This is a genomic window from Luteimonas terricola (assembly GCF_004352845.1).
In the GTDB taxonomy this organism is placed as follows: domain Bacteria; phylum Pseudomonadota; class Gammaproteobacteria; order Xanthomonadales; family Xanthomonadaceae; genus Luteimonas; species Luteimonas terricola.
On the sequence record NZ_SJRX01000001.1, the window covers coordinates 112,748 to 223,108 of the forward strand.

At 69.2% G+C, this 110,361-nt stretch carries 121 protein-coding genes and 1 other RNA gene (2 of these 122 only partly in view); 66 read left to right on the top strand and 56 right to left on the bottom strand.

Annotation, left to right across the window (positions count from 1 at the left end):
• The 23 genes from E2169_RS00520 to E2169_RS00625 form a co-directional block, all read right to left on the bottom strand.
• A protein-coding gene (locus E2169_RS00520; RefSeq protein ID WP_132984673.1) for a recombination-associated protein RdgC crosses the window boundary here: on the bottom strand, window positions 1-345 show its 5' end (the start). 561 nt of this gene lie to the left of the window's left edge; the window shows 345 of its 906 coding nt (coding positions 1-345); it begins with the start codon at window positions 343-345; its stop codon lies beyond the left edge, outside the window.
• A gap of 3 nt (window positions 346-348) precedes the next feature.
• Window positions 349-1,059: a DUF2786 domain-containing protein gene (locus E2169_RS00525; protein ID WP_165942281.1), complete on the bottom strand. Its 711-nt coding sequence runs from the start codon at window positions 1,057-1,059 to the stop codon at window positions 349-351.
• Window positions 1,056-1,331 (bottom strand): hypothetical protein, encoded by a 276-nt coding sequence (locus tag E2169_RS14150; RefSeq protein ID WP_165942282.1) that lies wholly within the window; start codon window positions 1,329-1,331, stop codon window positions 1,056-1,058. The genes E2169_RS00525 and E2169_RS14150 overlap by 4 nt, the downstream gene beginning before the upstream one ends.
• Window positions 1,332-1,533: 202 nt before the next feature.
• Window positions 1,534-1,794: a hypothetical protein gene (locus E2169_RS00530; RefSeq protein ID WP_132984675.1), complete on the bottom strand. Its 261-nt coding sequence runs from the start codon at window positions 1,792-1,794 to the stop codon at window positions 1,534-1,536.
• Window positions 1,791-2,693: an HNH endonuclease signature motif containing protein gene (locus tag E2169_RS00535; RefSeq protein WP_229659143.1), complete on the bottom strand. Its 903-nt coding sequence runs from the start codon at window positions 2,691-2,693 to the stop codon at window positions 1,791-1,793. The genes E2169_RS00530 and E2169_RS00535 overlap by 4 nt, the downstream gene beginning before the upstream one ends.
• Window positions 2,639-2,821: a hypothetical protein gene (locus tag E2169_RS00540; RefSeq protein ID WP_132984676.1), complete on the bottom strand. Its 183-nt coding sequence runs from the start codon at window positions 2,819-2,821 to the stop codon at window positions 2,639-2,641. Before E2169_RS00540 ends, E2169_RS00535 begins: the two co-directional genes overlap by 55 nt.
• Window positions 2,818-3,441: a DUF3164 family protein gene (locus tag E2169_RS00545; protein ID WP_132984677.1), complete on the bottom strand. Its 624-nt coding sequence runs from the start codon at window positions 3,439-3,441 to the stop codon at window positions 2,818-2,820. The genes E2169_RS00540 and E2169_RS00545 overlap by 4 nt, the downstream gene beginning before the upstream one ends.
• On the bottom strand, window positions 3,438-3,665 hold the full coding sequence (locus tag E2169_RS00550) for a hypothetical protein (RefSeq protein ID WP_132984678.1): 228 nt from the start codon (window positions 3,663-3,665) through the stop codon (window positions 3,438-3,440). The genes E2169_RS00545 and E2169_RS00550 overlap by 4 nt, the downstream gene beginning before the upstream one ends.
• Window position 3,666: 1 nt before the next feature.
• Window positions 3,667-4,026, bottom strand: coding sequence for a hypothetical protein (locus tag E2169_RS00555; RefSeq protein WP_207918338.1), 360 nt, complete (start codon window positions 4,024-4,026; stop codon window positions 3,667-3,669).
• A 49-nt stretch (window positions 4,027-4,075) separates the two neighbouring features.
• Window positions 4,076-4,282: a hypothetical protein gene (locus E2169_RS00560; protein WP_132984680.1), complete on the bottom strand. Its 207-nt coding sequence runs from the start codon at window positions 4,280-4,282 to the stop codon at window positions 4,076-4,078.
• Entirely contained in the window at window positions 4,275-4,568 is a 294-nt protein-coding gene (locus E2169_RS00565) for a hypothetical protein (protein WP_132984681.1), read from the bottom strand. The genes E2169_RS00560 and E2169_RS00565 overlap by 8 nt, the downstream gene beginning before the upstream one ends.
• On the bottom strand, window positions 4,561-4,947 hold the full coding sequence (locus E2169_RS00570; protein WP_132984682.1) for a hypothetical protein: 387 nt from the start codon (window positions 4,945-4,947) through the stop codon (window positions 4,561-4,563). The genes E2169_RS00565 and E2169_RS00570 overlap by 8 nt, the downstream gene beginning before the upstream one ends.
• Window positions 4,947-5,168 (bottom strand): hypothetical protein, encoded by a 222-nt coding sequence (locus E2169_RS00575; protein WP_132984683.1) that lies wholly within the window; start codon window positions 5,166-5,168, stop codon window positions 4,947-4,949. The genes E2169_RS00570 and E2169_RS00575 overlap by 1 nt, the downstream gene beginning before the upstream one ends.
• Complete coding sequence (locus E2169_RS00580; protein ID WP_132984684.1) at window positions 5,168-5,383, bottom strand: hypothetical protein; 216 nt, start codon at window positions 5,381-5,383, stop codon at window positions 5,168-5,170. The genes E2169_RS00575 and E2169_RS00580 overlap by 1 nt, the downstream gene beginning before the upstream one ends.
• Window positions 5,373-5,762, bottom strand: coding sequence for a hypothetical protein (locus tag E2169_RS00585; RefSeq protein ID WP_132984685.1), 390 nt, complete (start codon window positions 5,760-5,762; stop codon window positions 5,373-5,375). The genes E2169_RS00580 and E2169_RS00585 overlap by 11 nt, the downstream gene beginning before the upstream one ends.
• A 1-nt stretch (window position 5,763) precedes the next feature.
• Complete coding sequence (locus tag E2169_RS00590; RefSeq protein WP_132984686.1) at window positions 5,764-6,879, bottom strand: ExeA family protein; 1,116 nt, start codon at window positions 6,877-6,879, stop codon at window positions 5,764-5,766.
• Window positions 6,876-8,663 (bottom strand): DDE-type integrase/transposase/recombinase, encoded by a 1,788-nt coding sequence (locus E2169_RS00595; protein WP_132984687.1) that lies wholly within the window; start codon window positions 8,661-8,663, stop codon window positions 6,876-6,878. The genes E2169_RS00590 and E2169_RS00595 overlap by 4 nt, the downstream gene beginning before the upstream one ends.
• 2 nt (window positions 8,664-8,665) lie before the next feature.
• Window positions 8,666-9,577 (bottom strand): hypothetical protein, encoded by a 912-nt coding sequence (locus tag E2169_RS00600; protein WP_132984688.1) that lies wholly within the window; start codon window positions 9,575-9,577, stop codon window positions 8,666-8,668.
• A gap of 15 nt (window positions 9,578-9,592) precedes the next feature.
• Window positions 9,593-9,886, bottom strand: coding sequence for a hypothetical protein (locus E2169_RS00605; RefSeq protein ID WP_132984689.1), 294 nt, complete (start codon window positions 9,884-9,886; stop codon window positions 9,593-9,595).
• Window positions 9,883-10,107, bottom strand: a complete 225-nt coding sequence (locus E2169_RS00610; protein ID WP_132984690.1) for a hypothetical protein — start codon at window positions 10,105-10,107, stop codon at window positions 9,883-9,885. Before E2169_RS00610 ends, E2169_RS00605 begins: the two co-directional genes overlap by 4 nt.
• Window positions 10,104-10,328, bottom strand: coding sequence for a hypothetical protein (locus tag E2169_RS00615; protein ID WP_132984691.1), 225 nt, complete (start codon window positions 10,326-10,328; stop codon window positions 10,104-10,106). Before E2169_RS00615 ends, E2169_RS00610 begins: the two co-directional genes overlap by 4 nt.
• Entirely contained in the window at window positions 10,325-10,651 is a 327-nt protein-coding gene (locus tag E2169_RS00620) for a hypothetical protein (RefSeq protein WP_132984692.1), read from the bottom strand. The genes E2169_RS00615 and E2169_RS00620 overlap by 4 nt, the downstream gene beginning before the upstream one ends.
• Entirely contained in the window at window positions 10,648-10,860 is a 213-nt protein-coding gene (locus E2169_RS00625) for a hypothetical protein (protein WP_132984693.1), read from the bottom strand. Before E2169_RS00625 ends, E2169_RS00620 begins: the two co-directional genes overlap by 4 nt.
• A gap of 105 nt (window positions 10,861-10,965) precedes the next feature.
• Here E2169_RS00625 and E2169_RS00630 point away from each other — a divergent pair, with 105 nt between their 5' ends.
• Genes E2169_RS00630 through E2169_RS14155 form a run of 3 tightly spaced genes read left to right on the top strand, consistent with a single transcriptional unit; the run spans window position 10,966 to window position 12,373 of the window.
• A complete protein-coding gene (locus tag E2169_RS00630) occupies window positions 10,966-11,400 on the top strand; it encodes a helix-turn-helix domain-containing protein (protein WP_165942283.1) in 435 nt (144 codons plus the stop codon).
• Between the two features lie 41 nt (window positions 11,401-11,441).
• Complete coding sequence (locus E2169_RS00635; RefSeq protein ID WP_132984695.1) at window positions 11,442-12,065, top strand: hypothetical protein; 624 nt, start codon at window positions 11,442-11,444, stop codon at window positions 12,063-12,065.
• 14 nt (window positions 12,066-12,079) lie between these two features.
• Window positions 12,080-12,373 (top strand): hypothetical protein, encoded by a 294-nt coding sequence (locus E2169_RS14155; RefSeq protein ID WP_165942284.1) that lies wholly within the window; start codon window positions 12,080-12,082, stop codon window positions 12,371-12,373.
• 14 nt (window positions 12,374-12,387) lie between these two features.
• Here the strand turns inward: E2169_RS14155 and E2169_RS00640 are convergent, their stop codons facing one another.
• On the bottom strand, window positions 12,388-12,612 hold the full coding sequence (locus E2169_RS00640; protein WP_132984696.1) for an Acb2/Tad1 domain-containing protein: 225 nt from the start codon (window positions 12,610-12,612) through the stop codon (window positions 12,388-12,390).
• Between the two features lie 218 nt (window positions 12,613-12,830).
• Here E2169_RS00640 and E2169_RS00645 point away from each other — a divergent pair, with 218 nt between their 5' ends.
• From E2169_RS00645 to E2169_RS00780, 30 genes are all read left to right on the top strand, one after another.
• Complete coding sequence (locus tag E2169_RS00645) at window positions 12,831-13,406, top strand: lysozyme (RefSeq protein WP_132984697.1); 576 nt, start codon at window positions 12,831-12,833, stop codon at window positions 13,404-13,406.
• Entirely contained in the window at window positions 13,403-13,894 is a 492-nt protein-coding gene (locus E2169_RS14160; RefSeq protein WP_165942285.1) for a hypothetical protein, read from the top strand. The genes E2169_RS00645 and E2169_RS14160 overlap by 4 nt, the downstream gene beginning before the upstream one ends.
• Window positions 13,891-14,223 carry a hypothetical protein gene (locus tag E2169_RS00655; RefSeq protein WP_132984699.1) on the top strand — a complete coding sequence of 111 codons (333 nt, stop codon included), beginning with the start codon at window positions 13,891-13,893 and terminating at the stop codon, window positions 14,221-14,223. Before E2169_RS14160 ends, E2169_RS00655 begins: the two co-directional genes overlap by 4 nt.
• On the top strand, window positions 14,220-14,525 hold the full coding sequence (locus E2169_RS00660; RefSeq protein ID WP_165942286.1) for a hypothetical protein: 306 nt from the start codon (window positions 14,220-14,222) through the stop codon (window positions 14,523-14,525). Before E2169_RS00655 ends, E2169_RS00660 begins: the two co-directional genes overlap by 4 nt.
• A gap of 35 nt (window positions 14,526-14,560) precedes the next feature.
• On the top strand, window positions 14,561-15,085 hold the full coding sequence (locus E2169_RS00665; RefSeq protein ID WP_207918339.1) for a phage protein Gp27 family protein: 525 nt from the start codon (window positions 14,561-14,563) through the stop codon (window positions 15,083-15,085).
• Window positions 15,082-16,671 (top strand): hypothetical protein, encoded by a 1,590-nt coding sequence (locus E2169_RS00670; protein WP_207918340.1) that lies wholly within the window; start codon window positions 15,082-15,084, stop codon window positions 16,669-16,671. Before E2169_RS00665 ends, E2169_RS00670 begins: the two co-directional genes overlap by 4 nt.
• The gene (locus tag E2169_RS00675) at window positions 16,668-18,212 is read left to right on the top strand and encodes a DUF935 domain-containing protein (protein ID WP_132984700.1); all 1,545 of its coding nucleotides are present in this window, start codon (window positions 16,668-16,670) and stop codon (window positions 18,210-18,212) included. The genes E2169_RS00670 and E2169_RS00675 overlap by 4 nt, the downstream gene beginning before the upstream one ends.
• Before the next feature lie 3 nt (window positions 18,213-18,215).
• Window positions 18,216-19,526, top strand: a complete 1,311-nt coding sequence (locus tag E2169_RS00680; RefSeq protein ID WP_132984701.1) for a phage head morphogenesis protein — start codon at window positions 18,216-18,218, stop codon at window positions 19,524-19,526.
• Window positions 19,527-19,535: 9 nt separating this feature from the next.
• A complete protein-coding gene (locus E2169_RS00685; protein WP_132984702.1) occupies window positions 19,536-19,970 on the top strand; it encodes a phage virion morphogenesis protein in 435 nt (144 codons plus the stop codon).
• 272 nt (window positions 19,971-20,242) lie between these two features.
• The gene (locus E2169_RS00690) at window positions 20,243-21,400 is read left to right on the top strand and encodes a peptidase (protein ID WP_132984703.1); all 1,158 of its coding nucleotides are present in this window, start codon (window positions 20,243-20,245) and stop codon (window positions 21,398-21,400) included.
• Window positions 21,401-21,460: 60 nt separating this feature from the next.
• On the top strand, window positions 21,461-21,808 hold the full coding sequence (locus E2169_RS00695; RefSeq protein WP_132984704.1) for a capsid cement protein: 348 nt from the start codon (window positions 21,461-21,463) through the stop codon (window positions 21,806-21,808).
• Between the two features lie 66 nt (window positions 21,809-21,874).
• Window positions 21,875-22,819 (top strand): hypothetical protein, encoded by a 945-nt coding sequence (locus E2169_RS00700; RefSeq protein WP_132984705.1) that lies wholly within the window; start codon window positions 21,875-21,877, stop codon window positions 22,817-22,819.
• Window positions 22,820-22,924: 105 nt separating this feature from the next.
• On the top strand, window positions 22,925-23,365 hold the full coding sequence (locus E2169_RS14165) for a hypothetical protein (RefSeq protein WP_165942271.1): 441 nt from the start codon (window positions 22,925-22,927) through the stop codon (window positions 23,363-23,365).
• 6 nt (window positions 23,366-23,371) lie between these two features.
• A complete protein-coding gene (locus E2169_RS00705) occupies window positions 23,372-23,899 on the top strand; it encodes a gp436 family protein (RefSeq protein ID WP_132984706.1) in 528 nt (175 codons plus the stop codon).
• Window positions 23,896-24,366, top strand: a complete 471-nt coding sequence (locus E2169_RS00710) for a phage tail terminator protein (RefSeq protein WP_132984707.1) — start codon at window positions 23,896-23,898, stop codon at window positions 24,364-24,366. The genes E2169_RS00705 and E2169_RS00710 overlap by 4 nt, the downstream gene beginning before the upstream one ends.
• Window positions 24,363-24,551, top strand: a complete 189-nt coding sequence (locus E2169_RS00715) for a hypothetical protein (RefSeq protein ID WP_132984708.1) — start codon at window positions 24,363-24,365, stop codon at window positions 24,549-24,551. The genes E2169_RS00710 and E2169_RS00715 overlap by 4 nt, the downstream gene beginning before the upstream one ends.
• 5 nt (window positions 24,552-24,556) lie before the next feature.
• Complete coding sequence (locus E2169_RS00720; protein ID WP_132984709.1) at window positions 24,557-25,348, top strand: phage tail tube protein; 792 nt, start codon at window positions 24,557-24,559, stop codon at window positions 25,346-25,348.
• Complete coding sequence (locus E2169_RS00725; RefSeq protein WP_132984710.1) at window positions 25,348-25,863, top strand: DUF6631 family protein; 516 nt, start codon at window positions 25,348-25,350, stop codon at window positions 25,861-25,863. Before E2169_RS00720 ends, E2169_RS00725 begins: the two co-directional genes overlap by 1 nt.
• A 14-nt stretch (window positions 25,864-25,877) precedes the next feature.
• The gene (locus E2169_RS14170; RefSeq protein WP_165942287.1) at window positions 25,878-26,045 is read left to right on the top strand and encodes a hypothetical protein; all 168 of its coding nucleotides are present in this window, start codon (window positions 25,878-25,880) and stop codon (window positions 26,043-26,045) included.
• 5 nt (window positions 26,046-26,050) lie between these two features.
• Entirely contained in the window at window positions 26,051-28,813 is a 2,763-nt protein-coding gene (locus E2169_RS00730) for a phage tail length tape measure family protein (protein WP_132984711.1), read from the top strand.
• Window position 28,814: 1 nt separating this feature from the next.
• Complete coding sequence (locus tag E2169_RS00735) at window positions 28,815-29,729, top strand: hypothetical protein (RefSeq protein ID WP_132984712.1); 915 nt, start codon at window positions 28,815-28,817, stop codon at window positions 29,727-29,729.
• Window positions 29,729-30,748, top strand: a complete 1,020-nt coding sequence (locus E2169_RS00740; RefSeq protein ID WP_132984713.1) for a hypothetical protein — start codon at window positions 29,729-29,731, stop codon at window positions 30,746-30,748. The genes E2169_RS00735 and E2169_RS00740 overlap by 1 nt, the downstream gene beginning before the upstream one ends.
• A 464-nt stretch (window positions 30,749-31,212) precedes the next feature.
• Window positions 31,213-32,466 carry a hypothetical protein gene (locus tag E2169_RS00745; RefSeq protein ID WP_132984714.1) on the top strand — a complete coding sequence of 418 codons (1,254 nt, stop codon included), beginning with the start codon at window positions 31,213-31,215 and terminating at the stop codon, window positions 32,464-32,466.
• Window positions 32,463-33,248, top strand: a complete 786-nt coding sequence (locus tag E2169_RS00750) for a phage BR0599 family protein (RefSeq protein WP_132984715.1) — start codon at window positions 32,463-32,465, stop codon at window positions 33,246-33,248. The genes E2169_RS00745 and E2169_RS00750 overlap by 4 nt, the downstream gene beginning before the upstream one ends.
• The gene (locus E2169_RS00755; protein WP_132984716.1) at window positions 33,248-33,490 is read left to right on the top strand and encodes a hypothetical protein; all 243 of its coding nucleotides are present in this window, start codon (window positions 33,248-33,250) and stop codon (window positions 33,488-33,490) included. The genes E2169_RS00750 and E2169_RS00755 overlap by 1 nt, the downstream gene beginning before the upstream one ends.
• Window positions 33,487-33,711: a hypothetical protein gene (locus tag E2169_RS00760; RefSeq protein WP_132984717.1), complete on the top strand. Its 225-nt coding sequence runs from the start codon at window positions 33,487-33,489 to the stop codon at window positions 33,709-33,711. Before E2169_RS00755 ends, E2169_RS00760 begins: the two co-directional genes overlap by 4 nt.
• The gene (locus E2169_RS00765) at window positions 33,708-33,989 is read left to right on the top strand and encodes a hypothetical protein (protein WP_132984718.1); all 282 of its coding nucleotides are present in this window, start codon (window positions 33,708-33,710) and stop codon (window positions 33,987-33,989) included. Before E2169_RS00760 ends, E2169_RS00765 begins: the two co-directional genes overlap by 4 nt.
• A complete protein-coding gene (locus E2169_RS00770) occupies window positions 33,989-36,124 on the top strand; it encodes a hypothetical protein (RefSeq protein ID WP_132984719.1) in 2,136 nt (711 codons plus the stop codon). Before E2169_RS00765 ends, E2169_RS00770 begins: the two co-directional genes overlap by 1 nt.
• 156 nt (window positions 36,125-36,280) lie before the next feature.
• Entirely contained in the window at window positions 36,281-37,069 is a 789-nt protein-coding gene (locus E2169_RS00775; protein WP_207918341.1) for a DNA adenine methylase, read from the top strand.
• A 215-nt stretch (window positions 37,070-37,284) separates the two neighbouring features.
• The gene (locus E2169_RS00780; protein WP_132984720.1) at window positions 37,285-38,958 is read left to right on the top strand and encodes a SulP family inorganic anion transporter; all 1,674 of its coding nucleotides are present in this window, start codon (window positions 37,285-37,287) and stop codon (window positions 38,956-38,958) included.
• Window positions 38,959-39,198: 240 nt separating this feature from the next.
• Here the strand turns inward: E2169_RS00780 and E2169_RS00785 are convergent, their stop codons facing one another.
• The 3 genes from E2169_RS00785 to E2169_RS00795 all read right to left on the bottom strand — a co-directional run bounded on the left by E2169_RS00785 (window position 39,199) and on the right by E2169_RS00795 (window position 41,909).
• Window positions 39,199-40,602: a PhoH family protein gene (locus tag E2169_RS00785; protein WP_132984721.1), complete on the bottom strand. Its 1,404-nt coding sequence runs from the start codon at window positions 40,600-40,602 to the stop codon at window positions 39,199-39,201.
• A 118-nt stretch (window positions 40,603-40,720) separates the two neighbouring features.
• Entirely contained in the window at window positions 40,721-41,200 is a 480-nt protein-coding gene (locus tag E2169_RS00790) for a peroxiredoxin (RefSeq protein WP_132984722.1), read from the bottom strand.
• Window positions 41,201-41,216: 16 nt separating this feature from the next.
• Window positions 41,217-41,909, bottom strand: coding sequence for a glycine cleavage system transcriptional repressor (locus E2169_RS00795; RefSeq protein ID WP_188726142.1), 693 nt, complete (start codon window positions 41,907-41,909; stop codon window positions 41,217-41,219).
• Between the two features lie 66 nt (window positions 41,910-41,975).
• On the opposite strand from E2169_RS00795, the gene dapA reads away from it, so the two are divergent.
• The 15 genes from dapA (at window position 41,976) to E2169_RS00870 (ending at window position 55,304) form a co-directional block, all read left to right on the top strand.
• On the top strand, window positions 41,976-42,887 hold the full coding sequence (gene dapA, locus E2169_RS00800) for a 4-hydroxy-tetrahydrodipicolinate synthase (RefSeq protein ID WP_132984723.1): 912 nt from the start codon (window positions 41,976-41,978) through the stop codon (window positions 42,885-42,887).
• Window positions 42,888-42,909: 22 nt separating this feature from the next.
• Window positions 42,910-43,434 carry a hypothetical protein gene (locus E2169_RS00805; protein ID WP_132984724.1) on the top strand — a complete coding sequence of 175 codons (525 nt, stop codon included), beginning with the start codon at window positions 42,910-42,912 and terminating at the stop codon, window positions 43,432-43,434.
• A 512-nt stretch (window positions 43,435-43,946) separates the two neighbouring features.
• Window positions 43,947-45,173, top strand: coding sequence for an NnrS family protein (locus tag E2169_RS00810; protein WP_229659126.1), 1,227 nt, complete (start codon window positions 43,947-43,949; stop codon window positions 45,171-45,173).
• Between the two features lie 4 nt (window positions 45,174-45,177).
• Window positions 45,178-45,585 (top strand): SirB2 family protein, encoded by a 408-nt coding sequence (locus E2169_RS00815; RefSeq protein ID WP_132984726.1) that lies wholly within the window; start codon window positions 45,178-45,180, stop codon window positions 45,583-45,585.
• A gap of 97 nt (window positions 45,586-45,682) precedes the next feature.
• Window positions 45,683-46,138, top strand: a complete 456-nt coding sequence (gene azu / locus E2169_RS00820) for an azurin (RefSeq protein ID WP_132984727.1) — start codon at window positions 45,683-45,685, stop codon at window positions 46,136-46,138.
• Between the two features lie 250 nt (window positions 46,139-46,388).
• Window positions 46,389-47,891: a cytochrome-c oxidase, cbb3-type subunit I gene (ccoN, locus tag E2169_RS00825; protein WP_132984728.1), complete on the top strand. Its 1,503-nt coding sequence runs from the start codon at window positions 46,389-46,391 to the stop codon at window positions 47,889-47,891.
• A 1-nt stretch (window position 47,892) separates the two neighbouring features.
• Window positions 47,893-48,567, top strand: coding sequence for a cytochrome-c oxidase, cbb3-type subunit II (gene ccoO, locus E2169_RS00830; RefSeq protein WP_132984729.1), 675 nt, complete (start codon window positions 47,893-47,895; stop codon window positions 48,565-48,567).
• The gene (locus E2169_RS00835) at window positions 48,567-48,707 is read left to right on the top strand and encodes a cbb3-type cytochrome oxidase subunit 3 (RefSeq protein WP_229659125.1); all 141 of its coding nucleotides are present in this window, start codon (window positions 48,567-48,569) and stop codon (window positions 48,705-48,707) included. The genes ccoO and E2169_RS00835 overlap by 1 nt, the downstream gene beginning before the upstream one ends.
• Complete coding sequence (ccoP, locus tag E2169_RS00840) at window positions 48,704-49,639, top strand: cytochrome-c oxidase, cbb3-type subunit III (protein WP_132984731.1); 936 nt, start codon at window positions 48,704-48,706, stop codon at window positions 49,637-49,639. Before E2169_RS00835 ends, ccoP begins: the two co-directional genes overlap by 4 nt.
• A gap of 41 nt (window positions 49,640-49,680) precedes the next feature.
• Window positions 49,681-49,935 carry a hypothetical protein gene (locus E2169_RS00845; protein WP_132985423.1) on the top strand — a complete coding sequence of 85 codons (255 nt, stop codon included), beginning with the start codon at window positions 49,681-49,683 and terminating at the stop codon, window positions 49,933-49,935.
• On the top strand, window positions 49,932-51,485 hold the full coding sequence (locus E2169_RS00850) for a 4Fe-4S dicluster domain-containing protein (RefSeq protein WP_132984732.1): 1,554 nt from the start codon (window positions 49,932-49,934) through the stop codon (window positions 51,483-51,485). The genes E2169_RS00845 and E2169_RS00850 overlap by 4 nt, the downstream gene beginning before the upstream one ends.
• Complete coding sequence (locus E2169_RS00855; protein ID WP_132984733.1) at window positions 51,485-51,991, top strand: FixH family protein; 507 nt, start codon at window positions 51,485-51,487, stop codon at window positions 51,989-51,991. Before E2169_RS00850 ends, E2169_RS00855 begins: the two co-directional genes overlap by 1 nt.
• Window position 51,992: 1 nt before the next feature.
• Window positions 51,993-54,410, top strand: coding sequence for a heavy metal translocating P-type ATPase (locus E2169_RS00860; RefSeq protein ID WP_229659124.1), 2,418 nt, complete (start codon window positions 51,993-51,995; stop codon window positions 54,408-54,410).
• Complete coding sequence (gene ccoS / locus E2169_RS00865) at window positions 54,407-54,592, top strand: cbb3-type cytochrome oxidase assembly protein CcoS (RefSeq protein ID WP_132984734.1); 186 nt, start codon at window positions 54,407-54,409, stop codon at window positions 54,590-54,592. The genes E2169_RS00860 and ccoS overlap by 4 nt, the downstream gene beginning before the upstream one ends.
• Complete coding sequence (locus E2169_RS00870) at window positions 54,582-55,304, top strand: sulfite exporter TauE/SafE family protein (RefSeq protein WP_132984735.1); 723 nt, start codon at window positions 54,582-54,584, stop codon at window positions 55,302-55,304. Before ccoS ends, E2169_RS00870 begins: the two co-directional genes overlap by 11 nt.
• A 33-nt stretch (window positions 55,305-55,337) precedes the next feature.
• Here E2169_RS00870 and E2169_RS00875 read toward each other — a convergent pair whose 3' ends face one another.
• The 5 genes from E2169_RS00875 to ald all read right to left on the bottom strand — a co-directional run bounded on the left by E2169_RS00875 (window position 55,338) and on the right by ald (window position 61,799).
• Window positions 55,338-56,597: a replication-associated recombination protein A gene (locus E2169_RS00875; RefSeq protein WP_370465144.1), complete on the bottom strand. Its 1,260-nt coding sequence runs from the start codon at window positions 56,595-56,597 to the stop codon at window positions 55,338-55,340.
• Between the two features lie 151 nt (window positions 56,598-56,748).
• A complete protein-coding gene (locus E2169_RS00880) occupies window positions 56,749-57,462 on the bottom strand; it encodes a hypothetical protein (protein WP_132984737.1) in 714 nt (237 codons plus the stop codon).
• 109 nt (window positions 57,463-57,571) lie between these two features.
• Window positions 57,572-58,201 carry an outer membrane lipoprotein periplasmic chaperone LolA gene (gene lolA / locus E2169_RS00885; RefSeq protein WP_132984738.1) on the bottom strand — a complete coding sequence of 210 codons (630 nt, stop codon included), beginning with the start codon at window positions 58,199-58,201 and terminating at the stop codon, window positions 57,572-57,574.
• Window positions 58,202-58,311: 110 nt separating this feature from the next.
• Window positions 58,312-60,672 (bottom strand): DNA translocase FtsK, encoded by a 2,361-nt coding sequence (locus tag E2169_RS00890; RefSeq protein WP_132984739.1) that lies wholly within the window; start codon window positions 60,670-60,672, stop codon window positions 58,312-58,314.
• Between the two features lie 56 nt (window positions 60,673-60,728).
• Window positions 60,729-61,799 carry an alanine dehydrogenase gene (gene ald, locus E2169_RS00895; protein WP_132984740.1) on the bottom strand — a complete coding sequence of 357 codons (1,071 nt, stop codon included), beginning with the start codon at window positions 61,797-61,799 and terminating at the stop codon, window positions 60,729-60,731.
• A gap of 173 nt (window positions 61,800-61,972) precedes the next feature.
• Between ald and trxB the strand changes: the two genes are divergently transcribed.
• The 4 genes from trxB to infA all read left to right on the top strand — a co-directional run bounded on the left by trxB (window position 61,973) and on the right by infA (window position 65,178).
• Window positions 61,973-62,926 (top strand): thioredoxin-disulfide reductase, encoded by a 954-nt coding sequence (gene trxB, locus E2169_RS00900; protein ID WP_132984741.1) that lies wholly within the window; start codon window positions 61,973-61,975, stop codon window positions 62,924-62,926.
• A gap of 39 nt (window positions 62,927-62,965) precedes the next feature.
• Window positions 62,966-64,102 carry a GNAT family N-acetyltransferase gene (locus tag E2169_RS00905; RefSeq protein WP_132984742.1) on the top strand — a complete coding sequence of 379 codons (1,137 nt, stop codon included), beginning with the start codon at window positions 62,966-62,968 and terminating at the stop codon, window positions 64,100-64,102.
• Window positions 64,099-64,869 carry a leucyl/phenylalanyl-tRNA--protein transferase gene (gene aat, locus E2169_RS00910; RefSeq protein WP_132984743.1) on the top strand — a complete coding sequence of 257 codons (771 nt, stop codon included), beginning with the start codon at window positions 64,099-64,101 and terminating at the stop codon, window positions 64,867-64,869. Before E2169_RS00905 ends, aat begins: the two co-directional genes overlap by 4 nt.
• Before the next feature lie 90 nt (window positions 64,870-64,959).
• The gene (infA, locus tag E2169_RS00915; protein WP_132984744.1) at window positions 64,960-65,178 is read left to right on the top strand and encodes a translation initiation factor IF-1; all 219 of its coding nucleotides are present in this window, start codon (window positions 64,960-64,962) and stop codon (window positions 65,176-65,178) included.
• A gap of 70 nt (window positions 65,179-65,248) precedes the next feature.
• Here infA and clpA read toward each other — a convergent pair whose 3' ends face one another.
• Window positions 65,249-67,537: an ATP-dependent Clp protease ATP-binding subunit ClpA gene (gene clpA, locus E2169_RS00920; protein WP_132984745.1), complete on the bottom strand. Its 2,289-nt coding sequence runs from the start codon at window positions 67,535-67,537 to the stop codon at window positions 65,249-65,251.
• Window positions 67,538-67,719: 182 nt separating this feature from the next.
• Window positions 67,720-68,040: an ATP-dependent Clp protease adapter ClpS gene (gene clpS / locus E2169_RS00925; RefSeq protein WP_132984746.1), complete on the bottom strand. Its 321-nt coding sequence runs from the start codon at window positions 68,038-68,040 to the stop codon at window positions 67,720-67,722.
• Between the two features lie 157 nt (window positions 68,041-68,197).
• On the opposite strand from clpS, the gene E2169_RS00930 reads away from it, so the two are divergent.
• Genes E2169_RS00930 through hflD form a run of 3 tightly spaced genes read left to right on the top strand, consistent with a single transcriptional unit; the run spans window position 68,198 to window position 70,394 of the window.
• Complete coding sequence (locus E2169_RS00930) at window positions 68,198-68,677, top strand: NUDIX hydrolase (RefSeq protein WP_132984747.1); 480 nt, start codon at window positions 68,198-68,200, stop codon at window positions 68,675-68,677.
• A complete protein-coding gene (gene mnmA / locus E2169_RS00935; RefSeq protein WP_132984748.1) occupies window positions 68,677-69,789 on the top strand; it encodes a tRNA 2-thiouridine(34) synthase MnmA in 1,113 nt (370 codons plus the stop codon). Before E2169_RS00930 ends, mnmA begins: the two co-directional genes overlap by 1 nt.
• Window positions 69,786-70,394: a high frequency lysogenization protein HflD gene (hflD, locus tag E2169_RS00940; RefSeq protein ID WP_132984749.1), complete on the top strand. Its 609-nt coding sequence runs from the start codon at window positions 69,786-69,788 to the stop codon at window positions 70,392-70,394. The genes mnmA and hflD overlap by 4 nt, the downstream gene beginning before the upstream one ends.
• 84 nt (window positions 70,395-70,478) lie before the next feature.
• Here the strand turns inward: hflD and acnB are convergent, their stop codons facing one another.
• Genes acnB through E2169_RS00955 form a run of 3 tightly spaced genes read right to left on the bottom strand, consistent with a single transcriptional unit; the run spans window position 70,479 to window position 73,802 of the window.
• Window positions 70,479-73,073, bottom strand: coding sequence for a bifunctional aconitate hydratase 2/2-methylisocitrate dehydratase (gene acnB, locus E2169_RS00945; protein ID WP_132984750.1), 2,595 nt, complete (start codon window positions 73,071-73,073; stop codon window positions 70,479-70,481).
• Between the two features lie 45 nt (window positions 73,074-73,118).
• Window positions 73,119-73,547, bottom strand: coding sequence for a type II toxin-antitoxin system VapC family toxin (locus tag E2169_RS00950; RefSeq protein WP_132984751.1), 429 nt, complete (start codon window positions 73,545-73,547; stop codon window positions 73,119-73,121).
• 9 nt (window positions 73,548-73,556) lie between these two features.
• Window positions 73,557-73,802, bottom strand: a complete 246-nt coding sequence (locus E2169_RS00955) for an AbrB/MazE/SpoVT family DNA-binding domain-containing protein (protein WP_132984752.1) — start codon at window positions 73,800-73,802, stop codon at window positions 73,557-73,559.
• Window positions 73,803-73,967: 165 nt separating this feature from the next.
• Here E2169_RS00955 and acnA point away from each other — a divergent pair, with 165 nt between their 5' ends.
• Entirely contained in the window at window positions 73,968-76,721 is a 2,754-nt protein-coding gene (acnA, locus tag E2169_RS00960; RefSeq protein ID WP_132984753.1) for an aconitate hydratase AcnA, read from the top strand.
• Window positions 76,722-76,762: 41 nt separating this feature from the next.
• Here acnA and E2169_RS00965 read toward each other — a convergent pair whose 3' ends face one another.
• Window positions 76,763-77,215: a nuclear transport factor 2 family protein gene (locus E2169_RS00965; RefSeq protein ID WP_229659123.1), complete on the bottom strand. Its 453-nt coding sequence runs from the start codon at window positions 77,213-77,215 to the stop codon at window positions 76,763-76,765.
• 146 nt (window positions 77,216-77,361) lie between these two features.
• Here E2169_RS00965 and E2169_RS00970 point away from each other — a divergent pair, with 146 nt between their 5' ends.
• Together E2169_RS00970 and E2169_RS00975 are read left to right on the top strand one after the other, a co-directional pair.
• Window positions 77,362-79,041 (top strand): long-chain fatty acid--CoA ligase, encoded by a 1,680-nt coding sequence (locus E2169_RS00970; RefSeq protein ID WP_132984755.1) that lies wholly within the window; start codon window positions 77,362-77,364, stop codon window positions 79,039-79,041.
• Between the two features lie 180 nt (window positions 79,042-79,221).
• Window positions 79,222-80,142 carry a crotonase/enoyl-CoA hydratase family protein gene (locus E2169_RS00975; protein ID WP_132984756.1) on the top strand — a complete coding sequence of 307 codons (921 nt, stop codon included), beginning with the start codon at window positions 79,222-79,224 and terminating at the stop codon, window positions 80,140-80,142.
• A 12-nt stretch (window positions 80,143-80,154) separates the two neighbouring features.
• Here the strand turns inward: E2169_RS00975 and E2169_RS00980 are convergent, their stop codons facing one another.
• The 14 genes from E2169_RS00980 to hrcA all read right to left on the bottom strand — a co-directional run bounded on the left by E2169_RS00980 (window position 80,155) and on the right by hrcA (window position 99,731).
• Complete coding sequence (locus E2169_RS00980) at window positions 80,155-82,284, bottom strand: ATP-binding protein (protein ID WP_132984757.1); 2,130 nt, start codon at window positions 82,282-82,284, stop codon at window positions 80,155-80,157.
• A 5-nt stretch (window positions 82,285-82,289) separates the two neighbouring features.
• Window positions 82,290-83,354 carry a response regulator gene (locus E2169_RS00985; RefSeq protein ID WP_132984758.1) on the bottom strand — a complete coding sequence of 355 codons (1,065 nt, stop codon included), beginning with the start codon at window positions 83,352-83,354 and terminating at the stop codon, window positions 82,290-82,292.
• 163 nt (window positions 83,355-83,517) lie between these two features.
• Window positions 83,518-85,044, bottom strand: coding sequence for a lysine--tRNA ligase (gene lysS / locus E2169_RS00990; protein ID WP_229659194.1), 1,527 nt, complete (start codon window positions 85,042-85,044; stop codon window positions 83,518-83,520).
• Window positions 85,045-85,069: 25 nt separating this feature from the next.
• Window positions 85,070-86,198 (bottom strand): peptide chain release factor 2 gene (gene prfB, locus E2169_RS00995; RefSeq protein ID WP_132984760.1). Its coding sequence is split into 2 segments (ribosomal slippage): window positions 85,070-86,122 and window positions 86,124-86,198, totalling 1,128 coding nucleotides; the frame shifts between segments, so codons are not numbered across the junction.
• A gap of 307 nt (window positions 86,199-86,505) precedes the next feature.
• Window positions 86,506-88,269, bottom strand: a complete 1,764-nt coding sequence (gene recJ / locus E2169_RS01000) for a single-stranded-DNA-specific exonuclease RecJ (protein ID WP_132984761.1) — start codon at window positions 88,267-88,269, stop codon at window positions 86,506-86,508.
• Entirely contained in the window at window positions 88,266-89,207 is a 942-nt protein-coding gene (locus tag E2169_RS01005) for a phosphoglycerate mutase (RefSeq protein ID WP_132984762.1), read from the bottom strand. The genes recJ and E2169_RS01005 overlap by 4 nt, the downstream gene beginning before the upstream one ends.
• A gap of 7 nt (window positions 89,208-89,214) precedes the next feature.
• Entirely contained in the window at window positions 89,215-89,688 is a 474-nt protein-coding gene (greA, locus tag E2169_RS01010; protein ID WP_132984763.1) for a transcription elongation factor GreA, read from the bottom strand.
• Entirely contained in the window at window positions 89,685-92,930 is a 3,246-nt protein-coding gene (carB, locus tag E2169_RS01015) for a carbamoyl-phosphate synthase large subunit (protein ID WP_132984764.1), read from the bottom strand. Before carB ends, greA begins: the two co-directional genes overlap by 4 nt.
• Window positions 92,930-94,051, bottom strand: a complete 1,122-nt coding sequence (carA, locus tag E2169_RS01020) for a glutamine-hydrolyzing carbamoyl-phosphate synthase small subunit (RefSeq protein ID WP_132984765.1) — start codon at window positions 94,049-94,051, stop codon at window positions 92,930-92,932. The genes carB and carA overlap by 1 nt, the downstream gene beginning before the upstream one ends.
• 136 nt (window positions 94,052-94,187) lie before the next feature.
• Window positions 94,188-94,901 carry a 4-hydroxy-tetrahydrodipicolinate reductase gene (dapB, locus tag E2169_RS01025; protein WP_132984766.1) on the bottom strand — a complete coding sequence of 238 codons (714 nt, stop codon included), beginning with the start codon at window positions 94,899-94,901 and terminating at the stop codon, window positions 94,188-94,190.
• A 73-nt stretch (window positions 94,902-94,974) separates the two neighbouring features.
• The gene (gene dnaJ, locus E2169_RS01030; protein WP_132984767.1) at window positions 94,975-96,108 is read right to left on the bottom strand and encodes a molecular chaperone DnaJ; all 1,134 of its coding nucleotides are present in this window, start codon (window positions 96,106-96,108) and stop codon (window positions 94,975-94,977) included.
• A gap of 2 nt (window positions 96,109-96,110) precedes the next feature.
• A complete protein-coding gene (dnaK, locus tag E2169_RS01035) occupies window positions 96,111-98,039 on the bottom strand; it encodes a molecular chaperone DnaK (protein WP_132984768.1) in 1,929 nt (642 codons plus the stop codon).
• Between the two features lie 97 nt (window positions 98,040-98,136).
• Window positions 98,137-98,643, bottom strand: coding sequence for a nucleotide exchange factor GrpE (grpE, locus tag E2169_RS01040; RefSeq protein WP_132984769.1), 507 nt, complete (start codon window positions 98,641-98,643; stop codon window positions 98,137-98,139).
• Window positions 98,640-99,731 (bottom strand): heat-inducible transcriptional repressor HrcA, encoded by a 1,092-nt coding sequence (hrcA, locus tag E2169_RS01045; RefSeq protein WP_132984770.1) that lies wholly within the window; start codon window positions 99,729-99,731, stop codon window positions 98,640-98,642. The genes grpE and hrcA overlap by 4 nt, the downstream gene beginning before the upstream one ends.
• 90 nt (window positions 99,732-99,821) lie before the next feature.
• Between hrcA and recN the strand changes: the two genes are divergently transcribed.
• Window positions 99,822-101,501 (top strand): DNA repair protein RecN, encoded by a 1,680-nt coding sequence (recN, locus tag E2169_RS01050; RefSeq protein WP_132984771.1) that lies wholly within the window; start codon window positions 99,822-99,824, stop codon window positions 101,499-101,501.
• A gap of 9 nt (window positions 101,502-101,510) precedes the next feature.
• On the opposite strand, the gene fur is transcribed toward recN, so the two are convergent.
• A complete protein-coding gene (gene fur, locus E2169_RS01055) occupies window positions 101,511-101,915 on the bottom strand; it encodes a ferric iron uptake transcriptional regulator (RefSeq protein WP_132984772.1) in 405 nt (134 codons plus the stop codon).
• A 104-nt stretch (window positions 101,916-102,019) separates the two neighbouring features.
• On the opposite strand from fur, the gene E2169_RS01060 reads away from it, so the two are divergent.
• On the top strand, window positions 102,020-102,412 hold the full coding sequence (locus E2169_RS01060) for an outer membrane protein assembly factor BamE (RefSeq protein ID WP_132985425.1): 393 nt from the start codon (window positions 102,020-102,022) through the stop codon (window positions 102,410-102,412).
• An 8-nt stretch (window positions 102,413-102,420) separates the two neighbouring features.
• On the opposite strand, the gene E2169_RS01065 is transcribed toward E2169_RS01060, so the two are convergent.
• Together E2169_RS01065 and E2169_RS01070 are read right to left on the bottom strand one after the other, a co-directional pair.
• Entirely contained in the window at window positions 102,421-102,672 is a 252-nt protein-coding gene (locus E2169_RS01065) for an RnfH family protein (protein WP_132984773.1), read from the bottom strand.
• A gap of 3 nt (window positions 102,673-102,675) precedes the next feature.
• Entirely contained in the window at window positions 102,676-103,104 is a 429-nt protein-coding gene (locus tag E2169_RS01070; protein WP_132984774.1) for a type II toxin-antitoxin system RatA family toxin, read from the bottom strand.
• 53 nt (window positions 103,105-103,157) lie between these two features.
• Here E2169_RS01070 and smpB point away from each other — a divergent pair, with 53 nt between their 5' ends.
• Window positions 103,158-103,655 (top strand): SsrA-binding protein SmpB, encoded by a 498-nt coding sequence (gene smpB / locus E2169_RS01075; protein ID WP_132984775.1) that lies wholly within the window; start codon window positions 103,158-103,160, stop codon window positions 103,653-103,655.
• A 65-nt stretch (window positions 103,656-103,720) separates the two neighbouring features.
• Here smpB and E2169_RS01080 read toward each other — a convergent pair whose 3' ends face one another.
• Window positions 103,721-105,922, bottom strand: coding sequence for a CHASE domain-containing protein (locus E2169_RS01080; protein ID WP_132984776.1), 2,202 nt, complete (start codon window positions 105,920-105,922; stop codon window positions 103,721-103,723).
• Between the two features lie 166 nt (window positions 105,923-106,088).
• Here E2169_RS01080 and ssrA point away from each other — a divergent pair.
• The 5 genes from ssrA to E2169_RS01105 all read left to right on the top strand — a co-directional run.
• Window positions 106,089-106,442: a transfer-messenger RNA gene (ssrA, locus tag E2169_RS01085) on the top strand.
• A gap of 85 nt (window positions 106,443-106,527) precedes the next feature.
• On the top strand, window positions 106,528-107,427 hold the full coding sequence (gene fdhD, locus E2169_RS01090) for a formate dehydrogenase accessory sulfurtransferase FdhD (protein WP_132984777.1): 900 nt from the start codon (window positions 106,528-106,530) through the stop codon (window positions 107,425-107,427).
• Window positions 107,424-109,775 carry an FdhF/YdeP family oxidoreductase gene (locus E2169_RS01095; protein WP_132984778.1) on the top strand — a complete coding sequence of 784 codons (2,352 nt, stop codon included), beginning with the start codon at window positions 107,424-107,426 and terminating at the stop codon, window positions 109,773-109,775. The genes fdhD and E2169_RS01095 overlap by 4 nt, the downstream gene beginning before the upstream one ends.
• Complete coding sequence (locus E2169_RS01100; protein WP_132984779.1) at window positions 109,765-110,016, top strand: hypothetical protein; 252 nt, start codon at window positions 109,765-109,767, stop codon at window positions 110,014-110,016. The genes E2169_RS01095 and E2169_RS01100 overlap by 11 nt, the downstream gene beginning before the upstream one ends.
• A gap of 100 nt (window positions 110,017-110,116) precedes the next feature.
• Window positions 110,117-110,361: the 5' end (the start) of a TldD/PmbA family protein gene (locus tag E2169_RS01105; protein ID WP_132984780.1), read on the top strand. The gene runs 1,384 nt beyond the window's last position; 245 of the gene's 1,629 nt are visible here — the first part of the coding sequence; it begins with the start codon at window positions 110,117-110,119; the stop codon falls past the right edge of the window.

Below are 110,361 nucleotides of genomic sequence, written 5' to 3' on the forward strand. Positions count from 1 at the left end.
GCGCGGCAGCAGGTCGTGCAGCACATCTTCCTTCAGGCGCTTCCTGGCGCGGCCGCCCGGTTTCCGGCCTTCTTCCCACTCGATCGCGGCGATCTTCTGGGTCAGCTGAGCGTTCACTACCGAGGCGGGCAGGATCTTGTCATCGACGCCCACCGCCACCAGGGCGGCGTCGCCGATGCGGTGTGCGAAGGCCGCGTAGTCTCGCCCCAGCGCCGGCACGAAGCCGCGCGAGGACAGCTCCAGCGGGCCGACGGGCTTGAGCGGGTGGGTGACGAGGGCGTCCTCGAGGCCTTCGAGATCGAGCGAGGTCGGGAAACGGAACAGGGTCAGGTTGCGGAAGAACATGGGCTACTCCTGGTTTGAGGACAGCCGCCGCTGGCTGTCGCCTGCGATGCCGTCATGCAGCTGTGCATTGGCTCCAGCGGCATAGCCGAGCCAGCGGTCGTCAGGGTTCGAGCGGCCGGCCTTTCCGATCTCCCGGCCGGTGGTCTTCTCGGTCTCGCCTACGCGCAGGCGGATGGCGCGTTCTATCGCCGAGTTACGCTCCGCGGATAGCTCATCTTTGGGGAACAGCTTCGCCACAGCGCTGGTCCAGCCCAGGGCGAACTCTTCGCCGCGCCGCGCCTTGTTCGCGCGCTTGCGAATGCGCTTGGTATGCGCGGTCTTGCTGCTCTGCAACTGCCGGTTGAGCACCGTGAATGCGTAGGTGGCCACCTCCGCATCGGCGTTGGCGCCGAAGAAGGAAATCGTCGTCCGACCGCTCATTCGGCCAGCCTCGAAGTCGTAGTGCCGCTTGCACGAGATCACTGGCTTGCAGCGATAGCCGTCGGCGACCAGGTTGGCCAGCGCCAGCACTGACTGGGGCACCATCGCGCCGCGGCTTCGGGTGGTCACCTCGGCGTCACGGATCTCGGCTGCCACGGCGTCATCTTCCGAGAGGCCGAACTTCGCCATCAGCGCCTTGGCTTGGCGCAGTCCGGCCGCCGCTTCGTTCGGGTTCGACGACCGCGACAGGCGCAGGCACGCCAACACCTTGCGGAGGGCTTGTTCACGGGTCATGACTGCACCTTCTTCGCCGCGCAGGCCGCGTCCCCGGCGCGGGTGTAGCCGCCGCTGGGGTAGCCGCCGCTGGAGTAGCCCGTGCCGTCGGCCACGTAGGCCGCGCCCACGTTGCCGGTGATGTAGAGCCCGATCACCCAGGTGTTGAAGCTGGACCATGTGTTCTGGTCGATCAGGCCGGCGATCAACAGGCCCAGGGCGGCCAGCAGGACGAACGCGGCAAGGATGAACTTGCGGCTGGCGAACTTGGATTCCATCTGGGGCACTTTCATTCCTCCTCGCGGCGCAGCGGTGGCTGGCCTTCCGTTACGACGCATCTGCGGGCCGGCACGCGCGGTTCGGCGCCGGAGTACTCGACATGCCAGCCGGCCTGGTCGCACTCGATGCGCCAGCTGGAAGAGGCGGCGAAGTTCGGGCCCGCACCAGGCGCGGCACCGCAACCCACGTCACCTGCAATTGAATCGCGCGCCCGGGTCACGACCGATCGCCCCGGTTGCGCGGCGGCAGCAGCGGAAGGCTTGAACGCCTCTGCGTGGGGATGAAGTCGGTCCCCAGGCTGGCGGCGTCCATCACACGCATGGCGTCGACCTCGACCTTCGCCGAGTTGATGATGGTCTGCGCCACCTCGGAGATCGCTTTGGCCCGGGCCAGGTCCATCGGCTTTTCCTCGCACTTGAGCGCTTCGATGGTCTCGAACAGGTGGTCGCGGAGATCCTCGATCTTGTTCTTGGTCACGCCTTGCTCCTCGTCTTTTCCAGCTTGTTGATGCGGCGGTTGAGCACGCCGCGCGCCTGCATTGCCCGCTTGATCGGTGCCGGGTAGTTGTGGATCGTGTTCCGGCGCATGTTCTCGGCGAGCGTGACCAGCTCCAGCCGATCGACCGTGATCAGCGCCGGATCCAAGGTCTTCATTCCCTGGCGGAAGATCACGATGTGGCCCTCCGGCACAGGGCCGTGGGCAGCCACCCAGGCCAAGACGTGGACCGGGCGCCATCGCAGCGCGGGAAAGATCGTCGGATCGTCAGTGACCTTGCGCACCAGGACCTTTCGTTTCGTGTCGAACTTCTCGGTGCCGATCGGCACGTAGTTGTGCGCCGCGCTGGCGGCCCGTCCCTTCTTGAACTGGGTCGTGGCCATGCGGCCAGGCGCAAACCCCGGCCGCCGCAGGCCCTTGTTCGGGGGCGGCGTTCCGGGCTTGATTCGGGACGCGATTGAATTCGGGTGCTCGGTCCCGTTCCACAGGTGCGCCATCGGGTTCTTGCAGAAGTCAGGCGACTTCGCGACGCCGAGTTTCCAGGCGCGTCGGTGCACCGACTCCGTGGTCCGGTCGATCAGGTAGGCCACCAGGAACGCCGGCCACATCGGGTAGTTGATACGGATGGTCTCGTCGTCGTCGGCCGTGAACCCGCGGCGGATTCCCTCGCCGACGGGCAGCCCCATCTTGATCAGGCGCTGCCTGATCGCGGATTCCGTCCTGCCGAGCACAAGCGCACATTCGCCCGCCGAGGCTCCGCCGCTGCGCAGGGTGCGCAGCTGCTTGAGATCACCATCGGTCCAGGGCATGCGCATCGTCATTCGCCCTACGCGCCCACCGCGGCGCGGATGCGCTGGGCCGCCTTGATGGCGTTCTGCCATGCAGGCACCTCGCGCCCGTCGGCGTCGAGCAGCCGCAGGATTCCGGACTCGTCGCGCTTTGCCCTGACGAAGCCGCCGGCCTTGAGGACCTTCAGCACCTGCTCGGTGCGGGTCAGCGGCCCGCTCACAGCGGCACCGCCGACACGTCCAGGGGAATCTGCGACCAGTACTGCGTCTCGCCCACGCGCTCGTACACGCGGATGTAGCTGCGGCTGCCGACCACCTGGATGGCGTCGCCGATCGCGGTCATGGCGCGCTGCCAGCGCTCGTCCTCGATGTTCAGGCGCCGCAGCCCCAGCACCTGCTGGATCCGGATGTTGCCTTCCTGGTCGACGCGGAACGCGTCCTGGACGATGGTCTGCAGCTCCGCCGCGGCGCCCTCGGACCATTCCTTCAGGCACTCGTCGATCAGCGCCTTCGCGGCCTTCAGGCGCTCGTCGAAGGTGATGTTCTCGGCGATCGCACGCAGCACGCGGAAGCGGCCGTCGAAGCTGCGCAAGCTGACGTTGCCCTTCTTCCCGCCCAGGCGCACGCCGTACTGCTCGGCGCTGAGGTCGACGAAGGCGTCCACGTCTTCGAAGGCGCCGCGCTTGAACGCGGCCAGCGAGTCGCTCTGCGCCTTCGCCTTCGCGACGATCTCGCGCACGAGCTCGTCGCGCGCCAGGTCGATGGCTTTGATCTGCTTCTCGGGCACCAGGCGGCCCATGTGGTCCTTGCGGTGGCCGGCGGGGATGTCGGTGGTTTTCATGTGGTGCTCCTCGGTTGCGGGTGTTGCCTGACGCCGGGGCCCGGCTGGATGGTTTCCTGGTAATCAAGCTCGGCGAGCATCCAGTTGCGCTGGATGCGCCAGGCCGACGAGCGTGAAATCTGGAAGAAGCCCTCGATCTCTTTCACGCTCGGCGGTCGGCGCAGCGCGATCGCCCACCTGGCGAAGGCGAAGTAGCTGCGCTGGTTGCCGCCATTCCTGGGCATGTCACTCGACGCCTCGTGCTTCGCGGAAGAAGCGCTGGTGAAGCGAATCGATCATTCGCCCGATCTCGGGCGGCATGACCTCGCAGCGCAGGCCGAGGGACGGCGTGAGCGGTGCCTCAAGATCGAACGCGGGGCCGACATAGGCGCCGGCGGGCTCGGTGAGGGTCATGCACGACGTTCCGGTGCGGGCCGGCAAGTGCCGGCGCGGCGCCGGCGCCGTCCCGTCCTTGCCCACCAGGCGATAGCTGAAATTCCCGCGACTGCCGATGCGCTCCACAGCACCCCGCACGAAGTGCTGCTGGATCATCTGGTTCGCGGCGGCGCGGTTCGGATTGCCCGCTTCCAGCAGCAGGCGGATCACCTCGCCTTTCGGCGTCCAGTCGCGACCATGCATGACGTGGGCCAGGAGGCTACGCATCGCCGAACCCTGCAATCTGCACGATGTCGACACGCGGGGTCTTCGCAAGGTGGACTTCGGAGTGCAGCTTCACTACGACCCGAGGAGCCCGGTCCTTTTCGACCTGGTTGGCCGCATCGACGGCCGCTGCCTCGCCGGAGGCATGGACCCGGAGACCGGCCGTCGCCCAGGCGGGAATCACCACGTAGCGCTCAGCCATGACGCACCTCCTGCGCCACCGGCACGTCTTCCCACCACTCCAGCTGGCAGCCCTGGAAGCTCGCGCCCAGCACGAGCGTGCGGCGCCCACCGTCCGGGTGCGGTTTCCCCCGGGTCTTGACGGCGCCGCGCACGAAGGTCGGCGGCTTGTCGATGATCAGCACCGGGCGGCGGCCGTTGGCATAGGCGCCGATGACGCGCGTGCCGGCGTCGGCGAGCAGTCCGGCGGCGTGCGACGCCACCTGCAGCGCGTCGGAGACGGTGCGATCGGTCGGGGAATCATTCATGGTTCTTGTCCTCGTCGTGGTTGGGCTTAAGCAGCCCGAGTTGCCCATACAGATCAGGCATCGCGACACGCTTCATCGCCGCCGCCTGACGCATGGAAGTGACAGCGCGCTGCACGAGGAACGTGCACGCGCTTTCAAGCTCTTCGGCCGTGGCGGCCAGGTGGTAGCCCTGCGCTGGATGCGCGCAGATCGGATGCCCGTCCTCGCGCAGCTTCTGGATGATCGAGCGCAGCATGCGTTCGCCCGCGGCGTCGTATCGGTGGGTGATCGCGTGAACCAGCTCGCGCGCAGTGATGCCGTTGGCGGCGCCGCGGCGGCCCTGCAGCTCGCAGAGCACCGTGACCGGCGACAGCTCCATCGGCAGCAGGGCGAACTGCATCAGTCGGCGACCTCCTCGCGTTCGGGCTTGACGAACACGTCGTGGAAGGCGCGCTCAAGGTTGGCGTTGAATGCGGCCATCGCCTGGAGCTGGTCCTCGTTGGAGATCAGCACCGGCGGCGCGCAGCCGCCCGGGTCGACGGCGCGCGCTGCGGCGATCGCGCTGTGCTCTTCGCGGTTGCGCTTGAGCGCTTGGCAGCGGGCTTCGGTGGGCACGGCCATCACGCGTCGTCCTCCTGCAGCTCGGTGATCAGCGCGCTGGCCTGCTCGCGCGAGATCATCGCCAGGCGCATGTCCAGGCTGTCACCGTTGCGCCAGGGCACGCCGGCGGCGGCGAACGGGATCTTGTGGCCGAAGGTGACCACGTCCAGCGGCAGCTCCTGGGCGCGCAGGAGGCGCTGGATCGTGGCGCGCTGGGCGGGCGTGCTAGTTGCCATCGGACACCTCCCGCAGCCGCATCAGCCGCTCCAGCTCAGCAAGGCCCAAGGCGACGCCGCGCACGACGGTGTCGATGCGGAGGTCGAGATCGGTAGCGGGGTCGTCATGATCGCGGCTGATGCCCTCCCAGGCACCGCGGCCGATGACCTGACTCAGCGGCACCACTTCCATCACACCGTCTTCGCACGTGACCACGTCGGGGTTCATCCACGACGGCAGTAGGTAGAGCGCAGCGGCTGCCGCCAGGTCCTCGCCGCCGTGCTGGTCGTCGTGCTCGTACGTCCAGCCCTTCTCGTTGATCTGGCGCTGGCGCTCATCGGCGACCAGATTGAGCGCGGTCTTCGCGATGCATTCGGAAAGGTGGGTGGGCAGCGTCATGTCAGACCCCCCGCATCACGTCGACGGTGACCCGCGGCGGGCCGAGCTCGGCCGCAAGGTTCATCGCGCGCGCCAGCAGGTTGTGCACCGCCAGCGGGTACAGCTGGCCCATGCCCTTCTGCTTCGTGGGGGCCAGGCGATCGCGCAGGGCGTCGACGGCGTCGCGTTCCAGCACCCGCGCCACCGGCACCCCGGCGCGCTCGAAGCGGTGCTTGAGGTAGCCGTCCAGGTTCTGGCCCAGCGGCATCAGGGTCACGACCTCGCAGCGCTGCACCACCTCGCGCACCGCGGGGTTGCTCTCCGACAGCTTGAGCAGCAGCTCGGGCTGCGCCAGCAGCACGATGCCGATGAGCTTGCGCAGGCCGTCCTTGATCTCCAGGAAGCGCTTGAGGTGGTTGAGCGTGCTCGCCGGCAGCGTGTGCGCCTCTTCGATCACGATCAGGTGCCGGTATCCGGACTGCCCGCTCTCGACCAGCGTCTTCTTCACCTGGCGGAACCGTGCATCCGGGCTGCTCTTGAGCTGCTCCAGCGGCGCCACCGTCGCCATGATTGCCTCGGCAATGTGCTGCGCCTTCACCGGCTTGCCCTTGGCATCGGTCTCGGCCGACGCCAGCACCGCGGGCTCGATCACGTGCACGTCGCGCTGCTCGCGCTGCAGCCGGTCCATCAGCTCCTCGCGCAGCGTGCTCTTGCCGGCGCCGCTCTCGCCGACCACGGCGACGAAGCCGCCGTGCAGCGCGGTGCCGTACAGCACTTCGCGCACATAGCGGATGTCGTCGCTCATGAACACGTCGGCGACGTCCTGCACGTCCGCGAACGGATCGGCAGTCAGTTCGAAATGGCGCCGCGCCTGCGGCGTCAGGGTCTGCTTGCGAAAGGTCATGGGGTCTTCCTCGTCGGTGATGGCGGATTGCTGTTGCCAGGTGCTCCAGTCGGCGCCCTGGTCTTTCAGGTATGTGGTGATGCGGCCCGCGATCTCTTCGCGGTCGTAGCGGGCCGGCAGCTGGCCGTGGTTGATCAGGCCGTTGACCACCGAGCGCGGCACGCCCAGGGCGCTGGCCAGCGCGCCCTGCTTGATGCCTGCAGCGCGCAGGATCGGTTTCAGTGCGCGGGTCATCCGACCGCCCTCATCGCCGGCGCGAGCAGCGCGGCCAGGCGCCGCTCGATCTGCTCGAGCTGGTCTTCGGTCGCCCCGTCAGGCCACGCCTCGGCCAGCGCCGCGAAGTGCGCGGCGGTCCAGCCCGGCATCCGCTCGCGCAGGTGCTGCGCCAGCTCCAGGTGCGACAGCACCGGGGCGGTGTAGCGCGCCGTTGCGGCCGGCGCTGCCTGCGGCTGCAGGATCTCGGGTGCCAACACGTCGCTGGCGCGGCCGGCGCGCGGCAGCGCCGGGATGATCTGCGCCTCGTGCACGTGCTTGAGCGGATCGATGCTGCCGCCGAAGGGCAGCGCCTTCGCCTTCCGCCGCGCCTTGGCCTCGGCATCCGTCGCGGCGGCCATCGCCAGGCGGTCGATTTCGTTGCGCACCGTGTCGGCGGCGGTCGCCGGCGGCGCCTTGAACTCGGTCCCGATCTCCGCCGCCGAGTCCAGGAAGCCGAACTCGCCCACGCCCACCTCCGGCGCGAGGTAATGCATCGCGCGGCCGTCGGCGTCGAGGCGCAGCACGCGCACGGTGCCGTTGTCGGCGTCGATCGCGTTGCGCACTACCTCCACGCGCTCGCCGTTGTTCACGCCGCCCGGGATGTCGCGCAGGTCGTACATCCGCCCGCGGAACCGGATCATCCAGTCGCGCACGGTGCAGGCCTTGGGGTCGCTGTTGGCCAGCTGGCGCAGCACCGGCACCTCGGGCGCGAACACCAGCTGGTCGGAGGTGATGCGCAGCCAGGCGTCGCGGCGGGTCAGGCCGGTGCGGCTGTGCACGCGCGTGGCGTTGAAGTGCCGCGCCCACGGCTGCACCAGGCCGTTCATCTCTTCGATGCTGCACACAGGCGCGCGCATCTTGAGCCCGCTTTCAAAACCGGTCTCGATCAGGTAGTGCGCTTGTTCCACCTGGCCCTTGGCGCGCGCGTTGCCAGGCTCGTTGACGATCAGCTCGATGCCCAGGGCGGAGCACAGGTTGCGAGTGGCCTTGGCCGTCACCGCGCTGCCCGGGTCGCTCATCAGGTAGCGCGGCACGCCGTGCATCGTGCCGTCGCTGCGCTCGGTCATGGTGTGGATCAGCGCGGCCAGGAAGTTGGCCGACGATTCCGCGCCCTGGACGTAGAACACTTCCAGGCCACCGCTGGCATGGTCGGTCACCGCGTAGCGCCAGATGCGCTGCTGCTCGATGGCCGCGAAGTTCTTCGGCTTGCCGCGGTAGTACGTGCGGCGATCCATGATCCGCGTGCCGTCGTCGGACAGGTAGTACTGCCGGCTCACCGAGGCGTCGATCTGCCAGCACCAGTTCGGGTGCGGGCTGGACAGGCGCGCGGCGGGCGTGGCCACCGCCAACTGCTCGGGGTGCGCGCTGTGCAGCCGCAGCTGCCGGCGCACCTGCGACGCCGACAGCGGCAGGAACTCGCCGGTGTCGGTGTCCACGCGGCCGGCGGCGATGACGCCGTTGGCGCGCAGTACTTCCACGGCATCTTCAAGCGTGGCCGCGCCGGTGCCGGTCTCCCGGCGGGTGGCCTCGATATAGGCGGAGATGGCCATCGCCTCGTGGCGCTGCAGTGCCGAGGCCCCGGCGTCCACGCGGCGCTTGCGCTGCGTGAGGTGTCCAGTGACGGAATTGAGCCTGCGGTAGGCGGTCTGCACCGACACGCCCAGCTGGTCGGCCAGCCGCTCCGCGATGCGTCGCTTTCCCCCGTGCGGTGCCGTGAGCAGCTCCACGGCGGCCGCCTGAATGATTCCCTCCCCGTCGGCCATTGTTACGCTCCCCCGTCAGCCACTGCAGGGATAGCGAAGCCGTACTCGTACTCGTCGCGCACCACGCGGATCGCGGTCAGCAGCTCCCCGAGCACGTTGCCCATGAAGACGCTGCAGTCGATCGTGCTTTCTTCGCTGTGCGCCGCCAGCTCGATGAAGGCCTGGACCAGTCCGCCGCCCTCGTGGCCGATGTCGGCGATCACGGCGATCTTGGCCGCCAGCACCTTCTGCTCCAGGGCGGCCTGGCGCTGGTCAGGCGTTGAGCTCTTCCACAGGCGCTTGGCCTTGGACTCGGCTTCCTTGGCGCGCTCGACCGCCTCGGTGAGCTTCTGGTTGCGCTCGTCCTTGGCGGCGATGTCGGCGCGGGCTTCGCGGATGGTGGCCCGCAGCTGGCTGGCGCTCATCCGCTCGACGTCGTCGAGGGTGATGCCGGCAGCCGTGTCCCCGGCCTCCAGGGCTTCCAGCTCCTCGTCTTCGAGGAGGGTCAGCTCCAGCACCTTGGCTTGGGAGCCGGCCGCCTTCAAAACGGACATCGTGTCCGTTTTGGTGAACTTCAGGGCTACGCCCATCAGGCGGCGGGCGGCTCGTGGGTGGATCCCGCGCTGCTCGCACTGCTGCTCGAACTCGCCGTGCGGCGTCTGTTCCTTGATCAACAGGAGCCCGCGGCCCATCGCGAGGATGTCCTCGACGGAACGGCGCTGGCGGAACTCAACGGAGGTCCAGAGCGAATCGGTGTCCAGGGCGCCGACGTAACCGATGTTGCTGGCCAGCGCCTGGATCTTGGCTTCCGCCTTGGCTACCTCGACCAGTTCGCCGTGGCGCGTCTCCAAGCTGTCCGGGTCAATCTCGAGGCCGACCTTCTTGGCCGGGGGCAGCGGCTTGGCGCCGCGCGTTTCGGGTTTTGCTGCGGGCATTGCGGGATCTCCTCGTCAGGCCGGCGTGCGGCTGTAGCGGTTCTTGAACTCGGCGAGCTGCTGCTCTTCGCGCAGCACCTCTTCGCTGTGTGCGATCGCGATCTGGACGACGCGAGCGGACAGGCGCCAGTTGTCCTTGTCCTGGGGCGTGCGCTCGGTCAGCCCGTCTTCTTCCATGCGCTGCAGGTTCCGCAGCGTGGTTCCGGGCGATTCCTCGATCGCCTCGGACAGCGGCTTCAGGCGCAGGCCGTTGCGGCTGTGGCCGGCCAGCGCGAAGAGCAGCCGGGTCGGGATGGTCTGCTGGCTCATGCCTGGCGTGCCTCCCGCACTCGAGCGCGGTGCAGGTGCACCCCGAGGTCATGCAGGCGGGTCGTGGACAGGCGCACTCCGACCTGGTCGCCGCGATCTACGCGGGCGCAGAGCGCGTGCCACTCGTCGATGATCTCGACCTCCATCACCTTGGCGGCGGGGCGATACCCGCGGCGATACGGCACCCGGGTTCGCGTGGCGGTGGTGAAGGCGGCGCTCACTTCGAACCCTCGAATGGCGCGTTGTCGTCGTAGCGCATGCGGGCCATCACCTGCGCGCTCTCGCGGTCGTAGCCGCGCTGCTTGCGGTAGATCTGCTGCCACATGCCTTCAAGCTCCTCGCGGCTGGCCGCGGGGGTGAAGTCGATGGCGCGCGCGGCGGCGGGCACGAGGTCGGCAGGCTCGATGTAGTGCGGAAGGCCGGGGGCGGCGTTCGGGTTCATGGGCGGATCTCCTCGATGCGGGCAGCGACCGCACGCGCGGTCGCGATGGTTTCGGCCATTCGGTACAGGGCTGCGCAGGCGCTCCGCACACGGGGACTGCTGGTCACCTCGATGGCGCGTTGCACGGCGGCCGTGTTCAGGAGCTGCTGCGCTTCGACCACTTCACGTTCGCCAAGAACATTCCAAGCGGCCTTCGCTTCGGCCACACGCTCCGGATCGAGCCCGCGCTTCCTGGCGACCTCGTCGGCCCCGGCCGCGAAGCAGTCCCGCGCGAAACTCATGAAGGCGGGGCTTGTGATCGGATCGAACCGGTGATCGCTCACGGACGGATCTCCTCGATGTGGGCCGCCTTGATCACGCGGCTGCGCAGTTCCCTGGCCTTCGGGCCGTCCCACGACCCGATCAGGGCGCGCTGGGCATTGGAGGAATGGGTGCCGTTCTGGCGGCACCAGGTCTGGAGCGTCGTGCCCTGCAGTACGAATCCGGCGCGGACGCGGAGGTACAGGTCTTTGCTGGGTTCCGGGGTGGTCATGGGCGTGTATCCTCTGTTCCCTGTTGTTAGCTGGCTGGGCGGTATTTATTGCCGGCTTGGGATGAATCCTAATCAACAAATGTTGACTAGTCAATAGGGCGGAATGTGCGCGAATTCCAGGACCAGTTGCATCGGCTGAAGTTGGCTCTCCGACTCCAAGAGGATCGGGACGTGGCCGATGCGCTGGGCATGACCAAGGCCGCGTTCTCGGCCAGGAAGAAGCGCGGGTCGTTTCCGGTCGACAAGCTCAAGGCTCTCGCAGCCGACAGGCCGGAGCTCGGCTTGGACGTCAAGTACGTCCTCACGGGGATCCATGACGAGTTGCAGCGGCGCCTGACCGCAATCTCCACGGCCACCCGCATTGCGGAGGGCGTCTCCGGAAAGAAGGCGCGCTACGAAGTGCAAGAACAGGTTTTTCAGGCGCTGGTAGATCAACTGGACGCAGACGAGCAGCGCCTTGTGCACTGCTACCGGCGAGCGGACCCAAAGGGCAAAGCGCTGTTGATCGCGACGGCTATCACTCTAGGCGGTGACGACTAGTCGGCGCGCTTCGCGGCGCCAACCAAGAAGGGGAGATCGAAATGAGCGAGGGGAAGACGCGCATGAGAGCCGGAACTTCAATTGCCACGTGCACGGTGGCGCTGATCGCGCTGGGCGCGGCGTCCTGCGCAATTACCAGCGGACATCACACTGGCCCGAACGGCCAGCCGGTCTATTTCATCGACGGGATGAGCGCGGGCACCGCGTACAAGAAGGCGCAGAAGTTGTGCCCCGGGGGCTACAACCTGATAGGAAACCCGCGACAGTCGTCGCCGGTCGACTACGTCATGACCATCGAATGCAAGGGGCCGGCGGTGGGCGGCAGCGGTGGCGTCGGGCACACGTTGGATCCGGCGACGCGCGGCGGATGGTGGGCAGATCACGCGCCCGAGCAGGCTGACGTTCCCGACTACGCCAGCTGGGAAAAGTTCGACGCGCGGAAGTTCGCGCGCATGGAGCCGCGCCGGACGACGCGCGTGCAGATGGCCGAGATGCTGGGGCAACCCACAAATTCGATGGACCTGCCCGGCGACTTCGGTTCGGACCAGTGGATCGAGGGGTCCCAGGCGCTCGGCGTCATCTACAAGCGGGGCGTGCTCCAGGAGGTCAACCTCCTGTCCAGCATTGACCTGAGCATCGCAGAGCGGCAGCGGCTCGGCCTCTAAAACGAGGGTTGACGATGGACCGAGTGCAGCGCCTCGCCGCTTCTATGGTGAACCTGGGCGAGTCCGCATCCGAGACGCACGCAGGGTTGCACGTGCTGGAGCTCGCCGTGGCCGCGCTGATTCGTTCGCATCCGGCCCCGGAGAGGTTTGCCGAGGAGTTCCGGCGATACTGGCTGCAGTCCGGGTCGCTTCATTCAGACGACGAAGTCGATCCCGTAGCCGCCGCCCGGATTGACTCAGCGCTGTCGATTCTCGAAGAGGCGTGTCCGGTGCCACTACGCGTTCGCCCACCTCGGACTGGCGGCTAGCCACTCCAGCGGCCCTAGAACGTCGTCGGCTGCGCAATCGCCCGCACCGCCCACATGAAGCCCGTCTGCAGCTCGGTGCGGGCAATCGCGACGGCGCGCTGGTCCACGCCCTGAAGCTTGCCCAACGTCTCGATCAGGTCGCCGACCATCGCGGCCTGCGTCTTGATGGCGTTCATCGCATCGATCTCCCACTGCGCGAGCTCGCGGTAGCCGCTGATCTTGCGGTGCTGGTTTTCCATGACGTCGCCTTTGCCTGATGGGTGGAGGCGGCAGCGCGCCGCGCCCGTGCACTGTCTCGCGCGCGCGCGGAAGAGTCTTTTGAACGAGGTCCAATGACCCTCCGCCGGGGGATTCCCACACTGCAGCTGTCGATTTGATGCACGTGCGTGTGCATCGGCCGGCGGCAGGAGTCCTCGTCCTCTCACTGTCGCCGGCCACCTTTTATCCAGGAGCTGGCATGGCCACCGTCGAACCACCCGGAAGCGGCAAAACCGGGCCCATCGTGGGCGGCGTGGCCTTTGGTTCCGCGATGCTGCTGGCCTTCCTGATGCTGTGGGAGTCGAGCAGCAAGCCCATCCTGATCGTGTACCCCGACCGGCTGGCTGGCGGGTTGCCGACCGTCTGCGACGGCCTGACCCGGCATGTCACCACCACGCCGATCGTCGTCGGCGAACGCTGGACGCTGGAGAAATGTGAGCGCGAGACCGCCGCCGCAGTGGTGCGCGTGCAGGTGCGCTTGATCCGGTGCTTCAAGGACACGCCGCCGCAGTCGGTGTTCGACGCCGCAAGCTCGCACGCCTGGAACCTGGGCGCGGGCGCCACCTGCGGCAGCGCCGCGATGAAGGCCTGGAACCGGGGCGACTATCCACTGGGTTGCCGGCGGCTCTACGTGTCCGACGGCGGCCGCATGGTCTGGAGCTACGTCAAGACGGGCAAGCGCCTGGCCAATGGCCAGCCGGAATACCGCTTCGTGCGCGGGCTGCAGAACCGCCGCCGCGCCGAGGACAAGCTCTGCATGAGGGACGTGGCATGACGCGCATCCTCGCCGCCGTCGCGCTGCTGCTGTTGCTCGCCCTGGGCTGGTCCATGTGGCGGATGGAAGCGCACAAGGGCACCGCCACCGCGGCCACCGACCGTGCCGAGACCGCCGAAGGCGAAGCCAAGCAGCTGCGCGACACCCTGGCCGACGAGCGCGAAGAAGCCCAGGGAATGACCAGGATCGGAGACGACCATGAAGATGACCGCGCCGCTGCGCAAGACCTGCCTGCTGCTGTTGTCGCTGGCATTGACGACGGCACTCTCAAGCTGCGCCGGCAATGGGCAGCGTGTGAGACCAATCGTCTGTCCGAGTCCGCCGCTGGCGCCTTCGAACGTGATGCGCTCGCCCAACTACGAAAGCAGGATCAGGGCGATCTTGTTCGAGTCGGGCGCGACGCCGACGACCAGCTCCGGGCATGCCAGGCCGTGATCCGCAGGTACGAGTCCGCATTTCTCACCACCCGCGACGGGGCCGCACGATGATCCTTCAGGTTGAACCCGTACATCTCTTCTGGTTCGCGATCATCGGACTCTCGCTCCTGGGCGCGGCCGCGGCGGTCGGCCGCTGGCTGATCTCGCAGGCGCAGCAGAAGACCGACGCGCAGGTGACCAGGCTTCTGGATGACAGCCGGCAGTGGGAGCGGGTGGAGATGTCGCTCATGGAGCTGCGAATCGAGCTCCCGGAGCGCTACGTGCGGCGCGAGGACTACATCCGCGGCCAGACGGTGGTCGAAAGCAAGATCGACCGTGTGTTCGAGCGGCTGGAGAACCTGCGCCTACAGGGAGCACTCAACGGGGGGGAATTGGAATGATCGACATGGAAAAGGTGCGGCGCGAATCGATGCGTTGGATCCTGCTCAACGCGCTGAACCACGCACGGCCCGCGGGAACGTATGAAAGCGTGCTGCTGCCCACCCTGCAGACCATGTATCCCGATGCGACGGCGCTGGAGATCCGCCGCCATCTGGATTACTTGAGCGACCGGGCGCTGGTGAAGGTGCACAAGGAGCCGCATGGCCCCTGGCGGGCGCTGCTGACCCGCCACGGCATCGACATCGTCGAGTACACCATCGACTGCGAGCCGGGCATCGCCCGGCCCGAGAAGTACTGGTAGGCCGCGGCGTGCCTGCCCCGAGCAAGATCGACATGATGGATGAAGCCACCCGCGCCGAGCTCGACCGCCGCATCGTTGCCAACGGCTTCGGCGGCTACGTCGCGCTGTCCGAATGGCTTGTCGAACAGGGTTACGAGATCGGCAAGAGCACCGTCGGCGAGCGCGGCCGCCGGCTCAAGCAGAAGATGGGGCAGATCCGGGCCAGCACGGAGGCGGCGAAGATGATCGCCGCCGCTGCGCCCGACGACGCCGACGAGCGCAGCAACGCCATCATCAGCCTGGTGCAGACCGAGATCTTCGAAAGCCTGCTGCAGCTCGAAGCCGCGACCGACGAAGAGGACCCCGCCAAGCGCGTGGAGATCCTGGGCAAGGCGGCCAAGAACATCGCCACCCTGACCCGGGCCAGCGTGACCCGGAACAAGTGGGCGATGGACGTGCGCGCGCGGGTGGACGCCGCCACCGCCGCGGTCGACAAGATCCAGAAGAGCGGCGGGCTGTCGGCTGCCGGCGCGCGCGAGCTACGGGAGAAGATCCTGGGCATCAACAGGGCCACGGTGTGAATGACCAGGCGCGCACCCTTGTTCCCGACACCGCCGGCGCCGAAGTGCCGGCGGCGCTGCTGCCGTACCAGCAGCGCTGGATCGCCGACCCGGCCAACCTGAAGGTCTGCGAGAAGGGCCGCCGCACCGGCCTGACCTGGGCCGAAGCCGCCGATGACGTTCTGATCGCCGCGAGCTCCAAGGAGGCCGGGGGCCAGAACGTCTATTACCTGGGCACCGACAAGGAAATGACCGAGGAGTTCATCGGTGCCTGCGCCATGTGGAGCAAGGCCTTCAACCATGCCGCGGGCGCGATCGAGGACGGCTTCTGGGACGAGGACGAAGACGACAAGCACATCAAGACCTACACCATCCGGTTTCCGGCCAGCGGCCACAAGATCACGGCGCTGGCCAGCCGGCCACGGAAGCTGCGCGGCCGCCAGGGCGTGCTGGTGGGCGACGAGGCCGCGTTCGTCGATGACCTGCCCGAGCTGCTGAAGGCGGCGATGGCGTTCCTGATCTGGGGCGGCAAGGTGCGGATCATCTCGACCCACGACGGGGCCGAAAACGAGTTCAACGGCCTGGTGCAGGAGATCCGCGCGGGCAAGCGCCGTGGCTCGGTCCACAAGGTGACCTTCCGCGGTGCGGTGGAGGAAGGGCTGTTCGAGCGCATCTGCCTTCGCCTGGGCAAGCCGTACTCGGAGGAGGCCGAGGCGGAGTTCGTCGAGGAGATCTATGGCACCTACGGCGAGGACGCCGAAGAGGAACTGGATTGCGTGCCGCGCAACAGCGCGGGCGCCTATCTGTCGCGCCAGCTGGTCGAATCGCGGATGAGCGACGAAACGCCGATCCTGCGCATCGAACGTCCGGAGGGCTGGGAGCTGCTGCCGGAGCGGATGCGCAGGGCCGACGTCCAGGACTGGCTGGAACAGGAGATCGAGCCGCTGCTGGAGGCGCTGCAGGCGCGTCGACGCGAGATCCGCGGCAGCCTCTTCGGCTACGACTTCGCGCGCTATGTGGACCTGTCGATCCTGGCACCCCAGATCGAATCGATGGATCTCAACCGCCGGGTGCCGTTCGCGATCGAGATGCGCCGCATCCCCTACGACCAGCAGCGCCAGATCCTCTTCTACGTGGCCGACCGGCTGCCCAAGCTGCGCGCAGGCGCGATGGACGCCGTCGGCAACGGCTCCTGGCTCGCGGAGGTGACCCAGCAGCGCTACGGCGAGCGGATCCACCGCGTGGCCATCACCGAGGGCTTCTACGGCGAGAACTTCCCCAAGCTCAAGGCCGACCTGCAGGACGGCACGCTGGATGGCCTGCCCAGGCATGGCGACTGGCTCGATGACCTGCGGGCGGTCGAGAACATCAAGGGCGTGCCGCGGATCCCGGCCAAGCGCACCACCGGACGCGATGGCGGCAAGCGCCACGGCGACGCTGCGGTTGCCCTGGTGCTGGGCACCAGCGTGGCCACGGTCGAATACGTGCCCATCGAGTTCGAGTCCACCGGCCCGCGCTTCGCGGCCACGGACGCGATCGGCCGCGGTTACGGCGATACCGGCTTCGGCACCGTGCCGGGCGGCAATGACTTCGGAGGCTTCGCATGAACGATACCGCCCGCCCGCAGCTGGACCGCGAGATCGCGACCACCGCCGATGGCATCGACATCACCCGCGGCTACACCGGGCCGCTGCTCACGCCCTACGACAGCATCCTGCGCAGCCGCGGCGGCAACGACCTGCGGATCTACGAAGAGGTCTACTCCGACCCCGAGGTTAAGAGCACCTTTGGCCAGCGCCAGGCGGCGGTGACGCAGTGCGAGTGGCAGGTCGACGCCGGCGGCGATCGCCCGATCGACCAGGAGGCCGCGGAGTTCCTGCGCCAGCAGCTGCAGCGCATCGGCTGGGACAACGTCACCTCCAAGATGCTCAACGGCATCTTCTACGGATACGCGGTCGCCGAGCTGATCTACAAGGTCGACGGCGCACGCCTGGTGATCGACCAGGTGAAGGTGCGCAACCGCCGCCGCTTCCGGTTCGCAAAGGACGCCGGCCTGCGGCTGCTGACGATGGACCAGATGTTCGAAGGCATCCCGGCCGAGGCGCCGTATTTCTGGCACTTCTGCACCGGCGCCGACCACGACGACGAGCCCTATGGCCTGGGCCTGGCGCACTGGCTGTACTGGCCTGTGCTGTTCAAGCGCAACGGGCTCAAGTTCTGGCTGATCTTCCTGGAGAAGTTCGGCATGCCCACGGCCGTGGGCAAATACGACACCACCGCCACCGCTCCCGAGCGCTCGCGGCTGCTGCAGGCCGCGCGGGCGCTGCAGACCGACAGCGGCATCATCATGCCCAAGGAGATGGAGCTCGAGCTGATCGAGGCCGGGCGCAACGGCACGGCCGACTACCAGGCGCTGCACGATGCGATGAACGCGACCATCCAGAAGGTGATCCTTGGGCAGACGGCCAGCACCCAGGGCACCGCCGGCCGCCTGGGCAACGATGACCTGCAGGCGGACGTGCGCGACGACATCATCAAGGCCGACGCGGACTTGATCTGCGAGTCATTCAACCTCGGCCCCGTGCGCTGGCTGATGGAATGGAATTTCCCCGGCGCCGCCCTGCCGCGCGTATTCCGCGTGACCGAAGAGCCCGAGGACCTGTCCGCGCGCGCCGAGCGCGACAAGAAGATCCTCGACCTCGGCTACAAGCCAAGCCTGGCCTACGTGCACGAGGTCTACGGCACCGAGTGGGAGCCCAAGGACCCGGCGCCGGTGGATCCGCGCGAGCCGACCGCGATCGATGGCGCCGAGTTCGCCCAGCCCGCGCGCGCCGTGCTCGAGCTGCTGCAGCGCGGCCACCCGCGGGCGCGTGGCGCGGCCTTTGCCGAGGCGGCTGCGGCGCCCGACGTCCCGGCGCGCATGGCGCCGCGGCTGGAGCGCGACATCAAGCCGACCGGCGACGCCTGGCTTGTGCAGGTCCGCGAGCTCGTGGAGAGTTCAGGGTCCCTGCAGGAGCTCAGCGACGCACTGATGGCATTGCAGCCGGACATGGACCTTGACGCCTACTCCGCGGCGATGGCCGACGCCCTGACTGCGGCGACGCTTGCCGGCCGCTACGACGTGCTCCAGGAAGCCGGCGGGGCCTGACCGATGGCCGTCGCCTACGGCTCGCTGCCGTTTTCCCAGCAGATCGCCTTCTTCCGGTCCAAGCGCAACGTCCTGACCGAGAGCTACCTGGACGTGTGGGGCGCCGAGCACGACCGCGCCTTCATGGTCGCCGGCGCCAACCGCGACGACCTGCTCGCCGACCTGCGGGAAGCGGTACGCAAGACGATCGAGGACGGGGCCACGCTGGCCGACTTCCGCCGCGATTTCGATCGCATCGTGGCCACGCACGGATGGGATTACACCGGCGGGCGCAACTGGCGCACGCGCGTGATCTACGAGACCAACCTGCGGCAGTCCTACAACGCCGGCCGCTGGCAGCAGCTGCAGCGGCTCAAGCAGGTGCGGCCGTACTGGCGCTACCGGCACAACGACGCGGTCGAACACCCGCGTCCCATCCATGAAAGGTGGGACGGCCAGGTGTGGCACGCCGATGATCCGATCTGGCACACGCACTTTCCGTCGAACGGCTGGGGCTGCCAGTGCTACGTGGAGGCGCTCAACGCGCGCGACCTGCAGCGCCTGGGCAAGACCGGCCCGGACACGCCGCCGCCGCTCAACATGCAGGCGGTCACTGTGGGCCAGCGCAGCCCCGGCGGCCCGCGCGTGGTGATGACGCCCGAAGGCATCGACCCCGGCTTCGGCTACGCGCCCGGCCGCAGTCTCGACGCCGGTCCCGACGGCGGCGGCTGGTCGCCGCCCCGGGGTGTGCCGCCGGTGCCCACGCCGCCATCGCTGCGCGGCCCGCTCGAGCGCACCGCGCAGATGGCCCTGGGCAAGACCGAGCGCCTGCCGGCGCTGGCAGCCGCCCGCAGCACGGCGGCCATGCTGGCGCTACAGCGCGCCGTGCAGGCGATCCAGGCGGGCTATGCCGAGTGGTCCGCCGCGGCGCGCGCCGCGCGTGGCATCGGCGAGGGCCGCTACCTGGTGGGCGCCCTGGAGCCGGCGCTGGTCCAGCGGATGGCCACCGCAGGCGCTACGCCGTCGACGGCGGCGATCGCAGTCAGCGCGTCCCGGGTTCCGGCCGCAGCCGCGGGGCTGCCCGAGCTGACCACCGTGCTGCGCGCGCCGCGCGCGGTGCTGCTCGATGTTGGCGCCCGCACGCTGCACTACGTTGCCGACCTGCCGCGCGGCAAGCGTGGCCAAGTGGCGATAGCAACGCTGCAGTACCAGGTGGGTGCGCAGGCCGTCGGCAGCGCCAGCACCGTCCAGGCCTTGCAGGTGGGCGAGCTGGCGGCGCTGCGCGCGGATGTCGCCGCCGGCCGCAAGGTCGTGGTCCAGGGCACGCTCAACTAGGAGGCTGTGATGGCAGGTGCACGGATCGAGATCACCGTTGACAGCGTCGGCCCGGCGCTGGCCCGCGCGGCCGAGCAGCTGGGCGGCGACGGCCTGCGGCTGATGCTCGAGGACATTGGCGAGTACCTGCTGCGGTCCACGCGGGAACGCAGCCTGCGCGAGGTCGCGCCCGACGGCACGCCCTGGCCTGCGTTGCAGCCGGCCTATCAGCGGCGGAAGGAGAAGCGGAAGCCGGGCAAGGCGATGCTCCACTTCGACGAACACATGCTCGGCGACCAGCTGTCCTGGCAGGTGTTGGGCGAAACGCTGTACGTCGGCACGAATGCGGTCTATGGGGCGGTGCATCACTTCGGTCTGCGCCCGTGGCTGGGACTGTCGGATGATGACCACGAGAAGGTGGAAGAAATTTCCTTCGCCCGCATCGCAGGCATGTTCGGCGACTAGCCCGCCAGACGCGCTGTACGGCGTTCTGGGCCGCTGGCACGTCGGTGGGCATGGAAAGGTGTCAGACACCGCATAGCGTGCGGATTCGGTGCCATTGCGGCCCGGGGCGCGCGGGTCTGACGCAGGCGGCGGCAATTTCACGGCGGCGCTGTTCCGCTCGATGACAAATTGCATGTGATGCCGCTTCCGTCGCCTGCCTTCGCGCGCGCGAGCGGAAGGGGTTTTGAACGCGGTCCAATGACCACGGGTTGCAGGGTGCCGACGATGGCCCCGTGAACAAGCCCAGCCCCAAACCACTCGTCATCTTCAAGGCCGGCACGCACGTCGACAACGACGGCCGCGAGCACACCTTCTCCGAAGCCGACATCGCCGAGATCGCGGCCAGCTACGAGCCGGACCTGGCCGAGGCGCCGCTGGTGGTCGGCCATCCCGAACTCAACGCCCCGGCCTATGGCTGGGCGCGCTCGCTGAGCGTCAAGGACGGCGTGCTGTTCGCCGAGCCGCACCAGGTGGAGCCGCAGTTCGCCGGCCTGGTCAACGCCGGGCGCATGAAGAAAATCAGCGCGGCGATCTACCTGCCGACCACGCCGGGCAATCCGAAGCCCGGCAAGCACTACCTCAAGCACATCGGCTTCCTGGGCGCGGCCGCGCCGGCGGTGAAGGGCCTGCGCTCGGCTGCGTTCAGCGCCGATGACGGCGCGCTGGAGTTCTCGATGCCGCTGCGCAGCCTCGGCCACAGCCTGGCCAACCTGTTCCAGCGCCTGCGCGACCACCTGGTCGAGCGCGAGGGCGCCGAGGCCGCCGACCGGATCATCCCGCAGTGGCAGATCCGCGACTTCGACCAGCTGCTCACCGATTCGCCCGCCGAGACCGACGTCGCGGCCATCCCGACCTACGCCGAAGCGCCCGCGGGCGCCGCCACCCTGGAGACCGACATGTCCGAGTCCAACACCGCTGCACAGTTCGCCGAGCGCGAGACCGCCCTCACCGGCCGCGAGGCCGGCCTGGCCGAACGCGAGCAGCGCCTGGCCGACCGCGAAACGCAGGCCCGCCGCGACGACGCGGCCGAGTTCGCCGAAGGCCTGGTCCAGGCTGGCCAGCTGCTGCCGCGCCAGAAGGCGCCGGTGGTCGAGCTGCTGCTGGCACTGCCGGCCGACACCGCCCTGACCTTCGCCGAGGGCGATGGCCAGGTGAAGAAGCCCGCCACCGAAGTGCTGCGCACCTTCCTGGGCGACCTGCCCAAGCAGGTGGACTTCCGCGAGAAGGGTGCCGCCGCGGTGGCGGCCGACGTTGGCGTGGCCAACTTCGCCGCGCCCACCGGCGTGTCGGTCGATGCGGGGCGCGCCGAGCTCTACGGCAAGGCCAAGGCCTACATGCGCGAGCACCCCAACACCGCCTTCCACGACGCCGTCGCTGCTGTCGGCGGCTGAGCCCAATGCGGGTCGCCCTCGGCGGCTTCCGCGTAATCCGATTTCCCCAGGAGCAAACCCATGTCGCAGCAGAACATCAGCGTCCTCGCCCTGACGGTGCTGGCCACCGCAGCCCTCACCGCGCAGCGCTTCGTCACGGGCGTGGGTGCGGTGCCCGCGGCCGGAGCCAACGCCCTGGGCGTGTCCCAGACCGACGCCGCCATCGGCGAGCGCCTGGCCGTGGACGTGCTTGGCACCGCGACCGTCACTGCCGGCGCCGCGATCGCCGCGGGCGCCGCGATCGCAGTCGGCACCGCCGGCAAGGCGATCACCGCTGTCGGCGAGGTCGCCACCGTCGCCCGCGCCGCCCCCGGTGCCAGCGCCGCCGCGGATGGTGACGTCCTCGAAGTGATCCTCATCCCGAACTGACCGGCCGCCGGTCGGCGCATCGCTCCACACAACCTCGATTCGGCCAAGCGGCCAGGAGAACAAGCAATGGCACCTCAGATGACTCCCGCGCAGACCCGCGTGGTCGACCCGATCCTCTCCGAGCACGCGCGTGGCTATCGCCAGGCGCAGCTGGTCGCTCCGGCCCTGTTCCCGTTCGCCGACGTGTCCGCCTACGGCGGCAAGGTGATCGAGTTCGACAAGTCGTCCTTCAAGATCTACAACTCCAAGCGCGCCCCGGGCGCGGCCACCAAGCGCATCCACTTCGGCTACGAGGGCAAGCCCTACGCCATCGTGCCCAGCGCGCTGGAAGCACCGGTGCCACGCGAGCGCATGCGTGATGCCAGCCAGGTGCCGGGCATCAACCTCGCCTCGCGCGCGGTCAACACGGTGCTGCGTTCGCTGCACCTGGAGCACGAGGTGGACTCGGCCGCGATCGCGACCAATGCCGCCAACTACGACAACGACCACAAGGTCGCGCTTGCCGGCACCGACGTCTGGTCCGACCCGAGCTCGGACCCGGCCGGTGACGTCGAGCTGGGCCGCGAGGCGGTCCGCGACAGCATCGGCCTGTATCCGAACACGCTGATGCTCTCGGCCAAGGCGTTCACCAATTGCCGCCGCCACGTGAAGCTGATCGACCGCTCGGCCAACACCGGCATCCGCAAGGTCACGCTCAACCTGCTGAAGGAAATCTTCGAGGTCGAGAACATCGTGATCGGTGGCGGCGTGGTCGCCGGCGATGACGACACCTTCGGCGATGTCTGGGGCACCGCGGCCGTCCTGGCGTACGTGAGCCAGGGCAGCGATGCCGACATGAACGTCGAGGAGCCCAGCTACGGCTACACCTACCGGATCGAGGGCATGCCCCTGGTCGAGGTGCCGTACTGGGATGCGAACTCGAAGAGCTGGATCTACGGCGTCAGCAATGACTGCACGCCGGTCCTGGCTGGCATGCCCGCTGGTTACCTGATCGGCGGCGCCGGACTCTGACACCTGCGGGGGGCCGCGGAACCGGACGCTGTGCCGGGAAGGGAACGACGCCGTATCCAGTCGTGACTGCCGTGAGAGCGCGGCAACTCTTTCCCGGAGATCGACATGACCGACGCCAACGCAACCGCGCTCTACCCCGTGCTGACCACGATCAAGTTCGGAGGCCGCTACATCAAACCGCCGGGCTCGGTCGAGGCGACGGCGACCGAGGCCGCGGTGTTGATCGGCGACGGCTATGTCGGTCCCGAAGCCAGCGAGCTGCAGTTGCCCGAAGGCGACGACCAGGGCAATCAGAATTCGAAGGCCGGCGAGACCGGCCGCCCCGTGACCAACGCCGGAGTAGTCGGCGAAGGTCTGCAGCAGGTTGTCGGCGGCGGGGAGAGCCCCGCCGTCGGCGCCGGCACCGAGGTCACCCTGCGGGTCGAGGGCGCCGACTCAGCCGGCGACACGCAGGCAGTGGTGAAGGCTGTCGCGAAGACGGCGCCGCCGAAGAAGGCTGCGACGAAGAAGGCCGCGAAGCGGACCGCCAAGAAGGCGGCGAAGTAGCCCGCCATGTACTGCACGCCCGTCCACCTCGCCGACGCCAAGCTCACCCGCGAGCTCGCCCAGGTCGCCACGCCCGAACATTCGCGCGTGCTGTCCGACGCACTCATGGAAGCGACGCTGCGTGGCGAAGACCGCACCGCCTTCGATCCGGCCGAGGTCGCCATCGCCGATGACGCCCTGGTGCACATCGTCCAGGCGATCGCCGACGCCGGCAGCGTGATCGATGGCTACCTGCGCGGCCGCAAGCCGGTGCCCTACCGCGTGCCGCTGGATCCGGTGCCGACCATCGTCACCGTGTGGGCGCGCTGGATCGCGCGCTACCTGCTGCACAAGGACCGCACCAACACCAGCGAGCGCGATGACCCGGTGGTGCGCGACTACCGCGAGGCGCTGCGCTTCCTGCAGCTGGTGGCCGACGGCAAGTTCAGCCTGGGCGCCGACGACCCGCTGCCGCCGGCCGGGGCCGGCATGCCGGAGTTCTGCGCGTCCGAGCGCCAGTTCACGATGCACAAGCTGCGGGATTACGGCACGTGAACCTGCAGCCCTACAACACCCGGCTCATCCAGGAGCAGCTGCGCGCCGAAGTGCCGAAGCTGCGCCTGGTGGGCGGCCGTGCCGACTACGCCGCCGCGCGCAGCCTGAAGGATTACCAGGCGCCCTGCGCCTACGTGGTGCTGGCGCGCGAGAAGGGAGCCAAGCCGCCGGCGCCGGCGGGCCTGCCCAAGCCCGGCGCCCGGCTGCCGGTGCGCCAGGTGGTGTCGGTCACCTTCGGCGTGGTGGTGGTGGTGCGCAACTACCGCGAGCAGCACGGCGACCAGCTCAGCGACGAGCTGCTCGAGATCCTCGGCGCCGTCCGCGGCGCGCTGTGCGGCTTCGTGCCGGACGTGCTGGGCACCGCGCCCTGCCAGTGGATCCAGGGCGACATCCAGGACTACAGCGATTCCACCGCGCTGTGGGTCGACGTGTACCAAACCCAACACCTCATCGGGAGCGAGCAATGAGCCAGACCACTGAGACCATCCGCGTGCGGATGCTCGTCGACAACCACGAGCACGCCGGCAAGCGCCTGGCGAAGGACGCCATCGTCAAGGTGGCGCCGCACGTCGCCCAGCAGATGGTCGCCTTCAAAGCGGCCGAGCTCGTCACCAGCGGCGCCAAGACCGCCGCCTCCGCCAAGAAGGACTGACCGCCATGCCGAACCTCGAGTACTACTACTACGGCCAGGGCGAAGTCATGATCGCCCGCATCCTGCCGGGCCAGCCGCTGAAGTGGCGCAAGGCCTGGGACGTCTCGGCGCTGACGCTGGCCTGCGCGGTCGAGTCCTTCACCCATCGCGAGAGCATGTCGGGCTCCAAGTCGGAGGTCCGCAAGATGGTCACCGCGCGCACCGGCACGGCGAACATGACCATGCACAACATCAACCCGGCCAACGTCGCGCTCGCGCTGTACGGCGAGGAAGACACGGTCGTGGGCGGCACCATCACCGAAGAGGTCCTGCCCGAGGTCGAGGCCGGCGACACCATCTTCCTGGCCAACACCGGCGTCAGCGACCTGGTGATCATCGACAGCACGGACCCGACGCCGGCGACCATCGCGGCCGAGCACTATGCGCTGGAGCGGGACTACGGGCAGCTGGACTTCCCGACGCTGCCGTCTGCACCGGCGCCCACGCTGCCGCTGAAGGCGGCGTACAAGCATGCCGGCCTGGTGCAAGTGGGCGTGCTGGCCAGCGCGCAGCCCGAAGTGGCGATCCGCTACAAGGGCATCAACCTGGCCGAGGGCAATGCGCCGGTGATGGTGGACCTGTACCGCCTGGCCACCGACCCGCTGTCGGAGCTCGCCCTCATCAACAACGAGCAGGCCCTGGCCGGCATGCCGTTGGCTGGCACCCTGCTGGCCGACCCGACCAAGCCGGCCACCGGCCCGCTGGGCCGCCTGGGCCGCGTGGCATGGCTCACCCCGGCCGCTGCGGACACGCCCTGATGGCACGAAAGGCCACCGGCCAGGCGAAGGCAGCGGCGGCGGCGAGGGCCGCCGCCGCTGCAAAGGATCCCGCAGCCCCCGCGCCGGACACCGACCTGCAGATCATGGATCCCGACAGCCAGGTGATCATCGATGGCCAGGTCATCACCGTGCGCGAGTACCGCTTCTTCGAGGGCGCGCGGGTGCGGCTGATGGCCAAGCCGTTCTTCGATGCGCTCTACGCACTGTTCAGCGACGCCGGCGCCGCGCCATCGTTCGACGAGATCGTCGAGCTGATCGGCCAGCACGAAGACGACGTCGCCGCGATGGTGGCTGCGGCCACCGGCCTGCCGCCCGCGCGCGTCAAGGCCCTGGACGATGCCGACGGCGAGGCGCTGCTGCTGACCTGGTGGATGGTCAACGCCGGTTTTTTTACCCGCCGCGTGCTGCGCCGCGCCGCGCACGCACGCCTGCAGGCGGCAAGCCAGCCCGATGGGCCCGCGTCGTCGACGACCTCGTCGCCGCCGGGTACCTGACCCGGGCCGCGGACGTGGCCCAGCTGACACGGCGCCAGGTCGACCTGTTCCACCGCCAGGCGCAGCTGCGCCTGGCCCGCACCCGGGCACACGCCCTGGGCGATCTGAGCGCCGCGATCGGCCAGGCCTTTGGCGGCAGCGAATGCAAGCGCCTGGTCAATGAGTTGTTGCAGGAGGACTGAAGGACGTGACGGACCGAACTCTCGAACTCGCGCTGCGCATCCGCGCCGACATTGATCAGGCGATCAAGCAGCTGGGCGCGGCCGAGAAGAAGGTCGAGGACGTCGGCAACGCGACCGCGAAGGCCGACGCCAAGATGCGCAAGGCCGACATGGGCGGCACCGCGGAGCGCCAGGCCAAGCAGTTGGAGAAGGCCGCACGCAGCATCGGCAACGCCGCCGGCGAACTCGCCCGCGGCAACGTCACCGGGGCGACCGACCGCCTGGCCACGGGAGCCGGCCGCGCCGCGCTGGCCTTCGGTGCCTTGGGCATCACGGTGGCGGGCGTTGTCGGCGCGATCGGGCTGTATGCCGGCGCGATGTACCGCAGCTACCAGGAGCAGCAGGCGTTCGAGCGCCTACTGATCTCCACCGGCAACACCCTGGCGCTGACCGCCGGCGGCATGGCGGACATGCGCGACGAAGTCGGCCGCGCCACCGGCGACTACGCCGGCGCCAAGGTCGCCCTGGTGGGCATGGCCACCTCCGGCGCGATCGCCGCCGACATGCTGGAGACCGCGGCCGGTGCCGCGGTCAACCTGGCCGCGCTGACCGGCGACTCGGTGGAGAGCACGACGGCCAAGATCATTGCGCTGGCGAAGGCGCCGAGCGCGCAGCTGGCCGAACTCAACCAGCAGTACCACTTCCTCACGCTGTCGGTGTACGAGCACGTGCGCTCGCTCGAGGAGCAGGGCCGCACGCAGGAGGCGGCCGAGGCCGCGGTGCAGGCATTCGCCGATGTGCACGAGCAGCGCGTGCAGGAGGCCTACGAGCGCGCCGGCACGCTGGAGCGCGCGTGGATCGACGTCAAGCGCGCGGTGCGCGACGCCTGGCAGTCGATCCTGGACGTAGGCCGGCCGGATAGCCTGGCTGACATCTCGCGGCAGATCGCGGCGCTCGATGCGCAGCGGCGCAAGCTGGTCAGCACGGCCAGCCCGACCGACCACATCAGCCAGGACCAGATCGCGCGCCTCGAGGGGCGCATCCTGGTGGCCCAGGAGAAGTTCAAGCAGGCGTCGCTGCAGCAGGGCGCGGCCGAGCGTGACGCGGCCGGGCAGCGGGCGAACGACATGGCGATCGCGCTGGACCAGGAGGCGGGTCGCTACGACGACGGCGAGACCAAGCGCGCGAAGCGGATCGTCGACGCCCGGGCGCGCGCCAATGCCGCGGTGGCCGAGGCCATGAAGGCCGGAACCACGGACCTGATCGCCAAGATCCGCGAGGACGAAGCCCGGATCGTCGCCGGCATCGAGGGCGAGGCGAAGACCAAGGCGCCGCGCACGCCGCGCGCACAGCGGGCCGGCCCCGACCCTGACGTCGCCGCCGCGCGAGAGCTGGCCAACCTGCAGAAGCAGGTCGCGATGCTGGGCGAGCTCGAGGAGGGCGAGACCCGGGCCAGCGAGGCCGCGCGGATCCGCTACGAGATCGCGGAAGGTGCCCACCGCAACGCCAGCCCGGTGCTGCAGGCGCAGATGCAGGCCGCCGCCCTGGACCTGGACAACGGCCGCAAGCAGATCGACCTGGCCAAGGAGCTGGTCGACGTCAAGATGCGGACGATGATGCTGTCGGGCCGCGGCGACGAAGCGCAGCTGCAGCGGGTCACCGAGGAGCTTGAGAAGACGCGCCAGAAGGCGCTGGAGCTGGGCCGGACCGCCGAGGCGGTGCAGATCGGCGAGCTGATGGAGCTGGAGAAAGCTGCAAGCCAGTTGCGGCAGGTGCAATCGGCGCTGACCGCGTCGAATGCGCAGTACTCGGCCGAACTGGAGCGCATCAACATCCTGCGCGAGAACGGCCTGATCAGCAGCATCGAAGCCCAGAGGCAGGCGCTCGACGCGCAGCTGATGCGAATCGCGGCACTGCGGGAAGAGATCCCGGTGCTCGAGGCCGTAGCCGCCGCCTGGGCACCGGGCCCGGAGCAGGAGGCATTGTTCGCCAACCTGGCCCGCCTGAAGAATGAGCTGCTGGACCTGGAAACCCAGGGCTCGCTGCTGCAGGTGACCTTCCGCAACACCTTCGAATCAGGCCTCACCGATGCACTGGAAGGCCTGGCCAGCGGGACCATGTCCGTTCGCGAAGCGGTGATGGGCCTGATCGGCGACATGGCCGCCGGCATGGCGCGCCTGGCCGCCCAGCAACTGGCCTCGATCGCGACGGCCAAGCTGATGGCGGCCGTGTTCGGCAACGGCGAGGGCGGCGCCGGCGGCGCCGACGTGGGCGCCGGGGCCGACAAGTTGCAGAGCGCCGCCGTGCTCACCGCCGTGGGCGGCGGCGCGGTGATGGCTGGCGCGCGCCAGCTCAGCACCTCGGCCCAAGAGCTGATGGCGGCCGCCACGATGATGATCGTGGCCAACAGCATGGGCGGCTTCGCGGAGGGCGGCTTCACCGGCCACGGCGGCAAGTACCAGCTGGCGGGCTACGTGCACCGCGGCGAGTACGTCATGCCCCAGGAGACCGTCCGCCGCTACGGCCTCGATTACATGCGCGCGATCCACATGGGCGCCGCCCCGCGCCACGACGTCGGCGCCGCGCCGGCGGTCATGACCAGCCCGCGGTACAGCTTCGCCGGCGGCGGCTTGGCCCGCGACGCGATGCCGGCGCCGCAGTTCAACCTGCGTGTGGTCAGCGCCCTGGACATGGAAACCCTCGCTGAGCGCCTCGGCGAGACCCGCGCCTTCGAGCGCACGGTTGTGCACAACGTGGTGCGCAACAAAGACACCATCGACGCGAGCTGACATGGCCTTCGAGATCTCCCACACCGATCAACTTGGCGCCACGGGCTTCGCCCACAAGGAGCTGCTGCTGCGGATCCAGGCGCTGGCCGAACTCAACGGCTGGGTGACTCTCCGCCTCGACCAGGTGAGCGAGAACCACGAACTCATCCTGAAAGGAGAGGGTCTATCCGGTGAAGAAGAAATCTTCGTCGGGTTTCGCTGCTATCAGGACAGCTTCGCCGACTACTACAACATCGCTGTAGCCGGCTTCGCGGGGTATGTCCCTGGCAATGCGTGGGCGGCGCAGCCGGGCTTCCTGGAAAGTGGCGTCCCGGCCCATAACCAGCGCATCGACTACTGGTTGACCGTCAATGCTCAACGGATCGCGTTGGCGATGAAGGTTGGCACGCCGGTCTACGAGAGCTGCTATGTGGGCAAGATCCTGCCGTACGCCCGCCCCGGGGAGTTTCCGTACCCGTTGTGCGTTGCGGGCATGCTCAATGGCGCAGCGGCCGTGCGGTACAGCGAGATCAGCCACACCATGCCGTACAAGGGCAACCGCGTGAACCTGCGCCTGCGGTGGCTGGATGGCACCTGGAAACAACCGCTGACGCACCCTTGGAACAACGCGTGGATCGGCGGGGCTTCCTCGCAGCTGCGGGACACCAACGGGCAGTACCCAATTATGCCGGTGGTGCTGTGTGAGGCAGTGCCGAATGTCTTCGGCGAGCTGGATGGCATCGGCTACGTCTCCAACTTCAACAACATCGTCGAGAGCGTCGTGCAGGTGGGCGGCACGCCCGTGGTCGACAACCCCGCCTGGACTGCCCAGGAGCGCGCCGAGGCCATCGTGCTGGCCGGCGGCGTGCCGTGGGTGTGTCTGCAGGACGTCGCCCGCACCAGCTTCAATGACTACTACGCGATGAGGCTCGACTAATGGCGTACATCACCGGCACGGCGCTATCGCTCGCCGACCTGGTTTCCGTGATCCACGCGGCTTGCGTTTCCAACGGCTGGACGCTGGCAGGCAACGTGCTGTCGAAATCCGGCTGTTTCGCGGAGGTGATGCTGGCCAACAACGGAGAGACCGGCGCACCACCGAATGGGAATGTTCGGGTGCGAGTGGGAAATGGCATCGATGGAAGCAACGAGCTCGTTGACACGCCGTCCGGGCACGGCCTGTTGGGGCCTCTGCGTGCAGCTTCTGGCACCTCGTATCCGGATTGGGATTGGCCGGCTACCTACCACATCCATGTCCTCGATGCGCCTGATGAGGTGTACGTGATGGTCAATTACGAAGGTGGCCTGCGTTGGCAGAACCTTGCGTTTGGCCGGAGCCCGGCCCCTGGCAATGCGGGAACCGGCAACTGGTTCAGCTCCATGATGGGTCGAATTGGCCGCACCGATATTTACCGCACTGTGAACCACTTCAACTTCGGTCCTCATGGGTCGCTCATTCACGGGTCGCAAGGGAATATGGGCGGGCCGGCGTTCTTCTTTTCATTCACCGGCGCAAATAGCACCAACTCAAACCTTGGTTCTCAGATGCACGGGGCTTTCGATGACAGCAACGGCAGCGTTCCGGCTTGGAGTAGCGAGACCAACTGGTTTTCAGGACTCGCCAACGAACGTATGGCGTCTGGGATCGCCGGAAACGGCGAACTGCTGGCCTACCAGCCGAGCGCTGCCAATTTTGCGTCTGTGCTTGTTCGGTGCCAGATCATCCAGCGGCGCCCGGAGCAGAAGACCAGTCTGATCGGTGAGCTGCGGCATCTTCGCTGGATTCGCAATGATTTCATTAGCGATGGCGACGTCCTTACCCTGGGCCCGGACCGCTGGAAGGTCTATCCGATGCACCGGCGTGAACCCGCAGCGCGGAACGCCAACAATGGCGCGGTCAGTCGCTTGGACCACAGCGGAACGATGGCGATGGCGATCCGCTACGACGGGCCCTGACTATGCCGATCCGGACCGGCTATGTGGTGGCATCGGCGCGCGGCGGCCTCGTCAATCCGAATATCTCCGGCGACGTCGGGGCCTTCGAGTTCGAAGGGTGGTTGCCTCGCACTTGGGTGGTGGGTGGACAGCCCGGATTGGACGCGGGCAGTCCGCTCCGAAACCTGCCCATCCGTCCAGCGGCCACGACCAGGGCGGGCTATGCAGTTGCCTCGTACCTGCAGGATTTCTACTTCCGCATCCACGTGTACCCACGCCTGCTTGAGCTCGGCAACCTTGTCACGCAGCAGGTACGGCAGGTTGCTGTCTGGAATGCTTGGCCCGATTCAAGCCGCCAACTCATCGACACGCCTGTTATTGGCGGCAGCGGTATCACGGTCACTGGGCCGGCACCATTGCCGCTATCGTTCCGGCCACTGCAGGAGCGCATCTTTGATGTGGTCGTAAACACCGCAGGCGCGCCGGTGATCGACGCCATCCTGACCTTCGAGTTCGCCGGCCTGGACGGTATTCCGGTCACGATCACCGGCCGCCGCCTCCAGGCTTGGGCGTTGCCCGCCGACTGGGGCAGCAACATCGAAGAGGAGCTGTCCTGGCTCACTCAGATCCAGCAGGCCGTCGACGGCAGCGAAGACAGCGAGGCCCTGCGCGAGGCACCGCGGCGCCAGTGGGAGTTCGACGTCGTGGCCGATCGTCGCGAGCGGCGCATCATCGAGAACGCCGTCTACGACTGGGCCGCGCGGATCTGGGCGATGCCGGTCATGCCGGACCGCAGCGAGCTCGCGGCCGACCTGCCGGCAGCCAGCGAAGCGATCGCGCTGGATCATGCCCACCTGGACTACGTCGCCGGCGGCCTCGCCATGCTGTGGGGCGACCTGCAGCGCTACGAGCTCGTGGAGATCGCGACCACCGAGCCCGGCGTGCTGGGCCTGGCACGGCCCACGCTGCAGCCTTGGCCCGCGGGCACTCGCGTGTATCCCTGTCGCGCGGCGCGGCTTGCCGAGGCGCCCACGTGGCGCCGGCGCAGCGACCAGGTCATCACCAGCCGGGTGCGGTTCGAGGCTTCGGAGCCCTGCGACTGGCCAGCGGTGGCGCCGCCGGCCATGTACCTGGGCTACCCGGTGCTGGAATGGCGGGCCGACGAGTCCGACGATCCCACCGCGTCGTCGCTCCGTGCCGTGGAGATCCTCGACGGCGACGTCGGCCTGGTGTCGATCGACGACATCACCGGCCGGGCGTGGGCGCAGCAGTCGCATGACTTCACCCTGGCCGGGCGTTCCGAGCGTTCGGCCCATCGCAGCTATCTCTACTGGCTGGCCGGCCGCTACCAGCGCCTCTGGGTGCCGACCTTCGCCGACGACGTCCAGCAGCTCGAGCTGCTGACCAGTGGCGTCTCCACACTCTTCGTCGCGGCCGCCGGCATCACCGCGCACCTGCGCCAGCAGCCCGGTCGGCGCCACCTCCGCATCGAGCGCAATGACGGCACCGTGCACTACCGCGAAGTGCTATCGAGCAGCGAGCTCGACGCCGATCGCGAGCTGCTGCTGATCGACAGCCCACTGGGCGCGGACCTGGCGCCCGAGCAGGTGCGGGTGATCAGCTGGATGGCGCTGTCCCGCCAGGCATCGGACCGCGTTGGCATCACCCACATCACCGACAGCGAAGGCGCGGCGCGCAGTCGCCTGTCCTTTGTCACCGTGGGAGCACACGAGCCGTGAGCCTGCTGAGCCGCCACGTCGAGCTGTACGAGGTCAACCGCGGCCCGAAGGTGATGCGCTTCACGCCCGAAGACCGCGGCGTGGAGTTCAACAGCCAGTTCTACGACGCCGCGGCCGGCCTGAAGCGCGGGCGTATCGCGCAGACCGGCAGCGAGGCGCGCAGCGAACTGGGGCTCGACGTGCCCCTCGACTTCCCGCTGCTGTCCTGGTTCCGGCCGTTCCCACCATCGGAGCGCGTGCAGCTGCGGCTCATCAAAGTCCGCAAGAGCGACGGCCATACCCGCCTGCTGTGGAGCGGCGTTCTGGCCGAGCTGCGCGACAGCACCCACAAGGCCCACATCCGCTGCCAGACGCGCCTGGCCACGATGGCGACGGCGGGCCTCCGGCGCTGCTGGCAGGTGGCGTGCCCGCATGTGCTCTACGGCCGCCAGTGCGGGGTTGACCAGAACGCGTTCCGGGTCGATGCCACGCTCTTCGGAAGCAGCGCCTACAGCGTGCAGTCCGCAGCCTTCGCCGCGTACGCGGATGGCTGGTTCAGTGGAGGCTTCATCCGCTGGCAAGTGGGCACCGACATCGAGCACCGTTTCGTGGTGCGGCACGTGGGCGACACGCTCCATCTGCTGACGCCCTCGGCGCTGCCGGTCGGCACGGTCGTGGCGTCGTTCCCAGGCTGCGATCGCTCGATGCCCACGTGCCACGAGAAGTTCAACAACTCGCTGGACTACGGCGGGCAGCACACCATCCCTCGCGACCACCCGTTCGACGGGCATGCGGTGTTCTGATGGATCCCGGAACCTGGTTCTACATCGCAATGCTCGTGGTCAGCCTGGTGGTTCAGGTGGCCATGCGGCCGAAGATCGAGCACGCAAAGCCGCTGTCGATCGACGATCTCAACGTGCCTGGCGCGGAAGAGGGTCGCGACATCTCGGTGGTGTTCGGCACCTGCTGGATCGAGGACTTCAACGTCCTGGACTACGGCGACCTGCGCAACGAGCCGCCGATCAAGGCGAGCGGCGGAAAATGACCCGGATCGTGGCCACTATCGCGCACGCCCGTCGGGCCAGCCTCGCCGGCCAGGGCGTGCTGTGCGCGCCGGGCCTGCGCGCCTGGGCGCAGCGGCATGGCATCGATCTGCGGAGGGCCGCTTGCGAAGGTTTGCCGGTCGAAGAGCTGGAACGCATCGGCGACGCATTCTCCCTGCGCGTGGCGGCGATCGCTCGGGCCGAGCGCGAGGACCAGGAATGAAGCGCCCGGTCCAGGAACTCGTCAGCAGGCTGCTCGTGGCCGTTGAAGCCCTGTCGCCCGGTCGCCGCAAGGCGGTGTCGCTGCTGACCATGCTGGTGGCCGCTCTCGGGGTTCTGGCCGTCGCTTGGCTCGGCAAGGTCCTCGCCGCCTGCCTGGGCGCGCTGGTGCTGGCGGCGCAGCTGCTGGTCTACCTCGACACCTTCCACGGCGTGCGCCCGCGCCGGCCCACCTGGCTGCGCCGTCGCACGCCGATCCGCATCCGACAAAGGCCGCACTGATGGGCAAGAGCAGCAAGCCGACGATCGGCTACTGGCACCAGCTTCTGCTGTACATCGGCGTCTGCCACGGCCCGGTCGACGCTCTGCGCAAGGTCGAATGGGGTGGCGAGGACGCCTGGGAAGGCAACCAGACCACCAGCGGCGACATCTTCATCGACAAGCCGGAGCTGTTCGGCGGCGAAAAGAAGGAAGGCGGCATCAAGGGCACCTTGAGCGTGCGCATGGGCGAGCCGACGCAGATGCCGCACTTCCGCATGCTCGAGCTGCGGCCCGGGCCGTGGCCGGCAGCGCGTGGCCTGATGACGCTGGTCTATGACGGCATCGTGGGCGCGTTCTCGCCCTACGTGAAGACCTGCCGCTGGCTGGTCTCGCGCTGGTTCATGGGCTGGGAAGGCGCGGTCTGGCAGCCGACGCTGTGCAAGATCGGCGAGGGCATGAACGCGGCGCACCTCGCCTACCAGACGCTGACCCACACCGACTGGGGCTACGGCGCCTCGCCCGCCGACATCATCGACGAGGCCAACCTGCTCGGGATGGCACAGACGCTCGCCGACGAAGGCTTCGGGCTGTGCCTGAAGTGGAGCCGCAGCGAGTCCGTCGGCACCTTCCTGACCCTGATTTGCAACCACGTCGGAGCCCAGTGGGGCGTGCGCGACGACAAGATCGTGTTCACGCTCTACCGCGGCAACTACGACGTCGAAGCCCTGCCGCTGATCGACGAGAGCAACATCGTGTCGCTCGAAGAGTGGTCCGACCCCCTGGTCACCGGTGGTGCCGTCAATGAGGTGACGGTCGTCGGGTTCGATTGCATGACCGGCAAGGACATTGCGCGGACCTATGCCAACCTGGCATCGATCCAGGCGACCGGGCAGGTGGTTTCGGAGAAGATCCAGCTGCCGGGCCTGTGGAACCTCGACCTGGTCGACCGCGTGGCGGCCCGCGAGTGCCACGCAAAGAGCATGATGCCGCAGCGAGTCAAGGTGACCGTCAAGGCGAGCGCCGGCCCCTTCGTCCGCGGCGAAGTGCGCGCCATCTCCTGGGCGCGGAAGCAGGTCCACCGCATGCCGGTCCGCGTCGAGGAGATCGACGAAGGCACGCTCACCGATTCGGCCGTCACGCTGGTGCTATTGCAGGACGTCGCCGGCATGGCGCAGACCAGCTACATCGCCGACGTGGGGACCGGCTGGGTGGCGCCCGACACCACGCCACGGCCCTTGGACCCGGAACACGTCTACGAGGCCACGTACCGGGACCTGGTCGGAATCATGCGGCCGGCAGACCTGGCTATGATGGGCGACGAGGCCGGCTACCTGGTGGCAGTGGGCGCCCGCCCCGTCGGCCCGGCCTACAACTTCACCCTGTTCACCCGCACGGCCAGCGCGCCTTTCGCCGAGGTCGGATCCGGCGACTTCAGCCCCAACGGCGTGCTGGCCAGCGGCCTCGGCCCGACGGCGACCCTGATCACGCTCAACAGCCACCGCGGCCTGGCCGGGGTGGCTGTGGGCGAGGAATGCATCATCGGCGGCGTCGAGCACTGCCGGGTGACATCGATCAATGCAGGCACCGGCGAGGTGGGCATCGCCCGCGGCTGCGTCGACACAGTGCCGCGATCGCCCGGACACGTCTCCGGCACGCTGGTGTGGTTCCCCGACACGTATCACGGCTACGACCCGACCGAGTACCTGGACGGCGAGACGGTCGACGCCAAGCTGCGCACCCGCACCAGCAGCGGCACGCTGGCCGAGGCCGAGGCGGTCACGCGCAGCGTCGCGATGGCGGGCCGCCAGTTCCGCCCGTATCCACCGGGTCGGCTCCGCATCGAGGGCCAGGCGTATCCCGCCACGGTGACCGGCGCATCCATCACGGCCGAGGTCGCTGACCGCGATCGTCTGCTGCAAGCCGACCAGCTGGTGGACAGCGACCAGGTCAGCATCGGCCCCGAGCCGGGCACGACCAAGACCTTCCGCTGGTACCTCGGCGGCGTGCTGGCCCGCACCGAAGCGGGGGTGGCCGGCAGCAGCGACACCTTCATCCCCGCCGGCGCCGGTGTGGTCCGGGTCGAGGTGGAGTGCGTGCGGGACGGCGCCACAAGCTGGCAGGCGCTGTCGCACGAGTTCGGGTTCCAGCCCGCGTGAGGCCGCTTACGACATAGAACAGGGCGCCGAGCCGGCACGGGAATGCCGACTCGGCGCCGCAGTACACGCGCTTGACCGCGTGCCATTGGCCGAGGCCCTGCCACCCCCGCGGGAGTGCAGACACCTTGGCCCAGTGACATCGCAGAGGTTGAGACCGTGCCGAAAACGAAAACGCTGTTCCCCTGGCCTGGCGGAAAGACCAGGCTGCTGCAGCACTTGCTGCCGCTGCTCTCTGACAACCCACACACCTGCTACGTCGAGGCCTTCGCCGGCGGCGCGGCCGCACTGTTCGCCCGAGAGCCGGCGAAGATCGAGGTGCTCAACGACACCCACGGGGAGCTGGTCCGGCTCTACCGGGTCGTGGCCAACCACCTGGACGAGTTCGTCCGGCAGTTCCGGTGGGCGTTGACCAGCCGCGAGATGTTCCGCTGGGCGCAGCTGCAGCACGTCGACACGCTGACGGACATCCAGCGCGCGGCGCGGTTCTTCTACCTGCAGCGATTGGCGTTCGGCGGGAAGGTGTCAGGGCAGACCCTGGGCGTCGGCCCAACCGGCGCGAAGGGCATCAACCTCCTGCGCCTCGAGGAGGACTTGAGCGCTGCCCACCTGCGCCTGCACCGCGTCGTGATCGAGTGCCTGCCCTGGCAGGCATGCCTGGCCAAGTACGACCGCCCGGGCACGCTGTTCCTCCTGGACCCGCCGTACTGGCAGACCGAGGGCTACGGGGGCGACTTCCCGCTCAGCGAGTACGACCAGCTGGTGGAGGTGATGGCTGGCCTGCAGGGCCACGCCATCCTGACCATCAACGACCACCCCGACATGCGGGAGCGGTTCGATCGCTTCCAAGGGCGGACGGTTCCGATCAAGTACACCATCGGCGGCGGCAAGGGCGTCGCCCGGCGGGAGCGCATCTACACCACCTGGGAGCGTGGGCGGCTGGCGTGAGCCAGGTCACGACCGCGGGGCGCTGGCGGTGGCAGGGTGGACACCTGCCAGCAACCGGGGCCTCCCGGGGCGTCGCAAGGATGCGGCGCTGCTGGCAACTGGCGGCCGCTGATAGGATGCGCCCAGAGCAATTACCTTGCGTCGGCGGCAATTCTTACGTGACGCCATTTATCTCACCCGAGGCGCCGATTTATCGCGCGCCGTTACAGCGACGCATGATCGCCCTGCTTGAAGCCAGGCGCGCCGGCCTGCTGCGCCCGGGCAACTGGCCGCGCAACATCGTCGCCGGCCTGATCGTCGGCGTCGTCGCGCTGCCGCTGGCGATGGCCTTCGCGATCGCCTCGGGCGTGAAGCCGGAGCAGGGCCTGTACACGGCGATCATCGCCGGCATCGCGGTGTCGCTGTTCGGCGGTTCGCGGGTGCAGGTCGCCGGCCCCACGGGCGCCTTCATCGTCATCCTCGCCGGCGTCGTCGCCCAGTTCGGCGTCAGCGGCCTGCTGGTGGCGACTCTGATGGCAGGCGTGATCCTGGTGGCGATGGGGTTGGCGCGCCTGGGCGCGGTCATCCGCTTCATCCCCGACCCGGTGATCGTCGGCTTCACCGCCGGCATCGCGGTGATCATCTGGGTGGGGCAGTGGCAGTACTTCTTCGGCCTGCCGACGGCGGGCGAGGGCCCGTTCTATCTCAAGGTCTGGCAGCTGCTGCACGCATTCACGCAGTTGCACATGCCCACCGCGCTGCTCGGCCTGGGCAGCCTGGCCCTGGTGCTGTACGGCCCGCGGATTCCCGGCATGGCCCGCGTCCCGGGACCGCTGCTGGCGATGATCGCGGCCACGGCCGTGGTGGTGGCGTTCGACCTGGCGGACGTGGCCACCATCGAATCGACCTTCGGTGCCATCCCGCGCGCGCTGCCGACGTTCGCGGTGCCGTCGATCAGCTTCGACGATGTGATGCTGCTGCTGCCCTCGGCGTTCACCATCGCCATGCTCGGCGCGATCGAGTCGCTGCTGTCCGCGGTGGTGGCCGACGGCATGGCGGGCACGAGGCACGACTCCAACCAGGAGCTGATCGGCCAGGGCATCGCCAATATCGTCTCGCCGCTGTTCGGCGGCATCGCCGCCACCGGCGCGATCGCCCGCACCGCGACCAACATCCGCAACGGCGGCAACGCGCCGATCGCCGGCGTCGTGCATGCACTGCTGCTGGTCCTGATCCTGCTCGTGATCGCCCCCTACGCCGGCAGGGTGCCGCTGAGCGCGCTGGCCGCGATCCTGTTTGTCATCGCCTGGAACATGAGCGAGGCGCCGCGCTTCCTGCGCATGGTGCGCCAGGCGCCGCGGGCGGACGTCGCGATCCTGCTGATCACCTTCGGCCTGACGATCCTCACCGACCTGGTGGTGGCGGTGAACATCGGCGTGATCCTGGCGATGATGCAGTTCATGCGCCGGATGAGCTCGGCGGTGGAGGTGGTCGAGCACAAGCAGGCCAGCCTGCGGCAGGAGCTGGACGCCGCCGGGCTTTCAGCCTTGCCGACGGACGTCGCGGTGTATTCGATCGACGGACCGTTCTTCTTCGGCTCCGTGGATTCGCTCGAGCGCGCGCTGTCGTGGTCGCACGATGCGCCCCGCTACGTGGCGCTGCGCCTGGAACGGGTGCCGTTCATCGATGCGACCGGCCTGAAGCGCCTGGAGTCCACCATCGGCCACCTGCGCGCGCGCGGTGTGACGGTGCTGCTCAACGGCGCCAACATGGGCGTGCTGCGCAAGCTGGTGCGCACCGGTATCGTGGGTCGGGATGATCCCGGCGGCTACTTCAAGGACCTGTCGGATGCGCTGCTGCACGTCGAGGCGCAGCGGGCCGCTGACGGAGCGTCGTCGGCGGCGGAATAGCCGCCCGGCACTGGTGACGGTTTCGCGAGTTGTTGGAAGGCGGATGGCGCTGCGGGGTGACGGGTCGATGGGTACTCCGTGGGCTGTCCCGCTGCGCGGGCCTTTATGCCCACTGCGTACCCATCAACCCGCCATGGGGGACACCTTCACGGTCGTTGAGAAAAGCAGCGGGGAGCCGCGACGTTTCTGCTTTTCCCCACCCGCACACCCTCCGCCTCCGCCAACCAAAGGCCCCGGTTCTTACAGGACTTCGGAAGCGTAATCCGCCAGACGCGAACGCTCACCGCGCCGCAACGTCACGTGCGCGCTGTGCGCCCAGTGCTTGAAGCGGTCGACGGCGTACGTCAGGCCCGACGTCGTCTCGGTCAGGTAGGGCGTATCGATCTGCTCGACGTTGCCCAGGCAGACGATCTTGGTGCCCGGACCCGCGCGCGTGATCAGCGTCTTCATCTGCTTGGGCGTCAGGTTCTGCGCCTCGTCCAGGATCAACCACCGGTCGAGCAGCGTGCGGCCGCGCATGAAATTGAGCGAACGGATCTTGATGCGCGATGCCAGCAGGTCGTTGGTGGCCGCGCGTCCCCAGCTGCCCCCTTCCTTGTTGTGCGGCAGCAACACCTCGAGGTTGTCGGTCAGCGCGCCCATCCAGGGCGTCATCTTTTCTTCTTCGGTGCCGGGCAGGAAGCCGATGTCCTCGCCCACGCTGATCGTGGCGCGGGTCATGATGATCTCGCGGAAGCGCTGCGCGTCCATCGTCTGCGCAAGTCCAGCGGCCAGCGCCAGCAGGGTCTTGCCGGTGCCCGCGGTGCCGAGCAGGGTGACGAAATCGATCTCCGGGTCCATCAGCGCGTTGAGCGCGAAGTTCTGCTCGCGGTTGCGGGCGACGATGCCCCAGACCGCGTGCTGGTGGCTGCGGTAGTCGTCGACGATCTGCAGCACCGCGCGGTCGCCTTCGATCAAAGCCACGCGGAACTCCGCCTCTTCGTCGCCGGGCAGGTAGAGGTACTGGTTGGGATGCCAGTCGTCGTCCTCGCTGTGGCGCAGTTCGTAATAGGTGCGGCCCTTGTCGGTCCAGGACTTGAGGTCCTTGCCGTGGCGCTGCCAGAAATCCTCCGGCAGCGCGGTGGCGCCGGTGTAGAGCAGGCTGAAATCGTCCAGCGCGCGGTCGTTCTCGTAATCCTCGCTTGGGATGCCGGCGATCGCGGCCTTGATGCGGAGGTTGATGTCCTTGGAGACGAACACCACCGGGTCGCTGGAGCCCTCGCGGCGCAGGTCCAGGATCGCGCCGAGGATGCGGTTGTCGGGCGCGACCGCGCCGAAGGAGGTCTTGTCCTCTTTCGGCATCGTGGTCTGGAAGCGCAGCACGCCGCTGGCGCCGGAGCCACGCAGCTGCACGCTGCCCGGGCGTTCGAGCCTCAGTCCCGACGCGATGCGGTCGGCGCCCTGGGCCTCGATCAGCTCGTTGATGAAGCGGCTGACCTGGCGCGCGTTGCGGCTGGCCTCCGTGGTGCCCTTCTTGCCGTTGTCGAGCTCTTCGATCACCTGCATCGGCAGGTAGACGGTGTGCTCCTCGAACTTGAACAGCGCCGTGGGGTCGTGCATCAGCACGTTGGTGTCGAGCACGTAGATCCGCTTGCCGTGGTTCATCGCGGTGTGGGTCCGTCCAGGGGTGGGTGGCGGGGTCGGGGTGTGCTGGCGCAGGCGCAGGCGCGGCCCGCCGCGACCCGCGTGGCGGGGCAGCGTAGGGCGACGGGGTGGCGCTGGGTCACTTGGCGCCGGCTTCCTTCAGCGCTTCAAGCACGGCCGCGGCGTGCCCGGGGACGCGCACCTTGCGCCATGCGCGCGCGATGCGCCCCTTCGGGTCGATCAGGAAGGTGCTGCGCTCGATGCCCACCACCTTGCGGCCGTACATGTTCTTTTCCTTGATCACGTCGAAGGCGCGGCACAGGGCCTCGTCCGCGTCGCTGACCAGGGGGAAGCCGAAGCCTTGCTTCGCGCAGAAGTTGTCGTGCGACTTCACCGAGTCGCGCGAGACGCCGAGCACGTCGGCGCCGAGCGCATCGAGTTCCGGCAGCAGGGCGTTGAAGTCCAGGCCCTCGGTGGTGCAGCCGGGCGTGGAGTCCTTGGGATAGAAGTACAGCACCAGCCAGCGGCCGGCGTGGTCGGCCAGCGTGGCGGTGGCGCCGCCGGAGAGCTGCAGCGGGAGCTTCAGGGTGTTGCGGTCGAGTGTGTCGCCTTCGTTCATTTCGATCCCTGCGCGCTCAGAACTTCATCGGGTCCATGATCGCGTCGAGGTTGAGGTGGTCGCAGAATTCGAGGAAGTCGTCGCGCAGCGCAGCGATGTGCATGTCCGCCGGGACGCCGATGGTGACCTGGGCCGAGAACATGTCGGCGCCGGTCTGCATGGCGCGGTAGCGCGAGCAGTGCAGGCTTTCGATGGTGATGCCCTGGCGGTCGAAGAAGTCGGCGAGCTGGTACAGGATGCCCGGCTTGTCCGACGCCACCACCTCGACGATGTAGGGCAGCAGGTTGGACTGCACGGGCTTGGCGCCGGTGCGGTACCAGACCAGCTTCAGGTCTTCCTCGCGCTCCAGGCGCGAGAGCATGGCCTCGAGCTTGGCGACCGCGTCCCAGGAGCCCGTGGCCAGCGCGGTGACCGAGACGTCGCGGCCGACCGTGGACAGGCGGGTGTCGACCAGGTTGCAGCCGCTGTCGGCGATGCGCCGCGACACCGCCAGCAGCGGCGAGCGCGGATGCGTCGTATAGGCGTTGATCAGGAGGTGGTTCTCGGTCGGCGCGGGCCGGGTTGTATCGGTGTCGGTCAAAGCGGGGTCCACGGAGGTGCTGCGATGGCGGGGGAGCCGGGTTGCCGGCTGCCGTGCGGCCCTGGACGCGGGCGCTGTGGCCGCCCTGAGGCTGCGGCCAGCATACTTGCCCGTGCTTCGAAGCCGCAAGTAAGATCATGGCGCTGCGCCGACCCTCGCGCGGCCTCCCACACGGCTTCCCGACGCAGGCCCAGATTGCACCTTTCCGGCAGCATCACCGCGCTGGCGACGCCGTTCACGGCCGCCGGCGGACCCGATACCGACGCATGGCTGTGCCTGGTCGACGCCCAGCTTGCGGGCGGCACCCAGGCCCTGGTCGTGGCCGGCTCCACGGGCGAGGCCGCCGCGCTGAGCGGCGCTGAATACGAAACCCTGCTGCGCGCCGCCGTCGAACGCGTCGCCGGCCGCGTGCCGGTGATCGCGGGCACGGGGCAGTCGGGCACGGCGCACACCATCGAACGCACCCGCCTGGCCGCTGCCTGCGGTGCCGACGCGGCGCTGGTGGTCACGCCGCCCTATGTGCGCCCGACGCCCGCGGGCCTGCTCGCGCACTACCGCGCGGTCGCCGACGACGGCGCGCTGCCGGTGGTCCTGTACAACGTGCCGCCGCGCACCGGCTGCGACATGCAGCCGGAGACGGTGGCCGGACTGGCGGCCCACGAGGCCATCGTCGGCATCAAGGAAGCCGTCGCCGACGCGGCGCGCGTACGCGCGCTGCTGCCGCTGGCCGGCCCGGGCTTTTCGATCCTCAGCGGCGACGACGGCAGCGCGGCGCGCTCGATGCTCGCCGGGGCCGACGGCCTGGTCTCGGTGGCCTCGAACGCCGCGCCGGCGGCCTTCCGCCGCCTGTGCGACCTTGCCCGGGCCGGCGATGCCGCGGGCTGCGAGGCGCTTGGTGCACGGCTGGCCGCGCTGATCGACTTCTGCGGCGTCGAGTCCAATCCCATCCCGGTCAAGGCGCTGCTGGCGCGGCGCGGCTTCGGCCACCGTGACGGCATCCGCCTGCCCCTGCTGCCGCTTTCGGCGGCCCACACGGCCGCGGCGGATGCGATCGCCGCCAGCCTTGCATCACTTGAACAGACCTGTCGCGACGCACTCGCGGCCTGAACCGTTTTCCCAGGAGACATCCATGCAGCCTTCCCGTTCCATGCTCCGCCCGGCCATCGCGGTCGCCCTCGTCACCGCCCTTGTCGCCACCGCCGGCTGCAGCTGGTTCCGCAAGGACAACGCGCTCTACGCGCCGGCCCCGCAGGACCGCCCGCTCGAGGTCCCGCCCGACCTCGACCGCCCCGACACCAGCTCGGCCATGGTCGTGCCCGAGTCGGGAACCACCAGCGTGACCCGTTCGACCATGGACGCGCCGACCGCGGCGCCGCAGGGTGCGGGCAGCGGCTTCAACGTGGCTGCCCCGCGCGACGAGGTCTTCCAGCGCGTGGAGCCTCTGCTGGCCGGGATCGAGGGCGTCACCGTGGTCAGCAAGGCGCAACTGCTGGGCACCTATGACGTCGACGCCGGCGACAGCAGGTTCCTGGTGCGGGTGTCGCAGTCGGGGGAGGGCACCTATGTGTCCGCGGTCGATCCGCGCGGCCTGCCCGCGACCGGCGAGGAGGCGGTGCGCGTGATCGAAGCGTTGCGGGCAGGGCTGGCGCAGTAATCCGCAGCACGGCGCAAGACCTCGGGCGCGGTCCGGACACGGGCCGCGCTTTTTTTGCGCGCCATTGAAAAAACTCTCGGGCGCCGGGTGCCAAGGCCCTTGAGTGCTCATGTCCCCCGGCGATGGCCTGCGGCCATCGCCTCCTCCTTGACTTCGCTCTCAAGGGCCTTGGCACCCGGTGCACGGCAGTACGCTGTGGCCCGGAAGCAAAAGCCGGGGATCGTGCGTAGTCCAGCCGAAGCCGAGCCCCGTCGTGGCCGGGAGGCCTTCGCGGGGAAGTAAAGGAGGAGGCATCCGCCGCCAGGCGGATGCCGGGGGACATGAGCCGCGAAGGCCTCCCGGCCGCGGCGGGGCCCTCCAGGTCACGGCCAAGCCTAGCGAAGTATCAGACACTCCTCGTCGAAACCGTTTCGCCGAAACTGGGAGAAGAACCTTTTTCCACAGCCCGCATGCACCATCGCAATGACCTGGATCAAGGCCGTTTCGCCCCCGGAACATCCACACTGATGCCCATGGACACACGACCCGACGCCCGCCTTTCGCCGCGGCTGCTCGCCGCCGCTCCCCATCGCCTCATGTTCTTCGTCGGCGCCGGCAACGTGCTGCTGGCGATGGCGTGGTGGACGGCGTGGCTGGTGGCTGCGCGCTGGCCGGGGCTGCTGCGGATGCCGCAGCCCGATCCCTATGCCGGCTGGTTGCACGCCATCGTCATGCAGTACCAGATGCTGCCGAGCTTCATCTTCGGCTTCCTGCTGACGACCTTCCCGAAGTGGATGGGGCTGCCCGATGCGGCCCGCTGGCACTACGTGCCGGTGGGTGCCGGCATGTTCGGCGGCCAGCTGGCGGTCCTGCTGGGCGCGCTCGGTGCTCCCGCGGGTATCGAGGTCGGCGTGGCGATGACGCTCGCGGGCTGGGCGGCGGGTCTGTGTTTCCTCGGCGACCTGGTGCTGCGTGACCGCAACCGCAGCTGGCATGCGCGTTCGTGCTTTGCCGCCCTGGTGCTGGGCTGGCTGGGGCTGGCCGCGTTCGGAGGGGGCCTGCTGTCCGGCGCCCCGCAGTGGATCTTCGCCAGCATCAAGATCGGCACCTTCGGACTGCTGCTGCCGGTCTACCTGACGGTGGCGCACCGCATGTTTCCTTTTTTCGCCGGCAATGTGGTGCCCGGCTACAAATCCTGGCGGCCGATGTGGCTGCTGGCGGCGTTCTGGGGGTTCTGTCTGCTGCACCTGGGCCTGGAGATGGTGCACGCCTATGCCTGGCTGTGGCTGGCCGACCTGCCGCTGCTGGCGCTGTCACTGCTGGCACTGTGGCGCTGGTGGCCGCGTGGCCCCAAGCCCGGGATCCTGGCGGTGCTGTTCCTCGGCCTGGCCTGGCTGCCGGTGACCTTCGCGCTGTATGCCGTGCAGAGCCTGGTGTACTTCGCGGGCGACGGTTTCATCCTGGGTCGCGCGCCGGCGCACGCGCTGTTCGTGGGTTTCTTCGGCAGCCTCCTTGTGGCCATGGTGACCCGCGTGAGCCAGGGCCATTCGGGGCGGAAGATCGAGATGCCGGGCGTGGCGTGGTTTGCTTTCGCGGCGATCCAGCTGGTCACGGTCGCGCGCATCCTGGCCGACATCTCGGCCGACGCCGGCGCCTGGTGGGCCGTGGCCTCGGCAGGCTGGCTGGTGGCGCTGGGACCCTGGGTGCTCCGGCTCGGCAGGATCTACCTGTCGCCGCGCCAGGACGGGCGTCCGGGGTGAGCCGATGATCGAGTTCTATCCGCAGATCAAGTGGGTGCACGTGGCCACGGTGCTCGCCAGCGGGCTGGTGTTCGCGCTCCGCGGGCTGCTGGTCCAGGCGGGACGGCAGCGCTGGGCGATGGCGGCGCCGGTGCGCCACCTGAGCTATGCCATCGACACCACGCTGCTCACGGCTGCACTCATGCTGCTCACCATCCTGCCCGGCGCCATGTTCGCCAACGGCTGGCTGACCGCGAAACTCGTGCTGCTGGTGGTCTACGTGGGCCTTGGCACGTTCGCCCTCAGGCGCGGCCGGACGGCGCGCGTGCGCACCGCGTGCTACCTCGCCGCGTTGACCGTCTTCGGATTCATGTACACCATCGCCCGGACCCATCATCCCGGCGGTATGTTCTGGCTGCTGACCGCCGCTTGACCCACGTCATGGTCGCGGGCGTCCCATCGCCGGATACTGCATGCATGCACCGGCCCACGGTGCCGACGCACCCGATCAAGCCCCCAAGGAGATCCACATGAAGCGTTTTGTCATCGCCACCCTCGGCCTCGGCCTGCTCGCCTTCGGCGGTGCCGCCGCGGCATCCAACTGCACGATCAAGCTCAGCGGCGACGACCGCATGCAGTTCGACCAGAAGGAGGTCACCGTTTCGGCGTCCTGCAAGACGATCAACATCGAACTGGCGCACACCGGCCAGCTGCCCGCGGTCGCGATGGGACACAACGTTGTCGTTTCCGCAACGGCCGACGTGTCGGCGATCAACAGCGCCGGCGCCAAGGCCGGCGCCGCAGCCGGCTACCTGCCCAAGGACGAGCCCAAAGTGCTTGCCGCCACCGACATGATCGGCGGCGGCGAGAGCACCAGGGCCACGTTCAACGGCAGCAAACTCAAGGCCGGCGGCGACTACACCTTCTTCTGTTCCTTCCCCGGCCACGCCGCGCTGATGAAGGGCAAGCTGGTGGTCGCTCCATAAGCAAAACCGTGCGTCGCGGCGACCCTGCCGCGACGCCTGCTGTCCAACGAGGGGCGCGCTCCGGCGCGCCCTTTTCGCGGTCGCGCGGCCTATAATGTGCTGATGCAGCATCCGCCGACCGCCACGTGAGTGGCTCGGCCCATGCCTGGCAGCACTGCAGTGCCCGGGGAACCCGACGCGCACATTGACCGCGATCAAGCCCGGGTTGCATGCCGCGCCCAGAATACACAACAAGCAAGGTCTCCCCTCCATGTCATCGACCCCCGCCGCCGTTTCGGCCACGGCCGCAAGCGGCCAAGACGCAGCCAGGTCCGGCTACTACAACGACAAGGTGGTGCGTCAGTTCACGATCGCGACCGTGATCTGGGGCATCGTCGGCATGGCCGTCGGCGTGTTCATCGCCGCACAGCTCTACTGGCCGACCATCGCCGAAGGCATCCCGTGGCTGAGCTACGGCCGCCTGCGTCCGCTGCACACCAACGGCGTGATCTTCGCCTTCGGCGTCTGCGCGCTGTTCGCGACCAGCCTGCACGTGGTCCAGCGCACCTGCCATGTCCGCCTCATCTCCGACAGGCTGGCGTCATTCGTATTCTGGGGCTGGCAGGCAGTGCTTGTGGCGGCGGTCATCACGCTTCCGATGGGCATGAGCCAGAGCAAGGAATACGCCGAGCTTGAATGGCCGATCGACTGGCTGATCGCCGTGGTCTGGATCGCGTATGCGGTGCTGTTCTTCGGCACGATCGCCAAGCGACGCGTGCAGCACATCTATGTCGCCAACTGGTTCTTCGGCGCCTACATCATCACCATCGCCCTGCTGCACATCGTCAACAACATCGCGATCCCCTCTGGCTGGACCAAGTCCTACCCGGTCTACAGCGGCGCGGTCGATGCCATGGTGCAGTGGTGGTACGGCCACAACGCGGTCGGCTTCCTGCTGACCACCGGCTTCCTCGGCATGATGTATTACTTCGTGCCCAAGCAGGCCGGGCGCCCGATCTATTCCTATCGCCTGTCGATCGTCCACTTCTGGGCGCTGATCGCGGTCTACATGTGGGCCGGCCCGCACCACCTGCACTACACCGCCCTGCCCGACTGGGTGCAGTCGGTAGGGATGGTGTTCTCGCTGATCCTGCTGGCGCCCAGCTGGGGCGGCGCGATCAACGGAATCATGACCCTGTCGGGTGTCTGGTACAAACTGCGCACCGACCCGATCCTGAAGTTCCTGATCGTCGCGCTGTCGTTCTACATGATCGCCACCTTCGAAGGGCCGATGATGTCGATCAAGACGGTCAACTCGCTGTCGCACTACACCGACTGGACCATCGGCCACGTGCACGCCGGTGCCCTGGGCTGGGTGGCCATGATCACCATCGGCTCGATCTATTCGCTGATGCCGCGCGTGCTCGGCCTCAAGGAGATGTATTCGATCAAGTGGATCGACGTGCACTTCTGGCTGCACACCATCGGCGTGGTGTTCTACATCGTCGCGATGTGGATCGCCGGCGTGATGCAGGGCCTGATGTGGCGCGCGACCAACGCCGACGGCACGCTGACCTACAGCTTCGTCGAGTCCCTCAACGCGACCTATCCCTACTACCTCGTGCGCCTCGGCGGCGGCGTGCTGATCCTTGTCGGCATGTTCCTGATGGCCGCCAACACCTGGAAGACATTCCAGATGGCCAGGAATCCGGCCCCGCAGCCGCTGCTGCCGCCCGACCCGTCCGACGCCCGCGTTCCAGTCCAGGCAGCCTGACATGAGCGAACAGAACAAGATCCCCCCGCCGCCCAACGCGCACGAGAAGATCGAGAAGAACGTCGGCCTGCTGATCGGCCTGGTGGCGATCGCCGTGTCCTTCGGCGGGCTGGCCGAGATCGTGCCCCTGATGTACCAGGCCGAGGCGATCGAGCCCCTGCCCGGCGTCGAGCCCTATCCGGCGCTCGAACTCGCAGGCCGCGACATCTACGTGCGCGAGGGCTGCGCCAACTGCCATACGCAGATGATCCGCACCCTGCGCTTCGAATCCGAGCGCTACGGCCATTACTCGCTGGCCGGCGAGTCGGTCTACGATCGCCCGCACCTGTGGGGCTCCAAGCGCACCGGGCCGGACCTTGCGCGCGTGGGCGGCCGCTACTCCGACGACTGGCATCGCGTGCACCTGATCGACCCGCGTGCAGTCGTGCCGGAATCGAACATGCCCTCCTTCCCATGGCTCGCGGACACGCCGGTCGACGGCCGGGCGGTCAGCCGCAACATGCGGCAGCTGCAGCGGCTTGGCGATCCCTACTCCGACGAAGAGATCGCCGATGCCGCCGGGGTCGTTGCCGGCAGGACCGAGCTCGACGCGGTGGTGGCCTATCTGCAGGGCCTGGGCCTGCACGCGCCGACGGTCGGCGCCGCCGCCACGACATCCATGGAGGCCGCGCAATGATGGGCGGGATCATCGCCGTCGCCCTGCTGCTGCTGTTCGTGGGCGGCTGGATCTGGATCTGGCGGCCCATGCACAAGGCCGAGTTCGACGCAGCCGCGCAGCTGCCCCTTGAGGACGATTCCGAGGAGCCCCGGGAATGACCACCGGCTGGAGCATTTACGTCATCGTGCTGGTGTTGCTGAACATCGCGGGCCTCTGGGCCCTGCTGGCGTGGACCGCCCGGCGCCGCCCGGGCGATCCCAAGCCCGACGACACCAGCCACGTCTGGGACGGCGACATCACCGAGTACAACAAGCCGCTGCCGCGCTGGTGGATCATCGGCTTCTACCTGACCATGGTGTACGCCGTCGGCTACCTGATCTGGTATCCGGGCCTGGGCAACTTCAAGGGCATCAGCGGCTGGACCTCGGCCGGCGAACACGACGCCGACAAGGTCCGGCAGGACGCCATCCTGGCCGAGACCTTCCGTCCCTATGACGGCCAGCCGATCTCGGCGCTTGCGGGCGATCCGCGCGCGCTCGAGCTCGGGCGCGCGATCTTCGCCAATACCTGCGCGACCTGCCATGGATCCTCCGCGCAGGGCGCGGTGGGCTACCCCAACCTGACCGACGACATCTGGCACTGGGGCGGCTCCGAGGAGCGCATCCTCGAAAGCGTCCTCGATGGCCGCCAGGGCGTGATGCCGGAATGGGGCACGGTCCTCACCGGCATGGGCGGCGAGAACGCCGTGCTCTCGGTCGCCACCTACACGCGCTCGCTTGCCGGCGAGGTGCCCGCGAACGACTACTTCGCCGCCCAGGGCAAGGGCCTGTACGAAGGCGTCTGCGTGGCCTGCCACGGCATCGACGGCACGGGCAACCAGGACCTCGGCGCGCCCGACCTGACCGACGACTACGCCATGTACGGCAACTCCGTCGAGTCGATCATGGAGACCATCAACAAGGGCCGCCACGGCGTCATGCCGGCGCACCGCGACCTGCTTGGCGAGACCCGGTCCCGGCTGGTGGCGTCCTATGTCTGGTCGCTGTCCCGGGCTGAGGGCGACCAGGCGCAGAGCGCGGACGCCCAGTGAGCCACGTCCCGGGCCCCGGCTTCGACCACCCGCCGCGCCCCATGGCGCAGCGGGTCGGTGCCATCCTGTGGCCGAGCTTCTTCGCCGCCGCTGTCGCGACGATGGTGTTCTCGGCCTTCGTCGACCCGCTGATGCTGCGCGACATCACCTTCCCCGACGTCGAGATCAGCCGCAGCCTCGGCTATTCGATCGCCTTCTTCATGTTCTGGGTCGCCACCGCGGCCTCGAGCCTTTTCACATGGATCCTGCTGCGCCCGGCAAGCCGGTTCAACAAGGCGCTTCCCCCCGACAGATGAACCGTCGTATTCCCCTGGAGCTCGCCGAGGACACCGGCGGCTCGATGTACGTCAGCGAGCGCAAGGTCTATCCGCGCGAAGTCTCCGGACGCCTGAACACCTTGCGCGTGGCCGCCGTGTTCTGGCTGCTGGGCATGTTCTATGTCTTTCCGTGGCTGCGCTGGGACGACCGCCAGGCGGTGCTGTTCGACCTGCCGGCGCGCAAGTTCCACGTCTTCAGCCTGACCTTCTGGCCTCAGGACTTCCTGTTCCTGGCCCTGCTGCTGATCATCGCCGCGCTGGCGCTGTTCTTCTTCACCGCGCTGGCCGGGCGCCTGTTCTGCGGCTATGCCTGCCCGCAGACAGTGTGGACGGAAGTGTTCCTGTGGATGGAGCGCTGGACCGAGGGCGAGCGCAACAAGCGCATCAAGCTCGACGCCGGCCCCTGGACCCGCGAGAAGGTCCTGCGCAAGGGCGCCAAGCACACGCTGTGGCTGGTGTTCGCACTCTGGACCGGCTTCACCTTCGTCGGCTTCTTCACGCCCATCGGCGACCTGGCCGCGCGCCTGCCACGCCTGGAATGGGGCGGCTGGGAAGTGTTCTGGGTGCTGTTCTATGCACTGGCCACCTGGGGCAACGCCGGCTTCCTGCGCGAGCAGGTGTGCAAGTACATGTGTCCCTACGCGCGCTTCCAGAGCGCGATGTTCGACCGCAACACCCTGATCATCGCCTACGACCCCATGCGCGGCGAGCCGCGCGGGCCACGCAAGCGCGGGCTGGGCAGCGTTGTCCAGCGTGCGCGCGGCCTGCTCGACCAGATCACCGCCTACGACTACGTGTTCCGCGCGGCACTGCACCCGACCGCCGCCGACAACCGCGTGCAGGCCGCGGGCACCATCTCCCTCGGCGGCATCGGCGAGGTGGCCGAGCCGCTGCCGAAGTTCGCCACTGACGAGCTCGGCGACTGCATCGACTGCACCCTGTGCGTGCAGGTCTGTCCGACCGGCATCGATATCCGCAACGGCCTGCAGTACGAGTGCATCGCCTGCGGCGCGTGCATCGACGCCTGTGACGACGTGATGGACAAGATGGGCTTCGAACGCGGCCTGATCCGCTACAGCACCCAGAACGCGATCGACAACAAGCCCACCCGCGTCATGCGCCCCCGCGTACTGGTCTACGGCGCCCTGTTGCTGGCGCTGAGCGTGGCATGGGTGGCGGGCGTGCAGATGCGCAGTCCGCTGATCGTCGAGGTGCTGCGCGATCGCAACGCGCTCTATCGCGTGGTCGCCGATGGCCAGGTGGAGAACGACTACACCATCAAGGTGGTCAACAAGAGCGACGGCGCCAGCACCTATCGCATCGCCATCGAAGGTGGCGCGGCCGGCATCGAGCTGCGCGGCACGGGCCTCGACGCCGTACGGGCGAATGCCCAGCAGGTGATCAGCGTGCCCGTGATCATCGCCGCCCCCGACTCCCTCAAGGGCCGCCACTCCCTGACCTTCCGCGTCGAGACGATCGACGGCGAGGCCAGCGAGACGGTCGACAGCAGCTTCTTCGGACCCATGTGATGACAGACGACCAAAAACGCCCCTTCTGGCGCGAACCCATGATGTGGCTGGTGATCGCGCTGCCGCTGGCGTCGGTGATCGCAGGCGTGATCCTGCTCACCCTCGCGTTCCGCGATTCAGCCGATTCGGTGGGCGACGTCGTCCAGCGCACCGCGCAGATCCAGGTCTCCGACCTGAGTCCCGACGCCCGTGCCCGCGACCTGCGGCTGAGCGCCATCGTCCGCATCGACGAAGGCTATGTCGAAGTGCTGCCGGTAACCGGGGAGTTCGATCGCGGGCAGCCGCTGCGCCTCGTGCTGCGTCATCCGACGCAGGCTGCGTCGGACGTGGAACTGCGCGCGGCGCCCAGTGACAACGGCTGGCGTGCGGATGCCGAGCTCGGCCTCGATCACGACTGGAAGCTCGAACTGATGCCCGAGGGCACGCCCTGGCGCCTGCAGGGGCGGCTGCCCATGGGTCAGCGCGCGGCCCACGTGAAGCCGGCCTTCTCCGGCGAGCAGGAGTGAGGTGAACGCGGGCGCGGTCGCCACGGCCGCCGCCGTGCGCGACGCGCAGGGCGTGGGCGAAGGCTGCTTCCACTGCAGCGATGCGCTGCCCCCGGACCCGGCCAGCGCCCGCATCGACGGCGAACAGCGCCGCTTCTGCTGTGATGGCTGCGCCGCCGCCGCGCAGTGGATCCGCGACGCCAACCTCGTCGACTACTACCGGCTGCGCACCGAACGGGGCGGCCGCGCGGCCACCGACCTCGATGTCCAGCTCGCCGCCTTCGACCGCGACGACGTCCAGGTCGGGCATGTGCGCGACGTCGATGGCGGCCGCGAGATCACGGTACTGACCGACGGCATGCGCTGCGCGGCCTGCGCCTGGCTGGTCGACCGCGCGGTGGCGCGCGAACCCGGCGTGCTCGAGGTCGTCGCCAACGCGGTGACCGGACGCATCCGCATCGCGTGGGACCCGGCGCGCACCGCGCTCTCCGCCCCGCTGCGGCGCCTGGCCAGCCTCGGCTACGTGCCCTATCTCGCCTCCGGCACCGCGCGCGAGCGCGAACAGCGCGCGCAGCGCAACCGCGACCTCGTGCGCATCGGCATCGCGGGCCTGGTGTCGATCCAGGCGATGATGTTCGCCGAGGCCCTGTACCTCGACATCTACCAGCAGATGCCGATCGCCACGCGCGATTTCTTCCGCTGGATCACCTTGCTGGTGTCGACGCCGGTGGTGTTCTGGTGCGGCTGGCCCTTCATCGCCGGCATGCTGCGCGAGCTGCGCAACCGCCAGCTGGGCATGGACACGCTGATCGCCAGCTCCACCCTGCTGGCCTACTTCGCCAGCGTGTTCGAAACCCTCCGCGGCGGCACCCACGTCTGGTACGACGCCGCGGTGATGTTCGTCTTCCTGCTGCTGGGCGCGCGCATGCTCGAGCAGCGCGCGCGACGCATCGCCGTGGCCCAGGTCGACACCCTGGCGCGGGCGCGGCCGGAGCTGGCGACGCGGGAGCTGGCCGACGGCAGCCGCGAGGTCGTGCCGACCGCGGCGCTGGTACCCGGCGACATCGCCTGCATCTCCGCCGGCGACACCGTGCCGGCCGACGGCATCCTGCTCGATGCCGCCGCGCGCTTCGAGGAAGCGCTGCTGACCGGCGAGGCGCATCCGGTGCTGCACGCCCCGGGCGACACCATCTTCGCCGGCACCGTCTGCCGCGAAGCACCGGCGCGCATGCGCGTCGAACAGGTCGGCGCCGGCACCCGCCTGTCGGAGCTCGAATCCCTGGTCGAACGCGCGCAGTCGCACCGCCCGCGCGCGGCGCAGCTGGCCGACGCATTCTCGAGCCGCTTCGTCGCCGGCATCCTGGTCGCGGCGGTGCTGGTCTATGCCGGCTGGCGGATCCACGACCCCTCGCGCGCGCTCGAGGTCACCATCGCCCTGCTGGTGATCAGCTGCCCCTGCGCGCTGTCGCTGGCAGTACCCACGGCGCTCACGGTCGCGCACGGCGCGCTGGCGAAGCTGGGCGTGCTGTCGACCGACGCCGACGCGCTGGGCGCGCTGGCCACGGCCACCGACATCGTGTTCGACAAGACCGGCACCCTGGGCAGCGGCCGGCCGACGCTGGCGCGGGTGGAGGCCTTCGGCGACTTCGACATCGAAGACGCGCTCGGGATCGCGGCGGCGCTGGAGCGCGACAGCCTGCATCCGATCGCGCGTGCGTTCGAAGGCCAGGACGCCGGGCTGCCCGCCGAGGCGGTCGAGGAGCACCCGGGGCTCGGCATCGCCGGCACGGTCGGGGGCCGCGCGTGGCGGATGGGCCGCGCCGACTTCGCCGCCGCCCGCGCCGACGATGGCGCGCTCTGGCTCGGCGACGGCGACAAGGCGGTCGCACGCTTCGTGCTGGAGGAACCGCCGCGCGCCGATGCCGCCGCGGCGGTTGCCACGCTGCGCGAGCTGGGTATCGATGTGCACCTGTCCAGCGGCGACGCGGTGGCGCCGGTCAACGCGTTCGCCGACCAGCTCGGTATCGATCACGCCGCGTCGCGGCAGTCGCCCGAGGACAAGCTGCGCGGCGTGCGTTCGCTGCAGGACGGCGGCAGGAGGGTTGCGATGGTCGGCGATGGCCTCAACGATGCCCCCGTGCTGGCCGGTGCCGACGTCTCGATCGCGATCGGCAGCGGCGCCGCCCTCGCCCATCGCGCGGCCAGCCTGGTGCTCACCGGGCCCTCGCTGCTGCGCATCCCCGCCGCCATCCGGCTGGCGCGGCGCACCCGCGCCATCGTGCGCCAGAACCTGGCCTGGGCGCTGGGTTACAACGTCGTTGCCGTTCCGCTGGCCGCCGCCGGCCTGGTGACGCCCTGGGTGGCGGCGCTGGGCATGGCGGTGTCGTCGCTCATCGTCACCCTCAATGCGCTGCGCCTGGCGCGGAGCCCCGCGGCATGAACATCCTGCTGTTCCTCATCCCGGTGAGCCTGGTACTCCTGCTGGTCGCGATCTGGGCCTTCCGCTGGGCGGTGCGCAAGGGGCAGTTCGAGAACCTGGACGCCGCGGCGATCGACATCCTGCGCGACGACAGCGCCGACCTACCGCCGGACGGCCCGGACGACCACACCCATGCCGACTGACTGGCTCGCCATTGGCGCGGCACTGCTGGCCGGCCTGATGGGCGGCGTGCACTGCGCGGCGATGTGCGGTGGCATCGCCACCGGCTTCTCGGCGATGGGCGGCAACCGCGGCTGGTGGCCGGCGCTGCAGCCCAACCTCGGACGCGTGGGCGGCTACGTGCTGGCCGGCGCGGTCGCCGGCGGCATCGGCGGCGGCATCCTGGCCGCGGCGCGCAGCCCGTGGCTGGCCTTCGGTGCGCGCATGCTGGTGGGCGTGGTGCTGGTGCTGGTCGCGCTGCGGCTGCTCGACCGCTCCGGGCGCCTGTCATTCTTGGGACGTCCCGGTGCCGTGCTCTGGCAGCGGCTGCGCGTGCTGCAGAGGCCGCTGCTGCCGGCCAACACCGCCGCCAAGCGGATCGCGCTCGGCGTGCTCTGGGGCTGGATGCCCTGCGGCCTCAGCACCACCCTGCTCGCCGCCGCCTGGCTGCAGGCCGACGCCCGCAACGGCGCGCTGACCATGGCCGCCTTCGGCCTCGGCACGCTGCCGCTGATGGTGTCGTTGACCTGGTCTGGCGCGCGCCTGGGCCAGTGGCTGCAGCGCGGGCGCTGGCGGATGGCCATCGGCGGGCTCGTGCTCGCGGCGGGCCTGTTGACCATTGCGGCGCCCTGGCTGATGCATATTCCGGCGCTGGCAGGCCCCTTGGCCGCCCTGGGCTGTCTTCCGCCGCCCTGAGCGAGCCGGTCGCCTGGCAACGCGTGGCCCGCGCTAGCCTTGGCTCTTCCGCGCGGCGCGCAGCCGATCGAGTTTCTCGCGCAGCTTGATCTCCATCCCGCGCTCCACCGGACGGTAGTACACCCGTTCGCCCATCGCGTCGGGGAACCCGGTCTGGCCCAGGGCCACGCCGCCTTCCGCATCGTGGTCGTACTGGTAACCGGTGCCGTGGCCGAGCTGCTTCATCAGCTTCGTCGGCGCGTTGCGCAGGTGCATCGGCACCTCGGCGCTGCCGTACTCGGACACGTCGCGCTTCGCCTCGCCCAAGGCCACGTAGGCGGCATTCGACTTCGCGGTGCTGGCCAGGTAGATCGCCAGCTGGCCCAGCGCCAGGTCGCCCTCGGGACTGCCGAGGCGGTCGTATGCATCCCAGGCCTCGAGCGCCATGGTCAACGCGCGCGGGTCGGCCAGGCCGATGTCCTCCACCGCCATGCGCGTCAGCCGGCGCGCCAGGTAGCTGGCATCCGCGCCACCGTCGAGCATCCGCGCCAGCCAGTACAGCGCGGCATCGGGGTTGGAGCTGCGCACCGATTTGTGCAGCGCCGAAATCTGGTCGTAGAACTGGTCGCCGCCCTTGTCGAAGCGGCGGCTGCGGTCGGCCAGCACCTGGGCCAGGGTCTCGTCGGTGATGGTGCCGCCCTCGCCCACCAGCTCCACCGCGATCTCCAGCAGGGTGAGCGCGCGGCGCACGTCGCCGTCGGCGGCGCTGGCGATGAGTCGCAGCTGGTCGTCGCCGATCACGATGCCGCGCCCGCCAAGGCCGCGGTCGGAATCGTCGAGCGCGCGCTGCAGGGCGGTGCCGATGTCTTCGACCGAGACCGCCTCCATCACGTGCACGCGGCAGCGCGACAGCAGCGCCGAGTTCAGTTCGAACGAGGGGTTTTCGGTCGTGGCGCCGACGAAGATGATCGTCCCGCGTTCGATATGTGGCAGGAACGCATCCTGCTGCACCTTGTTGAAGCGGTGCACCTCGTCGACGAACAGCACCGTGCGGCGGCCACCGGCGAACGTGTACTCCGCTTCGGCAAGCACCTTGCGCACGTCGGGCAGTCCGGTGAGCACCGCCGAGATCGCGCGGTACTCGGCGTCGGAGTACTCGGCCAGCAGCAGCGCGAGCGTGGTCTTGCCGCAGCCCGGCGGTCCCCACAGCACCATCGAGTGCACGCGGCCGGCTTCGACTGCGCGCCGCAGCGCGGATCCGGGCGCGAGAAGTCGCCGCTGCCCGACCATTTCATCCAGCGTGCGCGGGCGCATGCGCTCGGCGAGCGGGCGCAGCGCGAGGGCATCGGATTCCGGGGGAAGGAGGCCGGGCGTTCCGGCGTCCCTTGCTTGCTTGCGGGACACGTCGCATCCAGGGGAAGTGCAGGACGACACGATACCAAGGTCGCCGCCGCGGCGACTGCCGTCAGGGGCCGGCGGTGGCGAAATCCCCGAGGGCGTTGATGTTCGGCCCCAGCGCGTGCTCCACGCTCAGCCAGGCATGGGCATGCAGGTCGTAGAGCGCGTCGATGCGTGCGCTGGTGTTCCCGCCCGGCCCGAAGTCCGCCAGGCCATGGGCCTCGATGCGGATGAAGCGCTTGCCGGACTGCATGCTCGAAATGTCGTCGAGTTGCAGGAACACGCGGCCAGCGCCCGGATACGCCTCGAGTTCGGCACCCACGCGCGCCTCGAGTTCGACCAGCAGGCCGGCATCGTTGGGAACGAAGTGCTCGTCCTCGCCCGCACCGTCTCCGCCAAGCATGATCTCCGGATAGCCGGCCGTGGCGAACACGGGGTCGTAGCGGGTGCGGTAGCGGAAGGCCAGCCAGTCGTCCGCGCCGCCATCGCCGGTGAGACGCAGCTGGCCGACGCCGTGCACCACGTGGTCGCGCGCCCCGGTGACCTCGGCGCGGGCATCGCCCAGCCTCAGCTCCAGCATCGCCTCGCCGAATTCACTGCCCAGCGTGGGCACCAGCACAGCGGCGACCGCCGCTTCGACCTGCTCGTCGACCGGCAGCTGGATGGCAGCGCTTCCGGCAGCATCGGGGGCCACATCGTCCCAGGCCTGGGCGAACGCGCATGGCATGGCCGCGGACAGCAGGGTCACGAGCAGGATTCGGGCGCAGCGGACTGCCGGCATGGACGCTTCCCGATGCGGATACGTCCTGGATAACGCGGGAACGGCGCCCGCGGGGACACCGCGAACGCCGCCCGGGAGAAATGATCCGGCCGGTGTGGCCTGGAGGGCCTCAGCCCTCGCCGACCACGTCCACGCCCGCGGCTGGCACGAAGCGGAACGTGCCGCGGTCGAAGTCAGGGTTGCGCTGCCAATCGCTGAACGCGACCTCGGTGCGCTGGCCCAGGGTATCGACCACCTCCATGCGCACCAGCGCACTGCCCTTGAAGCCCAGGCGGGCGCTGCTGAAGCTGGCCTGGTCGGACTGGCGCGGCGACAGCAGCAGCCACGACAGGCCATCCGCCTCAGCGCCCTCGCGGACCTTGAAGTCGCGTTCCAGCTTGGCCGGATCGACCAGGGCTGCAAGCGGGCTGTTCTGCTCCTCCGGCCCCTGCGGGCGCACGGTCACCTGTTCCAGGTCGGGATCGAAGACCCAGACCTTCTCGCCGTCGGCGACGATCAGCTGTTCGTAGGGAGTGACGTACTCCCAGCGGAAAAGACGCGGCGCCGACAGCGCCACGCGACCGGTGGAGGTTTCCTTGAGGCGGCCGTCGAGGTCGTAGAGCTTCTGTTCGAAGCGTCCGTCCAGGCCCTTCAGGCCGGTGCTGAAGGCGGCCATGTCGTCGCGGGCGCCGGCAAACGCGGTGCTGGCGAAGAGGGACAGCAGGGCCAGCGCGGCCACCCAGTTGCGCTTGCGGATCATCGGAGGCTCCATCCGGGAAATACGATGCGAAGTTTGGCCTGCGACGGCTGAATGCGGGATCACGCGAAGTGCAGGGTCATCGCCGCTACAGCGGCTCCCACAGTGGAGGGTCACCGCGGCGGCGGCGGCGCGAGCACGCTGCGGTCGCCGTTGTGCTCCGGTGGCGAAACCACGCCAGCGGCCTCCATGGCCTCGACCAGGCGCGCGGCGCGGTTGTAGCCGATCTTGAGCCGACGCTGCACGCCCGAGATCGACGCCCGCCGGGTCTCGGTCACCACGCGCACGGCCTCGTCGTAGAGCGGATCGCTCTCGTCGCCGCTGCTGCTGGATTCGGGCAGTCCGGTGGCGCCGACCACGACGCCGTCGCCCATCGTCTGCACTTCCTCGAGCACGCCCTCGACGTAGTCCGGGCCGCCGCACGACTGCTTGAGGTTCTCGACCACGCGGTGCACTTCCTCGTCGGAGACGAAGGCGCCGTGCACGCGCTCCGGCATGGCGGTTCCGGGCGGCAGGTAGAGCATGTCGCCATGGCCGAGCAGCGTCTCGGCGCCGCTCTGGTCGAGGATCGTGCGCGAGTCGATCTTGCTCGACACCTGGAACGCGATGCGCGTGGGGATGTTGGCCTTGATCAGGCCGGTGATCACGTCCACCGACGGCCGCTGCGTGGCCAGGATCAGGTGGATGCCGGCGGCGCGCGACTTCTGCGCCAGGCGTGCGATCAGCTCCTCCACCTTCTTGCCGACGATCATCATCATGTCGGCGAACTCGTCGATGAAGATGACGATGAAGGGCAGCGGCTCGAGCGGTTGCGGCAGCTCGTCGATTTCCGGGTTGGGCTTGAACAGCGGGTCCAGCAGCGGCTGGCCGCTGTCCTGGGCGTCCTTCACCTTCTTGTTGAAGCCGGCCAGGTTGCGCACGCCCACCGCGCTCATCAGCTTGTAGCGGCGCTCCATCTCGGCCACGCACCAGCGCAGGCCGTTGGCAGCCTCCTTCATGTCGGTGACCACCGGCGCGAGCAGGTGCGGGATGCCCTGGTAGACGCTGAGCTCGAGCATCTTCGGGTCGATCATCAGCATGCGCACGTCCTTGGCGGACGCCTTGTACAGCAGGCTCAGCACCATGGCGTTCACCGCCACCGACTTGCCGGAACCGGTGGTGCCGGCCACCAGCAGGTGTGGCATGCGAGCGAGGTCGGCCACCGTCGGCCGCCCGGCGATGTCCTTGCCCAGCGCCAGCGTGAGCGGGCTGCCGGACTTGTCGTATTCCTTGGAGCGCAGCAGCTCGGAGAGGTAGATCATCTCGCGGTGCGTGTTCGGCGTTTCCAGGCCGACCACCGACTTGCCGGGAATCACGTCGACCACGCGCACGGACTTCACCGACAGGCCGCGGGCGATGTCCTTGTCCAGCGAACTGATCTGGCTGACCTTGATGCCGGGTGCCGGCTCGATCTCGAAGCGGGTGATCACCGGGCCCGGATAGGCGCCGACCACCTGCGCATCGATGCGGAAGTCCTTGAGCTTGAACTCGATCTGCCGCGACAGCGTTTCCAGCGTGTCCTCGTCGTAGCCCTTGGGCTGCGGCTTGGGATCGTCGAGCAGCGCCAGCGGCGGGATGCCGCTGCCGTCGGCGACGTTGAACAGCGGGATCTGCTGCTCGCGCTTGGCGCGCTCACTCTTCTCCACCACTGCCGCCGGCGGGGGCTCGATCCGCACCGGTGCGCGCCTGGCGCGCAGTTCGGTCTCGATCTTGCGGGTCTCGGTGCGCTCCTCGCGCATGGTCCGGGCGTCCTGCCACTCGCCGGCCTGCTTGCTGCCGCGGCGGAACAGCTCGGGCAGCCTCAGCACCCACTTGCCGATCGTGTCCATGACCCCGAACCAGGACAGGCCGGTGGCCAGCGTCACCGACACCAGCAGCAGCGCCAGCAGGAACAGGTTGCCGCCGATGCCGCCGAAGCCGGCATACAGCGAATTGCCCACCAGCCGCCCGAGGATGCCGCCGCCACCTTCCGGCAGCCCCTCCACGGCGCGAAACCGGAGGTACAGCAAACCGGTGGCGGCGATGATGAAGCCGACGATGCCGACCAGGCGCAGCGCCGGACCGAGGTCGGCCTGGCCGTCGCCATCGGTGTCCATGCCGAACAGCGCGATCCAGGCCACCGCGCCCAGGACCAGCGGCAGCACGAAGGCGACGTAGCCGAACAGGCCCAGCAGCATGCCGGCGGTCCAGGCCCCGACCTTGCCGCCGGCGTTGTGCAGCGGTGCAGTCAGGTTTCCGGAGTTGCTCCAGCCCGGATCCTGGGACGAATACGTCACCAGGCACACCAGCAGGTAGACCAGCAGCGGCGCGATCGCGATCAGGGCGATGTCGCGCAGCAGCTTCTGTCGCCTGGGGTTGGGCGTCGAGGCAGCCGCACGCGGTGCCGCGTTGCGCTGGCGCCGGGTGCCGCGTTCGGATGCCGGACGTGCTGCCACGTGTGATCAGACCTTAAGAAGTTGCCGCAATGGGATGATTCTAATCATATTCCGCCTCAAACAGCCATGCCAAGCAGCGCCGAATGGACCAGCTTGCCATCGGCCACGTTGATGCCGCGGGCCAGCGCGGGATCGGCCTGCCAGTCGCCGCCGGCCGCGAGCCGGTTCACCCAGGGCAGGATCGTTGCGCAGATCGCCTGCGACGAGGTCTGCGGCACGGCACCGGGCATGTTGGTCACGCAGAAGTGGGTCACGCCCTCCTCCACATAGGTCGGATCCTTCCAGGTGGTCGGACGCGAGGTTTCGAAGCAGCCGCCCTGGTCGATGGCGATGTCCACCAGCACGCTGCCCGGCTCCATGGCCTTGAGCATGTCGCGGGTCAGCACCTTGGGCGCGCGTGCGCCGGCCACCAGCACCGCACCGATCACCAGGTCGGCAGAAGCCACCTCGCGCGCGACCACGTCGTGGTACGGATAGAGCGCGGTGACGTTGGCGCCCAGGCGCATCATCTCGTCCATGCGGTCGGTGCGCATCTCGAACACGGTGACGTTGGCGCCGCCGGCCGCGGCCAGCGCGGCGGACGCGCCGCCGGCCTTGCCCGCGCCGAAGACCACCACCTTGCCGCGCTCCGTCGACGGCAGCCCGCCGAGCAGCTTGCCCTTGCCACCCTCGGGCTGGTGCAGAAGATGCGTACCCACCTGCACGCCGATGCGGCCAGCCACGATCGACATCGGCGCCAGCAGCGGCAGGTCGCCGTTGGGCAGTTCGACGGTCTCGAAGGCGACGCCGGTCAGGCCGATGTCGAGCAGGCTGCGGGTCAGCGCCGGCTCGGCCGCCAGGTGCAGGTAGCAGAACAGCAGGTGGTCGCGGCGCAGGTGCAGCAGGTCGCCGGCGATCGGCTCCTTGACCTTCACGATCATCTCGCCCTTTTCGTACAGCGCGGCGGCATCGGGAGCGATGTTGACGCCCAGCGCCGTGTACTGGTCGTCGGCGAAGCCGGACTTCAGGCCGGCGTCCTTCTCCAGCCACACCTCGTGGCCGCGCTTGACCAGATCGCCAGCCGCGGCGGGCACGAGTGCGACGCGCCCTTCAAGGATTTTGGTTTCCTTCGGAACGCCGATGCGCATCTCTTGTCCTCTCCAGTCCTGCACAAAAAACGCCGCATGTGCGGCGAGTCGTCGTCCTGCTACCGGGAACCCTGCGTTGCGCCCGCGAACGCCCCCTGCGCCTTGTCATGCCGCGTCGGCGCCGCCAAGCTATAGGCTTCCCAACGCCGTGATTCCATGGCCCGCGAGTATACATGAGCACTTCCAAGCACTGCCGCCTGCTGATCCTCGGTTCCGGCCCCGCCGGCTGGACCGCTGCCGTCTATGCCGCCCGCGCCAACCTGAAGCCGGTTGTCGTCACCGGGCTGCAGATGGGCGGCCAGCTGATGACCACCACCGAGGTCGACAACTGGCCGGGCGATGCCCACGGCCTGATGGGCCCGGACCTGATGACGCGCATGCAGGCGCATGCCGAGCGCTTCGAGACCGAGACGATCTTCGACCACATCCACAGCGCCGACCTGTCGCAGCGTCCGTTCCGCCTGAAGGGCGACAACGGCGACTACACCGCCGACGCCCTGGTCATCGCCACCGGTGCCACGGCCAAGTACCTGGGGCTGCCCTCCGAGGAAGCGTTCAAGGGCCGCGGCGTGTCCGCCTGCGCCACCTGCGACGGCTTCTTCTACAAGGACCAGGACGTGGCCGTGGTCGGCGGCGGCAACACCGCCGTGGAAGAGGCGCTGTACCTGTCCAACATCGCCCGCAAGGTCTACCTGGTCCACCGCCGCGACACCCTGCGCGCGGAAAAGATCATGCAGGACAAGCTGCAGGCCAAGATCGACGCCGGGAAGATCGAGCCGGTGTGGCACCACGTCGTCGACGAGGTGCTGGGCAACGAAGCCGGCGTCACCGGACTGCGGCTGAAGTCCGTGCAGGACGACAGCACGCGGGAGATCGACGTGCACGGCTTCTTCGTCGCCATCGGCCACACGCCGAACACCACCCTGTTCGAGGGCCAGCTGGCGATGAACAACGGCTACCTCGAGATCCGCTCGGGCCTGTCGGGCGGCGCCACCGAAACCTCGGTCAAGGGCGTGTTCGCCGCCGGCGACGTCGCCGACCAGCATTACCGCCAGGCCATCACCTCGGCCGGCTTCGGCTGCATGGCGGCGCTCGACGCCGAGCGCTTCCTCGACAAGGATGCCTGAGTCCCGGCGCGCGTCGGGCCGGGCCGGCTGAGTCCGGGCATGCCCGTCGCGCGCATCCATGCCTCGCTTGCCGGGATTCCGGCCGCCGCCTGGGACGCACTGCATGACGGCGGCAATCCTTTCGTCGCGCATGCCTTCCTCGAAGGCCTCGAATCCAGCGGCTGCCTGCGCGCGGGCTGGGGCTGGACGCCGCACCACGTCACGCTGTGGAAAGGCGATGCGCTGGTCGCGGCCGCGCCGGGCTACCTGAAGGACAACTCGCACGGCGAATTCGTGTTCGACCACGCCTGGGCCCATGCCTATGCGCGCTACGGCCGCGACTATTTCCCGAAGTGGCTGGGCGCGGTGCCCTACTCGCCGGTGACCGGGCCGCGACTGCTGGCGCGCGACGACGCCGCGCGCGCTGCGCTGCTCGACGCCATCGTCGACGAGGTGCGCGGACTGGGCCTGTCGTCGGCGCACCTCAACTTCCACGAGGCCGGCGAAGACGCCGCCTTCGGCGACGAGTGGATGCGTCGCAGCGACATCCAGTACCACTGGCGCAACGACGCCGGCTGGCCGGACTTCGCCGCCTTCCTTGCGGACATGGACCATCGCCATCGCAAGAACATCCGCCAGGAACGGGCGAAGGTCGTGCGCGCGGGCGTGACCTTCCGCGTACTGCACGGCGACGAGGCCAGCGAGACCGACCTGGCGCACATGCATGCCTTCTACCTGGAAACCTTTGCCGACTACGGCAATGCGCCGGCGCTGACCCTCGACTTCCTGCAGCACCTGGCCCGCACGCTGCCGCGCGCGCTGGTGCTGGTACTCGCCGACCTCGACGGCGAAGCCATCGCCGGCGCGCTGTGCCTGCGCGGGCGCGACACCCTGTACGGACGCTACTGGGGTGCCGTACGCCAGCTGCCCGGCCTGCACTTCGAGACCTGCTACTACCAGGGCATCGAGTACTGCCTGCGCGAAGGCCTCACGCACTTCGAACCCGGCGCACAGGGCGAGCACAAGATCGCGCGCGGCTTCCTGCCGACACCCGTGCGCAGCCGCCACTGGATCGCCGACCCCGACTTCCGCCGTGCGCTGCGGGACTGGTGCCGCGAGGAAGAAGCCGCGGTCGAAGGCATGGCACGGACGCTGGTTCGGCGCTCTCCGTTCCGCGATGCCGGGCCGGCAACGTGAGTCGCAAGCTGCCAGCCCTGCTGGGTACCAATCCGGGCGCTCCTTTCCCGGACCCCGAGACCGCGCTGCGCGAGCCCGACGGGCTGCTGGCGATCGGCGGCGACCTCAGTCCGCGGCGCCTGCTCAACGCCTACGCCAACGGCATCTTCCCCTGGTATTCGCAGGGGCAGCCGCTGCTGTGGTGGTCGCCGGACCCGCGCACCGTGTTCGCCACCGACGGCGTGCACCTGTCATCGCGCTTCCGCCGCCAGCTGCGCCGCTCGGACTGGACGGTGGTCGCAGACCGCGCCTTCGACCAGGTGGTGCTGGCCTGCGCCACCGCGCCGGGCCGCGGCGGGCACGGCACCTGGATCACCGATGCCATGCGCGCGGCCTACTCCACCCTGCATGCCATCGGCCATGCGCACTCGATCGAGGTGCTCGACGGGCAGGGGCGCCTCGTCGGCGGCCTGTATGGCGTGGCGGTGGGCCGGATGTTCTTCGGCGAAAGCATGTTCAGCGGCGAGAGCGGCGGCTCCAAGGTCGCGCTCGCCGCGCTGGCCCGGGTCCTGCACGGCTGGGGCTGGCCGCTGCTCGATGCCCAGGTGGAGAACGCACACCTGCAGCGGATGGGCGCACAGGCCTGGGCACGGCCACGCTTCCTTGCCGAGGTGCGGCGGCTGGCCGCGCTGCCGGGCCGTGTCGGCCCCTGGGACGCGGCGTTCGGACTGCCTGCAGCCAGCCTCGGGACCGCGTCCGGAAGCGAGGGGCATTGGGCGCCCGTTTAACCGGAATTTTGCACGGCGGGCCCGTCCATGCGACAATTGCCGTCTTTCGGGCCCCAGGCCCGGTCCCTTGATTCGGTCAGTACAGCACGCATGGCGAAAGACGATGTCATTGAATTCGAAGGCTCGATCTCCGAGACGCTTCCCAACACGGTGTTCCGTGTGAAGCTGGAGAACGGGCACGAGATCATCGCGCACATCTCCGGGCGCATGCGCAAGAACTACATCCGCATCCTCACCGGTGATCGCGTCAAGGTCGAAATGACCCCGTACGACCTCACCAAGGGTCGCATCACCTACCGGATGAAGTAAGGCGCCACCCGCGCCCGAAGAAGAAAGGCGGCCCTGGGGCCGCCTTTTTCATGCCCGCGGCGCGGCGCCGTCAGTCGACGGTCGCCGGCAGCAGCTTCTCGGGCTCGGCCTGCACGTCGAGCACCAGCTCGCCGTCCACGGCGTCGATCGACACCTTGCCCCCGCCCACCAGGCGCCCGAACAGCAGCTCGTCGGCAAGCGGCCGCTTCACCTTGTCCTGGATCACCCGCGACATCGGCCGTGCGCCCATCAGCGGGTCGAAGCCGTGCTGGGCCAGCCACTCGCGCGCCGCCGGCGTCGCCGCCAGGCTCACCTGCTTCTCGTGCAGCTGCTCCTCGAGCTCGATCAGGAACTTGTCGACCACGCGCAGGATGTGCTCGAAGCCCAGCGCCTGGAACTGCACGATGGCGTCCAGGCGGTTGCGGAACTCCGGCGTGAAGCCCTTGCGGATCACCTCCATCGCGTCCGTGCTGTGGTCCTGCTGCATGAAGCCGATCGTGCGCCGCGCGGCCTGCGCCGCGCCCGCGTTCGTGGTCATCACCAGCACCACGTTGCGGAAGTTGGCCTCGCGCCCGTTGGTGTCGGTCAGGATGCCGCGGTCCATCACCTGCAGCAGGATGTTGAAGATGTCCGGGTGCGCCTTCTCGACTTCGTCCAGCAACAGCACGCAGTGCGGCGTCTTGACGATCTTCTCGGTCAGCAGGCCGCCCTGGTCGAAGCCGACGTAGCCCGGTGGCGCGCCGATCAGGCGGCTGACCGAATGCGGCTCCATGTACTCCGACATGTCGAAGCGCACCAGTTCGATGCCCAGCTGCAGCGCAAGCTGGCGGGTGACCTCGGTCTTGCCGACGCCGGTGGGGCCGGCGAACAGGAAGTTGCCGATCGGCTTGTCCGGGTTGGCCAGGCCGGAGCGCGCGAGCTTGATCGCCGACGTCAGGGTGGCGATCGCCGGGTCCTGCCCGAAGATCACCATCTTCAGGTTGCGCTCCAGGTGCTCGAGCACGTCCTTGTCCGAGGCGCTGACCTGCTTGGTCGGGATGCGCGCCATCCGGGCGACGATGGCTTCGACCTCCTCCACGTCGATCAGCGACTTGCGTTTGTCATCGGGCAGCAGCCGCTGGCGGGCGCCGGCCTCGTCGATCACGTCGATGGCCTTGTCCGGCAGCAGCCGGTCGCCGATGTGCTTGACCGACAGGTCCACCGCCGCCTGCAGTGCGTCGTCGGCGTAGGTGACGTTGTGGTGGGCCTCGTACTTCGGCTTCAGGCCCTGCAGGATCTCGTAGGTCTCGCCCACGGTGGGCTCGACGATGTCGATCTTCTGGAAGCGCCGGGCCAGCGCCCGGTCCTTTTCGAAGATGCCGCGGTATTCCTGGAACGTGGTCGAGCCGATGCAGCGCAGTTCGCCAGACGCCAGCGCCGGCTTGATCAGGTTCGACGCGTCCATCGTGCCGCCCGACGCCGAACCCGCACCGATGATGGTGTGGATCTCGTCGATGAACAGGATCGCGCCCTCGTGCTTGCCGACCGCGGCCAGTACCGCCTTCAGGCGCTTCTCGAAATCGCCGCGGTACTTGGTGCCGGCCACCAGCGCGCCCAGGTCGAGCGAGTAGATGGTGGCGTCGGCCAGCACCTCGGGCACTTCCCCGTCGACGATGCGCTTGGCCAGGCCCTCGGCGATCGCGGTCTTGCCGACGCCGGCCTCGCCCACGTACAGCGGGTTGTTCTTGCGGCGGCGGCAGAGCACCTGGATGGTGCGCTCGATCTCGTCGGCACGGCCGACCAGGGGATCGATCTTCCCCTGGCGCGCGAGCGCGTTGAGGTCGGTGGCGAATTCGGTGAGGGCATCACCCTTGCCCTCGCCCTCGCCGCCTTCGGCCTTGCCTTCAGCCTCGTCCCCGGAGCCGGAGCCGGGCTGCGGCTCCTCGCCGGTGCGCGCGATGCCGTGCGACAGGTAATTCACCACGTCCAGCCGGGTGACGTCCTGCTGGTTGAGGAAGTAGACCGCGTGCGAATCCTTCTCGCCGAAGATGGCCACCAGCACGTTGGCGCCGCTGACCTCCTTCTTGCCCGAGGATTGCACGTGGTAGACCGCACGCTGCAGCACGCGCTGGAAACCCAGCGTCGGCTGGGTGTCGCGGCCGTCGTCCTCGGCCAGTCGCGAGACGGAGCTGGCGATGGCCTGCTCGAGGTCGGAGCGCAGGCGGTGGAAATCGGCGCCGCAGGCCTTGAGCACGGTCTCCGCGGACGGATTGTCGAGCAGCGCGAGCAGCAGGTGCTCGACCGTCATGTACTCGTCGCGGGCCTCGCGGGCGCGCTTGTAGCACTGGCCGATGCTGTATTCGAGATCCTTGCTGAACATGGGGCGTGTGCCTCCTGGATTCACTGCTTACCAGATGGGGATGCCCAAGGGACTTTTCCATCCGGCGACGGATTCCTTGTAGGCCCTTGCCCGCGCCGTTGGCAAGCACCATCCACGGATCCCAGTATCCCGGCCGCGCGTGTCATCGCGGAGTGAGGCGCACACGGGCGCCGGTGCAAGGCTCAGGTTTTTTCGATCGTCGCCAGCAGCGGATGCTGGTTCAACCGGGCGTACTCGTTGACCTGGGCGGTCTTGGACTCGGCCACGTCGCGGGTAAACACCCCGCACACGCCGCGGCCGCGGGTGTGGACATGGAGCATGACCTGGGTGGCGCGCTCGATGTCCATGCCGAAGAAGCGCACCAGCACCTCGACCACGAAGTCCATCGGGGTGTAATCGTCGTTCAGGATCAGGACGGAATACAGCGGCGGCCGGGCCACTTCGGGGCGGCCGACTTCAACGGCGACGCCATGGTCGCGCTCGTGTCCGGGGTTGTGGCTCATAGCCCCCGATTATACCGGCGCGCCCGGTGGACGGCCCCCGCCGCGCAGGGGAAAATGCCCTGCCCACCCACGGTGACCACATGCAGCCTGCCAGCCCCGCAACCATGGACCGCGACCACGCCCCGATGCGTGCGGGCGCGCGTGGGCGGTGCGGGCCGTGACCTATCGACAGGGGCGGTTCTGGCAACCCGACGTGACCGTGGCCACCGTGGTGGTGGACGGCGGCCGCGTGCTCTGCGTCGAGGAACACTCGGGTGGCCGGCTGGTGCTGAACCAGCCCGCCGGCCACCTCGAGCCCGACGAGGACCTGGTGGAGGCCGCGGTCCGCGAAACGCTCGAGGAGTCGGGCTGGAGCGTGGAGCCCACGGCCTTCATCGGCGCCTACCAGTGGACCTCGCCGGGCCAGCCCGGCGGCAAGCCGGGTCGCCACTACCTGCGCTTCGCCTTCGCCGCGCGGCCGCTATCGCATGATCCGGCGCGGACGCTGGACCAGGGCATCGTGCGCGCGCTGTGGCTGACGCCGGCCGAGCTCCAGGCCCAGGCCGACCGCCATCGCAGCCCCCTGGTCTGGCAGGTCGTGGCCGACCATCTGGCCGGCAGCCGGCAGCCGCTGTCGCTGCTGCGCTCGGTGCGCTGATGGCCGCGCCCGGCGTCATCGTCGGCATGTCCGGCGGCGTGGATTCATCGGTCGCCGCCCTGCGCCTGCGCGACGCCGGAGAGCCGATCGCCGGCCTGTTCATGGACAACTGGGCCGACGACGGCAGCGGCCACTGCCGCGCCGACGAGGACCGGCGCGACGCCGTGGCGGTGTGCGGGCGGCTCGGCATCCCCATCCACTTCCGCGACTTCTCGCAGGAGTACTGGGCCGGCGTGTTCGAACACTTCCTCGCCGATTACGCCGTCGGGCGCACACCGAACCCGGACGTGCTGTGCAACCGCGAGATCAAGTTCAAGCATTTCCTCGACGCCGCCCGCGAGCTGGGCGCGGCGCGCATCGCCACCGGGCACTACGCCCGCGTCGACCACGACGGCCGTCACTGGCGCCTGCTGCGCGCCGCCGACCGCAGCAAGGACCAGAGCTACTTCCTGCACCAGCTGGGGCAGGAACAGCTCGCCGCCACCCTGTTCCCACTGGGCGGACTGCAGAAGGACGCGGTGCGTGGGATGGCCGCCGCCGCGGGGCTGCCGACGGCCGCCAAGAAGGATTCAACCGGCATCTGCTTCGTCGGCGAGCGCGACTTCCGCGAGTTCCTCGGCCAGTACCTGCCCGCGCGCGCCGGCGAGATCCGCACGCCCGACGGCCAGGTCGTGGGCGGACACCAGGGCGTGTTCTACTACACCCTGGGCCAGCGCGAAGGCCTGCACATCGGTGGCCGCCGCGGCTTCGCCGACCGGCCGTGGTACGTGGTCGGCAAGGACGTGGCCGGCAACGTGCTCACCGTTGACCAGGGGCATGACAGCCCCTGGCTCATGTCGCAGGCGCTGCGCAGCGAAACCGCGCACTGGATCGCCGGCGCACCCCCATCCACCGTTTTCCGCTGCACGGCGCAGACGCGCTACCGCCAGCAAGAGGAGCCATGCGAAGTGACCGTTGATGATTCCGGGACCCTGCGGGTCGCCTTCGAGCGCCCCCAGCGCGCCGTGACGCCCGGCCAGTCCGTGGTCCTGTACGACGGCGAGGCCTGCCTGGGCGGCGCCGTGATCGCGACTACCGACGCCCCGGCGGGCACGAGGGGAGTGCCGGCATGAGCGACATCCACGACCGCATGCTCGCGCTGGCCGGACTGGCGCAGGCGCTGCGCCAGGTGCGCCGCGTGGCCGAGACCGGCCAGGCCGAAGGCACCGTGCTCGAGACCGCGCTCGGCAGCGTGTTCCGGATCGACGCCGACTCCACCGGCGAGATCTACGGCGGCGTGGCCAACGTGCGCCCCGGCCTGATGCTGGTGCGCGATTACCTGGCCAACAAGGGCCAGGATCCGCTGCTGCCGAAGCTCGCGCTGGCCGTGACCCAGCTCGAACGGCGCTTCGTGCAGGACGACGACATCGCAGGCCGCGTGCACGAGGGCATCCTCACAGCGAAGATCGAAGCCGAGCGCCTGGGGACCGCGCATCCCGAAGTGCTTGCGAAGCTCGGCACTCTCTACGCCGACACCGTCAGCCAGCTGCGCCCGCGCGTGCTGGTGCAGGGCAACCCGCACTACCTGGGGCAGGCGGCCATCGTTGCCGAGATCCGCGCGATGCTGCTGGCTGCGCTGCGATCGGCGGTGCTGTGGCGACAGTTCGGTGGCAGCCCCTGGGATTTCCTGCTGCGTCGCGGAGCCATGGCGCAGGCGGTCGAGGACCTGCTGGGCTGACAGCTCCGTTGCGGCCACCGGTAATCATGCAAAGAAAACGCCCGGCCATGCCGGGCGTTTCCGTGTCGGCAGCAGCGGCGTCGATCAGCCCGCCGGCACCGCCTCCGCCACCTCGCGATACTCCTCGATCTGGTCGAAGTTCATGTAGCGGTAGATCTCGGCGCCCTTGTCGCTGATGACACCCACGCCTGACATGTACTCCTCGCGGCTCGGGATGCGGCCCAGGCGCGAGCAGATCGCGGCCAGCTCCGCCGAACCCAGGTAGACGTTGGCGCCGCGGCCCAGGCGGTTGGGGAAGTTGCGGGTGGAGGTGGACATCACCGTGGCACCCTCGCGCACCTGGGCCTGGTTGCCCATGCACAGCGAGCAGCCCGGCATCTCCATGCGCGCGCCGGCGGCCCCGAAGGTGCCGTAATGGCCTTCCTTGGTCAGCTCGGCGGCGTCCATCTTGGTCGGCGGCGCGACCCACAGGCGCGTGGGGATGTCGCGCTTGCCCTCGAGCAGCTTTGCGGCCGCGCGGAAGTGGCCGATGTTGGTCATGCAGGATCCGATGAACACCTCGTCGATGGTGTCGCCGGCAACGTCGGACAGGGTCTTGGCGTCGTCCGGGTCGTTCGGACAACAGACGATCGGCTCGACGATATCGGCCAGGTCGATCTCGATCACCGCGGCGTATTCGGCGTCGGCATCGGGCTCGAGCAGCTGCGGGTCGGCCAGCCACTGCTCCATCTTGTCGATGCGACGCTGGATGGTGCGGGCGTCGGCATAGCCTTCGGCGATCATCCACTTGAGCAGGGTGATGTTGCTGGTCAGGTATTCGATGATCGGGGCCTGGTCCAGGCGCACGGTGCAGCCGGCGGCGGAGCGCTCGGCGGAGGCGTCGGCCAGCTCGAAGGCCTGTTCGATCTTCAGCTCAGGCAGGCCCTCGATCTCGAGGATGCGGCCGGAGAAGATGTTCTTCTTGCCCTGCTTTGCGACCGTCAGCAGGCCCGCCTTGATCGCATACAGGGGGATCGCGTGCACGAGGTCACGCAGGGTCACGCCCGGCTGCATCTGGCCCTTGAAGCGCACCAGCACCGATTCCGGCATGTCCAGCGGCATCACGCCGGTGGCAGCAGCGAAAGCCACGAGGCCCGAGCCCGCGGGGAACGAGATGCCGATAGGGAACCGGGTGTGCGAGTCGCCGCCGGTGCCGACGGTGTCGGGCAGCAGCATGCGGTTGAGCCAGCTGTGGATGATGCCGTCGCCGGGGCGCAGCGAGACGCCGCCGCGGGTGGAGATGAACTCCGGCAGCGTGTGGTGCGTCTTGACGTCCACCGGCTTCGGATAGGCCGCGGTGTGGCAGAAGGACTGCATCACGAGGTCCGAGGAGAAGCCCAGGCAGGCCAGGTCCTTCAGCTCGTCGCGGGTCATCGGGCCGGTGGTGTCCTGGGAGCCCACGGTGGTCATCTTCGGCTCGCAGTAGGTGCCCGGGCGCACGCCCTGCCCCTCCGCCAGCCCGCAGGCGCGACCGACCATCTTCTGCGCAAGCGTAAAGCCCTTGCCGGTGTCGGCGGGCGTCGCCGGCTGGCGGAACAGGTCGACGGTCGGCAGGCCGAGCGATTCGCGCGCCTTGCCGGTCAGGCCGCGGCCGATGATCAGCGGAATGCGGCCGCCGGCGCGCACCTCGTCGAACAGCACGTCGCTCTTGACCTCGAACTCGGCGATCACTTCGCCGTCCTTCAGCGCCTTGCCGTCATACGGGCGCAGCTCGACCACGTCGCCATGCGCCATCTTCGACACGTCGAGCTCGATCGGCAGCGCACCCGCATCTTCCATCGTGTTGTAGAAGATCGGCGCGATCTTCGAACCCAGGCAGACGCCGCCGAAGCGCTTGTTCGGAATGAAGGGAATGTCCTCGCCGGTCCACCACAGCACGGAGTTGGTGGCCGACTTGCGGCTGGAACCGGTGCCGACCACGTCGCCGACGTAGGCGACGAGGTGGCCCTTGTCCTTGAGGTCGAGGATGGCCTGGATCGGACCGCGCTTGCCGTCTTCCTCCGGCACGAAGGGCGCGTCGGGGCGCTTGTTCTTCAGCATCGCCAGCGCATGCATCGGGATGTCGGGCCGCGTGGTCGCGTCCGGCGCCGGCGACAGGTCGTCGGTATTGGTCTCGCCCGGCACCTTGAACACCGTGATGGTCATCGACTCCGGCACTTCCGGCTTGCTGGTGAACCATTCGGCATCGGCCCAGCTCTGCATCACGGCCTTCGCGTTCGCATTGCCGGCCTTCGCCTTCTCTTCCACGTCGTGGAAGGCGTCGAACACCAGCAGGGTGTGCTTGAGGGCGTCGGCGGCGATCGCACCGAGCGCGGCGTCATCGAGCAGCTCGACCAGAGGCGCGACGTTGTAGCCGCCCAGCATGGTGCCCAGCAGTTCGGTGGCGCGCTCGCGCGGGATCAGCGCGTTCTTCTCGGTGCCGAAGGCGATCGCGGCCAGGTAGCTGGCCTTGACCTTGGCGGCGTCGTCCACGCCGGCGGGCACGCGGTTCGTGATCAGGTCGAGCAGGACCTGCTCCTCGCCGGCCGGCGGGTTCTTCAGCAGCTCGACGACGTCGGCGGTCTGCTGCGCGCTCAGCGGCAGCGGCGGGATACCGAGCGCAGCGCGTTCGGCCGCGTGGTGGCGGTAGGCTTCCAACATGGGGGTTCTCCGAAGTAAAGCGGTGGACATGAAGCGTGGGTTCGATCAGGGGGCCTTGGGGACGATGACCTTCAGGCCCTTGAAGTAGTCGCGGAAGAAGCCGGCGTCGCGGGTGATCAGGGCCGCGCACTGCAGCAGCGCGTGTGCGCCGACGATGAAGTCCGGCACGGTGCGCGGCGAGGGCTGCGCGGCCCGACCGGACGCGCGCCGCCGCTGGTTGAAGCGGCGCTGCATCTCGCCGGCGCGGACCGCCGAGCGGCGCTCGACCGGCAGGTAGCGCATGCCCATCTCCTCGACCACGTCCATGATGTCGGTGCCGTGGCCGAGGCCGGCGGTGATCTCGCTGACCACCACGTCGCACAGCACCACCGGACCCTGGGCGAGCGCGTCGCGCACGCTCTGTTCGGCGGCGTCGGCCCTGCCGGCATCGTCGCCGAGCAGGTCGATCAGGACGGAGGTGTCGATCGCGATCATCGGTACCGGTCAGGGATCGACCGGGTCGCCCGGTGCGCGCCCGCGGAGCTCGCGCATGACGTCATCGGTGCTCACGCCCTCGGGCAGCTTGAAGCGGCCGCGGGCGCGGGAGATCGCATCGTCCACGTTCTTGCGCAGGATGATGCGCCCGCCTTCCAGCTCGACCTTGAGCAGCGTGCCCTTGGTCAGCCCCAGGGCGTCGCGCACGGCCTTGGGCAGGGTGATCTGTCCGCGTTCGGCAACGGTGGCTTCCATGGGCTCTCCTGCCCGGCTGGGCGTGGGCGGAACGGTATGCGCCCATTATACATACCTTGGAATACATACCCAAGGCCGCATACTGGGTACGCACCGCTTACACATTCATACGTAGACTGGCGGCCTGCCAGCCCGCCACGCCATCCGAACACAAGGAGCCCAGCCATGGCCGATTCCTTCTCCACCCGCGACCGCCTCGAGGTCAACGGCAAGTCCTACGCCTATGCCAGCCTCGCGAAACTCGGCAAGCAGTTCGACCTCGCCCGCCTGCCCTACTCCATGAAGATCCTGCTGGAGAACCTGCTCCGCCACGAGGACGGCGGGGTCACGGTCGGAAAGGAGCACATCGAAGCCGTGGCGCGCTGGGACGCGACTGCAGAGCCCGACACCGAGATCGCCTTCATGCCGGCGCGCGTGGTGCTGCAGGACTTCACCGGCGTGCCCTGCGTGGTCGACCTGGCCGCGATGCGCGACGCGGTCGCGCGCCTGGGCGGCAGCCCGGAGCAGATCAACCCGCTGATCCCGTCCGAGCTGGTGATCGACCACTCGGTCCAGGTCGACGTCTTCGGGCGCGCCGACGCGCTCGACCTCAACGGCAAGATCGAGTTCGAGCGCAACAAGGAGCGCTACGGCTTCCTGCGCTGGGGCCAGAACGCCTTCGAGGACTTCAAGGTGGTGCCGCCCAACACCGGCATCGTCCATCAGGTGAACCTGGAGCATCTCGCCCGCGTGGTCATGGAACGCGACGTCGACGGCGAAACCTGGGCCTTCCCGGACACCGTGTTCGGCACCGACAGCCACACCACGATGATCAACGGTATCGGCGTGCTGGGCTGGGGCGTGGGCGGCATCGAGGCCGAGGCGGCGATGCTCGGCCAGCCCTCGTCGATGCTGATCCCGCAGGTGGTCGGCTTCAAGCTGACCGGCAGGATGCCCGAGGGCGCCACCGCCACCGACCTGGTGCTGACCGTCACCCAGATGCTGCGCAGCCACGGCGTGGTGGGCAAGTTCGTCGAGTTCTTCGGCGAAGGCCTGCAGCACCTGCCGCTGGCCGACCGCGCCACCATCGGCAACATGTCGCCCGAGTACGGCGCCACCTGCGGCATCTTCCCGATCGACGCGGAAGCCACGCGCTACATGCGCCTGTCGGGACGCAGCGAAGAGCAGATCGCCCTGGTCGAGGCCTACGCGAAGGCGCAGGGCCTGTGGCACGAGCCGGGCCAGACCGAAGCCAGCTACTCCTCGGTGGTCGAACTCGACATGGCCACGGTCAAGCCCTCGCTGGCCGGCCCCAAGCGCCCGCAGGACCGCGTGCTGCTGGAGGACATGAAGGACAACTTCAACACCAACGTCACCGGCTTCGTGGCCAACCGCAAGGTCGGCTGCGCGGTGCACGAGCTCGCCACCGAGGGTGGCGACCAGCCCCAGGCCGACCGCCTGGCGGCCAAGCCGGTGTCGAAGATCAGCCTGGACGACGGCGAACACCACCTTGCCGACGGTTCGGTGGTGATCGCCGCCATCACCTCCTGCACCAACACCTCCAACCCGGCGGTGATGCTCGGTGCCGGACTGCTGGCGCGCAACGCGGTGGCCAAGGGCCTGAAGGCGGCGCCGTGGGTGAAGACCTCGCTCGGCCCGGGCTCGCTGGTGGTCACCGACTACCTGAAGAAAGCCGGGCTGATGGACGAGCTGGAGAAGCTCGGCTTCTTCGTCGTCGGCTACGGCTGCACCACCTGCATCGGCAACTCCGGGCCGCTGCCCGAAGCGGTGTCGAAGGGCATCGCCGAGAACGACCTGGCGGTGGCCGCGGTGCTGTCGGGCAACCGCAACTTCGAGGGCCGCATCCACGCCGAGGTGAAGATGAACTACCTCGCCTCGCCGCCGCTGGTGGTGGCCTATGCCATCGCCGGCACGGTCGACATCGACCTGACCAGCGAGCCGCTGGGACAGGACCGGGACGGCAAGGACGTCTACCTGCGCGACATCTGGCCCAGCAACAGGGAGATCGGCGACACCATCGCCGCCACCGTCGGCCCCGAGATGTTCGCGGCGAACTACGCCGACGTGTTCAAGGGCGACACGCGCTGGAATTCGATGGCCTCGCCTGAAAGCGAGCTCTATCCCTGGGACGAAGCCTCGACCTACATCAAGAACCCGCCCTACTTCGACGGCATGACCATGGAGGTCGGCGCCATCGAGGACATCCACGGCGCGCGCGTGCTCGGCCTGTTCGGCGATTCGATCACCACCGACCACATCTCGCCGGCCGGCTCGATCAAGAAGGACTCGCCCGCGGGCCTGTTCCTGCAGTCGCGCGGCGTGCAGCCCGCGGACTTCAACAGCTACGGTTCGCGCCGCGGCAACGACGACGTCATGGTGCGCGGCACCTTCGCCAACATCCGCATCAAGAACCGGTTCTTCGGCGGCGAGGAAGGCGGCAACACGCTGTACTTCGGCAGCAACCCACCGGAGAAGATGCCGATCTACGACGCGGCGATGAAGTACAAGGCCGACGGCACGCCGCTGGTCGTGATCGCCGGCAAGGAGTACGGCACCGGCTCGTCGCGCGACTGGGCGGCCAAGGGCACCAACCTGCTGGGCGTGAAGGCGGTGATCACGGAAAGCTTCGAGCGCATCCACCGCTCCAACCTCGTCGGCATGGGCGTGCTCCCGCTGCAGTTCATCGAGGGCGAAAGCGCCACGTCCCTCGGCCTGGACGGCACCGAGACCTTTGCGATCACCGGCCTCGAGGACGGCGCGGCCAAGCGCGCAACGGTCACCGCGACCGCGACCGACGGCAGCAGCAAGGTCTTCCAGGCCGAGGTCATGCTGCTGACGCCCAAGGAGGTCGAGTACTTCCGCAACGGCGGCCTGCTGCACTACGTGCTGCGCCAGCTGGCCGGCAGGCGCGGCGCCTGAGCCTGGGCCTGATGCGGCGGGCCACGCGCCCGCCGCCTGTTTCAACGCAGCGCCGGCGTCCAGTCGGCGCTGGTCATCCGCCAGTCCCCGTCGACCAGGCGCCAGCCGGTGTCGACCTGCCAGGCGCGGGCGCTGTCGGGCAGCAGGCGCCCGCTTCCGCCGGACAGCACCGCGCTGAAGCGCACCCGGGCGTGGGCATCCTGCAGCTCGATGTCCAGGGGCCCGGGCAGGACGCCGACGCCGCCATGGCGCATGAAGTGGAGCGCGGCCAGGCGCCGGGCGCCATCGCGGTCGAGTCCTCCCGGCCCGATGAAGTCGTCGGCGAGGAAGCCGGCGACATCGCCCGCATCGCGCGACTCGATAGCCACCTGCAGCCCGTCGAGGGCCTCGCGCAGGGCCTGTTCGGGCGGCGTGCGCGCGCAGCCGGTCGCGATCACGCACAGCATCAGCAACGCGACCAGGGCGCGCCACGGCGCGATGTTCCCTGCATTCACTCCCGGCATGCCCCTTCCCCGCTGCGTATCCGTCTCCACGCCAGCATAGCTGCACTGCGCCTTGCCGCATGGCGGAAGCCTGTGATCCAATCGAGACGATACGCCAAGGCATGGATCGTGGCGGCAAACAGCCCGAGGGGGAATGAATGAGCAGTACTGAACGGCCGTGGCTGGCGAACTATCCGGAAGGGATCCCGGCGGAAATCGATGCCGACGAGTACCCCTCGATCCCCGCGCTCCTGCAGGAGGCGATCGACAAATACCGCGACCAGCCCGCGTTCTCCAACATGGGCGTCTCGATCACCTATGGCGAGCTGGACGAACTCAGCAACCGCTTCGCGTCCTACCTCCTCGACGTCCTCAAGCTCAAGAAGGGCGATCGCATCGCGATCATGATGCCCAACTGCCTGCAATACCCGATCGCCACCTTCGGCGCGCTGCGCGCCGGGCTCGCGGTGGTCAATACCAACCCGATGTACACCGCCCGCGAACTGCGCCACCAGCTGGTCGACTCCGGCGCGCGCGCGATCCTGGTGATGGACAACTTCGGCCACGTGATGCAGAAGGTGCTGCCCGACAGCAAGATCGAGAAGGTCATCACCACCGGCCTCGGCGACATGCTCGGCTTCCCGAAGAGCGCGATCGTGAACTTCGTCGTCCGCCACGTGAAGAAGATGGTGCCCGACTACGCCATCCCGGGCACGATCCGCTTCCGCGACGCGCTCAAGGCCGGCGCGGCGCACCCGGCGCCCGCGGTCGACATCGACCGCGAGGACATCGCCTTCCTGCAGTACACCGGCGGCACCACGGGCGTGGCCAAGGGCGCCATGCTCACCCACCGCAACCTGGTGGCCAATATGCAGCAGGCTTCGGCCTGGGTCAGCAAGCAGGCGAAGCCGGGCCAGGAAGTCATCGTCACCGCGCTGCCGCTGTACCACATCTTCGCGCTGACGGCGAACGGCCTGGTGTTCACCAAGTTCGGCGCCAAGAACATCCTGATCACCAACCCGCGCGACATGCCCGGCTTCGTCAAGGAGCTCAAGCGCGAGCCCTTCACCGCGATCACCGGCGTCAACACGCTGTTCAACGGCCTGCTCAACACCCCCGGCTTCGATGAGATCGACTTCTCGCAGCTGCGGCTGACGCTGGGTGGCGGCATGGCCGTGCAGCGCTCGGTGGCCGAGCGCTGGAAGAAGGTCACGGGCGTGCCGCTGATCGAAGCCTATGGCCTCACCGAGACGTCCCCGGCGGCCTGCATCAACCCGATGGACCTGGCCGACTACAACGGCTCCATCGGCCTGCCGGTGCCCTCCACCGACGCCTGCGTGAAGGACGAGGAAGGCCGCATGCTCCCGGTCGGCGAGGTCGGCGAGCTGTGCATCAAGGGTCCGCAGGTGATGCGCGGCTACTGGAACCGCCCCGAGGACACCGGCACCGCGATCGATGCCGATGGCTGGCTGCACACCGGCGACATGGCGCGCATGGACGAAGGCGGCTTCTTCTACATCGTCGACCGCAAGAAGGACATGATCCTGGTCTCGGGTTTCAACGTGTACCCCAACGAGGTCGAGGACGTGATCGCGATGATGCCGGGCGTGCTCGAGGTCGCCGCGGTCGGCGTCCCGGACGAGAAGTCCGGCGAGGCGGTGAAGCTGGTGATCGTGAAGAAGGACCCGTCGCTGACCGTCGATCAGGTCAAGGCCCACGCCCGGAACGAGCTCACCGGCTACAAGCAGCCCCGCTTCATCGAGTTCCGTGACGAGCTGCCCAAGACGAATGTGGGCAAGATCCTGCGCCGGGAGCTTCGGGACGAAACTCCGGGCTGAAATGTGATGAAGCTCACACTTTTATCCGCAAGGGACCCTCAGCCCCCCTTCCACTGACGTCCCCGCTTGCCCCGACGCGGGAAACAGCGCATAGATGCCCGGTATCGGGCATTCATCATCTTTCCAGGACGCCGCCTGCGGGCCCGGCCGGAGGCGTCCTGCACGTCAGGGGACCCCCACATGAACGTTGAATTGCTGCACGGCACCACCGCCACGGACCTGGCCACGATCCGCATCTCCCACGATCCCTCGAACGCCTCGCACTGGTGCCATATGCATGCCAGTGAGGCCTTCCGCGACGCCTCGTACCGCCCCTGTTTCTCCCCCCGCCTGCTCCGGGAGCTGCGGCTGTTCGCCCGCGAAGCCATCGAAGGCTGCGAAGCCACGGTGGCCGCCGCGACCGGCCCCGCCCCGCCCCTGTCGCACATCGTTATCGGCTCGGACGCGCATGTCTTCAACCTCGGCGGCGACCTGGAGCTCTTCGCCAGGCTGATCCGGGAACGCGACCGCGACGGCCTGCTGCGCTACGCCACCGAGTGCGTGGACAGCATCCACCTGCTGCACACCCGCCTGCACCCGACCGCCCACACCATCGCCCTGGTCGAGGGCGACGCGCTGGGCGGCGGCTTCGAACTCGCCCTCGCCTGCCAGACCATCGTCGCCGAGCGCGGCGTGCAGATGGGCTTCCCGGAAGTGCTGTTCGGCCTGTTCCCGGGCATGGGTGCCTACTCGCTGCTGTCGCCGCGCATCGGCCCCAAGCGCGCCGAGGCGATGATGCTCGACGGATTGATGTACAGCAGCGAGCAGCTGCACGAGATGGGCATCGTCGACGTGCTTGTCGAGCGCGGCGAAGGCGTGCGCGCGGTCAACGAAGTGATCCGGCAGAACCGCCGCATCGCCGCGGCGCGGCTCGCCCTGCACCGCGTGCGTGACACGGTCAACCCGGTGTCGCACGGCGAACTGATGGACGTCACCCGGATCTGGGTGGACACCGCGCTGCAGCTCGGCGACCGCCAGCTGCGGATGATGGAGCGGCTGGTCCGCGCGCAGCTCCAGCGCCCCGGACCGGCGGAAGCGACGGCCCTCGCCCGCGGCCACTGAGCCCAGGCGCCCTCAGGCGCTGTCGGGCCCGCTCGCCGCGTCCAGTACCAGGTCGCCGCGCGCGCGCAGCGCAGCCAGTGCCTGCTCCAGCTGTTGGCGGAGCAGGCGCACGGCACCCGCCCATTCGCGCCCCAGCTCGTCGCTGTGCATGCGCATGCCCTGGGACGCGCTTTCGGACAGCCGCACCGCGCCCATGTTGCCCGCCGCACCCTTGAGCGCGTGGCAGGCGTCGCGGAAGGCATCCCACTGGCGCGACGTGCCGGCGGCCTCGAGTTCGGCCAGGCACTTGCGCGCATCACGCGCGCATTCGCCCAGGAACCGGTGCACGAACTCCTCGCCCAGCCCCATTTCCCGGAGCTCTTCCAGGATGTGCTGCGAGATCACGCTGCCGTCGCCCTTGTCCGCGTCCATCGGCTGCGTTTCGGGCGCCCCGGCCAGCGGGGCTTCGCCTTCGGCGATCGCGGCCAGGCGCCCGAGCAGGCGGTCGACGACCACCGGCTTGGTCATGAAGGCGAAGGCGCCGGCGCGCTCGCACTCGGCGCGGGCCTCGGGCGTGGCATCGGCGGTGAGCACGATGAACGGCGTGCGCCGGCGGCCGGCCTCCATGAACCGGGCCTGCTTGATCACTTCAACGCCGCTGCCGCCAGGCATGTGCAGGTCGATGATCACCACGTCGAAGGACTGGGCTTCGAGCGCAGCCAGGACGTCCTCGCCATCGTCGACCACCTGCGCCCGATGGCCGGCCTTTTCCAGCAGTCGCCGCATGACCATGAGGTTGGCGCCCTGGTCGTCGGCCACCAGGATGCGCATCGGTCGCACGCGCGCGCGATGGCGCACAAAGGGGTCGCTGAAAGCGATGACATTGCCGCTGTCGACCGTCGGCTCCGGCACCACGAACGGCAGGTCCACCCAGAAGTGCGAACCGGCCCCCGGCTGGCTTTCCAGGCCGATGCTGCCGCCGAGCTGCTCGACCAGCGCCTTGGCGATGGTGGTACCCAGTCCGGTGCCCCCGAAACGGCGTCCGTGGCCGTTGTCGGCCTGTTCGAAGGCCTCGAAGATCCGCTGCTGGTTGGACTCCGCGATGCCGATGCCGGTATCGCGCACCGAGAAGCGCAGCCAGGCCAGGCCGTCGTCGACCGGCAGCCGCTCGACCTCGAGCGAAACGCGCCCGGCATCGGTGAACTTGATCGCGTTCGACAACAGGTTGACCAGCACATGGCGCAGGTGGTTGCCGTCGCCGTGCAGCAGCGTGGGCACCTTGTCGCCGATCCGCGCCTCGAACCCCAGCCCCTTGGCCTGGGCGCCCGGTTCGAGCATCAGCTGGATGCCGCGGGTCAGCTCGGAGAGCGAGAAGTCGGCGTCGCTGCGCCGGAACTTGCCGGCCTCCAGGCTGGACAGGTCCAGCACCTCGTCCACCACCATCTGCAGCGCCCGGGCCGAGGTGCGGATGACCTCGGCGCTGTCGCGCTGCTCGGAGGTGAGCGTCGTCGACGACAGCAGCTCGGACATGCCCAGGATGCCGTTGAGCGGCGTGCGCAGCTCGTGGCTGATGTTGGCGAGGAAGCGGCTCTTGGCCCGGTTGGCGGCCTGCGCGGCCTCGGTGGCCTGCACCAGCTGGCGCAGCAGCGAGCTCAGGTACAGCGGCACCGCGGCGAGTCCCAACAGCAGTCCGTAGCCAAGCCACAGGTTCTGCTGCCAGTACGGCGTGGTCGCGAGCACCGCGCCGTAGGACACCGCGGCGAAGCCGATCGCCACGTACAGCCAGCGCGGGCCGTAGCGCAGGCCGTTGCCGACGGTGACCCACAGGATCACCACGTACATCCAGGCCAGCAAGTCGCCAAGCAGGTACAACCCAAGGCCCATCAGGCTGTAGTCGGCGATCATCCCCAGCACGCGGCGCGGGTATGACACGCCGGGGCGCGCCAGCAGCCAGCCCAGGATCAGGAAGCAGACCCCGAACTCGACCGCCAGCAACTGCTGCGACAGCTGGAGCGCCTGTGCGACCTCCGGTCGCCCGCTGACCACCAGCTGCAGGTAGACCACGACCAGCACCAGCATCGCCAGGCGAACCAGCGCCTGCCCGTGCTCGCTGTCGGGGCGGTTCGCCAGGCGCTGCCTGGCCCACTGCAGGGCGGCGACCATGGCAGTCAGGCCCCGCCGGCCCCGATGGTGGCCATGCCTGCCGCGTAGTGCGCGCAGGTCTCCTCCACGCGTGCGCGGTTGGCGACCAGGGCGTCGACGCAGCGCGGATCGAACAGCCGCCCGCTTTCCTCGACGATGTAGTCGAAGGTTTCATCCATGGACCAGGCGCGCTTGTACGGACGCTCGGACAGCAGCGCGTCGAAGACGTCGGCCACCGCCACCACGCGCGCCTCCAGCGGAATGGCGTCGCCGACCAGGCCATCGGGATAACCGCTGCCGTCGTAGCGCTCCTGGTGGCGCAGGGCGATGCTCGCGCCCATCTGCACGAAACGGTTCTGGCTGTCCTTCAGCAGTTCGTGGCCGATCTCGGGATGCCTGCGCATGACCGTGAGCTCGTCCCGGGTCAGCGGGCCGGGCTTGAGCAGCACCGCGTCGGGGATGGCGATCTTGCCGATGTCGTGCAGCGGCGCGGCCAGCTCGATGGTGCGGACCTCGTCCTCGCCCAGGCCCAGGCCTTCGGCGACGATGCCGGCCACCGCGGCCAGGCGCGCCAGGTTGGCGCTGGTGCCGGCGTCGCGATAGGCGATGGCGCGCGCAAGCCGGGTCAGGGTTTCGCGCTCGCGCTCCTCGACCTCGTGCATGCTCGACAGCAGGCGCTGCTCGAGCGACAGCGCGCGCTGCTTGACCGATTCGGCCTGCTGGCGGAGCTGCAGCAGGTTGCGGCAGCGCGCACGCAGTTCGCGCGGGCGCACCGGTTTGACCAGGAAGTCGATCACGCCGGCATCCAGCGCGGCCTGGCGGATCGGTTCGTCACCGACCACGGTCACCAGCACGATGGGCACGTCGCGATGCTGCATCGGACGCCGGAAGCGGCGTGCGAACTCCAGTCCGTCCATCACCGGCATGCGGTAGTCGAGCAGCAGCAGGTCGGGGCGATTGGCCTCGCACCAGCGCAGGGCCTCCTGCGGATCGCTGAAGTCGAGCACCCTCAGCTCGGGACTGATGTCCTCGAGGATGTGCCGCAGCATGGTGCGCGCGGAGGTCTGGTCGTCGACGATGACGATGTTCACCTGATCATGTCCCCAAGCCCGATGGGTTCCGGCGCGGCACGCAGGCGCCGCCAGACGTGGAGGCACGCATATCCCGTGCCCGGCCCGATCCCCCGTTGGGGACCCTTGCACCCGGAGAATACGTCAGAACCGGGAGGGATCGGGCAAACCCTGCCCCTGTGCGTCACTCCTGGACGGCGCCCTGCGGGCGCATGTAGGGAAACAGCAACACGTCGCGGATCGAGGCCGAGCCGGTCAGCAGCATCACCAGCCGGTCGATGCCCACGCCCAGTCCACCGGTCGGCGGCATGCCCACTTCAAGCGCGCGGATGTAGTCGGCGTCGTAGTGCATGGCCTCGTCGTCGCCTCCGGCCTTGGCATCGACCTGGGCGCGGAAGCGCGCGGCCTGGTCCTCGGGATCGTTGAGTTCGGAGAAACCGTTGGCCATCTCCTTGCCGCCGATGAACAGCTCGAACCGGTCGGTGATGCCCGGCTCGGTGTCGGATTCGCGCGCCAGCGGCGACACTTCCACCGGGTAATGGGTGATGAAGGTCGGCTGCACCAGCCCCTCTTCCACGGTCGCTTCGAAGAGTTCGAGCAGCAGCTTGCCCCAGCCCCAGGACGGCTTCACCGCGACCTTCAGGCGCGCGCAATGGGCGGCAAGCACGTCGCGATCGCGGCAGTCGGCGGCCGTGATCCCCGGATTGAGCTCGCGCACCGCGTCTTCCATCTTCCAGCGGCGGAAGGCCGGCGCAAGGTCGATGTCCTGGCCATCCCATTCGAAGCGGCTGCCGCCGGTGGCCTCCATCGCCACGTCGCGGATCATCCGTTCGGTCAGGTCCATGACCTCGGTGTACGTGGCATAGGCCTCGTACAGTTCGAGCATCGTGAATTCGGGGTTGTGGCGGGTGCTCACGCCCTCGTTGCGGAAGTTGCGGTTGATCTCGTAGACGCGCTCGAATCCGCCCACGACCAGGCGCTTGAGGTAAAGCTCGGGCGCCACGCGCAGGTAGAGCTCGAGGTCGAGCGCGTTGTGGTGGGTGGTGAACGGGCGCGCGGTGGCGCCGCCGGCGATGTAATGCATCATCGGCGTCTCCACTTCCAGGAAGCGGCGCGCGTCGAGCCAGCGGCGCATGGCCGCGATCACCTTCGAGCGCACCACGAACACGTCGCGCGCCTCCGGGTTCACGATCAGGTCGACGTAGCGCTGGCGGTAGCGCTGTTCGACGTCCGCCAGGCCGTGCCACTTGTCCGGCAGCGGGCGCAGCGACTTGGTCAGCAACCGCAGCGAAGCGGCCTTGACCGACAGCTCGCCGGTGCGCGTGCGCGTGAGTCCGCCCTCGGCGGCGATGATGTCGCCGACGTCCCAGGACTTGAACGCCTGGTAGGTGTCGCCCAGCGTATTGGCCTGCAGGAACAGCTGGATGCTGCCGCTCACGTCCTGCAGCTCCACGAACGCGGCCTTGCCCATCACCCGCTTGGCCAGCATGCGCCCGGCCACCGCGACCCTGCGGCCGCTGGCCTCGAGGGCTTCGGCGTTCCACTGGTCCGCATCGGCGTATTCGCCCTGCAGGTCACCGGCGTGGTCGCTGCGGCGGAAGTCGTTGGGGAACGCGATGCCCTGCCCGCGCAGCGCAGCCAGCTTGCCGCGGCGCTCCGCGATCAGGCTGTTCTCGTCCGCGGGCGCTGCGGCCGCAGCGCCTGGATCAATCTTCGTCACGCTGGCCTCCTCGACCTCAAACCGCATCCAACCGCTTCGACCCGACCTCCAGCCCCGACTTCAGGCTGGCCTCGATGAATTCGTCCAGGTCGCCATCGAGCACGTTCTGCGTATCCGAACGCTCGATGCCGGTGCGCAGGTCCTTGATGCGGCTCTGGTCGAGCACGTAGTTGCGGATCTGGCTGCCCCAGCCGATGTCGGACTTGGTGGCTTCCAGCGCGTCCTTCTCGACGTTGCGCTTCTGCACTTCGAGTTCGTAGAGCTTGGCGGCCAGCATCTTCATCGCGGTGTCGCGGTTCTGGTGCTGGCTGCGCCCGTTCTGGCAGGCGACCACGGTGTTGGTCGGGATGTGGGTGATGCGCACCGCCGACTCGGTCTTGTTGACGTGCTGGCCGCCGGCGCCGGAAGAACGGTACACGTCGGTCCGCAGGTCGGCCGGGTTGATCTGGATGTCGATGTCGTCATCGACTTCCGGCGATACGAACACCGATGTGAAGCTGGTATGGCGGCGGTTGTCGGAGTCGAACGGCGACTTGCGCACCAGGCGATGCACGCCGATCTCGGTCTTCAGCCAGCCGTAGGCGTACTCGCCCTCGACGCGGAACGTGGCCGACTTGACGCCGGCGACGTCACCGCCGCTGACTTCCATGAGCTCGGTCTTCCAGCCGCGGTCCTCGCACCAGCGCAGGTACATGCGCAGCAGCATCTCGGCCCAGTCCTGGGCCTCGGTACCGCCGGCGCCGGCCTGGATGTCGACGAAGGCGTTGGCGGAATCCATCTGCCCCGAGAACATGCGCTGGAACTCGAGCTTCTCGACCTGCCCGGCCAGCCGCTCGACATCGGTGGCGACCGCCTGCGAGGTGTCGTCGTCGTCCTCGGCCTCGGCCAGGTCCAGCAGCTCCGCGGCGCCCACCAGGCCCTCGGTCATGTCGCGGATGCCGTTGACGGTCTTGTCCAGCAGCGAGCGCTCGCGCCCCAGCGCCTGCGCGCGGGCGGGATCGTTCCAGACGTCGGGACTCTCGAGTTCGCGCTCTACTTCTTCGAGGCGCTCGCTCTTGGTGTCGTAGTCAAAGAAACCCCCTCAGCGCATCCAGCCGGCCCTTGAGGTCGGCGATGCGCTGGCGGACGGGATTGAGCTCCATCATCTGCTTGTAGATCCGCGTGGAAAGAGGCGGATTCTAGCAATTTCCGGCAGGCCGCCGGGCCTCGACCCTCAACCGGTACCCGTGGCCGCGACTGCGCCACGCAGCGTCTCCCGGTGACGACGGCTGCACGGAAGCCTGGTGCCGTCGGCCAGGTGTATGAGGACATCGCCGGCACCTGGTCCGGCTCCAGGCAATTGAGGTCGATCCAGGTGGTGACCGTGTTGCCGGCGGCATTGGAGACGAGGCGGCCACTGTCCGGGCTGCACAGGGTCAAGCCTCGGGCCGCCGCGGACCCGCGGGAGGCAAGTCAGTCCGCCTGAGCACCGCCGTCGGCCGGCTCCGCGTATTCGACGACGAGCTGGACGGCGCCGCCGCCGCGGTAGTCGTCCGGCGCGAGGCGGTAGGCGATGTGCAGCCGCACCGGGGGCGGCTGCTCCCGCCAGCCGCCGAAGTGGATCGCGGCGAGCGTCTCGCGGCGCCCGTCCAGGCGCAGGGTCAGCTTGAGGTGGCGCTCGCCGACGATGCGCCAGTTGACGACCTCGAACATGCCGTCGAACACGGGTTCCGGGAAGCCCTGCCCCCAGGGTCCGCCGTCGCGCAGGGCTTCGGCGTGGGCGCGATCGAACTCGGCCGGCGCAAGCGCGCCGTCGCTGTCGATGGTGGCCTGCAGCGTGGAGGCATCGAGCGTGGCGGCGGCGTGGGCCTGGAAGGCGGCTTCGAATTCCTGCAGGCGCGCGGCATCCAGGGTCAGGCCGGCGGCCATGGCGTGGCCACCGAAGCGTTCGATGAGGCCGGGATGGCGGACGTCGACAGCCGCCAGTGCGTCGCGCACGTGGAAGCCGGGAATGGAGCGCGCCGAACCCCGCAGGCTGGCACTGCCGGGCTCCGAGGGCGCGAAGGCGACCACCGGCCGATGCATGCGCTCCTTGAGCTTCGACGCCACCAGTCCGACGACGCCGGGATGCCAGCCGGGATCGAATGCACAGATGGCGGCCGTCGCGCCGCTGCCCTGCGCCAGCACATCCAGCATCTGCGCCGTGAGCGCCCGTTCGGCCTCGTCGAGCATCGCCTGCTGCACGCTGCGACGCTCGCGGTTGATCGCGTCCAGGCGCTGTGCCAGCCCACGCGCCGCCGCAGGGTCGTCGCAGAGCAGGCATTCGATGCCCAGGGCCATGTCCTCGAGGCGTCCGGCAGCGTTCAAGCGTGGGCCGATCGCGAAGCCGATGTCGGCCGCGACCAGGGCCCCGGCGCGGCGGCCGGAGACCTCGATCAGGGCCTCGAGTCCGGCGCAGCCCTGCCCCGCGCGCAGCCGGCGCAGGCCCGCGGCCACCAGCGCGCGGTTGTTGGCATCCAGCGGCACCAGGTCGGCCACGGTGCCGACGGCGACGAGGTCGAGCAGCTGCGCGAGGTCGGGACCCCTGCCCTCGAGCCGGCCCTCGTCGCGCAGCCGCGCGCGCAGCGCCAGCAGTACGTAGAACATGACGCCGACGCCGGCCAGCGACTTGCCGGGGAAGCCGTCGCCTTCGCGGTTCGGATTCACGATCGCATCCGCCGCCGGCAGCCGGTCGCCGGGCAGGTGGTGGTCGGTGACCAGCACCTGCCAGCCGAGCGCCTTGGCCGCGTCGATGCCTGCGTGGCAGGCGATGCCATGGTCGACGGTGACCAGCAGGTCCGGGCGCAGCGGCGCCAGTTCCTCCACCAGCGCAGGCGACAGCCCGTAGCCGTGGACCATGCGGTTGGGCACGGCGTGCAGCACCTCGCGCGCACCGAGCATGCGCAGGCCACGCACGGCCACGGCGCACGCAGTGGCGCCATCGCAGTCGAAGTCGCCGACCACGAGGATGCGCCGGCCATCGAGGATGGCCGACGCCAGCAACCCGGTGGCGCGATCCAGGTCGAGCAGGCCGTCAGGCGGCAGCAGGGCGGCCAGCCTCGGGCGCGCAGCGTCGATGTCCGCTGCGCCGCGTGCGGCATAGATGCGGCGCAGCAGCGGTGGGACGTCGGCCGGCCAGCTGGCCTCCTGGCCGGTCTCGGGGAGCTGACGCCGCCGGATGTTGCGCGATGGCGTCACTGCGCCGGCCAGGACGCGGGGCGGCGCCAGAACCGCATCAGGTGCCGGCGACGCAGCGCCAGCCGCCAGCCGCCGCCGTCATCCAGCTGCAGCTCGCCGATGCGACCCGCACGCAGCGCATCGAGCGCTGGCAGGAGCCACTCGCGTTCGATCCACTCGAGGTCGCGCGTGCCTTCGATGTCGTACACGCCGGGTTCGCCACCCAAGCGCTCCGGCAAGGGCTCGCCACGCCCGCTGGCCGCGGCCAGCGCACGCGCGGTGTCGTCTCCGCTGTAGCCGGTCGCAGCACCCTCGCCCGCCACCGTGGGCAGCCGGCCGCCGCCCCAGAACCAGAGCGCGTTGACCGGCGCCTGGCCGCGCGCGGCGCGTCGCGCATTGAGCGGATGGTTGTGCAGCGTCACCTGGGCCTCGCTGGCCAGGATGCGCCAGCGCCGGCCCTCGGGACTGGTGTCGAGATGGTCGAAGACGTCCTCGCCCAGCGCATCGCCGGGGTCGGAGAACGATGGCACCTTCGCTCCTTCCGGGAGGCGCAGGTACCAGCGCGCCGGATGCGGCGCGTCGAGCATGAAGCCGGCGTCGCCAAACAGCGGCCGCAGCGCGGGCAGCAGTTCGTCGCAGTCTTCGCGCGTCAGCCCCAGGGCATCACCGTGCGCCAGCAGTCGCACGCCGTTGATGTCCGGACGCAGCCAGACCGGATCGGCGCGCAGCCAGGCCGCGCCCGCGGCGTCGCCGGCCTCGGCCTGGCGGGACAGCGCCGCGATCGGCCAGCCCTCGCCGCGCAGCGGGAAATGCCGGAGCAGCTGTGCACGCCGCCCGGGCTCGCCGTCGGGCTGGCGTTTGCCGCGCCCGACCAGCTTCGCGTTCGCCGCGGACAGGCGCTGCCGCCCGAGCCGCGCAGCGGCCGGGAGCAGCAATGTGATGGTGCTGGAAGCCGGCATCGCCGGATCAGCCGTAGCTGACCTCGACGATCTCGTACTCGCTGGTGCCGCCGGGCGCCTCGATGGTGACGACGTCGCCGGCGTGCTTGCCGATCAGCGCACGCGCGACCGGCGACGAGATCGCGATCTGGCCGTTCTTGATGTTGGCCTCGAGGTCGCCAACGATCTGGTAGCGCTTCTCCGCGCCGCTCTCTTCGTCGGCCAGCACCACGGTGGCGCCGAACACCACCCTGTCGCCGACCTTGAGCGTGGACACGTCGATCACCTGCGCGTGCGACAGCTCTCCTTCGAGCTGCTTGATGCGGCCCTCGATGAAGCCCTGCTGCTCGCGCGCGGCGTGGTACTCCGCATTTTCCTTCAGATCGCCGTGCGCACGCGCCTCGGCGATCGCATTGATGACGGCAGGCCGCTGGACGCTCTTCAGCTCTTCCAGTTCCGCGCGCAGCCGCTGCGCGCCCTGTGCCGTGATCGGTGGTCTCATGTCTTCTTCAACTCCTCATGCAGTTCGTGCAGCGCCCACACCGGGCCGCTGCCGCGATAATCCAGAGAATGCAGCAAGGCCTTCGCACCGGCAATGGTGGTCGAATAGGTCACCCGTTGCTGCAGCGCCTCGCGGCGGATCGAGAACGAGTCCGCGATCGCCTGGCGCCCTTCCGTGGTGTTGACGATGTAGGCGATATCGCCGTTCTTGATCAGGTCGACGATGTGCGGCCGGCCTTCGGCCACCTTGTTGACCTGCTCGCAGTCGACGCCGTGCTCGCGCAGCCAGTTGGCGGTGCCCGAGGTCGCGACCAGCGAGAACCCGCGCTCGAGCAGCGCATGCGCCACCGGCAGCAGGCGCTTCTTGTCCGGATCGCGCACGGACACGAAGGCCTTGCCCGGCATCGGCGCCATGATCCCTGCCGCCTCCTGCGCCCGCGCGAAGGCGGCGCCGAAGCTCTGGCCCACGCCCATGACCTCGCCGGTCGAGCGCATCTCGGGGCCGAGGATCGGGTCCACGCCCTGGAACTTGGCGAAGGGGAAGATCGCTTCCTTCACCGAGTAATAGCCGGGGACGACTTCGGTGGTCACGCCCTGCCCGGCCAGCGTGCGGCCGGCCATGCAGCGCGCCGCGATCTTGGCCAGCGGCACGCCGGTGGCCTTGGACACGAATGGCACCGTGCGCGAGGCGCGCGGGTTGACCTCGAGCAGGAAGATGGTGTCCTCGCCCTCGTCGTCGGACTGCACCGCGAACTGGGTGTTCATCAGCCCGACCACCCCGAGCGCGCGCGCCATGGCCGTGACCTGCTCCCGCAGGCGCGCCTTGGTGGCTTCCGACAGCGAGTACGGCGGCAGCGAGCAGGACGAGTCGCCGGAGTGCACGCCGGCCTCCTCGATGTGCTCCATCAGGCCGCCGATCAGCACCTGGCCATCCCTGTCGGCGATGACGTCGATGTCGACCTCGACCGCGTTGTCGAGGAAGCGGTCGAGCAGCACCGGCGAATCGTTGGACACCTTCACCGCCTCGCGCATGTAGCGCTCGAGGTCGGCCTCGGCGTGCACCACTTCCATCGCGCGGCCGCCGAGCACGTAGCTCGGGCGCACCACCAGCGGGTAGCCGATCTCGCGCGCCAGCACCAGCGCCTGCTCGGCGCTGCGCGCGGTGCGGTTGGGCGGCTGCTTCAGGCCCAGCGTGTCGACCAGCTTCTGGAAGCGCTCGCGGTCCTCCGCCAGGTCGATCGAGTCGGGCGAGGTGCCGATGATCGGCACGCCGTTGGCTTCCAGCGCGCGCGCAAGCTTCAGCGGCGTCTGCCCGCCGTAGTGGACGATCACGCCCTTGGGCTTCTCGAGCTCGACGATCTCGAGCACGTCCTCCAGCGTCACCGGCTCGAAGTACAGGCGGTCGGAGGTGTCGTAGTCGGTGGACACGGTTTCCGGGTTGCAGTTGACCATGATGGTCTCGTACCCGTCCTCGCGCAGGGCGAGCGCCGCGTGCACGCAGCAGTAGTCGAACTCGATGCCCTGGCCGATGCGGTTGGGACCGCCGCCGAGCACCATGATCTTGTCGCGGCCGGTGGGTTCGGCCTCGCACTCTTCCTCGTAGGTGGAGTACAGGTAGGCGGTGGTGGTCGCGAACTCGGCGGCGCAGGAATCCACGCGCTTGTAGACCGGCTTGATGCCGAAGGCGCGGCGCAGGGCGCGCACCGCCTTTTCCTCGACGCCGACCAACTGCGCCAGGCGGGCGTCGGAGAAGCCCATGCGCTTGAGCACGCGCAGGCGCGGCGCGTCCAGCGCGTCGACGCCGCCGGCCCCGGCCTCGCGCTCGGCGGCGACGAGGTCCTCGATCTGGTCGAGGAACCAGGGGTCGATCCACGACAGCGCGAACACCTCGTCCACCGTCATCCCGGCGCGGAAGGCGTCGGCGACGTGGAACAGGCGATCGGGCTTGGGCTCGCGCAGCTCGCGGCGGAGCGCGGCCCGGCCCTCTTCCGAGACCAGGTCGAGTCCGGTGGGGTCGAGGCCGACCTTGCCCGTCTCCAGCCCGCGCAGGGCTTTCTGCAGCGATTCCTGGAAGGTCCGGCCGATCGCCATCACCTCGCCCACCGACTTCATCTGGGTGGTCAGGCGCGAATCGGCCTGCGGGAACTTCTCGAAGGCGAAGCGCGGGATCTTGGTGACCACGTAGTCGATCGAGGGTTCGAAGGACGCCGGGGTCAGGCCGCCGGTGATGTCGTTCCTGAGTTCGTCGAGCGTGTAGCCCACCGCGAGCTTGGCCGCGACCTTGGCGATCGGGAAGCCGGTGGCCTTGGACGCCAGCGCCGAGGACCGCGACACGCGCGGATTCATCTCGATCACCACCACGCGCCCGGTCTCGGCATTGATGCCGAACTGGACGTTGGAGCCGCCGGTGTCGACGCCGATCTTGCGCAGCACGTCGATCGAGGCCTGGCGCAGGCGCTGGTACTCGCGGTCGGTCAGCGTCTGCGCCGGCGCGACCGTGATCGAATCGCCGGTGTGCACGCCCATCGCATCGAGGTTCTCGATCGAGCAGACGATGATGCAGTTGTCCGCGGTGTCGCGGACCACCTCCATCTCGAACTCCTTCCAGCCCAGCACCGACTCCTCGACCAGGATCTCGCCCACCGGCGACAGCTCCAGGCCGCGCCTGGCGATCTCCTCGAACTCTTCCTTGTTGTAGGCGATGCCGCCACCACTGCCGCCCAGAGTGAAGCTGGGGCGGATGATGGTGGGGTAGCCGACACGCGTCTGGATGTCGACCGCCTGCTCGAAGGTCTTCGCGACCTCGGCCTTGGGGCATTCCAGGCCGATCTCGGCCATCGCCACGCGGAACAGCTCGCGGTCCTCGGCCATCATGATGGCTTCGCGCCTGGCGCCGATCAGCTCCACGCCGTACTTCTCGAGCACGCCGTTGTCGGCGAGGTCGAGCGCGCAGTTGAGCGCGGTCTGCCCACCCATGGTCGGCAGCAGGGCGTCCGGGCGTTCCTTGGCGATGATCTTCTCGACCATCTGCCAGGTGATCGGCTCGATGTAGACCGCGTCCGCCGTGTCCGGGTCGGTCATGATCGTGGCCGGGTTGGAGTTCACCAGCACCACGCGGTAGCCCTCCTCGCGCAGGGCCTTGCAGGCCTGCGCGCCGGAGTAGTCGAACTCGCAGGCCTGGCCGATGACGATCGGGCCGGCGCCGATGATGAGGATGGTCTTGAGATCAGTGCGCCTGGGCATCAGTGCGCCTCCATCAGCGCGATGAAGCGGTCGAACAGGTGGGACACGTCGTGCGGGCCGGGGGCGGCCTCGGGGTGGCCCTGGAAGCTGAAGGCCGGCGCGTCGTCGAGGGCGATGCCCTGGTTGCTGCCGTCGAACAGCGAACGGTGGGTGACGCGGACGCCGGCCGGCAGCGTGGCCTCGTCGATGGCGAAGCCGTGGTTCTGGGAGGTGATCATCACCCTGCCCGTCTCCAGGTCCTGCACCGGGTGGTTGGCGCCGTGGTGGCCGTTGGCCATCTTCATCGTGCGCGCGCCCACGGCCAGGCCGAGCAGCTGGTGGCCGAGGCAGATGCCGAAGGTCGGCACCTTCGCGGCCAGCACGTCGCGGATCGCTTCGATCGCGTAGTCGCAGGGCTCCGGATCGCCGGGGCCGTTGGACAGGAACACGCCGTCGGGCTTCAGCGCGAGCGCCTCGGCCGCGGTGGTACGCGCAGGCACCACGGTGACGTCGCAGCCGCGCTCGGCCAGCATGCGCAGGATGTTGCGCTTCACGCCGAAGTCCCAGGCCACGACGCGGAAGCGCTGCTGCGCGCTGCGCCACTCGCCGCTGTCCAGGTCCAGGCCGCCCTCGGTCCACTGGTAGCGGGCGTCGGTGCTGACCACCCCGGCCAGGTCCATGCCCTTCAGGCCGGGAAACTTGCGCGCGGCCTCGAGCGCGCGGTCGACATCGATGTCGCCGGCCATCACCGCGCCGTTCTGCGAGCCACGCTCGCGCAGCAGGCGGGTCAGGCGGCGGGTGTCGATGCCGGCGATGGCGACCACGCCGCGGTCGGCCAGCCATTCCGGTAGCGCCGCGCGGCTGCGCCAGCTGCTGGGACGGCGCGGCACGTCGCGCACCACCAGGCCCGCCGACCAGACCTGGCCGGACTCCTCGTCCTCGCCGGTGCAGCCGGTGTTGCCGATGTGCGGATAGGTCAGGGTGACGATCTGGCGCGCGTACGAGGGGTCGGTGAGGACCTCCTGGTAGCCGGTCATCGCCGTGTTGAACACGACTTCGCCGACGGAGAGGCCGGGCGCGCCGACGGATACGCCTTCGAAGACAGTGCCGTCTTCGAGCGCGAGGATTGCAGGTGGGGTCACTGGCGGTCGCCTACGTGGGGTTGCAAGACACCGCCGGCCCGGCATCGGCCGGCCCGGAGGCGAGGTGGTTCAGGCGAGCGGGAATGATACCGGCGCGGACCGGGCTGCGCCAGCACGGAACGTGAACGCGCGTGCGTCAGAGCAGGTCGCGGAGGCGCCAGACCCCGGCTTCGCGGCCGCGCAGGCGCGCGGCGACGTGCAGTGCGCCGCGTGCGAACACGTCGCGGTTGGTGGCGCGGTGGACCAGTTCGACCCGCTCACCCATGCCCGTGAACTGCACGAGGTGCTCGCCCACGACATCGCCGGCGCGCAGGCTGGCGTAGCGCGCGTCCGCCCCGCCCAGCCCCGCCGCGGCCCCGAGGGCCAGCGCGGTTCCCGAGGGCGCATCCTTCTTGTGCACGTGGTGGGTTTCGACGATGTCGCAGTCCCAGCCGGCCAGGCTCGCGGCCGCGCGCTCGACCAGTTCCTCGAGCACGGCCACGCCGAGGCTGAAGTTGGCGGCCCAGAGCACGGGGATCGCCGCCGCGGCGTCGGCCATCGCCTGCCGCTGCCCGTCCGAGAGCCCGGTGGTGCCGGAGACCAGCGCTGCCCCGCGCTGCCGGCACAGTGCCAACAGCGGGTCGAAGCCCTCGGGCAGGCTGAAGTCGACCGCGACGTCGAACGCGGGAACGCCTGCCAGCTCGGTGGCGGCGAAGTGCGGCACGCCGTCGACCACGCGCTGTGCGGGCCGGCGGGAGACCGCCGCGACCACGTTGCAATCGCCGGCCTCGCCCTCGGCGCACAGGCGCAACAGCGCCCGGCCCATGCGACCGCTGGCACCGTGGATCAGGAATCGTGTCGGCTCGCCCATGCGGGCAAGGCTAGCCGTGTGCGCTGGCCCCGACAAGGAAGATCGCGTGCGTCGCCAACGCGGCGGCGCGCCCTCAGGAGGTCATCCGCTCCCAGAAGCCCTTCACGCCGTCGACGAAGGTGCTGGACTTCGGCGAGTGGCGGCGCGCGTTGTCGCCAACGAAGGTCGCCTCCAGCTGCTCCAGCAGCTCGCGCTGCTCGTTGGTCAGGTTGACCGGCGTCTCGACCACCACCTTGCAGTAGAGGTCGCCCGGAGCACGGCTGCGCACCGACTTCACGCCCTTGTCGCGCAGGCGGAAGACCTTGCCGGTCTGGGTCTCGGCGGGCACGCGGATCTCCGCCTCGCCGCCAAGCGTGGGCACGCGCACGGTGTCGCCGAGCGTGGCCTGGGAAATGCGGATCGGCACCTCGCAGTGCAGGTCGTCGCCGTCACGCTGGAAGATGTCGTGCTCGCGCACGCGGATCTCGACATACAGGTCGCCGGGCTGGGTGCCGGACGGACCAGCCTCGCCCTCGCCGGACAGGCGGATACGGTCGCCGTTGTCGACTCCCGCGGGCACCTTGACCGACAGCACCTTCTCTTCTTCCACGCGGCCGTTGCCGCGACAGGCCGGGCACGGCGTCTGGAACGTCTTGCCGCGGCCGTGGCAGGACGGGCACGGCTGCTGCATCGAGAAGATGCCGCGCTGGAAGCGCACCTGGCCGTGGCCATGGCAGGTTTCGCAGGTCTCGAGCACCCCGTCTTCGGAGCCCGTGCCCTTGCAGGGTTCGCACTCGGCCAGGCTGGGCAGCTCGATCCGGCGCTCGACGCCGGCCACGGCTTCCCCGAGGTCGAGCTCCATCACGTAGCCGATGTCGGCGCCGCGGCGCGGCCCGCGCGGACCGCCGCCACCGCCGAAAATGTTGCCGAAGATGTCGCCGAAGATGTCGCCCATGTCGGCGCCGCCAAAGCCCGGGCCGGCGTTGCCGCCGCCCATGCCGTGCTCGAACGCCGCGTGGCCGTGCTGGTCGTACATGCGGCGCTTGCCGCCGTCGGACAGCACCTCGTAGGCCTCCTTGCACTCCTTGAACGCGGCCTCGGCGGCATGGTCGCCGGGGTTGCGGTCGGGATGGTGCTTCATCGCACAGCGGCGATAGGCCTTCTTCAGCTCGTCCTCGGTGGCGGCACGGCCGACACCGAGGACGTCGTAGTAGTCGCGCTTGCTCAAGGTCAGGCCTTCTTGTCGTCGTCCTTGACCTCGGTGAACTCGGCGTCGACCACGTCGTCGGCCTGGCCACCCTCGGCCTGGCCCGCGTCGCCGGCACCGGCCTCGGCCTGTCCGGCCGCGGCCACGGCGGCGAACAGCGCCTGCGCGACCTCTTCCAGGGCCTTGGTCCTGGCTTCGATCTGGCCCTTGTCGTCACCCTTCATCGCAGTCTCGACCTCGGCGATGGCGGACTCCACGCGGCCGATCACGTCGCCCGGGACCTTGTCGCCGTTGTCCTTGATCGCGCTGCGGGTGCCGTGCACCAGCGCATCGGCCTGGTTGCGGGCACCGACCAGCTCGTGGAACTTCCTGTCGTCCTCGCGGTGCGCCTCGGCGTCGGCGACCATCCGCTGGATCTCGTCGTCCGACAGGCCCGAACCGGCCTTGATCTCGACCTTCTGCTCCTTGCCGGTCTTCTTGTCCTTGGCGGTGACGTGCACGATGCCGTTGGCGTCGATGTCGAACGACACCTCCACCTGCGGCATGCCGCGCGGCGCGGCATCGATGCCGCTCAGGTCGAACTTGGCCAGCGACTTGTTGTAACGGGCCTGCTCGCGCTCGCCCTGCAGCACGTGCACGGTCACGGCCGACTGGTTGTCCTCGGCGGTGCTGAAGGTCTGCGAGGCCTTGGTCGGGATCGTGGTGTTCTTCTCGATGATCTTGGTGAACACGCCGCCCAGGGTCTCGATGCCGAGCGACAGCGGGGTCACGTCGAGCAGCAGCACGTCCTTGACGTCACCCGCGAGCACGCCGCCCTGCACCGCCGCGCCGATGGCCACGGCTTCGTCGGGGTTCACGTCCTTGCGCGGCTCCTTGCCGAAGAACTCGGCCACGGCCTGCTGCACCTTGGGCATGCGGGTCTGGCCGCCGACCAGGATCACCTCGTTGACGTCGCTGGCACGCAGGCCGGCGTCGTTGAGCGCAGTGCGGCAGGGTTCGATGGTCTTCTTGATCAGGTCCTCGACCAGCGCCTCGAGCTTGGCCCGGGTCAGCTTGATGTTGAGGTGCTTCGGGCCCGAGGCGTCGGCGGTCACGTACGGCAGGTTGACCTCGGTCTGCTGCGCGCTGGACAGCTCGATCTTGGCGCGCTCGGCGGCGTCTTTCAGCCGCTGCAGGGCCAGCGGATCCTTGCGCAGGTCGATGCCCTGGTCCTTCTGGAATTCCTCGACCAGGTAGTCGATGACGCGCTTGTCGAAGTCTTCGCCACCGAGGAAGGTGTCGCCGTTGGTGGCCAGCACCTCGAACTGCTTCTCGCCGTCGACTTCCGCGATCTCGATGATCGACATGTCGAAGGTGCCGCCGCCAAGGTCGTACACGGCGATCTTGCGGTCGCCGCCGTCCTTGTCCATGCCATAGGCCAGCGCGGCCGCGGTCGGCTCGTTGATGATGCGCTTGACGTCGAGGCCGGCGATGCGGCCGGCGTCCTTGGTCGCCTGGCGCTGCGAGTCGTTGAAGTACGCGGGGACGGTGATGACCGCCTCGGTGACCTTCTCGCCCAGGTAGTCCTCGGCGGTCTTCTTCATCTTCTCGAGGATGCGCGCGGAGACTTCCTGCGCCGACAGCTTCTTGCCCTCGCTGGTCTCGACCCAGGCATCGCCGTTGTCATGCCCGACGATGGCATACGGCACCAGGTCGAGATCCTTCTTGACTTCGGCGTCGGTGAACTTGCGGCCGATCAGGCGCTTCACCGCGTAGAAGGTGTTCTTGGGGTTGGTGACGGCCTGGCGCTTGGCGGACGCGCCGACCAGCACTTCGCCGTCCTTGGTGTAGGCGACGACCGAGGGGGTCGTGCGATCGCCTTCGCTGTTTTCGATGACGCGGGCCTTGCCGCCGTCCATGATCGCCACGCACGAATTGGTCGTGCCGAGATCGATGCCGATGATCTTTGCCATGGGTTTGCCTCTGGGTTCGTGTCTGGGGCGGCGGGGCCGCCGATGACTGCTATCTGGGGATGGTCGCCGGCGCCTTCAAGCGCCGGTGGCCGTGGGTTCAGTCGGCCTGGGCGACGGCCACCATGGCCGGGCGCAGCAGTTGCTCGTTGAGGCGGTAGCCCTTCTGGAACAGCTGGGCCACGGCACCCGGACCAAGGTCCGGGGCTTCGACCACGCTCATCGCCTGGTGGAGGTCGGGGTTGAAGGCGTCCCCGGCAGCCGGCGCGATCTCGAACAGGCCGTGGTTGCCGGCCACCCGGCGCAGCTCGCGCAGGGTCAGCTCGACGCCGTCGTGCAGCGGGCCGGCGGCCCCGGCGACCAGCGCCGCGTCCAGGCTGTCGAACACCGGCAGCAGGTCGCCGAGGATCTGCTTGTTGGCGAAGCGGCAGGCGTTCTGGACATCGCGCTCCATGCGCCGGCGCTGGTTCTCGAGGTCGGCGCGGTCGACCAGCGACTGCGCGCGTACCTGCTCCAGCTCGCCGCGGAGGGATTCGATCACTTCTTCCAGCGGAATGTCTTCGGCGGGTGCCTCTGCGGCGTGGTCGGGCGTGGGTTCGGTGGTCATCGCTCTCGTGGGTCCGGAGTGTCTTGGTCCGGACTGAGTGGGGTTGCCGGCTCGGGTTTCAAGGCGGCGCCCAGCGCTTCGGCGGTCGCCTGGACCACCGGGATCACCCGGTCGTAGGCCATGCGGGTGGGTCCGATGACCCCGAGCACGCCCAGCACCCGGCCGTCCGCACCGTAGGGCGCGGTCACCAGCGACATCCCGGCCAGCGGCGCGATCCCGGTTTCCTCGCCGAAGAACACCCGCACGCCCTGGGCCTTCACCGTGCGCTCGAGCAACTGCAGGATCTCGCGTTTCTCGGTGAAGGCATCGAACAGCTCGCGCAGGCGGTCGAGGTCGGCCAGGTCCTGCAGGCCCAGCAGCCGCGCCTGGCCGGCGACCACCATGTCCTCGCCGCCGGGCACCAGCACCTGCTCGGCGATCTCGGTGGTGGCGCGCAGCAGGCCCTCCATCTCGCTGCGCGCGCTCTTCAGCTCGCGCAGCAGGGTGGCGCGGATGCCCGCCAGCGGCTGCCCCGCGAAATGGGCGTTGAGGTAGTTGGCCACCCGCTCGAGCTCGTCGGCGCCGTAGGCGCGCCGGGTCTGGACGATGCGGTTCTGCACTTCGTTGTCGGCGAAGACCACGATCGCCATCACCCGCTGCCCGTCCAGCGGCACGAAGTCGATCTGGCGGAAGGCGAACTGCTCGCGCCCGGGCACGCTGACCACGCCGACGAAGCGGGTCATGGCCGAGACCAGCTCCGAGGCGCTGCCCAGCAGCGACTGCGTGCCGCCGCCGGGGGCCAGGCTGCCGCGCAGGCGCTCGAACTCGCCCTCGCCCAGCGGGCTGAGCTGCAGCAGCGAGTCGACGAAGACGCGGTAGCCGCGGGCCGTGGGCACGCGTCCGGCCGAGGTGTGCGGGGCCGAAAGCAGGCCGACTTCCTCCAGGTCGGACAGGATGTTGCGGATCGTCGCCGCGCTCACGTCCAGGCCCGCGTGCCGGGCCAGGGTCTGCGAACCGACCGGCTCGCCGTCGCGGATATGGCGGCCGATCAGGGTGCGCAACAGCTGGCGCGCGCGCGGGTCGAGGGGATCGGAGTGGCGTCGGGACATGCCGCGGGTATACGTCCGTGCGGCGCTTGTCGCAAGCGGCGAGATCCACCGATGACACACTTGGCGTCCACGCGGCACAATTCGCGGACCATGCTCAAGCGCCTGTCGATCAAGGATTTCGCCGTCGTCTCCGCCACCGAACTCGAGTTCGGCCGGGGGCTGACCGTCGTTTCGGGCGAAACCGGCGCGGGCAAGTCGCTGATCGTCGATGCCCTGGGCTTCCTGTCCGGGCTGCGCGCCGACAGCGGCGTGGTCCGCCACGGCGCCCAGCGCGCCGAGCTCGACGCCGAGTTCGACCTCGCCGACTCGGCCGCCGCGCTCAAATGGCTGCGCGAACAGGAGTTCGACGACGGCCAGGCCTGCCAGCTGCGGCGCACCCTGCGCGCCGACGGCGGCTCGCGGGCCTGGATCAACGGCCGCCCGGCCACGCTGTCGCAACTCGGCGCGCTGGCCGCGCTGCTGGTCGAGATCCACGGCCAGCATGAGCACCAGGCGCTGCTGTCACGCGGCAGCCAGCTCGCCCTGCTCGACGCCTTCGGCCGCCACGAGGCCGAACTCGCGACCGTGGCCGGGGCGGCACGCGCCTGGTCGTCGCTGCTGCACGAGCGCGGGCGGCTGAACGCGGCCGGCGACGTGTCCGACCGCATCGACTTCCTGACCCACCAGCACGCCGAGCTCGAGCGCGAGGAACTGGAACCCGAGGCGATCGAGGAGCTGGTGGCCGGCCACCGCCGCCAGGCCCATGCCACGGACCTGGTCGGCGCCTGCGACGCCGCACTCGAGCGCCTGGGCGGCGACGCCGATGCGCTGCCGGCCGTCGTGCAGCAGCTGCGCGGCCTGCTGGCGCGCATGCAGGCGCATGAGCCGCGCCTGGCCGAGGTCGACAGCATGCTCGAGGGCGCGGCGATCCAGCTGGATGAAGCCGCGGTGCTGCTCGACCGCGTCCGCGCCGATCTCGACATCGACCCGGACCGGCTGCAGGAGCAGGAACACCGGCTCTCGCGCCTGCACGAGCTTTCGCGCAAGCACCGCGTGCCGCCCGAGGACCTGGCGGCGCAGCGCGACGCGCTGGCCGCTGAGCTGGAGACACTGGTGGGTTCGGCAAAAAGGCTGTCGGGCCTGGAAGGCGAGATCGATGCCGCTGCCGCCGCCTGGCGCACCGCCGCCGCCCGCCTCGGCAAGGCCCGCGCCAAGGCCGCCGCCGCGCTGGGCAAGGCCACGACCGCGCTGATCGCCGAACTCGGCATGGGCGGCGGGCGTTTTGAAATCGCGCTGGAACCCACCGCCGCCGACGCCCCGGACGCGCAGGGCGCCGAGCGCGCCGAATTCCTGGTCACGGCGAACGCCGGCCAGCCGCCGCGGCCGCTGCGCAAGGTGGCGTCGGGCGGCGAGCTCTCGCGCATCTCGCTGGCCATCGAAGTCGCCGCCCTGGGCATGGACGCCGTGCAGACCATGGTCTTCGACGAGGTCGACTCCGGGATCGGCGGCGGCGTGGCCGGGATCGTGGGCCGCAAGCTGCGCGACCTGGGCAGCAAGCGCCAGGTGCTGTGCGTGACCCACCTGCCGCAGGTCGCGGCCCAGGGCCATGCCCACTACCGCGTCAGCAAGGCCGAAAGCGCAGGGATGACGCAGAGTTCGGTGCGCCTGCTCGACGACGCCGGCCGCCAGGAGGAACTGGCGCGGATGCTCGGCGGGATCGAGGTCAGCCGCGAGGCGCGGGCCGCGGCACGGCGGCTGCTGCGCGAGGCCGACGAAGCGCCGGCCGGCTGAAGCACGCGCTCAACGCTTCTTGCGCACGTAGAGCACCAGCGAGTGCTCTTCCAGGATGTAGCCGTGCTGCTCCGCGATCTGGTGCTGCAGATCCTCGATCTCGGGGCTTTCGAATTCGATGATCTTGCCGGTGTCGACGTCGACCATGTGGTCGTGGTGGCCACCGCGGTCGATCTCGTAGACCGCGGTGCCGCCCTCGAAATTGTGCTTGAGCACCAGGCCGGCGGCCTCGAACTGGGTGAGCACCCGGTAGACGGTGGCCAAGCCGATCTCGTCGCCGCCGTCGAGCAGCTGGCGGTAGATGTCCTCGGCGGTCATGTGGTGGTGCGCGGTCTTCTGCTCGAGCAGCTGCAGGATGCGCATGCGCGGGTGCGTGACCTTCAGCCCGGCCTTGCGCAGCTCGTTGGTTTCCATGCGTATTCCGTCCAGTTGGCGGTTGTCGCGCCAGCTGCCGTGGTTCGGTCGCGGCGGCCTGTCGAGTGTATCATCGCGGCATGTCCGCCCTGCCCTGGCCACCGATGCGCAAACTGATCGCTCCCCTCCTCACCGTCTTCCTTGCCACCGGCTGCAGCGTCCTCTACAAGCAGCCGATCTACCAGGGCGCCCTGGTGGATCCGGACAACGTCAGCCAGCTGCAGGCCGGGATGAACCGCCAGCAGGTGTCGGCCCTGCTCGGCACGCCGTCGATCCAGGATCCGTTCCACCACGACCGCTGGGACTACACCGCCACCGAGCGCGTCGGCCGCACCGGCAAGACGGAAATCCACAACCTGGTGCTGTTCTTCGAGGGCGACTCGCTCGCGCGCTGGGAGGGTGACTATTTCCCCGACCGCGACAAGGAGCTGATCGGCAACGTGCGCCGGCAGTTCGGCCCCAACCTGCCCCGCCAGGACAGCAACCGCCGCCGCTGAACCCGGGGTCAGCGCCGGGCGGCCCGCCGCCGCCGCGCGTCCTTGGGATCGATCAGCAGCGGGCGCAGCAGCTCCACGCGGTCGCCATCGCGCAGCGCCTGGCCGGCCGCCGCGCGCACGCCGTACACCGCATACCCGTCGATGCCATCCAGCGGCAGGCCGCTGGCGGCCACTGCATCGCCGACGGTCGCAGGCGCCGCCAGTTCGACGACCACCGCGCGATGGTCGCGCGGCAGCGCCAGCACGACCTCCACCCGCACCGCTCAGCCCCCGGCGTCGGCGACGCGCACGAAGTCGTCGACCATGCGGTCGGCCAGGCCCTGCAGTCCGAGCTTCATCGCCGGCACCAGCAGGCGGCTGCGCGGCTCGAAGTCGAGGCTGAGCGTGACCTTGCAGGCCGACTCGTCCAGGGCGTGGAATTCCCAGCGTCCCTCGAGCTTGCGGAACGGCCCGTCGCGGAGCTGCATGTCGATGTGGTGCGGCGGCGACAGGCGGTTCTCGGTCGTGAACCAGGTGCTGATGCCGCCGATGCCGAGCTCCAGGCGGCCCAGCACGCGGCGCTCGTCGGACTCCAGCACCTCGGCACCGCTGCACCAGGCGAAGCGCCGCGGATAGGCGGCGACGTCGTTGACCAGGGAGAACATCCGCGCCGCGGAGTGCGCGACCAGCGCTGACCGTGTGATGGTGGGCATGGGCGGCGTACGTCCGTTTCCTGTCGCGCCCGGCGCCGTGGGACAATGGCGGGATGGGCAAGAGCGCAAAGGATAAGGCAAAGGCAAAGGCCAGTGGCACGATCGCGCTCAACAAGCGCGCGCGCCACGAGTACCAGCTTGGCGATCGCTTCGAGGCCGGGCTCGCGCTGCAGGGCTGGGAGCTGAAGTCGATCCGCGCCGGCCGCGCCAACATCGGCGAGAGCTATGCCGTGGTGCGCGGTGGCGAACTGTTCCTGTTCGGGGCCCAGGTCACGCCGCTGACCCAGGCCTCCAGCCACGTCGTCACCGACGAGCGGCGCACGCGCAAGCTGCTGCTGCACCGCCACGAGATCGACAAGCTGGTCGGCCTGGTGCAGCGCGACGGCTATACCGTCGTCCCCACCGCGCTGTACTGGAAGGGCAACAAGGTCAAGGCCGAGCTGGCGCTGGCCAAGGGCAAGCAGGCGCACGACAAGCGTGAAGCCGCCAAGGACCGCGACTGGCAGCGCGACAAGCAGCGCCTGATGCGTCGCCACAACCCCAACGCCTGACCGGCAGGCGGTAATCCCGCAGCAGGAGCAGCCATGGCTGCGACCTCACGCGATCACCGGATGACTCACCCCGGCTCATCCGGCAAGGTAAAGCGGAACCGCGCGCCCCCGTCCGGCACGCCCTCGCCGGTGATCACGCCGCCGTGGCGCTCGACGATCCGCTTCACCGAGGCCAGGCCCACGCCCTCGCCTGCGAACTCGTCGGCGGCGTGCAGGCGCTGGAACGGACGGAACAGCTTGCCTGCGTAGGCCTGGTCGAAGCCGATGCCGTTGTCCGCGACCTCCAACCAATGTTCGCCCGCGTGCTCCACGCGCCGGAACGCGATCCGCGCCGGGTCGGTGTCGCGGGTGAACTTCCAGGCGTTGCCCAGCAGGTTGCCGAGCATGTTGCGCACCAGGGTGCTGTCGCCCGACACCCGGAGGCCCGGCTCGATATCCAGCACGACGCTGCGATCGGGATCGCCCTGCTGCAGCTCGGCCATGATGTCCTCGGCCATCGCGGACAGGTCGAGGGGTTCGCGCCTGAGCTCGCTGCGCGACACACGGGACATCTTCAGCAGTGCATCGATCAGCTCGCCCATGCGCGCGGCCGCGGCGCGGACCCGGGCCAGGTAGCCGCGGCCGACCTCGTCGAAGGCGTCGCCGTGGCGCTCGGACACCATCCGGCTGAAGCCGTCGATGGCGCGCAGCGGCGCGCGCAGGTCGTGGGAAATGGTGTAGGCGAACGACTCCAGCTCCTCGTTGGCGCGCGTGAGTTCGCGCGTGCGCAGCGCCACCCGCGCCTCGAGCGTACGGTTGAGCGCCAGCACCTGGGCCTCGGCACGCAGCCGGTCGGTGATGTCTTCCACCTGCACCAGGCTGGCCAGGTCGTGGCCGTGGTCGCCCGGCACCTGGGCATAGGTCAGGTGCACCTGGCGGATGTCACCGTCGTCGCGGTGGAGTTCGCGGGTCACGCGGTACACGCTGCCCGAGGCCGCACGCGCCCGGCCCTCGGCCGCGGCCTTGCCAACGCCTCCCGTGAACAGGCTGCTGAAGAACCGTCCCATCAGCTCCTCCGGCGAAGCGCGCAGGATGTCGGCCAGCGCAAGGTTGGCGTCGATGATCCGGCCTTCGCGGTCGAGCAATGCCTTGCCGATCGCCGAGAACCGGATCGCGCTGCGGAAGCGCAGCTCGCTGCGACGGTAGGAGTCGCTCATCCGCGCCGCGATGCGCTGCGCGCGCGACTGCGTGCGCGCCAGGATCATCGCCAGCGCGAACAGCAGCAGCGATGCCAGCACGCCCACGTAGATGGTGCCTTCCGGGCCGAGCAGTCCCGCATCCCCGGCGCGCGCCGGCCCCTGGTGGAAGTCGAGGCGCCAGCGCCGCCCGTACACGTGCTCCACCCTGCTGTGGCGGACGCCATCGACATCGGCCCCGGGGAACGCCGAGGGATCGATCGGGAACATCGCCGATTCGCCGCCCCCGTCCTCGCCTTCGCCTTCGCCGATGTCCACGATGCGCAGCGACAGGTTCCTGTCCGCTCCCGGCAGCGCCCTGGCCACGAACAGGTCTAGGCGGAACGGCGCGCAGACCCAGCCCGCCAATGCGGCCGTGCGCGCCATCGGGTTGCTGGGGACGATCCCGTTCCGGTACACCGGCGCATAGATCACCAGGCCCGGCCCGATGCCTTCCTGCATTCTTGCCAGCGGCGCGGTGATGCGGGCGGTGGCGCTGGCGCGCGCAGCCTCCATCGCCGCGGCCTGCGCCGGCACGGTCAACATGTCGAAACCCACCAGGTCGGCGGTGCCGAAGGTCTTCGGCTCGAGCAGGACGATCGGGCCGTACTGCGGCCGCGCACCGGCCGGGTCGATCCGGAACAGCGTGCGGGTGGCATCACGCTGCTCGAGCTGGAACTCCTGCAGCTGCGCCGGCGACAGGGCCGCCGCATAGCAGAGCCCGAGCATCGCCGGGAACCGCGTCGGCAGGTCGAGGCCGTCGGCATAGTTGCGCCACTGCCGCGCGCTGGGGCGGTCGACGGCGGCAAGCAGCGACACGCCGCCCCGGGTGATCAGCTCGTAGGTCAGCAGCTGTTGGCGCAGCCGCGCGGTGACCTGGTCGGCCTCCGCGGCCAGGCGCGCCTCGGCAAGCGCGAGCTCGCGGTGGCCGGCCCCCGTCGCGTACACCGCCACCAGGGTCAGCGACGCCACCAGCACCAGCACGGCCAACATGTAGCCGTGGCGCGCCGGCAGCGGTTCGCCCGAAGGCATGTCGTGGTCGGGCGTGGCCATGGGGGCCGAGCATAACGCCTGCCCCGCCCCGGGTCCGGCCGTCGCGCAGCTGAACCCATGTCCTGCGTCCGGTGCGCGATCCCTTGCAGGGGCCGCCGCTGCGCCTATACTGGACCGGTCGCGCGTGTTCACTGCCACCCGGCAGGCGCCAGGTTTCCCTGTCAACGGGGGTGTACTGGCTTCGACGGGGGTTGCGAAATCGCCTGGCGCATGCCGAGGGGGTAGCTTTCCTCGTAAATCCAGCTGCAAACATTTAGTTGCCAACGACGACAACTACGCTCTCGCCGCTTAAGGCGTAAGCCCCGAACCCACTTGTGCCCGTACTCGTGGATGTAGGGTCATCATTACGGGAATCCAGCCGTGGCGGCCGCCTGTCTGCCGCGGTTGAACTAACAGGCTGGTTCCCTGGTGCGCTTCGCACACCGTGCTGTCGGGGGACGAGATCCAACGGTGAGCTAAGCATGTAGTGCCGGGGATGGAGTGCCTTCGGACGCGGGTTCAACTCCCGCCACCTCCACCATTGCAAGATCAGGAAGGGCCGCGGAAGCGGCCCTTTTTGTGCCTGAACGGCTGCCGGCAGCCGACGGATGCGGCATCCTAGTCGCATGTCCCGAGCGTTCACCCACAGCGGAAATCCCGCCGGAGCCGCCGGCAGCGTCCTGCGCCCGGTCGAGCGCTGGCGCCACGGCGACAGGCGCCTGCTCGACGACCACGTTGCCGAAGAGGTGCCGGTGGCCTTCGTCTACAACGACGAACCCTTCGCGGTGATGATGGCCACGCCCGCGGACCTGGCCGACTTCGCCACCGGCTTCGCACTCAGCGAGGGCATCGTCGGGAACGCCGACGAGCTGGGCATCGAGCGCATCGAGGAGCTCATCGAGGGCATCGAGATCCGCCTGCGCATCCCGGCCGCGCGCGCGGAGGCGCTGGCACTGCGTCGGCGCAGCATGAGCGGGCGCAGCGGCTGCGGGGTCTGCGGCAGCGAGCTGCTCGAAGCCGCGCTGCGCTACCCGCCACCGGTCGCGACCGATGTGCGGGTGTCGACGCCCGCGCTGCGCCGCGCCCTGCACGAGCTGCGCGCGGCGCAGGCGGTCAACGCCCTGACCGGCGCAGTGCACGCCGCCGGATGGGCCTCGCTCGACGGCGCGCTGCAGCTGGCGCGCGAGGACGTCGGCCGCCACAACGCGCTCGACAAGCTGATCGGTGCGATGCATGCCACCGGGCACTCCGCGGCCGGGGGCTTCCTGGTGGTCACCAGCCGCGCCAGCTACGAGATGGCGATGAAGGCCGCCAGCGTCGGCATCGCCTTCATGGCGGCGATCTCGGCGCCGACGGCGCTGGCGATCTCGCTGGCCGAGCGCGCAAACCTGACCCTGGTGGGCTTCGCGCGCGAGGATGGGCAGGCGGTGTACACGCACGGGCACCGGCTGCTGCCGGAACCGGCGGGCGGCAGCGCGGGCGCATCCTCCTCCGCGAAGCGCACCGACGGGAGCGCCCCCGCATGAGCGGCAACGGCCCGGTCCGCAAGTACGACGGTCCCGCCGGCGGCTGGGACGCGCTGAAGAGCGTGGCCCGCCAGCTGCTGAAGGAGGACGTGGGCGTCGCCGGCGCGAGGACGCTGCTGCGTACCAACCAGCCCGACGGCTTCGACTGCCCCGGCTGCGCCTGGCCCGACCGCGACCACACCTCGACCTTCGAGTTCTGCGAAAACGGTGCCAAGGCGGTGGCCGCCGAGGCCACCCGGCACCGGGCGGGACCGGAGCTGTTCGCCCGGCACAGCGTCGCGCAGCTGGCCGGGTACAGCGACCACTGGCTGGAAGGCCAGGGCCGGCTGACCACGCCGCTGCGCTACGACGCGGCCACGGACCACTACGTGCCTGCCAGCTGGGACGAAGCGTTCGCGCTGGTCGCCAGGCATCTCAACGCCCTGCCCTCGCCGGACGAGGCGGTCTTCTATACCTCCGGGCGCACCTCGAACGAGGCCGCGTTCCTCTACCAGCTCTTCGTGCGCGAGTACGGCACCAACAACTTCCCCGACTGCTCGAACATGTGCCACGAGTCGTCGGGCACGGCGCTGAACAAACAGGTCGGCGTCGGCAAGGGCACGGTGTCGCTGCAGGATTTCGAGCAGGCCGACTGCATCCTGGTCTTCGGCCAGAACCCGGGCACCAACCATCCGCGGATGCTCGGCGAGCTGCGCGACGCGGCGAAGCGCGGCTGCAGGATCGTCGCCTTCAACCCGCTGCGCGAGCGCGGGCTGGAGCGCTTCGCCGACCCCAAGGACAAGCTGGAGATGGCGCGCGGCGGTTCGACGAAGATCGCCTCCGACTACGTCCAGCTGAAGATCGGCGGCGACCTGGCGACGGTCAAGGGCATGGCCAAGCACCTGCTCGAGCGCGACGCAGAGGCCATTGCGCGCGGCGGACCGTCTCTGCTCGACCACGACTTCATCGATGCACACACCACCGGTTTCGACGCCTTCGCCGCCGACGTGCACGCCGAACGCTGGGACACGATCATCGCCGAATCCGGCCTCGACGAAGCCCAGCTGCGCCACGCCGGCGAGATCTACCTGCAGTCGGCGCGCGTCATCGCCTGCTGGGGCATGGGCATCACCCAGCACAAGCATTCGGTGGCCACGATCCACATGATCGCCAACCTGATGCTGATGCGCGGCAACCTCGGCCGCCCGGGCGCGGGCCTGTGCCCCGTACGTGGGCACAGCAACGTGCAGGGCGACCGCACGATGATGATCTGGGAACGTCCGCCGGCGGCCTTCCTCGACCGCTTGCAGCAGGTGTTCGGATTCGATCCGCCGCGCGCGGACGGCTACGACACCATCGGCGCCATCGAAGCGATGATCGACGGCCGCGCAAAGGTGTTCTTCGGCATGGGCGGCAACTTCGCCGCGGCCACGCCCGACACCGACGCCACCGCGCGCGGCCTGCGCAACTGCGCCCTCACCGTCCACGTCGCCACCAAGCTCAACCGCAGCCACCTGGTGCACGGCCGCGAAGCGCTGGTGCTGCCCTGCCTGGGCCGCACCGAGATCGACATCCAGGCCGCCGGGCCGCAGGGCGTGACCGTCGAGGATTCGATGAGCATGGTGCACATGTCCGCGGGCATCCGGCCGCCGGCCTCGGACGCGCTGCTGTCGGAGCCGGCGATCGTCGCCGGGCTCGCGCAGGCCACGCTGGGCGCGCGCTCGAAAGTCGACTGGTCGTCGCTGGTGGAGGACTACGACCGCATCCGCGACCGCATCGCGCAGGTGTTCGACGACTTCCACGACTTCAACGTCCGCGTGCGCGTGCCTGGCGGCTTCCGCCTCTCCAACGGTGCCCGCGACCGCGTCTGGGACACCGGCACCGGCAAGGCCCGCTTCATCGCCGCCGCCGTGCCCGTGGACAACCCCATCCATCGCGCCCGGCGCATGGGCGGCACGCGGCCGGTGTTCACGCTCACCACCCTGCGTTCGCACGACCAGTACAACACCACCGTCTACGGCCTGGACGACCGTTACCGCGGTGTCTTTGGCGAACGCCGCGTGCTCTTCATCCACGCCGACGACATCGCCGCCCTGGACATGCGGGCCGGCGACCGGGTGGACCTGGAAAGCCTGTGCGACGACGGCGTGCGCAGGCGGGCGAAGGGCTTCCTGTTGGTGGACTACGACATCCCGCGCGGCTGCCTGGCGGCGTACTACCCCGAGACCAATCCGCTGGTGCCGCTGTCGAGTTTCGCCGACGAATCGCGCACGCCGACCTCGAAGTCGGTGCCGGTGGTGGTCGCGCCGCACGTGGCCGATGGCAGTGTGCCCCGCCAGCGCGACATCCCCGCCAGCGTTGTCGGCTGACGAGGCCCTGGTCCGCGCCCTGCTCGCCGAGCTCGCCGGCGAGCCCGGCGGCGTGTCCCTGCCCCGCCTGTGCAAGCGGCTGGGCGTGCGCATGAGCGTGCTGCTGCGCACGCTCGCATGGATCGGCGAGGACGACGTCGGTGGCGTCACCGGCACCGGCTGGGTGCGGACCGTGGAGGATGGCGCGCGCACGCTGGCGGTGCTGACCGATGCGGGGCGCGAACTGCTGCAAGACGGATAGCCCGCAGCGCTGGCGGAGCATGGTCGCCCTCGCAGGCTTGGTGATCGGCCTCGACTTGCGTCAAGCTCCGACGCGCACCGCACCCTGGAGATCCATCCCGATGCACCGACGCGACTTCCTCGTCCTCGCCGGAACCACCACGCTCGCCCTCGCCCTTCCCGGGGGCCGTGCCATCGCCGCCGAGGAACTGGTGTCCACGCTGGATCCCGCGCTCAAGCGCGCGCTGGCCGATGCCGCGCTTCAGGCTGCCCGCGACGCCGGCGCCAGCTACTGCGACGTACGCATCGGCCGCTACCTCAGGCAGTCGCTCTCCACCCGCGAGGCGCGGGTGCAGAACGTGGTCAG

Excerpts from the sequence above, each read along its gene's own strand:
- E2169_RS00525 (WP_165942281.1), bottom strand. The coding sequence starts at position 1,059 with ATGACCCGTGAACAAGCCCTCCGCAAGGTGTTGGCGTGCCTGCGCCTG.
- E2169_RS14150 (WP_165942282.1), bottom strand. The coding sequence starts at position 1,331 with ATGAAAGTGCCCCAGATGGAATCCAAGTTCGCCAGCCGCAAGTTCATC.
- E2169_RS00535 (WP_229659143.1), bottom strand. The coding sequence starts at position 2,693 with ATGGCAGAACGCCATCAAGGCGGCCCAGCGCATCCGCGCCGCGGTGGG.
- E2169_RS00545 (WP_132984677.1), bottom strand. The coding sequence starts at position 3,441 with ATGAAAACCACCGACATCCCCGCCGGCCACCGCAAGGACCACATGGGC.
- E2169_RS00550 (WP_132984678.1), bottom strand. The coding sequence starts at position 3,665 with ATGCCCAGGAATGGCGGCAACCAGCGCAGCTACTTCGCCTTCGCCAGG.
- E2169_RS00560 (WP_132984680.1), bottom strand. The coding sequence starts at position 4,282 with ATGGCTGAGCGCTACGTGGTGATTCCCGCCTGGGCGACGGCCGGTCTC.
- E2169_RS00565 (WP_132984681.1), bottom strand. The coding sequence starts at position 4,568 with ATGAATGATTCCCCGACCGATCGCACCGTCTCCGACGCGCTGCAGGTG.
- E2169_RS00570 (WP_132984682.1), bottom strand. The coding sequence starts at position 4,947 with ATGCAGTTCGCCCTGCTGCCGATGGAGCTGTCGCCGGTCACGGTGCTC.
- E2169_RS00575 (WP_132984683.1), bottom strand. The coding sequence starts at position 5,168 with ATGGCCGTGCCCACCGAAGCCCGCTGCCAAGCGCTCAAGCGCAACCGC.
- E2169_RS00580 (WP_132984684.1), bottom strand. The coding sequence starts at position 5,383 with ATGGCAACTAGCACGCCCGCCCAGCGCGCCACGATCCAGCGCCTCCTG.
- E2169_RS00585 (WP_132984685.1), bottom strand. The coding sequence starts at position 5,762 with ATGACGCTGCCCACCCACCTTTCCGAATGCATCGCGAAGACCGCGCTC.
- E2169_RS00590 (WP_132984686.1), bottom strand. The coding sequence starts at position 6,879 with ATGACCCGCGCACTGAAACCGATCCTGCGCGCTGCAGGCATCAAGCAG.
- E2169_RS00595 (WP_132984687.1), bottom strand. The coding sequence starts at position 8,663 with ATGGCCGACGGGGAGGGAATCATTCAGGCGGCCGCCGTGGAGCTGCTC.
- E2169_RS00600 (WP_132984688.1), bottom strand. The coding sequence starts at position 9,577 with ATGCCCGCAGCAAAACCCGAAACGCGCGGCGCCAAGCCGCTGCCCCCG.
- E2169_RS00605 (WP_132984689.1), bottom strand. The coding sequence starts at position 9,886 with ATGAGCCAGCAGACCATCCCGACCCGGCTGCTCTTCGCGCTGGCCGGC.
- E2169_RS00615 (WP_132984691.1), bottom strand. The coding sequence starts at position 10,328 with ATGAACCCGAACGCCGCCCCCGGCCTTCCGCACTACATCGAGCCTGCC.
- E2169_RS00625 (WP_132984693.1), bottom strand. The coding sequence starts at position 10,860 with ATGACCACCCCGGAACCCAGCAAAGACCTGTACCTCCGCGTCCGCGCC.
- E2169_RS00635 (WP_132984695.1), top strand. The coding sequence starts at position 11,442 with ATGAGCGAGGGGAAGACGCGCATGAGAGCCGGAACTTCAATTGCCACG.
- E2169_RS14155 (WP_165942284.1), top strand. The coding sequence starts at position 12,080 with ATGGACCGAGTGCAGCGCCTCGCCGCTTCTATGGTGAACCTGGGCGAG.
- E2169_RS00640 (WP_132984696.1), bottom strand. The coding sequence starts at position 12,612 with ATGGAAAACCAGCACCGCAAGATCAGCGGCTACCGCGAGCTCGCGCAG.
- E2169_RS00645 (WP_132984697.1), top strand. The coding sequence starts at position 12,831 with ATGGCCACCGTCGAACCACCCGGAAGCGGCAAAACCGGGCCCATCGTG.
- E2169_RS14160 (WP_165942285.1), top strand. The coding sequence starts at position 13,403 with ATGACGCGCATCCTCGCCGCCGTCGCGCTGCTGCTGTTGCTCGCCCTG.
- E2169_RS00655 (WP_132984699.1), top strand. The coding sequence starts at position 13,891 with ATGATCCTTCAGGTTGAACCCGTACATCTCTTCTGGTTCGCGATCATC.
- E2169_RS00660 (WP_165942286.1), top strand. The coding sequence starts at position 14,220 with ATGATCGACATGGAAAAGGTGCGGCGCGAATCGATGCGTTGGATCCTG.
- E2169_RS00665 (WP_207918339.1), top strand. The coding sequence starts at position 14,561 with ATGGATGAAGCCACCCGCGCCGAGCTCGACCGCCGCATCGTTGCCAAC.
- E2169_RS00675 (WP_132984700.1), top strand. The coding sequence starts at position 16,668 with ATGAACGATACCGCCCGCCCGCAGCTGGACCGCGAGATCGCGACCACC.
- E2169_RS00680 (WP_132984701.1), top strand. The coding sequence starts at position 18,216 with ATGGCCGTCGCCTACGGCTCGCTGCCGTTTTCCCAGCAGATCGCCTTC.
- E2169_RS00685 (WP_132984702.1), top strand. The coding sequence starts at position 19,536 with ATGGCAGGTGCACGGATCGAGATCACCGTTGACAGCGTCGGCCCGGCG.
- E2169_RS00695 (WP_132984704.1), top strand. The coding sequence starts at position 21,461 with ATGTCGCAGCAGAACATCAGCGTCCTCGCCCTGACGGTGCTGGCCACC.
- E2169_RS00700 (WP_132984705.1), top strand. The coding sequence starts at position 21,875 with ATGGCACCTCAGATGACTCCCGCGCAGACCCGCGTGGTCGACCCGATC.
- E2169_RS14165 (WP_165942271.1), top strand. The coding sequence starts at position 22,925 with ATGACCGACGCCAACGCAACCGCGCTCTACCCCGTGCTGACCACGATC.
- E2169_RS00705 (WP_132984706.1), top strand. The coding sequence starts at position 23,372 with ATGTACTGCACGCCCGTCCACCTCGCCGACGCCAAGCTCACCCGCGAG.
- E2169_RS00715 (WP_132984708.1), top strand. The coding sequence starts at position 24,363 with ATGAGCCAGACCACTGAGACCATCCGCGTGCGGATGCTCGTCGACAAC.
- E2169_RS00720 (WP_132984709.1), top strand. The coding sequence starts at position 24,557 with ATGCCGAACCTCGAGTACTACTACTACGGCCAGGGCGAAGTCATGATC.
- E2169_RS00725 (WP_132984710.1), top strand. The coding sequence starts at position 25,348 with ATGGCACGAAAGGCCACCGGCCAGGCGAAGGCAGCGGCGGCGGCGAGG.
- E2169_RS00735 (WP_132984712.1), top strand. The coding sequence starts at position 28,815 with ATGGCCTTCGAGATCTCCCACACCGATCAACTTGGCGCCACGGGCTTC.
- E2169_RS00740 (WP_132984713.1), top strand. The coding sequence starts at position 29,729 with ATGGCGTACATCACCGGCACGGCGCTATCGCTCGCCGACCTGGTTTCC.
- E2169_RS00755 (WP_132984716.1), top strand. The coding sequence starts at position 33,248 with ATGGATCCCGGAACCTGGTTCTACATCGCAATGCTCGTGGTCAGCCTG.
- E2169_RS00760 (WP_132984717.1), top strand. The coding sequence starts at position 33,487 with ATGACCCGGATCGTGGCCACTATCGCGCACGCCCGTCGGGCCAGCCTC.
- E2169_RS00765 (WP_132984718.1), top strand. The coding sequence starts at position 33,708 with ATGAAGCGCCCGGTCCAGGAACTCGTCAGCAGGCTGCTCGTGGCCGTT.
- E2169_RS00770 (WP_132984719.1), top strand. The coding sequence starts at position 33,989 with ATGGGCAAGAGCAGCAAGCCGACGATCGGCTACTGGCACCAGCTTCTG.
- E2169_RS00780 (WP_132984720.1), top strand. The coding sequence starts at position 37,285 with ATGATCGCCCTGCTTGAAGCCAGGCGCGCCGGCCTGCTGCGCCCGGGC.
- E2169_RS00785 (WP_132984721.1), bottom strand. The coding sequence starts at position 40,602 with ATGAACCACGGCAAGCGGATCTACGTGCTCGACACCAACGTGCTGATG.
- E2169_RS00790 (WP_132984722.1), bottom strand. The coding sequence starts at position 41,200 with ATGAACGAAGGCGACACACTCGACCGCAACACCCTGAAGCTCCCGCTG.
- E2169_RS00805 (WP_132984724.1), top strand. The coding sequence starts at position 42,910 with ATGCAGCCTTCCCGTTCCATGCTCCGCCCGGCCATCGCGGTCGCCCTC.
- E2169_RS00810 (WP_229659126.1), top strand. The coding sequence starts at position 43,947 with ATGGACACACGACCCGACGCCCGCCTTTCGCCGCGGCTGCTCGCCGCC.
- E2169_RS00815 (WP_132984726.1), top strand. The coding sequence starts at position 45,178 with ATGATCGAGTTCTATCCGCAGATCAAGTGGGTGCACGTGGCCACGGTG.
- azu (WP_132984727.1), top strand. The coding sequence starts at position 45,683 with ATGAAGCGTTTTGTCATCGCCACCCTCGGCCTCGGCCTGCTCGCCTTC.
- ccoN (WP_132984728.1), top strand. The coding sequence starts at position 46,389 with ATGTCATCGACCCCCGCCGCCGTTTCGGCCACGGCCGCAAGCGGCCAA.
- ccoO (WP_132984729.1), top strand. The coding sequence starts at position 47,893 with ATGAGCGAACAGAACAAGATCCCCCCGCCGCCCAACGCGCACGAGAAG.
- E2169_RS00835 (WP_229659125.1), top strand. The coding sequence starts at position 48,567 with ATGGGCGGGATCATCGCCGTCGCCCTGCTGCTGCTGTTCGTGGGCGGC.
- ccoP (WP_132984731.1), top strand. The coding sequence starts at position 48,704 with ATGACCACCGGCTGGAGCATTTACGTCATCGTGCTGGTGTTGCTGAAC.
- E2169_RS00845 (WP_132985423.1), top strand. The coding sequence starts at position 49,681 with ATGGCGCAGCGGGTCGGTGCCATCCTGTGGCCGAGCTTCTTCGCCGCC.
- E2169_RS00850 (WP_132984732.1), top strand. The coding sequence starts at position 49,932 with ATGAACCGTCGTATTCCCCTGGAGCTCGCCGAGGACACCGGCGGCTCG.
- E2169_RS00855 (WP_132984733.1), top strand. The coding sequence starts at position 51,485 with ATGACAGACGACCAAAAACGCCCCTTCTGGCGCGAACCCATGATGTGG.
- ccoS (WP_132984734.1), top strand. The coding sequence starts at position 54,407 with ATGAACATCCTGCTGTTCCTCATCCCGGTGAGCCTGGTACTCCTGCTG.
- E2169_RS00870 (WP_132984735.1), top strand. The coding sequence starts at position 54,582 with ATGCCGACTGACTGGCTCGCCATTGGCGCGGCACTGCTGGCCGGCCTG.
- E2169_RS00875 (WP_370465144.1), bottom strand. The coding sequence starts at position 56,597 with ATGCGCCCGCGCACGCTGGATGAAATGGTCGGGCAGCGGCGACTTCTC.
- E2169_RS00880 (WP_132984737.1), bottom strand. The coding sequence starts at position 57,462 with ATGCCGGCAGTCCGCTGCGCCCGAATCCTGCTCGTGACCCTGCTGTCC.
- lolA (WP_132984738.1), bottom strand. The coding sequence starts at position 58,201 with ATGATCCGCAAGCGCAACTGGGTGGCCGCGCTGGCCCTGCTGTCCCTC.
- ald (WP_132984740.1), bottom strand. The coding sequence starts at position 61,799 with ATGCGCATCGGCGTTCCGAAGGAAACCAAAATCCTTGAAGGGCGCGTC.
- trxB (WP_132984741.1), top strand. The coding sequence starts at position 61,973 with ATGAGCACTTCCAAGCACTGCCGCCTGCTGATCCTCGGTTCCGGCCCC.
- E2169_RS00905 (WP_132984742.1), top strand. The coding sequence starts at position 62,966 with ATGCCCGTCGCGCGCATCCATGCCTCGCTTGCCGGGATTCCGGCCGCC.
- infA (WP_132984744.1), top strand. The coding sequence starts at position 64,960 with ATGGCGAAAGACGATGTCATTGAATTCGAAGGCTCGATCTCCGAGACG.
- clpA (WP_132984745.1), bottom strand. The coding sequence starts at position 67,537 with ATGTTCAGCAAGGATCTCGAATACAGCATCGGCCAGTGCTACAAGCGC.
- clpS (WP_132984746.1), bottom strand. The coding sequence starts at position 68,040 with ATGAGCCACAACCCCGGACACGAGCGCGACCATGGCGTCGCCGTTGAA.
- mnmA (WP_132984748.1), top strand. The coding sequence starts at position 68,677 with ATGGCCGCGCCCGGCGTCATCGTCGGCATGTCCGGCGGCGTGGATTCA.
- hflD (WP_132984749.1), top strand. The coding sequence starts at position 69,786 with ATGAGCGACATCCACGACCGCATGCTCGCGCTGGCCGGACTGGCGCAG.
- acnB (WP_132984750.1), bottom strand. The coding sequence starts at position 73,073 with ATGTTGGAAGCCTACCGCCACCACGCGGCCGAACGCGCTGCGCTCGGT.
- E2169_RS00950 (WP_132984751.1), bottom strand. The coding sequence starts at position 73,547 with ATGATCGCGATCGACACCTCCGTCCTGATCGACCTGCTCGGCGACGAT.
- E2169_RS00955 (WP_132984752.1), bottom strand. The coding sequence starts at position 73,802 with ATGGAAGCCACCGTTGCCGAACGCGGACAGATCACCCTGCCCAAGGCC.
- acnA (WP_132984753.1), top strand. The coding sequence starts at position 73,968 with ATGGCCGATTCCTTCTCCACCCGCGACCGCCTCGAGGTCAACGGCAAG.
- E2169_RS00970 (WP_132984755.1), top strand. The coding sequence starts at position 77,362 with ATGAGCAGTACTGAACGGCCGTGGCTGGCGAACTATCCGGAAGGGATC.
- E2169_RS00975 (WP_132984756.1), top strand. The coding sequence starts at position 79,222 with ATGAACGTTGAATTGCTGCACGGCACCACCGCCACGGACCTGGCCACG.
- E2169_RS00980 (WP_132984757.1), bottom strand. The coding sequence starts at position 82,284 with ATGGTCGCCGCCCTGCAGTGGGCCAGGCAGCGCCTGGCGAACCGCCCC.
- E2169_RS01005 (WP_132984762.1), bottom strand. The coding sequence starts at position 89,207 with ATGCCGGCTTCCAGCACCATCACATTGCTGCTCCCGGCCGCTGCGCGG.
- greA (WP_132984763.1), bottom strand. The coding sequence starts at position 89,688 with ATGAGACCACCGATCACGGCACAGGGCGCGCAGCGGCTGCGCGCGGAA.
- carB (WP_132984764.1), bottom strand. The coding sequence starts at position 92,930 with ATGCCCAGGCGCACTGATCTCAAGACCATCCTCATCATCGGCGCCGGC.
- dapB (WP_132984766.1), bottom strand. The coding sequence starts at position 94,901 with ATGGGCGAGCCGACACGATTCCTGATCCACGGTGCCAGCGGTCGCATG.
- dnaK (WP_132984768.1), bottom strand. The coding sequence starts at position 98,039 with ATGGCAAAGATCATCGGCATCGATCTCGGCACGACCAATTCGTGCGTG.
- grpE (WP_132984769.1), bottom strand. The coding sequence starts at position 98,643 with ATGACCACCGAACCCACGCCCGACCACGCCGCAGAGGCACCCGCCGAA.
- hrcA (WP_132984770.1), bottom strand. The coding sequence starts at position 99,731 with ATGTCCCGACGCCACTCCGATCCCCTCGACCCGCGCGCGCGCCAGCTG.
- recN (WP_132984771.1), top strand. The coding sequence starts at position 99,822 with ATGCTCAAGCGCCTGTCGATCAAGGATTTCGCCGTCGTCTCCGCCACC.
- fur (WP_132984772.1), bottom strand. The coding sequence starts at position 101,915 with ATGGAAACCAACGAGCTGCGCAAGGCCGGGCTGAAGGTCACGCACCCG.
- E2169_RS01060 (WP_132985425.1), top strand. The coding sequence starts at position 102,020 with ATGCGCAAACTGATCGCTCCCCTCCTCACCGTCTTCCTTGCCACCGGC.
- E2169_RS01070 (WP_132984774.1), bottom strand. The coding sequence starts at position 103,104 with ATGCCCACCATCACACGGTCAGCGCTGGTCGCGCACTCCGCGGCGCGG.
- smpB (WP_132984775.1), top strand. The coding sequence starts at position 103,158 with ATGGGCAAGAGCGCAAAGGATAAGGCAAAGGCAAAGGCCAGTGGCACG.
- E2169_RS01080 (WP_132984776.1), bottom strand. The coding sequence starts at position 105,922 with ATGGCCACGCCCGACCACGACATGCCTTCGGGCGAACCGCTGCCGGCG.
- fdhD (WP_132984777.1), top strand. The coding sequence starts at position 106,528 with ATGTCCCGAGCGTTCACCCACAGCGGAAATCCCGCCGGAGCCGCCGGC.
- E2169_RS01095 (WP_132984778.1), top strand. The coding sequence starts at position 107,424 with ATGAGCGGCAACGGCCCGGTCCGCAAGTACGACGGTCCCGCCGGCGGC.